We start from the raw sequence: 81,987 nt of genomic DNA on the forward strand, positions 1-81,987 counted from the left end.
GTGCCGGCGCCGGCGACGACGATCTCGACCGGCCCCAGGGGGGCGCCCGCGGCATCGTAGAGCGCGCTGGTGTCGACCACCACCAGGGTCGGGCGGGCGTCGCTGCCACTGTCGTCGCCGAGGTCGATGGTCAGGCGCAGCGGGGCATCCCCCGCACCCCCCTCGCTCGGCCACACCGGGGTGACCTGCACCACCTCGACGCCGCCGCCCGCGGCGCGGGACTCCAGCGAATCGATCAGCGCCGCGCGTCCGGCCGCCTCCTCGGGGTCGGCTGCGGCGTCGTCGCCGCCGGTGAGGGTCTCGAGCGCGCTGCGCTCGGTGCTCACCCGGCTGGTGGCGATCAGCCCGAGCGACTCGGGCTTGCTCACCACCAGCCCGCCGATCGGGATGTCGACCTCGGGGGTGGTCGGATCGACGTCGGTGCGCTCGCCGGGGGCGCTCGGGTCGCTGACCACCACCGCGACGTCCTCGCCGGTGCGACTGTCGGTGGTGGTGCCGGTGGTCACCGGGGCGCCGTCGAGGGTGGTGTCGGTGAAGCTCTCGGTGGGGTTGAGCCCGGTGTCGATGCGACCGTTGTCGAGGATGGCGCCGTCCTCGCCGACGAAGAGATCGCCATCACCCTCATCGTCGCGGTCCGGGGTCGATCCACTGCCGCCCCCTCCGCTCGTCTCCCCATTGAGAAGCAGCAGCAGGTCGCCGTCGGAGTTGCCGACCAGGGCGTCGAGATCGCCGTCGGCGTCGAGATCGGCGAGGGCGGGCGAGATCTGTAAGCCCATATCGCTCAGCCCATATGGATTCATAACGGTAAAGTCGAAACTCGGGGCAGTCACACTGCCGATGTTCTCGAATAAGAAGATATCACCGTCAGAATTGCCGACGAGCAGTTCGAATAGATCATCGCCGTCGATGTCGGCCAGTGCTGGGTAGACCCACAGATCCATGAAAGGCAATGAAGGTGAATCAAAGGTGACGAAGTCCGGCTGGGTAGGGCTGCCCGTGTTCTGGAAGTACATGAATTTGCCATTGTAATAACTGACAAAGGCGTCGATGCGTCCATCGTCGTTGAGGTCAGTAAGGACTGGCGTGGCGAGGAGCATCCCAGTGGACGGTAAGTTGAATGGATTGGTGGTGGGTGGGGCGAAGGCGGCCTCGGATGCCGTGCCGGTGTTCTCGAAGAACAGGAGGTCGCCTCTCCAGTTCCCGACGACGAGATCGAGATCACCATCGCCGTCGAGGTCGGCCAGGCTCGGGGCAGTATAATTGTCGACATTACTCAGGCCGAAGGGATTGGTGCTCGCTGAGCTGAAGTCCGGGTTGCTGGCGCCGCCGGTGTTCTCGAAGAACAGGAGGTCGCCGGAGTCATTGCCGACGAAGACGTCAAGGTCGCCGTCGGCATCGATGTCGGCGAAGGTCGGGGAGGCAGAGGCGCCGACGTCGTCCAGTCCCAGTGGGTTGACCTGTGGGGGCTGGAAGGTCGGCTCCTCGGTCGGCAGGTCGTCGTCGGTGACGGCGATCTGGACGTTGTCGATCGCCGCCCCGTCGTAGCCGGAGTCGGTGCTGGTGACGGTGTGGCTGATGACGCCCCGGTGCGGACCCTCGCCGACGCTGTCGTCGACGGCGGTGACGGTGACCTGTTGCGGGGTGTCCCAGTCCTCCGGGGTGAAGGTGAGTGTCGTCTGATCGACCCCCACCTGATCGTTGGTGGTGTCGAGGGTGACGGTGACGTCGGCGCTGGGCTGGGTGTCGAGGACCAGGGTATAGGTGGCGGTGGCGCCGCCCTCGGTGACCTCGACCGAGGATTGGCTCAGTGTCACCCCGGGCGGGGTGCCGTTGCGGAACAGCAGCAGGTCACCGTCGGAGTTGCCGACCAGGGCGTCGAGATCGCCGTCGGCGTCGAGGTCTGCGAGGGCAGGTGAGCTATAGACGCCGACGTTGGTTAACCCGTATGGGTTGCTGACTGCGCTGGCGAATGCCGGTTCGCTCGTGCTGCCGGTGTTCTCGAACAGCCAGATGTCGCCGCTGTAGCCGCCGACGAGCAGGTCGAGCCGGCCATCACCGTCGATGTCGGCCAGGGTTGGCGTGGTGCTTCTGTCGACCGGGCTCAGGCCGAACGGTGAAGCAGAGGGGGCGGCGAAGTCCGGCTGTGTGGCGCTGCCCGTATTGTGGAAATAAAAGAGTTCACCAGAGTCGTTGCCGACGAAGGCATCGACGAGACCGTCGCCATCGAGATCGGCAAAGGCGAAATCATACGCTTGGCTGTTTTGTTCGAGTCCGAAGGCGGTCGTTTGCGCGTTGCCGAAGGCGGCGCTGGATGCCGTGCCGGTATTCTCGAAGAACAGGAGATCGCCGCCCAAGTTCCCGACGACGAGATCGAGATCACCATCGCCGTCGAGGTCGACCAGGCTCGGGCTTGCACCGTTGCCGACATCACTCAGACCGAAGGGATTGGTGATCGCTGAACTGAAGGCCGGATTGCTGGCGTCGCCGGTGTTCTCGAAGAACAGGATGCCGTTAACACCATTGCCATCACCACCGCCGTTGTTGACTGTCATGGTGGTGGTGGTGCCGACGAAGACGTCAAGGTCGCCGTCGGCATCGATGTCGGCGAAGGTCGGGGAGGCAAAGGCGCCGACGTCGTCCAGTCCCAGTGGGTTGACCTGTGGGGGCTGGAAGGTCGGCTCCTCGGTCGGCAGGTCGTCGTCGGTGACGGCGACCTGGACGTTGTCGATCGCCGCCCCGTCGTAGCCGGCGTCGGTGCTGGTGACGGTGTGGCTGATGACGCCCCGGTGCGGACCCTCGCCGACGCTGTCGTCGACGGCGGTGACGGTGACCTGTTGCGGGGTGTCCCAGTCCTCCGGGGTGAAGGTGAGCGTCGTCTGATCGACCCCCACCTGATCGTTGGTGGTGTCGAGGGTGACGGTGACGTCGGCGCTGGGCTGGGTGTCGAGGACCAGGGTATAGGTGGCGGTGGCACCGCCCTCGGTGACCTCGACCGAGGATTGGCTCAGGGTGACGCCGGGCAGGGGCTCGTTGCGGAACAGCAGCAGGTCACCGTCGGAGTTGCCGACCAGGGCGTCGAGATCGCCGTCGGCGTCGAGGTCGGCGAAGGCAGGTGAGCTATAGAGGCCGACGTCGGTCAACCCGTATGGGTTGCTGGCTGCGCTGGCGAATGCCGGTTCGCTCGTGCTGCCGGTGTTCTCGAACAGCCAGATGTCGCCGCTGTAGCCGCCGACGAGCAGGTCGAGCCGACCATCACCGTCAATGTCGGCCAAGGTTGGCTTGATGTAGCGGTCGACCGGGCTCAGGTCGAACGGTGAAGCAGAGGGGGCGGCGAAGTCCGGCTGGGTGGCGCTGCCCGTGTTGTGGAAATAGAAGAGTCCACCAGTGTGGTTGCCGACGAAGGCGTCGAGGCGCCCGTCGCCGTCGATGTCGGCGAAGGTGGGCGCCGCAGTATTCCCGATGTTCGTCAACTCGAATGGGTTGGTGGAGGGTGAGGCGAAGGCGGCATCGGATGCCGTGCCGGTGTTCTCGAAGAACACGAGGTCGCCTGCGTCGTTCCCGACGACAAGATCGAGATCACCATCGCCGTCGAGGTCGACCAGGCTCGGGGTTGCTTGGTCGCCGACATCACTCAGACCGAAGGGATTGGTGATCGCTGAACTGAAGGCTGGATTGCTGGCGTCGCCGGTGTTCTTGAAGAGCAGTAGATCGCCGTTGACATTGCCGACGAAGACGTCGAGGTCGCCGTCGGCATCGATGTCGGCGAAGATCGGGGAGGCAGAGGAGCCGACGTGGCCCAGTCCCAGTGGGAAGGTCTGTGGCGCGAGGAAGGTCGGCTCCTCGGTCGGCAGGTCGTCGTCGGTGACGGCGACCTGGACGTTGTCGATCGCCGCCCCGTCGTAGCCGGTGACGGTGTGGCTGATGACGCCCCGGTGCGGACCCTCGCCGACGCTGTCGTCGACGGCGGTGATGGTGACCTGTTGCGGGGTGTCCCAGTTCTCCGGGGTGAAGGTGAGCGTCGTTTGATCGACGCTCACCTGATCGTTGGTGGTGTCGAGGGCGACGGTGACGCCGGCGCTGGGCTGGGTGTCGAGGACCAGGGTATAGGTGGCGGTGGCACCGCCCTCGGTGACCTCGACCGAGGATTGGCTCAGTGTCACCCCGTGCGGGGTGCCGTTGCGGAACAGCAGCAGGTCACCATCGGAGTTACCGACCAGGGCGTCGAGATCGCCGTCGGCGTCGAGATCGGCGAGGGCGGGTGAGCTCAAGTCGCCGACGCTGGTTAACCCGTATGGGTTGCTGACTGCGCTGGCGAATGCCGGTTCGCTCGTGCTGCCGGTGTTCTCGAACAGCCAGATGTCGCCGCTGTAGCCGCCGACGAGCAGGTCGAGCCGACCATCACCGTCAATGTCGGCCAAGGTTGGCTTGATGTAGCGGTCGACCGGGCTCAGGTCGAACGGTGAAGCAGAGGGGGCGGCGAAGTCCGGCTGGGTGGCGCTGCCCGTGTTGTGGAAATACAAGAGTTCACCAATGTCGATGCCGACGAAGGCGTCGAGGCGCCCGTCGCTGTCGATGTCGGCGAAGGTGGGCGCGGCACCATACCCGGTTTTCGTCAACTTGAATGGGCCGGTGTTCGTCAACTTGAATTGGCCGGTGTTCGTCAACTTGAATGGGTTGGTGGTGGGTGAGGCGAAGGCGGCCTCGGATGCCGTGCCGGTGTTCTCGAAGAACACGAAATCGCCGTCCCAGTTCCCGACGACGAGATCGAGGTCACCATCGCCGTCGAGGTCGACCAGGCTCGGGGTTGCTTTGTCGCCGACATCACTCAGACCGAAGGGATTGGTGATCGCTGAACTGAAGGCTGGATTGCTGGCGTCGCCGGTGTTCGTGAAGAGCAGGAGTTCGCCGGAGTTGTTGCCGACAAAGACGTCGAGGTCGCCGTCGGCATCGATGTCGGCGAAGGTCGGGGAGGCATAGGTGCCGACGTTGTCCAGTCCCAACGGGTTGGTCTGTGGGGCGAGGAAGGTCGGCTCCTCGGTCGGCAGGTCGTCGTCGGTGACAGCGACCTGGACGTTGTCGATCGCCGCCCCGTCGTAGCCGGTGACGGTGTGGCTGATGACGCCCCGGTGCGGACCCTCGCCGACGCTGTCGTCGACGGCGGTGACGGTGACCTGTTGCGGGGTGTCCCAGTCCTCCGGGGTGAAGGTGAGCGTCGTCTGATCGACGCTCACCTGATCGTTGGTGGTGTCGAGGGTGACGGTGACGTCGGCGCTGGGCTGGGTGTCGAGGACCAGGGTATAGGTGGCGGTGGCACCGCCCTCGGTGACCTCGACCGAGGATTGGCTCAGGGTGACGCCGGGCAGGGGCTCGTTGCGGAACAGCAGCAGGTCACCGTCGGAGTTGCCGACCAGGGCGTCGAGATCGCCGTCGGCGTCGAGGTCGGCGAAGGCAGGTGAGCTATAGAGGCCGACGTCGGTCAACCCGTATGGGTTGCTGGCTGCGCTGGCGAATGCCGGTTCGCTCGTGCTGCCGGTGTTCTCGAACAGCCAGATGTCGCCGCTGTAGCCGCCGACGAGCAGGTCGAGCCGGCCATCACCGTCGATGTCGGCCAGGGTTGGCTTGGTGCTTCTGTCGACCGGGCTCAGGCCGAACGGTGAAGCAGAGGGGGCGGCGAAGTCCGGCTGGGTGGCGCTGCCCGTGTTGTGAAAATACAAGAGTTCACCATGCTCGTTGCCGACGAAGGCGTCGAGGTGTCCGTCGTCGTCGATGTCGGCTAAGGCAGGGGTGGCATTGCTCCCAGCAATCGTGAGGTTATATGGATTGGTGGCGGGGGAGGCGAAGGCGGCCTCGGATGCCGTGCCGGTGTTCTCGAAGAACAGGAGGTCGCCGCTCCAGTTCCCGACGACGAGATCGAGGTCACCATCGCCGTCGAGGTCGACCAGGCTCGGGGTTGCACCGTTGCCGACATTGCTCAGGCTGAAGGGGTTGGTGATCGCTGAGCTGAAGGCCGGGTTGCTGGCGTCGCCGGTGTTCGTGAAGAGCAGGAGTTCGCCCAAGTTATTGCCGACGAAGACGTCAAGGTCGCCGTCGGCATCGATGTCGGCGAAGGTCGGGGTGGCATAGCCACCGACGTTACTCAGTCCCAGTGGGTTGGTCTGCGAGGATGGGAAGTTGGGGGTCGACATCTCAGCTCCTTGTGAAAGCAGTGGCGATTGATACGCGCGTAATCAGGAATCGGTCGGTCGTCCGGTCGCGTGGCGTCGCGCGCTGGTTGGTCGCTTGACGGCCCGTCTCGGGACGTCGGGTCGGGGCATTGCCGTGCCGGTGACCTCGGTGCTCATGCCATGACAGCCCCATGACGTGATGACCGCGTGGTCCGGTGTCTCGATCGCCCGGGGGCGCTGGTCGGGTCATCCGTTCATCCCGGGTTCGCGCAGCGCTACCCCGAGCGTCCGGCGCAGATGGGCGAGCATTCGGGTGGCGACGCCGCGTCCGCGGTACTCGGGCAGCACGAACAGCGAGATCAGCTCGGCGTGATCGGACGGTGCTCGGCACTCGGCAACGGCCAGCCCGATCAGGGCGTCGCCGATCACCGCCGAGACCCCGACGATCTCGCCGTCCGGTGGCTGGGTGTGCCAGCGCTGATCGAGCCGCGGCCAGGTCAGCGCGGCATAGGGCGCGAGGTTGTCCGGGCTGAGGTGGTGGACCTGCTGGAAGCGGATCGCCGGGTCGTGCGCCGGTGCGCGCGGCAGGCCGGCGGTCGGTGGCGGGGCACCCTGTCCCGGCCGCTTGAGCGTCGGCTTGGTGACGACCAGCCCGGCGCTCCCGGGGAAGCTGACCAGGCGTTCGATGGTGTCGTCCTGCAGTCCGAGCGCCCGTGGTTGACGCGCCTCGGGGATGACCACCAGGTCGAAGAGTTCCTCGATCACGCTGTCGAAGCGCAACCACTCGAGCACCTGTCCGTGGACCAGGTCGATGACGGCCAGCCCGCACTGGGCGCGTCGACCGTCGGCGGCGAGCCGCTGCTCGAGTGCCAGCCCGCCGAAGCTGCGCTCGCGTAGTCGCGAGAGCCCGACCAGGGCGAAGTCGCCGTGGAAGGCGAGCCCGCGCGCGAAGCCGGGGCAGTCGGCCACCGGCTCGAAGCGCCCCTCGTCGAGGTATCCCAGCGCACCGTTGCCGGAGTCGAGCAGCCACAGCCGGTCGCGATACCAGCGCGGCGAGTGCGGCATCGACAGCCCGGTGGCCGCGACCGTGTTGCTCGGCAGGTGCAGCACGCAGCCGCCGTCGTGGCGGTGATGGCGCCAGCCGGCGGCAGTGTCGGTGCGGCTGCAGGCGGTCATCCAGGTCGGTGCGCCGTCCTGCAGGGCCAGGCCGTTGAGGTGGCAGCGGTCCTCGGCGGCCAGCCGGGTGATGAACGGCGGTTGCCACAGTGGGACGAAGCTGTGGTCCGGGTCGAGGGTGGCCAGACAGCTGAAGTCGGTGTTGACGAACAGCACCCGTCCCTCGCCGTCGATGACGAGGTCGTGGGCGTTGACGTCCCCGGTGATCCAGCACTGACGGGGGACGTAGAGCCGGTCGCCGCCCTCGTGACTCGCCCCCGGGGCGAGTCGGTTGTCGAGCTGCCAGATCTGGTAGCGACAGCCCATGGTCAGGGTGTCGTGCTGCCAGAACAGCCCCATCGGCTTGTCGAACAAGCGCTCGTGCAGCGCCAACCGCCCGGGCTCCGGTGTCCGCCCGACGAGGAACAGACGGTTGGTCTGATAGGTGGTGAAGGCGAGACTGACGCGCTGGCGCGCGAGCCAGTGCCAGAACCCGGGAGAGGCCTGGAGCCTGGGGCGTGGGTCGGTCATGGGGACGTCCGGGGGGCGGTGGCTGTGAGGCGGTAGTCGTGCCAGAGGGTGCGGTAGGTCTCTTCGAGCGCGGTGACGAACTCGGCCGGTCGGAACAGTGGCGCGGCGTCGCGGCCAGCGCTCAGGCGTCGTCCGAGCGCGGCGAGTCGCGCCGGATCGCGCCCGAGCGCGACGGCGCGCTCGACATAGTCAGCGGGCGTGTCGCAGACCAGCTCCGGCAGTCCCACGGCATGACACAGGCTCGCGCCCATGCGCGCGGCATAGTGCGTCCCCGGACAGGTGAGCACCGGCAGCCCGGCGGACAGTGCGCCGACGGCGGTGGCCCCGGCGTTGTAGGCCGGGGTGTCGAGGAAGAGATCGGCCAGGCGGTAGCGGGCGAGGTACTCGGCGTGTGGCCGCTTGGGGGCGAAGACCAGCCGTCGTGGATCGATGCCGGCGGCCGCGGCGGTGGCGCGCAAGCGCGCGTTGCTGCCGGTGCGCTCGCCGTCGAGCAGCCACAGCACACTGTCGGGCACCTGCGCGAGGATACGCATCCACAGCGTGAAGGTCTCGGGGGCGATCTTGTGGATGGCGTTGTGGCAGCAATAGACGACGCCGGACTGCGGCAGCCCGCACTCGGCCCGTCCCTCACCCGGCTCCCCGACCTCCAGCGGCGCACAGGCCCAGGCGTTGGGCAGGCGGATCACCTGCTCGCTGTAGTGTGCGCTGTGTGCTGGCGGGATCAGGTGGCGGTCGGCGATGAGATAGGGGACGAAGTCCGCCCCGAGGGTGCCGGGGTAGCCGAGGTACTGGATCTGGATCGGGGCGGGACGCAGGGCCAGGACCAGGGGGCGTGCATGGGTGGTGTAGCCGGCCAGGTCGATCAGCAGATGGATGCCGTCGGCGTGGATGCGTTGCGCGATGGCGAGCGAGGAGGCGCGTGAGAGATCGGTGTAGTGGTCACAGCCGGCGCGGATGCGCTCGGTCCAGACGTCTCGTCCGGGGACCAGGGCATAGGCGTGGATCTCGAACTCGGGACGGTGATGGTGCTCGAACAGCCCCGCCACCAGGGTGCCGACGGCATGACAGCGGAAATCCGGCGAGAGATAACCGATGCGCAGTCGCGCCGGATGCGGGTCGCTCGGAGGGGCGAAGGTGGTGCCCAGCGCTCTGGCCTGCCGTGCCAACCGGCGCGCGGCGCGCTCGGCGAGCGCCCGATACCAGTCGGGCGGCAGGTCGAGGGCGAGCGCGCTCAACAGCGGGGGTTCGTCGCCCGGCGTCTCGCCCGTCAGATAGCGCTCGGTGACCGCGCGCAGCCGTTCTCGGCGTGCCGCGCCGTCCTCCCAGTCGGCCTGACGACGCCGGATGGTCTCGAGCTGGTAGTGCAGCCGGACGTTGTCCGGCGCGGCCTCCAGGGCGCGCTCGTAGTCGGTGCGGGCGGCTTGCAGGTCACCGAGGGCCTCGTGCAGTTGGGCCAGGTTGTGTCGAGGCTGCTCGAAGTTCGGGTCGAGGCGCAGGGCGCGCCGGTAGCTCGCGCGGGCGAGGCGCAGATTGCCCCACTCCTGCAGCGCTGCCCCGAGGGCGTTGTAGCCCTGTGCCGAGGGCTTCAGTCGCAGTGACGTTCGATAGTGGTGCAGCGCGCGGGGCATGAACCCGTACCCGTGGTAGAGCTGACCGAGTTCGAGATGGGCCTCGGCGTGCTCGGGCGCGTGCCGCAATGTCTCGCGATAGGCCGCCTCGGCCGCCACGAACTCGCCCTGTGCGGCCAGGATCTTGGCCAGGTTGTAGTGGCCGAGATGAAGCGCTGGCTGCAGTTCGATGGCGTGTCGGTAGGCGGTGATGGCGCGTTCGGGGTCGCCCTGGAGCTGCCACAGTCCACCGAGGTTGCAGTGCAGGATCGCCTGCTCTGGGGCCTGCTCGATGGCCTGGGTGTAGCACGCCAGGGCCGCCTCGAGGTCTCCCGTGGACTGCAGGGTGTTGCCGAGATTGTTCAGTGCCGAGACATGACCGGGCTGCAGCTCGAGCACGGCGCGCAAGTGTGCGACGGCGGTGGTGGGGTCGCCGTGTCGACGGGCCCGGCGGGCTGCGTCGAGATGGGCCGATATCCGTTGGCGGTGTGTTGTCGACTGGGGGGGCGGTACGGGGGAGAGAACTGGGTTCTGACGGTCCATCTCAGCGCTTCAATCCTTAAATCCGAAGATGCCGGATGATTATAAAATATTTTTTGTTATAGATAATTTTTGTCGATTATCTGGCGCAGCCGTGGCTGCTTCTCTTGACGATCCTTAATCCAGGCTGGCTCCAGCGGCCGGGCACCCAGGTGGGGCGGTGTTCGGAAGGGGGGAGTGGTCGTCGGGGTGGCCGACACAGGGTCCGGGCTGGCTCCCGGTGCAGGAGGTGGTGTCGGCGATCACGTGCGCCGGGGGCTGGGGTGATCGCCGGGGCCTGTGTGGGGGCGGGGGTGTCAGCCGATCGGCTGACCGGCCTGGATCAGCTCGATCGGGTAGCCGTCGGGGTCCTCGACGAAGGCGATGATGGTGGTGCCGGCGTTCATCGGGCCGGCCTCGCGGAGGATCTTGCCGCCCTGCGCGCGGATGCGGGCGGTGGCGGCCTGGGCGTCCTCGACCTCGATGGCGATGTGGCCGTAGCCGTTGCCGAGGTCGTAGTGCTCGACGCCCCAGTTGTAGGTGAGTTCGAGCACGGTGTGGTCGGACTCGTCGCCGTAGCCGAGGAAGGCGAGGGTGAACTCGCCCTCGGGATAGTCCTTCTGGCGCAGCAGCCGCATGCCGAGGACCTGGGTGTAGAAGTCGATGGCGCGTTGCAGGTTGCCGGTGCGCAGCATGGTGTGCAGCAGTCGCATGGGGGTCTCCTCGGGGCCGCCCGGTGGCGGCCCGTCGATCGTTGGTGGTGGAAAGGGTCCCTGTCAGTGCTCGTCGATGCGCCCGAGGTCGAGCCCGTCGAGCTGTTCGAGCTCGGCGGCGCGGCGCTCGCCGTAGCCGAGCGCGCGGAAGTCCATGATCCCGTCCGGGGCGTGACAGTCGGCGCAGCCGTGGGCCTCGCGCTGGATGCCGTGGTTGACCATCAGGGTACCCATCTGGCGCATCCAGTGCGGTTCGACCTGGGGGCCGAGCCGGCCGGTCTCGTCGAGCGGGTAGTTCGCCGTCCAGCCATCGAGCACGCCGAAGTAGGCCATGAACTCGTCCATCATGTAGACCTTGAACGGGGTCTGGTACATGCGCTGGACGATGGGGTCGCGCAGCGCCTGCACAACCGCCGCGCGACTGTCGCCGGTGGCGTAGTAGGTGGCGTAGTCGAAGGGCAGGATCATGGCGCCGAAGGGACCCTGGTTGGCGGTGTCCTCGTACATCATCGCGTTGAACAGCTTGAACGGATAGATGCGGCTCTTGCCGCCTTCCATCACCGGGCGCAGGTTGCGCTCGATCATCGCGCGACGCTGCGCGAGCAGCTCGGGGGTGAGCTGGGAGAGCGGATCGGTGGCGGCGCGGACATAGGCCTCGACGTCGATCTCGGGATAGTCGGCCTTGAGCGCCTCGGCCCTGGCGCGCACCGCGGCGATGACCTCGGGGTCGTCGATGCGGGTGATCTGCGCCATCAGCGGGTCGTAGCTGCCGTCGCCATCGGGGTTGCTGCCGAGGGCGTTGGCGAGGAAGGTGCCGTTGCCGTTGAACCACAGATAGGTAAAGCCCTTGCCGGGCGCGCCAGAGCGGTAGATGTCGGTCGGCTCGTAGATGCCTTCCTCGGCGTTCCAGGTCGGGTGGACCCAATCGCGCAGCACCACGTTGTTGTCCTCGAGCGCGGTGATGTGACAGGTCTCGCAGGCGAGGCGGTCGATATGGCCGTTGAGCAGCGCCTTGTGCTCGGAGGCGTTGTGCGGCGCGCGGCTGTGACAGCCCTCGCAGGCGACCTCCTTGTCGGGCAGGTCGTTGGCGACCAGGTCGACGCCGAAGCGCCCGCGCGGGATCTTGTGGCCCTCGGGGACGTGGCAGTCGGTGCACTGGATGTCGGCGGCGGCGTGGACGTCGGCCTCGGGGCTGAACGGGTTGCCGCGCTTGGCGCCCTGGTGGAGCAGGCGCTGGTGACGCTCGCCGAGTGCCTGGGCGGCCTGGTTGGCGTGATAGGCGTCGCCGCCCATGTTGTGCTGGTGACAGCGCAGACAGTTGTCGCTGGTGACCGGGCCGACGGTGAGCGCGGCGCGCATGCTGCGGTCCTGGTTCCAGCGCAGGCCGTGCGCGTCCTCGATGACATAGCGCTGGTTCATGTCGTAGTCGGTGGCGTGACAGATCAGGCAGTCGATCCCGGCCTTGGCCTCGGTCGGGACGTCGCCGATCGGCATCATCTTCTCGGTGGCCGGCTGGTAGTTGCCGCCGATGTGACACTGGCCGCAGCCCTCGCTGCGCAGCACCACCTCGCCCTCGGCGTGCTCCGGGCGGCTCTCGATCAACGCCGCCCAGCCGGTCCAGGAGAAGCTGCCGGGGATGCCGCAGGCGCGGTTGATCTTGCCCACCGGGATCGGTCGTTCGCCGGGGGCGTTGACCTCGCGCCCGTCGTAGCCGTAGGTCGAGAAGCCGGGCGAGTCGCTCTGGAACTTGAAGTGCACCGAGTTGACCAGGTCGTCGAGGGTGTCGACCACCGAGGTGGTGCCGTCGCCGTGGGTGACCTCGATGGTGGCGTGACACTGCAGACAGGTCTTGGGACCCTCGTAGCGACGGATGCCGGCCTCGCGGAAGTACTTGATATGGCTCGGCTCGGTGGCGCGGACCACCGAGGGGGTGTTCATCAATATCTCGATGCGCACCTCGCGGGCGAACGCCGACTCGGCCTCGGCCTCGACCCGCTCGGCGGCGCGCGCGCGTCGCGCCTCCTCGGTCAGGTCGCGTGCCATGCGCTCGAACGCCTGGTCGGTGAGCGCACGCGAGCTGGCGTAGTCCAGCGGCGCGTTGATCTTGCCGACGTAGGCGTCGAACAGCACCGGATAGAGCAGCCGGTAGACGAGATAGAGCGCGAGCAGCGCCAGCGCCCCGGCGAGCAGGAGGCGCCTGCGTCTGGTCTGGAGTAGGGGTGCGAGTACGTGCTTCATGACGCGTGCCGATCGGTCTCTTGGGTGTCGTCGGAGGTGCCGTGCTCACCGGTGAGCATGGCGCGCAGATTGGCGGTGAGGCTGTCGCCGATGGTGATGATGTAGACGTGCACGAGCAGGAAGAGCACCAGCAGATAGCTGGTGAGCACATGGGTCATCGCCACCAGCCACAGGGTGCTGATGCCCAGCAGGGTCTCGGGCAGCAGCGGCGAGAGCAGGAAGCCCAGACCGCTGAGGATCAAGAGCGGCATCAGCAGGTACATGGCACCGAGATAGCTCAGTTGCTGGAGCACGTTGAACTTGGCCGCCGGCCCGGCGTGGAAGGGATGGGGCTCGTCGCGGAAGATGCCGTAGGCGTAGTAGCGCGCCTGCACCCAGAGATCCCGCACCAGTCCGCGCGGCCGGGGCAGATAGTGACGGCCGTTGTCGCTCTTGAGGTTGGCGAGGACGAAGGCGATCCAGCCGAGCGCGAGCAATGTCCCGGAGACGTTGTGGATCGCCACCGCCTGGTTGAAGCCGAGCAGCCAGTCGGTGCCGGCGTAGTGCATGCTCACGCCGCTGACCATCAGCGCCAGGAACAGCGCCGCGTTGTACCAGTGCCAGGCCCTCAGCCACAGTGGATAGAGTGGGGATGTGCTCATCGGTCGTTCTCCTTGCGGCGGCGGGCGAGGCGATAGCGGCCATAGCCGTGCAGCGCGATGACCAGCGCCACCAGCGCGAGGATGGCGAGGCTCAGGGCGTCGAGCAGCGGGCTGCGGCTCATGCCGACGATATAGGCGTCGTTACGCACCAGGCTCGTCAGCCAGCCGTGCTCGGCCCGGTCCTGGGCGAGGCGGTAGCGATAGAGCCCCTCGCGCAGTCGCGAGTCGCGGCTGTGACAGGCCACGCAGCGCTTGCTGCTGTCGGCGGCGGCGAGGATCTGGTGACTGGCCTGGGGGGTGGTCGGGGTGTGGCAGTCGATACAGCGCACCGCCGCCCAGTGGGCGTCGCGCTGCGGCAGCCAGGCGTGCGAGCCGCGTAGCGGGTCGGTCACCCGGTGGTGGCAGTCGAGACAGGTCTGGTTGTCGCGCCGCACGATGGCGCCGAGGTCGTCGCCGACCTGGGAGGCGCGGAAGGCGTGCGGATCGTGACAGCTGTGACAGTCGAACTGGCGCAGCTTGTGGTGATCGGAGCTGGCGTGGACGCTGGCGGCGAACTCCTCGGCGATGCGATCGAGCCGGTAGGTGGCGTCGGCCGGGTCGTCGGCGTGACACTCGACGCAGCCGAGCTGCTCGTCGGCGAGCTTGGCGCGGTGCGGATAGCGGCCATAGCCACGGGCGTGACAGTCGCTGCAGGCGAGTTCGGCGTGTACCGAGTGATCGAGCCGCTGTGGGTCGAGCGCGAGGCTGCGGATCTCGCCGCTGTCGGGCTCGCGATAGGCGAGGGTCGACATGGCGTGACAGCGCAGGCATTCATGATCGCGCGCGGTCTCGACGGCGCTCGCCACGGGGGCGAGCAGGCTCGTCACGAGCGCGAGCAGGGCGCCCGCCAGCCAGCGGGTTGGACGGGGACGTGAGCAATGATGGGTCATGATCTCTGTGTCGGTGGCGGACGGTGCGGGCGTCGGTCCGACGCCCCGTCGTTGCTGCCGCGATCGCGACGAGGTCGCGCCCGCGTTACCCGGGCGACGTGTCGGCGGTCCCGGTGACGAGGGATCGGGATGCGCCGCCGAGACTCAGCATGCCCAAACCCTCGCCCCCTTAGAAGGCGGATTCGTCGATTGGTTGCGACAGATCATCGTCGCTCGGTGGACGCGTGTGACGTCTCCTCGATGCGAAAGCGCGAGACCGTGTCGGCCAGACCCTCGGCCAGGCGCGCGAGATCGCCGCTGATCTGGGCCGCGTCGTGGGCACCGCTGCGCATCTGCGAGGCGCTGTCGGTGATGTTGCGCGCCTGGCCGTCGAGCTGGTTGGTCGCCGCCGATTGCTGGGTGACCGCGGTGGCGATCTCGCCGCTCTGGGCGCGGATGGTGTCGATCAGGTCGGCGATCTCGGCGAAGCGGGTGCTGGCGGCGAGGGTGCGCTCGACGGCCTGTTCGGCGCGCGCCTCGCTGGTGCTGACGCCCTGCGCCAGCTGCTGGGCGTCGGCGCGGACGCGCTCGAGGATGGTGCCGACCTCGGTGGTCGAGCGCTGGGTGCGGGTGGCCAGGGTGCGGACCTCGTTGGCGACGACGGCGAAGCCGCGCCCGGCCTCGCCGGCGCGCGCCGCCTCGATCGCGGCGTTGAGCGCAAGCAGGTTGGTCTGCTCGGCGATGGCGTGGATCACCGTCAACACCTGGTCGACGTCGCGGGTATCGGCGTCGAGCTGGCGCAACTGCTCGGCCATGCCCGCAACCTCGGTGGCAAGGTGCTCGACCGCCTGACGCGAGTCGGCGGAGATCTCGCGGCCATCGTTCGCTCGTTGCTGGGCGCGATCGGCAGCCTCGGTGGCGCGCTCGCTGCTTTCGGCGACCTGGGCGGTGCTGCTCGAGAGCTGACTGAGCGCTGCGGCGACCTGATCGGCCTCGCCGTGATGGGCGTCGGCGCGTTCGCTGATGCGCTGGGCGATCTCGGCGGTCTGGCGGGTGTGGTCGAGGGTGGTGGCGCTGGCCGTGGCGACCTCGCCGACCAGGGCGCGCATCTTCTCGGCAAAGCGGTTGAAGGCGTCGGCGAGCTGGTCGATCTCGCGCACCGGCGAGTGGGCGAGACGGCGGGTGAGGTCGCCCTCGCCCTCGCCGATGTCGCGCATCGCCGCGATCGCGCCGCGTAGCGGGTGCAGCACCGAGCGCAGGATGGCCACGCCGATGGCGAGCACCAGCAATACGGCCAGGAGGTTGATCGTCAGGGTGGTGCGGGCGATGTGCTGCATCTCCTGATCGCTGTCGGCGAACACCGCCTGCTGAGCCGCGGTGGTGCTCTGCTCCAGCGCCGCGAGGCTGTCGTGCATGGTCGCGGTGGCGGTGCGCTGCTCGGCAAGCGCCGCGCCCTGGGCCTGACGGGCCTGCAGCAGCGCCGCGCGCAGCGACAACAAGGAGTCCTGCTCGGCGCTGATGCGTCGGGCGAGGGCGTCGAGATCCTGCGCCAGCTCGGCGCCGAGCGAGGCGGTGTCGGCATCATCGAGCAGTGTGCGCAACTCATCGAGAGTGACCCGGAGACGCTCGAGTGCCGGGGCGAGGCGATTGTCATGCAGGCTCATCAGCGCCTGATGGCGCTCGGCGCTGCCGAGCAGGCCGGCAAGGGTGGCGAGCTGGGCGGTCTGGATCTGTAGCTCGCCGCCGAGTCGGGCGGCGCGCCGCACCCGGTCGTCGAGCAGCCGCTTGGCCGCCTCCCTGAGCGCCGCGTCATCGGCCGTCGGCGCGCGCAGCGCGCGGGTGAGCATGATCTGCGCGCTGGCGTTGCGGAAGGCCAGCTCCTCGACCAGCTCGGCGATGTGTGACTGCAATGCGGTAAAGGCCTGGTCGAGGTCGTTGCCGACGCCGGCGAGCTGTGCGCGCAGCCGGTGGATGCGCAGCATCTCGCCGGCGACCCGCTCATCGGCGTCGAGCAGGGTGGTCAGTGCCGTCTCGAGTGATTGCAGTGGCGCGTCCGCGTCGGTGGTGGCACGGCGCAGTGCCGAGATCCCGCGATCGAGCCGTTGCGCGATCGGGGCGCGTGGCGTGAGGGCCTCGAGTTGCTCGGCATCGCTGCTGGCGAGCACCTCGGTCTGGCGGGTGAGCAGCGCCTGCAGGGCGCCGAGGATGTTGCCCTGGTGGGTCTGGGCGCGCGAGAGCTCGACGAGCTGGGCACGACTGTCGCGCATTCCGGTATTGGCGAACAGGATGGCCCCACCCAGGATGGCCAGGGCCCCGACGCTGACGGCGAGCAATACGATCAGCAGGGTTCGGATCGAGGTGCGGGGTGGGCGCTGGTCGGTCATTCTTGCTCCTTGTGTCGACGAGCCGGCTAACTGGCTAACCGGCTAACTCTAGAGGATCGTCCAGATTCTCTCTGTGAACCATTGGATGTCTACGCCATCCGGTCCGCGATCAGGGGCAGGACCGGGGCGCATCGCACCCGCCCCGGTCGGGGCGGGCATCGCTCAACGACGGCGTTGCGTGCGTGAACCGCGCAGCGAGGTCACCCCGGCGATGATCACCGCCAGGGTGACGACGGCCACGATCAGGGTGGCGAGGGCGTTGATCTGCGGCGAGACGCCCATGCGCACGCTCGAGTAGACCACCATCGGCAGGGTGGTCGAGCCGGGGCCGGAGACGAAGCTGGCGATCACCAGATCATCGAGCGAGAGGGTGAAGGCGAGCAGCCAACCCGAGAGCAGCGCCGGGGCGATCAGCGGCAGGGTGATGCGCAGATAGACGGTGAGCGGACGCGCGCCGAGGTCCATCGCCGCCTCCTCCAGCGAGGCGTCCATCTGCGCCAGACGGGTGCGCACCACCACCGCGACATAGGCGGTGGAGAAGGTGATGTGGGCGATGGCGATGGTGGTGAAACCGCGCCCGTCGGGCCAGCCGAGGCCGTGCTGCATGGCCACGAACAGCAGCAGCATCGACAGACCGATGATGACATCGGGCATCACCAGCGGCGCGGTGAGCAGCAGCTCGAAGGCGTTGCGGCCGCGGAAGCGGCCGTGGCGCACCAGGGCGTTGGCCGCGAGGGTGCCGAGCACCACCGCCAGGGTGGCGTTGACCGCGGCGATGCGCACGCTCAGCCAGGCCGCCTCGAGCAGCTGCTGGTTGTGCAGCAGCTCGCGATACCACTTGATCGAGAAACCCGACCACACCGTCACCAGTCGCGACTCGTTGAAGGAGTAGACGATCAGCAACAGGATCGGCACGTAGAGGAAGGCGTAGCCGAAGGCGAGCAGGCTGAGCAGGGGCCAGCGACGGCGTCTCATGCGCTGTCCTCCATGCGCCGCTCGAGACGCTGCATCAGCACGAAGGGCACCACCAGCAGCCCCAGCAGCACGATCGCCAGGGCGGCGGCGAGCGGCCAGTCCTTATTACCGAAGAACTCGGTCCACAGCAGCTTGCCGACCATCAGCGTCTCCGGGCCGCCGAGCAGGTCGGGGATGACGAACTCGCCGACCACCGGGATGAACACCAGCATGCTGCCGGCGACGATGCCGGCGAGCGACAGCGGCAGGGTGACGCGCACGAAGGCGCGCAGCGGCCGGCAGCCGAGATCGGCGGCGGCCTCGAGCAGGGTCGGGTCGAGGCGCGAGAGATTGGCGTAGAGCGGCAGGATCATGAACGGCAGATAGGAGTAGACCACCCCGATATAGACCGCGGTCTGGGTGTGGAGGATGTTGAGCGGGGTGTCGATCACCCCGAGCGCGAGCAGCAGGTGGTTGAGCAGACCGTTGGTCTTGAGGATGCCGATCCAGGCATAGACCCGGATCAGAAACGAGGTCCAGAACGGCAGGATCACCAGCATCAGCAGCGGGATGCGCCAGCGCGGCGGCGCGGTGGCGATGGCATAGGCCATCGGATAGCCGATCAGCAGACAGAGCAGGGTGCAGACCAGCGCCACCCACAGCGAGTTGAGGAAGGCGGTCAGATAGATGCTGTCTTCCCACACCAGCATGAAGTTCTGCAGGTTGACCTGGATCTGCAGCACGCCCGATTCGAGCCACTCCCACAGCGGGGTGTAGGGCGGCTGGCCGAGCCGTGGCTCGGCGACGCTGATCTGCAGCACGATCAGCAGCGGCAGCAGGAAGAACACGCCGAGCCACAGATAGGGCAGGCCGATGTTGACGACGCGGCTGAGGCGCTGGCGGCGTGCGGGTGGGTTGTCTTGAGGTGCGGGCATCGCGGTGTGTCGGGGTGGTTCCTGAGCGGGTTGGGCCAGAGGCGCTGGCGTTGCTGGGGCCTCGGGGCGGTTTGGCGCAACGCCTGCACCCGCCCGGGCCGGTGCGGCGCGGGCGGGTGTGGTGCATGGCGCGGCGCGCGCTTCGGGCTATTCGGTCAGCACCACCGCGCTGGTCGGCGACCACTCGATGGCGACCTCCTGGTCCCAGGTCAGCACCTGCTCGGTGCGCGGCTGGGTGTTGGTCAGGGTCATCTCGACGCGTTGGCCCTCGACGCGCAGCCGATAGATGGAGACGTCGCCGAGATAGGCGATGTCCTCGACCACGCCGCGGAGCTGGTTGACGCCGTCCTCGCGATAGTCGAGACACAGTCGCATCTTCTCCGGTCGCACCGCCAGCGTCACCGGGGTACCGAGGGCGAGCGGGTGGAAGTTGCGCACCCGCATCGGTCGGCCCAGCCGGGTCTCGATCAGCAGCTGGTCGCCGTCGCTCTCGACCACCTTGCCCTCGAACTGGTTGATCGAGCCGATGAACTCGGCGACGAAGCGGCACGAGGGGTACTCGTAGATCGCCGTCGGGGTGTCGACCTGCATGATCTGACCCGCGTCCATCACCGCGATCCGGGTCGACATGGTCATCGCCTCTTCCTGATCGTGGGTGACGGTGATGAAGGTGATGCCGAGTCGCTCCTGGAGGTTGACCAGCTCGAACTGGGTGTTCTCGCGCAGGCGCTTGTCGAGCGCCCCGAGCGGTTCGTCGAGCAGCAGCAGCTTGGGGTGCTTGGCGAGGCTGCGCGCCAGCGCCACGCGCTGGCGCTGGCCGCCGGAGAGCTGCTCGGGCTTGCGCCGGCGCAGCTCGGCGATGCGCAGCAGTTCGAGCATCTCGTCGACCCGCTCGGCGCGCTCGCCGCGCCCGAGCCGCTCCTGCTTGAGCCCGAACTCGATGTTCTGCGCCACCGTCATGTGCGGAAACAGCGCGTAGGACTGGAACATCATGTTGACCGGGCGCGAGTAGGGCGGCACGTCGGTGACGTCAACCCCGTCGATATAGATCCGCCCCGCCGTCGGGTACTCGAGCCCGGCGAGCATCCGCAGCAGGGTCGACTTGCCGCACCCCGAGCTGCCGAGCAGCGAGAAGAACTCGCCCTTGAAGATGTCGAGGCTCAGGTCCTCGACGGCATGGTGCTCGCCGAAGCGCTTGCTGACCCGCTCGATGCGCACATAGGGCGTGGCCTTGGGGTCCTGCCAGGTGTCGAGGTTGCGGCGGTCGAGGGCGATGGGCATGGACGAGTTGCGCTCCGCCACGTCAGCGGTTGGCCTTGAGCCGGGTCCAGCGGCGGTTGAGGTCGCGGATCTCGCGATCGCTGCGCTGGTTGGGCACGAACAGCCGCGCCTTGACCTCGGCCGGCGGATAGATGCCCGGATCCTCGCGCAGCGCGGTCTCGACCAGCGGCGTGGCCGCGAGGTTGGGGTTGGCGTAGTAGACGTAGTCGGAGACGGCGGCGATCACCTCGGGCTGGAGCAGGTGGGCGATGAAGGCGTGCGCGGCCTCGGGGTTGGGCGCATCGCTCGGGATCGCCATCACGTCGGTCCACATCGCCGCGCCCTCGCGCGGGATGCGATAGATCACCTCGACCCCCTTGCCGGCCTCGTCGGCGCGTTCCTGGGCCTGCAGCACATCGCCCGAGTAGCCGTGGGCGATGCACAGGTCACCGTTGGCCAGGTCGCTGATGTACTGCGAGGAGTGGAAATAGCGGATATGGGGATAGACGCCCTTGATCAGCTCGGCGGCGGCGTCGAGATCGGCGCGTTCGAGACTGTTGGGGTCCTTGCCGAGATAGGCCAGCGCGGCGGAGAAGACCTCGGTCGGGTCGTCGAGCAGGGCGATGCCGCAACCGGCGAGCCTGGCGGCGATCTGCGGGTCGAAGACCAGCGCCCAGGTGTCGAGCGGGACCTGGTCGCCGAGGATCTCGCGGACCTTGGCACGATTGATCCCGAGCCCCGAGGTCCCCCACATGTAGGGGACGAGGTGGGCGTTGTCGGGATCGATCTCGGCGAGGCTGGCCATGATCTCGGGATCGAGTCGATCCAGTCCCGGCAGCTGCGACTTGTCGAGCGGCAGATAGAGCCCGGCGCGGATGTGGCGCGCGGCGAAGGGGCGCGCGGTGGGGAAGATCAGGTCGTAGCCGCTGCTGCCGGCGAGCAGCTTGGCCTCGAGGATCTCGTTGGCGTCGTAGAGATCGAGCACCGGGCGGATGCCGGTGCCGGCCTCGAAGGTCTCGAGGGTGTCCTCGGCGAAGTAGTCGTTCCAGTTGTAGAGATGGACCTGCTCCTCGGCGAGAGCGAGGGGCGCCACGGCCCAGAGCGACAGCGACAGGAGGAGGTTGGCGAGCTTACGCACGTGCGCGATCCCCATGGAAGAAGTGGTAGTGGTGGTGGAGGTTCGTTCGAGCGCGCAATCGTACTGCATTCGTGGGTCCGCTCGCATTACCCGAGTGGCGAATGGCGACGGGGTGGAGGCGCGCGCGCGAGGCCTCATAATGGTTGTCGGTTGATGAGATCAGTGGAGGGGCGGTTGACAGCGCACGACAGACAGCTCGATGAGCAGCGGTTTCGCATCGGTTCGGTCTCCCAGCTGACCGGGGTGCCGGCCGAGACCCTGCGGGTCTGGGAGCGACGTTACGCGGTGGCCAGCCCGGCGCGCACGCCCTCCGGGGTCCGTCTCTACAGCGCCGAGGACGTCGCACGCCTGACCCTGATCAAGCGTCTGGTCGATCGCGGCGATGCCATCGGCAGCGTGGCGCGGCTCGATCTCGGCCAGTTGCGCGGACGCCTGCAGGGGCCGGACCTGCTCGACCCGATGGCGAGCGTCCGCCCGCCGTGCCGGGTGATGGTGGTCGGCGCGGCGCTGGGCGAGCGGCTGCGCCTCGAGGGCGGGCTGCCCGAGGAGGTGGTGCTCGAGCGCGCCTTCGACACCGCCACGAGCTTCCTCGCCGACCCGCTGACGCTGTGTCCCGATGTCCTGGTGGTCGAGCAGCCGACGCTGCATCTCGATCAGCTCGACGACCTCCGGCGATTGCAGATGCATGCCGGGGCGGCGCGTACCGTGGTGGTCTATGTGTTCTCCAGCAGCACCACGCTGAGCCGGCTCGAGGCGCTGGGGATGAGCGCGCGCCGCGCGCCGCTGACCACCGCCGAGCTGGCCCGTTGCTGTCTGTCGCTGCAGCCCGGGGTCGCGGCGGCCGGTCTCGATCCCGAACTGGGCTACGGACCGCCGCCGCGGCGCTATTCCGACTCGGAACTCATCGAGATCGCCGCCGCCTCGCATACCCGTTGCGAGTGTCCGCGTCATCTCGTCGACCTGATCCAGGCGCTGGCCGCCTTCGAGCGCTACGGCGCCGAGTGTGAGAGCCGCAGCAGCGATAACGCACTGCTCCACGCCGCCCTCTATCGCTCCACCGCGCATGCGCGCGCAATCCTCGAGAACACCCTGGCGCGCACGCTCTCGTTGCTCGCCGGCGGCGCCTGTGGTCAAGATAAGGACTGATCTGCGCCGCGGTTGCGGTTAAACTGACCGGCTTCCGTGCCACGCGGCCCGTCGCGTCCTCACGGGGGATTGCCGCGCGGGGCTTGCCGCCGCGCCGTGGGACGAGGCCTCGCTCCCGCCTGCGCCCGGGTCCGCCGGGCGCCCGCTGTCAACACCACTGGACCGTCTCGGACTCTAGCTATGATTTCGCTCCTGGACTATGGCGCCGGCAATGTCCGTAGCCTGCGCAACGCCATTCACGCACTCGGCTTCTCGCTCACCGAGATCGAACGCCCCGAGGACATCCTCAAGGCCGAACGCCTCATCTTTCCCGGCGTCGGCGCCTTCGGCGCGGCCATGGAGCGCCTGCACCGACTCGGCTATGTCGAGCCGCTGCGCGAATATCTCGCCGCCGGACGCCCCTATCTGGGGATCTGCATCGGTCTGCAGACCTTGTTCGAGGGCAGCGAGGAGTGTCCCGGGGTCGCCGGCCTGGGGCTGATCCCGGGGCAGGTGCGCCGCTTCGACGACAGCGAGCTGGCGGTACCGCACATGGGCTGGAACGATGTGCGCGTCGAGCGCGACTCGCCGCTGTTCGCCGACTATGCCGGCGAGAAGTTCTACTTCGTCCACTCCTTCCGCGCCGAGCAGAGCGCCGAGAACGCCGACTGGGTGCTGGCGAGCAGCGACTACGGCAGCCCCTTCGTCAGCGCCGTGCAGCGCGGTCAGGTCGGCGCGGTGCAGTTCCACCCGGAGAAGAGCGGGGCGGCGGGGTTGCGGTTGCTGCGCCGCTTCCTTGCCGGTGATGCGGTGCCCGAGACCCCGGCGGTGCGCGAGGCCGCGGCGGCGCCGACCAAGCTGGCGCGGCGCGTGATCGCCTGTCTCGACGTGCGTGCCAACGACGCCGGCGATCTGGTGGTGACCAAGGGCGATCAGTACGACGTGCGCGAGTCCGGCGCGGTGCGCAACCTCGGCAAGCCGGTGGAGCTGGCCGCGCGCTACTACGAGGAGGGCGCCGACGAGGTGACCTTCCTCAACATCACCGGTTTTCGCGACTTCCCGCTCGCCGACCAGCCGATGCTCGAGGTGCTCGAGCGCGCCTCGGAGCGGGTGTTCGTGCCGCTGACCATCGGCGGGGGCATCCGCGCCTTCTCCGACGCCGAGGGCACCCACTACTCGGCGCTCGACGTCGCCGACCGTTATTTCCGTGCCGGCGCCGACAAGGTCTCGATCGGCTCCGAGGCGGTGCACATCGTCGAGCAGGCGCTCGCGCGCGGCGGCGAGGGCGACGGCACCAGCGCCATCGAGCAGATCGCCGAGGTCTACGGCAATCAGGCGGTGGTGGTCTCGATCGATCCGCGCCGGGTCTATGTCGAGCGCCCCGAGGAGACCCGTCACCACACCGTCGAGACCGCCGAGCCCGGCCCCAACGGCGAGCGCTATTGCTGGTTCCAGTGCACCGTCAAGGGCGGGCGCGAGGGACGCGATATCGACGCCGTGGAGCTGGCGCGGGTGTGTGAGCGTCTCGGTGCCGGTGAGATCCTGCTCAACTCGATCGATCGCGACGGCACCGGCGCCGGATTCGACCTCGAGCTGGTCGGTGCGGTACGCTCGGCTGTTCGCATCCCCGTCATCGCCTCCAGCGGCGCCGGCTGTGTCGAGCACTTCGCCGAGGTGTTCGAGCGAACCGGGGCCGAGGCCGCGCTCGCGGCCGGCATCTTCCATCGTCGCGAGGTCCCGATCGAAGCGGTGAAGAGCTATCTGCGCGAGCGCGGGATCGAGACCCGGCTGCGTTGATCGGCAGGGTGCGCGCGTGGGCGTCGTCGCCAATGCGTGCACCCTGATGCGTGGCAGTTTGCGAATTGTCGTGGAGTGAGAATCGATTGCTGCAAGAATCTTTTCTTGCTTTACCTAATACTTACGATTTATATAATTACGAAAGTCAATAGATCATAATTTCGTAAACTCCCACAGGTTTTTCTGGCCGTGGCAACGCTCCGCTCTCTGGCACGGCCCCTGGTCTGTCGGCCAGGCAGCGTGATTGTCGCGCACCTCGGCGCATCCCGGGCGCCGAATTGTCCAGACCGCCTTTCGCCGGAATCTCAAGTAGTAATATGGCAACCATCCTGACCGCAGTAGGATTCATGGCCGCGCTCGGCCTCATGCTCGCCCTGATGTTGGTGGTGGCGAACAGACGCTTCTATGTCTACGAAGACCCTCGTATCGATCAAGTCGAGGATCTGCTCCCCAAGGCCAATTGCGGCGCCTGTGGTGAAGCGGGTTGTCGCACCTTCGCCGAGTTGCTCGTCAAGGGCGAGGTCGAACCCGGTAAGTGCACGGTCAACGCCAAGGACACCAACCAGATCATCGCCGACTTCCTCGGCGTCTCCCTGGGTAATACCGAGAAGCGTGTGGCAAGGCTCGCCTGCGCCGGCGGTGACCATGTCGCCTATATCCGTGCCTCCTACGGCGGCATCTCCTCGTGTCGCGCCGCGGCCCTGGTCGGCGGTGGCGGCAAGGGTTGCTCCTGGGGCTGTCTGGGGATGGGCGACTGTGTCGAGGTGTGCCAGTTCGGCGCGCTCTCGCTCGACGCCCATGGCCTGCCGGTGGTCGACGAGGACAAGTGCACCGCCTGCGGCGACTGCGTGAGCGTCTGCCCCAAGGACCTGTTCAGCATCCACCCGGTCAGCCACCGGCTGTGGGTCGCCTGCAAGAGCCTGGACGCCGGTGACGAGGTCGAGCACCAGTGCGAGGTCGCCTGTACCGCCTGTGGCCGCTGTGTCCAGGACTCTCCCGAAGGACTGATCGAGATCCGCGACAACCTCGCCGTGCTCGATTACGACAAGAACGCGCTCGCTTCCAAGGTGGCGATCGAGCGCTGTCCGACCGGGGCCATCGTCTGGCTCGAGCCGGGCGGCGCCGTCACCAAGGGGCGCGATGCCCGCAAGGTCGTACGCAAGGCAGCACTACCCATGGCTTGACGCGCGTACGGCCCGCGTCGCGCCGCATCGAGCTGCGGCCGACGCCCCGCCTCCAATAAAAAGATCCAGGCCGCTCGATTCGGAGCGCAAGAATTCTGATCCAAACCCGCTTTGCGCACAGGCGTCCCGACGCCGGCGTCTCGGTGGTTCAACAATAGAGAAGGCCCATGTTCGGAAAGAAAGACGATAAGCAGTACAAGTATCCTGGCACCCGTATGGCGATGGACGGCAATACTGCCGTAATCATGTGCGAGCGCGAGGCATCCGATGCCGCTGGTGCCTATCCGATCACCCCCTCGACCCAGATGGGCGAATTCTGGGCCGAAGAGGTCGCCAAGGGACACGTCAATGTCTCCGGGCAGCCGCTGATCTTCGTCGAGCCCGAGTCCGAGCACGCCGCCGCCGCGGTCACCGCCGGCATGTCGATGAGCGGCCTGCGCGCGGTCAACTTCTCCTCCGCTCAGGGTGTGGCCTTCATGCACGAGTCGCTGTATGCGGCCGTCGGCAAGCGTCTGCCCTATGTGCTCAACATCGGTGCGCGTGCCATCACCAAGGCCAGTCTCAACGTGCACTGTGCGCACGATGACTACCACTGCATCGACGACACCGGCTTCTTCCAGGTCTTTGCCAAGAACGCCCAGGAGGCCGCCGACCTCAACCTGATCGCGCGCAAGGTCGCCGAGCTCAGCCTGACCCCGGCCGCCGTCGGCCAGGACGGCTTCCTCACCACCCACCTGATCGAGCCGCTGCAGGTCCCCGAGCGCGCCCTGGTCGAGGAGTTCTGCGGTCGTCCCGACGACATCATCGAGTCGCCGACCCCGGCCCAGCGCCTCGCCTACGGCCCCACTCGCCGGCGCGTGCCGCTGGTGTGGGACGTCGACAACCCGGTCGCCTCGGGTACGGTGCAGAACCAGGACGCCTACATGCAGGCGGTCGCGGCGCAGCGCCCCTATTTCTTCGATCACATCGCCGAGATCACCGACCAGTGCATGGATGAGTTCTTCGAGCTCACCGGCCGGCGCTATCACCGCGCCATGGGCTACCGTCTCGAGGACGCCGACTACGTGCTGCTCGGTCAGGGCAGCATGGTCACCCAGGCCGAGGCGGTCGCCGACTATCTGCGCGAGACCCGCGATATCAAGGTCGGCGTGATCAACCTCACCATGTTCCGGCCCTTCCCGGGCGAGCTGATCGCCGCCCTGATCCAGGGCAAGAAGGGCGTTGCGGTGCTCGAGCGCACCGACCAGCCGCTCGCCGAGGACCTGCCGATCATGCGCGAGGTGCGCGCGGCGCTGGCCAAGTGTGTCGAGAACGGCATGGCCGAGAAGGGCGAGGCGCCGGCCTATGCCGACTACCCGAGCTATGGCCGCGGCGAGATGCCGCGTCTCTACTCCGCCAGCTACGGTCTCGGCTCGCGCGACCTGCAGCCCGAGGGGCTGATCGCCGCGGTCGAGAACATGGTGCCGGGCGGCGCCCAGCGCAAGTTCTTCTATCTCTCGGTCGACTTCGTGCGCGACCCGATCGATCCCAAGGACGAGATCCGCATCCAGAGCCTCAAGGACGCCTACCCGAACGTCGGCGATCTGGCGCTGCGCGGCAGCGAGAACCCCAACCTGCTGCCCAAGGGCGCGGTGACGGTGCGCATGCATTCGGTCGGTGGCTGGGGTGCCGTGACCACCGGCAAGAACCTCGCCATGACGCTCTACGAGCTGCTCGGCTACGACATCCGCGCCAACCCCAAGTACGGCTCGGAGAAGAAGGGTCAGCCGACCACCTACTTCCTCTCGGCCGCGCCCGAGCCGATCCGGCTCAACTGTGAGTACACCTACGTCGACGTGGTGCTCAGCCCCGACCCGAACGTGTTCACCCACTCCAACCCGCTCGCCGGTCTCGACCGCAAGGGCAGCTTCGTCATCCAGTCGAGCATGGAGGATCCGGAGCAGGTGTGGGCGAGCTTCCCGGCGTCGGCGCGCAAGTTCATCGTCGACAACGAGATCCGCGTCTTCTACATCGACGGCTTCAAGATCGCCCGCGAGGAGGCCTCCAACCCCGAGCTGCAGTTCCGCATGCAGGGTAATGCCTTCCAGGGTGCCTTCTTCGCCGCCTCGCCGCTGATGGAGCGCTCCGGGCTCGACGAGGCCGGGCTGTTTGCGGCCATCGAGGAGCAGCTGCGCGCCAAGTTCGGCGCCAAGGGCGAGCGCGTGGTGCAGGACAACCTGCGCATCGTGCGGCGCGGCTTCGACGAGATCGTCGAGATCGTCGACAAGCCGCTGGTCGCCGGCCAGCTGATGCCGCGCAAGGAGCCGGCGCTGCCGGTGATGCTCAAGGCCATGCCCGAGGGCGATGGCGGCATCAGCGACGTGCACCGCTTCTGGGAGCAGACCGGCTCCTTCTACGCCAGCGGTCAGGGCAACGACAACCTCGCCGACCCGCAGATGGCGCTGTCGCTGATGCCCGCGGCCAGCGGCGTCTATCGCGACATGACCCAGATCCGCTTCGAATACCCGAAGTTCATCCCCGAGAACTGCACCGCCTGCGGCAACTGCTTCACCGTGTGTCCCGACAGCGCGCTGCCGGGTCTGGTCAACAGCGTCTCCGACATCTTCTCGGCGGCGATCCTGCGCGTCGAGCGCAGCATGCCCACCCAGCACCTGCGTCGCGAGAGCCGCAACGTCGAGAAGCGTCTGCGTGCGCTGATCAACATCAACGGCGAGTCGGCCGATCTGCGTCAGCTGATGGATCAGGCGATCCTCGAGGTGCTCGCCGAGTTCTCCGGCGAGGAGAGCCAGAAGGCCGCGCTGGAGCAGGAGTTCGGGCTGCTGATGCAGGCGCTCGGCGACTACCAGTTCGCCGTCACCAAGCCCTACTGGAGCAACCGCGAGAAGCAGCAGAAGGGCAGCGGCGGGCTGTTCAGCATCACCGTCAACCCCTACACCTGTAAGGGCTGCATGGAGTGTATCGACGTCTGTAACGACGGCGCCCTGGTCGCCGAGCCGCAGACCGACGAGAGCATCCGGCAGATGCAGGCGCGCTGGGACATGTGGCTCGATCTGCCGACCACCGACCCGGACTTCATCCGCATCGATGACCTCGACGACAAGGTCGGCGCGCTCGAGACCCTGCTGCTCGACAAGACCAACTATCTGTCGATGGTCTCGGGCGACGGTTCGTGCATGGGCTGCGGCGAGAAGACCGCGCTGCACCTGTTCACCTCGACCGTCACCGCGCTGATGCAGCCGCGCGTCAAGCGTCACCTCGCCGAGCTCGACGACCTCATCAACCGTCTCGAGACCCATGTCCGGCTCAAGCTCGCCGAGAGCATGGACCTCAGCAACACCGCCGCCATCACCAAGGCGCTCGACGAGCACAAGGACAGCGACCTGACCCTCGGCGGCCTGACCTCCGAGCTCGATCAGAGCAGCGGCGCGCGTCCGGTCGACCCGGAGTGGCTGAAGTGGGTCACCGGCCTGCTCGACACCCTGCGTCAGCTCAAGGCGCAGTACACCGGCAACCAGCCGCGCGCCAACATGGGTATCGTCAACGCCACCGGCTGTAGTTCGGTGTGGGGCGCGACCTTCCCCTACAGCCCCTATCCCTTCCCCTGGGCCAACCACCTGTTCCAGGACTCGCCGTCGATGGCGCTGGGTCTGTTCGAGGGCCACATGCGCAAGATGGGCGAGGGCTTCAAGGCCATCCGCCAGGCGCGCATGGAGCTCGAGGGGCGCTACAACGCCGCCGATCCGGCCTGCGACCTGACCTACTTCGGCTGGAAGGACTTCAGCGACGAGGAGTGGCTGCTGTGCCCGCCGGTGGTCGCCGTCGGCGGTGACGGGGCGATGTACGACATCGGCTTCCAGAACCTCTCGCGCGCGCTGATGTCCGGCCACCCGGTCAAGATCATGGTGCTCGACACCCAGGTCTACTCCAACACCGGTGGTCAGGCCTGTACCTCGGGCTTCATCGGCCAGGTCGCGGACATGAGCCCCTACGGCAAGGCGTGGAAGGGCAAGACCGAGATCCGCAAGGAGATGGGTCTGATCGGCATGGCGCATCGCACCAGCTTCGTGCTCAACAGCTCGGCCTCGCACCTCACCCACCTGCTCGAGGGCTATATCGACGGTCTGAACTCGCGCCACCCGGCCCTGTTCAACGTCTACACCAGCTGTCAGCCCGAGCACGGCATCGGCGACGACATGTCCAACCGTCAGGGTCGCATGGCCGTCGAGTCGCGCGCCTACCCGCTGTTCCGCTACGACCCGGATGCCGGCTCGACCTTCGAGGAGTGCTGCTCGATCGAGGGCAACCCGCAGATCGAGCGCGACTGGATCAGCTGGAGCATCGACTACACCAACGAGGACGGCGAGCCGGCCAGCCTCGAGGTGCCGCTGACCTTCGCCGACTTCGCGCTCACCGAGGGCCGCTTCCGCAAGCACTTCCGCAAGGCGCCGCCGGAGACCTGGAACGACTCCATGGTGCCGCTGGCCGAGTTCCTCGAACTCGACGAGGACGATCGCGAGGGCCGCTTCCCCTACATCTGGGGCGTCGACGGCAAGAACCGCCTGATGCGCGTGCTGGTCTCGCAGGAGCTGGTGCTCAGCTGTGAGGAGCGCCAGCAGTTCTGGGCGCAGCTGCGCGGACTCTGCGGCGAGCTCAACCGTATCGACCTCGATCGGGTGCGCAACGAGGCCAAGGCCGACATGGCGCAGAAGCTCACCGCCAACCTGCTGGCCATGGCCGGCGGCGAGGCCGGTGGTATCAATGCGCTGATCGGCAACGGCAATGGCAACGGCGCCAATGGCCACGGCGCCAATGGTGCCAACGGTCATGGTCTCAACGGTGCCAATGGCGCCAACGGCAGCGCCGACTGGGAGCCGGTGTGGGTGGAGACGCCCGAGTGCACCGCCTGTGACGAGTGCATCAACATCAACCCGTCGATCTTCCGCTACAACGCCGAGCGCAAGGCCGAGATCGTCGATCCCAAGGCCGGTCCGTTCAAGGACATCGTCAAGGCCGCCGAGAAGTGCAGCGCCGCCTGCATCCACCCCGGCACCCCGTGGAACCCGTCCGAGCCCGGCGTCGACAAGCTGGTCAAGCGTGCGGAGAAGTTCCAGTAAGTCGGCCGCCCCTGGCTGCCCGGCGTCCTGACGCCGGGCCACGCTAGAGGAATGCGCACGCGGCGCCGCGTCAGGCGTCGCGTGCCCCCGTTCGCCAGACACCCCTCGGGTGTCGACCACACAGCAGTACTGACGCATGGCTCTATTCAGCATCTTTCCGCGCCGCAAGACCTTCGATCACGGGATCTATCCCGTCGAGCACAAGGAACTGACGGCGGACAAGCCGATTCGACGCATGCCGTTTGCCCCGGAGCTGGTGATCCCGCTGGAGCAGCACAAAGGCAAGCCGGCCATCCCGACCGTGCGAGTTGGTCAGGAGGTGGTGCGTGGCGAGCCGATCGCCGAGGCCGATGGTCATGTCTCGGTGCCGATGCATGCCCCGGCCACCGGGGTGATCCGTGACATCGCGCTGGCCCCCACCGCCGCCGGCCCCAAGGCCCCGGCGATCTATCTCAAGGTCTATCAGGCCGCCAGCCAGCGGGTGCTGTTCGACAGTGCCCCCGATCTGGCGGCGATGTCGCGCGCCGAGCTCGTCGCCGCCGTGCAGCAGGCCGGTCTGGTCGGGCTCGGTGGCGCCGCCTTCCCCAGTCACGTCAAGCTCGTGCCCCCCGAGGGGCGCACCATCGAGACGGTGCTGGTCAACGGTTGCGAGTGCGAGCCCTATCTCACCTGCGACCATCGCATCATGCTCGAGCAGACCGCGGCGCTGGTGCGCGGCATCCAGCTGGTGCTGCGCGCCACCGGCGCCGAGCGTGCCGTCATCGGCGTCGAGGACAACAAGCTCGATGCCGTCGAGCACCTGCGCCGCGAGATCCCCGCGGACCTGCCGATCACCGCCGAGGCGGTGCAGAGCAAGTACCCGCAGGGCGCCGAGCGCATGCTCATCAAGAGCCTGACCGGGCGCGAGGTGCCGGTCGGCGGGCTGCCGGCCGATGTCGGCGTGGCCGTCTACAACGTCGGCACCCTGGCGCAGATGGGCGACCTGCTGCCCAAGGGGCAGGGGTTGATCGAGCGCGTGGTCACGGTCAGTGGCCCCGGCGTCGAGCGCCCCGGCAACTTCATGGTGCCGGTCGGCACCCCGCTGCGCTTCCTGCTCGAGCAGGTCGGGCTCAAGGAGAGCTTCGGCGAGGTGATCCTCGGCGGGCCGATGATGGGCATGGCGGTGGCCTCGCTCGATGTACCGGTGACCAAGGCCGTCTCCGGGGTGGTGGTGCTCGAACGCGAGGACCTCGACCTGGCCGAGCGCAAGGTCTACCCCTGCATCAAGTGCGGTGCCTGTGTCGAGGCCTGCCCGATCTCGCTCAACCCCTCGGTACTGGGTGAGCTGGCGCAGGTGCGCGACTATGCGACGATGGCCGAGCACTATCATCTCGACCAGTGCTTCGAGTGTGGCTGTTGCGCCTATGTGTGTCCGTCGAACATCCCGCTGACCCAGTATTTCCGCATCGCCAAGGCGATCAACCGAGAGGATGAGCAGTAAGCCCGCCGGTCGCCTCGGCGCCGCGCACGCGGCGCGGCGCCGAGGCGTCGATCGGGCGATCCTCGCGCCCCAGGACCTCCGTTGCCCCGACCCCGGTCGGCGGCGTGCGGACCTCAGGATATTCCGGCGCCCCGGCGCCGTTGCGGTTTCGAAAATCTATGGCTAAAGGCATCGAAATAAGAACATCGCCGCACCTCAAGAAGGTGTTGACGGTTGATCAGATCATGCGCTCGGTGGTGCTCGCGCTGCTGCCGGTGAGCGCCTTCGCCGTTTATCAGTTCGGCCTCAGCGTGCTGCTGCTGCTGATCACCACCACGGTGGTCGCGGTGGCCACCGAGTGGCTGTTTGCGCGTCTCTCGGGGCAGGGCAACACCGTCTCCGACTGGTCGGCGGTGATCACCGGGCTGCTGCTCGGTCTCACCCTGCCGCCGGGCTTCCCGTTGTGGATGGCCGCGGTTGCCGCCTTCGTCGGCATCGCCCTCGGCAAGGCGCTGTTCGGCGGACTCGGCTACAACGTGATGAATCCGGCGCTGGTCGGGCGTGCCTTCGTGCAGGCCGCCTTTCCGGTGGCGATCACCACCTGGACCCCGGCCTTCGCCCCGGAGCGTTTCGCCGAGCTGATCCCCTCGACCCTGACCCTGCCGTTCATGCAGCCGGTGCCGATCGACGACTGGGTCGCCGGGCTCGGGCTCGACGCCTGGAGCGGGGCGACGCCGCTGGCGTTGCAGAAGTTCCAGCAGATCGAGCTGCCGCTCAGCGACGTGTTCTCCGGCACCATCGCCGGTTCCGCGGGCGAGACCTCGGCGATCCTGATCCTGGTCTGCGGGCTGTGGCTGGCGTGGCGGCGGATGCTCGACTGGCGCATCCCGGCCTCGGTGATGGCCGGCGCCGTGCTCACCGCGCTGCCCTTCTGGCTGCTCGATCCCACGCTCTATCCCTCGCCCTGGTTCGTGCTCTGCTCGGGCGGGTTGATGCTCGGCGCCTGGTTCATGGCCAGCGACATGGTCGCCTCGCCGGTGACCGCGCGCGGGGCCATCATCTACGGCCTGTTCATCGGCGTGCTGACGGTGATCATCCGGCTCTTTGGCGGCCTCGTCGAAGGGGTGATGTACGCCATCCTGCTCGCCAATGCCCTCGGTCCGCTGATCTCGGGCTGGACCCAGCCGCGCGTCTACGGCGCCGGCTCGCGGCCCAAGGCATGAATCGCCGGCTCCAACCTCTATCGGGCATTGACTCATGACGATCGAACAACAGATCCAAACCCCGGCGCCGAGCACCCCGGCCTGGGCGATGCTGCGCACCCTCGGCGGCATCGCCATGCTTTCCGGGTTGCTGGTGGTGCTGGTCTATCAGTTCACCCTGCCGATCATCGCCGAGAACCAGCGGCGGATGACCGAGAAGGCGGTGTTCCACGTCCTCGACGGTGCGGTGGCCAAGCGCGACTTCGTGCTCACCGCCGAGGATGCGCTGGTGCCGGCGGGCGAGGGCGCCGAGGGCGTCCATCTCTATGCCGGCTACGATGATGACGGCGCGCTGGTGGGCGTGGCCTTCCCGGGCGCCGCGCGCGGCTACCAGGACGTCATCCAGTTCCTCTTCGGCTACGACCCCGCCTGCCAGTGCGTGATCGGCAGCAAGGTGCTGAAGTCGACCGAGACCCCGGGGCTCGGCGACAAGATCTCCACCGACGCCGAGTATCTGAAGAACTTCGAGGCGCTCGATGCGCGGCTCGACGCCACCGGGACGGCGCTCGCCAACCCCATCGTCCCGGTCAAGCACGGCACCAAGACCCAACCCTGGCAGGTCGATGCCATCTCCGGCGCGACCATCACCTCCAACGCCATGGCGCGCGCGGTCAACGACGCCGCCCAGCGGGTGGTGCCGGTGCTGCAGCGCGAGCTGGCGCTCCTCTCCGAACCGAACCGTAGCGAGGGCCGATGAATGGCTGAACTGCCCAACCAACAAGAGAGCCTGTCGCTCGACACCTTCGTGCGCGGGCTGTGGGAAGAGAACCCGGTGTTCGTGATGCTGCTGGGCATGTGCCCGGTGCTGGCGGTGACCAACACCACGGTCAACGCCATCGCCATGGGCCTGGCCACCACCTTCGTGCTGGTGTGCTCGAGCCTGCTGGTGTCGCTGCTGCGCAACTGGATCCCCAAGCAGGTGCGCATCGCCAGCTACATCGTCATCATCGCCACCTTCGTCACCATCGTCGACTACGCCATCCAGGCCATCAGCCTCGAGCTCTATGCCGCGCTCGGCGCCTTCATCCAGCTGATCGTGGCCAACTGCGTGATCCTCGGTCGCGCCGAGGCCTACGCCTCCAAGCAACGCCTGCACACCACCCTGATCAACAGTCTCGGCATGGGCGCGGGCTTCACCCTGGCGCTGCTCAGCCTTGGCACGGTGCGCGAGGTCCTCGGCAGCGGCACCATCCTCGGCATCCCGCTGTTCGGTGCCGACTTCCAGCCCTGGGTGGTGATGATCCTGCCCCCGGGTGGCTTCTTCGTCCTCGGTGCCTGGCTGTTGTTGTTCAACTGGCTGCGGTTGCGCAAGGAGCGCAGACTGCAGGCCGCCGCCGCGGAGAGCGCATATGCACGCTGAACCCCTGTCGCTGATCTTCCTCAACGCCGCGGTCGTCAACAACTTCGTACTGGCGCTGTTTCTCGGCATCTGTCCCTTCCTCGGCGTCTCGGCGAAGAAGGAGACGGCCTGGAACATGGGCCTGGCGACCATGTTCGTGATGCTGGTGAGCTCGGCCGCGGCCTATGGCATCAACTGGGTGCTCGGCGAGCTGCAGCTCGAGTTCCTGCGCCTGATCTGCTACATCGCGGTGATCGCCTCGGCGGTGCAGCTGGTGGAGATGTTCGTCAAGCGTTTCAGCCCGGCGCTGTTCCGCTCGCTCGGCATCTTCCTGCCGCTGATCACCACCAACTGTGCGATCCTCGGTCTGGCGCTGTTCCAGACCGCCAAGGAGTACGACTTCGTGCAGAGCCTGGTCTATGCCGTCGGCGCCGGCACCGGCTTCACCCTGGCGCTGATGCTGATGGCCGGGCTGCGCGAGAAGCTCGCCCTGGCGCGGGTGCCCCGGGTCAGCGAGGGCGCGGCGATGAGCCTGATGCTCGCCGGGCTGCTCTCGCTCGCCTTCATGGGTTTCGCCGGGTTGGGTGGCAGCCATGGCTAGGCTGTTGCTGGTCCCGGTGATCATCTTCGTCGTGCTCGCCGGCTGGGTCGGGGTCCAGCAGCTGTACGCACGCTTCGCGCGGCGTCATCCGCAGCTCGGCCCCTACCGCCCCGAGGGCGGTGGCTGCTCCTGTGGTAGCGGTCACTGCGAGGTCGAGGTGGCCGTGCCCGGTCCCGTGCACGGCGAGTGCAACGCCGATCGCCACTGATCGGCGTCCCTCTCGCGGCCCCCAGGGGCCGCAGGACAGCGTTTAAGGAGCTGACATGAGTGAATCACAGGCCGCTGGCGGCCCGCAGACCGAGGCCCTGATCAAGGCCTCGCGGCGCATCACCCCGGAGGACACCGAGGAGGTCCGCCACCTCACCCTCGAGGTGCTCGATCCGGCCTTCCAGTTCGTCGAGGGCCAGAGCATCGGGGTGCTGGTGCCGGGTCCGCATCCCTTCGGCAACGCCGTGCACCTGCGTCGCTACTCGATCGCCAACGCCCGCCCCATGCCGCTCGACGAGGGGGTGGTGATCGAGCTGCTGGTGCGTCGTTGCTTCTATCTCGACGAGGTCAGCGGCGAGCGTTATCCGGGCATCGCCTCGAACTATCTGTGCGATGCCCAGCCCGGCGACAAGATCACCATCACCGGCCCCTATGCGAGCGCCTTCCGCATGCCGCTCGACAACCGGGCCAACCTGTTGATGATCGGTACCGGCACCGGGATCGCGCCCTTCCGCGCCTTCGCCCAGCACATCTACGAGCGTCGCGGCGACTGGAACGGTCAGGTGCGCCTGTTCTACGGCGGTCGCACCGGTCTCGACCTGATGTATGCCAACGACGAGACCTCGGATCTCGCCAACTACTACGACGAGAAGACCTTCAAGGCCTTCCGCGCGCTCGGCACCCGGCCGCTGATGCGCTCCTCCGAGGCGCTGGCGCAGGGGCTCGAGGCCCATGCCGAGGAGACCCTGCGGCTGATGCGTGAGCCCAACACCCAGGTGTTCATCTCCGGTCTGCGCAAGACCGCCGAGGCGTTCAACCGGGTGATGGCCGAGCAGGCCGGCGGCGAGGAGGCGTGGGAGACGCTCAAGCAGTCGCTGATCGACGATCAGCGCTGGTCCGAGCTCTTCTACGACTGAGGCCTGTCGTGGTCGGGGCGGGAGGCCCCGATCGACGACAGGCTTGAACCCGACCGCCGCGCTTGTCAGGCTGGCGGTCGGATCCAGCCCCATGTCGTCACCCGGCCAGGAGGCCGACGCCATGTCCGTCGTACCCCCCGTTCCGTCCACGCCTCATCATCTGTGGTCAGTGACGCGCCGTCTCTCGGCGTTGCTGTTGCTGGCGGCGCTGATCCCCTTCCTGCTGCGCTTCCCCGCCATCGCCCCCTGGTTGGCGCTGGGGCTGGCGCTCTACCTGCTGGTGCTGTTGCGCGACCCCGATGCCTGGCTGGTGGTGGTGCCGGTGGCGCTGCCGCTGCTCCAGCTCGCGCCCTGGAGCGGCTGGCTGTTCGTCGACGCCTTCGATGCGCTGCTGCTCTGCACCCTCGCCGCCGGACTGTGGCACGGTGGTGGCGGGGGCAGGGTGCGCCCGAGCGCCGGCGCCCGGTTGCTCCTGCTGCTGCTGATGGTGCTCGCCGCGATCGGCTGCTGGCGCGGGCTCGGTGGCGCCTGGCCGCAGCTCGATGCCAACGCGCTGGTCTCCTACTACAGCCCGCTCAACGCCCTGCGTCTGACCAAGGGGCTGGTCTGGGCGCTGCTGCTCTATCCGCTGTGGCTGGCCGCGCGCGGTCGCGATCCGGTACGCGCCGAGCGGCGCTTCATCGCCGGGGTGCTGATCGGGCTGCTCGGGGTCGCGCTGGTGGTGGTGTGGGAGCGCGGGGTGCTGCACCAGCTGATCTTCTTCGAGGGTCCCTATGCGCTGCTCGGCACCCTGCTCGACTTCTCCACCGCCTATCGCGTCACCGCGCTCTTCGCCGACATGCACGTCGGTGGCGGCGCGATCGACGGCTATCTCAGCCTCGCCTGGCCGTTCGCGGTGCTCGCCCTGCTGATGGCACGTTCGCGCTGGTGGGAGGGGCTGGCCGCCATCGTCCTGCTCGGCGCCTGTTATGCGATGGTGGTGACCTTCTCGCGTGGGGTCTATCTCGGGTTCCTGGCGGTGGTGGCGGCGGCCTTGCTGCTCGGCTACTGGCGCCAGCGTCGGGTGTTGTCGCGCGGGGCGGCGCTGCTCACCCTGGCGGCGCTGGCGGGCTCGGCGGCGATGGCGCTGTGGTCGTTCCGCTCCGGCGGCATGCTGGCGATGAGCTGCGCGCTGCTCGCCCTGGTGGTCGCGGCGCTGCCGGGCTGGCTCGCCGGTCTCGGGGTGTCCGTGCGCCGTCTCGACTGGCTGAGTGGTGCGGTGGTGCTGGCGCTGGCCGGGCTGGCCGCTCACGGCGCGGCGACCAGCAAGTGGACCAGCCTGCCGCTGCCGCTGGCAATGGCGATCGTCGTCGCCGGCGTGGCGCTGCTGGCGGTGATCGGCTGGCGGCTCGAACGCGACTGGGGCGCGCGGCTGGCGCCGCGCCATCGCATCCTCGCGATGATGCTCTGGTGCGTGGTCCTCGGGGCCTTCATCCCGAGTCTCTTCGGCAGTCGCATGGAGGCGCGCTTCGCCGAGGCCGGGAGCGATCTGCAGGCGCGGCTGACGCACTGGCAGGAGGCGCTCGCGGTCGTGCCGGCGGACTGGCCGGACCGGTTGCTCGGGATCGGCGCCGGGCGTTTCCCCGAGCGCTATCTGTGGACGCGGCGCGATCCCCAGGCGTTCGGTACCCTGGGGATCGGCAGCGAGGCGGGCAATCGTTATCTGCGTCTCTCCGGGGCGCGCGGCATGCGGCTCGGACAACGGGTGCGGCTGCGGCCGAATACCGCCTATCGGCTGCGCCTGACGGTGCGTACCGAGGCCCCCGAACTCAAGCTGCAGCTGCGTCTGTGTCACCGTCAGATGATCGCGCCGAGCGAGTGGAACCCACGCTGTGTCACCTTCTCCCCGATGGTGACCGACACCGAGGGCGCCTGGCGAGCGCTGGAGTTCGTCTTCGACAGCGCCAACCTCGGCTCCTTCGAGCAGGCACTGCGCGCACCGCTGCTGCTGACCCTCGCCAATCGCCGCGAGTACCGCCTGCTCGAGCAGCCGCAGACCCTGGTCGACATCGACGACGTCTCGTTGCAACGGCTCGAAGGCGGACGCGAACTGGTGCGCAACGGCGACTTCGGTGCGGGGATCGACCATTGGCTGAGCTATTCCGACTTCGACCACCAGCGTTGGCACACCGATAACCTCTGGGTCCATCTGCTGGTCGAGCGCGGCCTGCTCGGTCTCGCCGTGCTGCTGCTGTTGTTGCTCGTCGCCAGCCGAGGTCTGCTCGCCGGGCGGGTCGTCTCGCCGGCCTTCGGGATCACGGTCTGGCTGGCCCTGCTCGGCTTCCTTGCGGTGGGGACCTTCGGCACCCTGCTCGATGCCCCGAGGGTGGCGCTGCTGTTCTATCTGCTGGCCTTGATGGGACTGCCGCTGCAGGTCGAGACGCCGCCGTCACGTCGACGCAGCGTGGCTGTCGAGGGTTGATTCCGCTTGCCTCGGCGGGAGTCGAGCCTCTACCCTAGTTGGCCGAGTCCCACCGACTTGAGGAGTCGTGTTCGCTATGTCGATCGCCACGGAATATTTCGCCTTCCATCGGCAGTTGCAGGAACGCGGGGTGGTGTTCTCCTTCGCCGGTTATCTCTCCGAGGGGATCCTGTTCTCGCTGGGCGAGGCGCTCAAGCAGAAGATGAGTCTGGAGGATGCCGACTCGCGGGTGATCAAGCGGGTGTTCTCGATCTTCGTCGAGCAGGTGCAGAACATCATCCGCTACTCGGCCGAACGGGTCGAGGGCAACCTCGGCAAGCCGGTCGAACTCAGCTCGGGGATGGTCGTGGTCGGTCGCGAGCGCGACCGCTTCTTCGTCGTCTGCGGCAACATGGTGTGTCGTGACGAGGCCGCCGAGCTGCAACGCCGGCTCGAGCAACTCGCGTCGATGGACAAGGACTCGCTCAAGTCCTATTACCGCGAGCGGTTGCGCGCCCCGGTGGAGGACGATAGTCGGGGGGGCAACATCGGTCTGATCGAGATCGCGCGTCGTTCGACCGATCCGATCGAGTTCGGCTTCGTGGAAGTCACCGAGGATCGCTCCTTCTTCTGTCTTAAGGCCTATATCTGAGTGAAGGATGGAGACGTTGGAGACGCTGTATCGCGCACCGACCGAACGCTCGCCGCTGCTTGAGTTCGATTTCGCCAATCGCCGTCTGCGCATCGAGGGTGAGTCCTACCCCGAGGATGCTGCTGCTTTCTTCGGTCCGGTGATCCAGGCGCTCGACGCCTTTCTCGCCACCGACTCGACTCAGCCCCCCGCGCTGCTGGTCGAGCTGCGCATGTCCTACTTCAACAGCAGCAGCGCCAAGGCATTGATGAACATCTTCCAGCGCCTGGAGCGGGCCGCCGGCGCCGGGCGCGGGGTGCGCATCCGCTGGCACTACCATGTCGAGGACGACACCATGCAGGAATTCGGCGAGGACTTCAGCGAGGACTTCGAGCACGCCGTGTTCGAGCTCTGCGAATTCGATGATGACTGACCGGCACCGATCATGAGCGCCGATGAGCCCGAGGAAGAGTTCTCGCTCTATGCCCACGAGCAGGCGGTGATCCGTCAGGCCGAGGCGATGCTCGAGCGTCTCGACGAGGTCGCCGACGGGGTGCGCCAGCTCGCCCGCGCCTATCAGGACGGCTATCACGAGTCGCGTCGGCTGGTGCGCATCAGCGATCGCATGCAGCTCGACCTGCACGACGCCAACCGCACCCTGTCGCTGCAGGCGCGCGAGCTCAACACCCTCAACGCCACCCTGGTCAAGGAGATCGAGCGGCGCGAGCAGCTCGAGCAGGAGCTGCGCCGGATCGCCTCGGTCGACGAGCTGACCGGGCTGCACACCCGTCGTCACCTGCTCGAACTCGGCGAGCACGAGCTCAAGCGCATGGCCCGTCATCGGCGCGGTCTGTCGGTGCTGTTGCTCGACCTCGATCACTTCAAGCGGGTCAACGACGCCCACGGTCATGTCGCCGGCGACCGGGTGCTCGAGCACTTCGGCACCCTGTTTCGCAGCGCGCTGCGCGAGGATGACGTCCCCGGGCGTTTCGGCGGCGAGGAGTTCATGGCGGTGCTCCCGGAGATCCGCCTGGAGGCCGCCGCCGAGGTCGCCGAGCGGCTGCGCGTGCGGGTGGCCGAGGCCGAGACCCAGTGGAAAGGCGCGCGGCTGCGCGTGACCGTCAGTATCGGCGTCGCCGAGGTCGCCATCGACGAGTCGCTGGAACGGGCGATCGCGCGTGCCGACCGGGCGCTCTACGCGGCCAAGCGCAACGGTCGCAACCGCGTCGAGTTGGCCGAGGCCGAGTTGCCCGGTGCGACCGAGCAGGGCGTTCCAGACGCATGATCGCGCGGCTGGTCGCACTGCTGCTGATCCTGCTCCCGGGGGGCGCGCAGGCCGCCGGGGAGCGTTATGTGATCGGGGTCGAGAACATCGACTATCTGCCCTATCACGCCGCGCATACCGGACGCTTCGAGGGGTTCGCCCGCGAGCTGTTCGACGCCTTCGCCGCCGCCGCCGGGATCGAGTTCGACTACAAGCCGCTGCCGGTGCCACGGATGGTCGTCAGCCTGCTGCGCGACGAGGTCGATTTCATCTATCCCGACGACCCCGACTGGCGCAGTGCGGCGCGCAACGGTGAGCGTTTCCACTTCAGCACTCCGGTGGTCTCCTACACCGACGGCACCCTGGTACGCCCGGACCAGTTGGGTGCGGGCCCCGAACGGGTGCAGCGCCTCGGGATCGTCGTCGGTTTCACCCCCTGTGCCTGGCAGTCGCGCCTGGAGACCGGCGCGCCGGTGCTGCGCGAGAACGCCGGCTTTGCCGCGCTGCTCAATCAGCTGCACAGCGGCCGGATCGATGCCGCCTATGCCAATGTCGCGGTCGCCGCCGAGCAGTCGCGCCGGCTGTTCGGTCGCGCCGATGCCCTGGCCTTCGATCCCGGGCTGCCGCTGGCACAGGGTGAGTACCGTCTCTCCACCCGGGCGCACACCGGGTTGCTGGCGCGCTTCGACCGCTGGTTGGCGACCGAGTCGGCGCGGGTCGAGGCGATCAGACGCGCCCATGGTGTCGGCACCGTCGCCCTGGAGGCCCATTGAACACGTCCCTGCAACAGGGCGCAGCCCCGCCCGAAATCCCGTTCTGGCGCGGGCTGACCTTCCGCCAGGCGGCCGTCACCCTGGCGGTGGTGTTGCTGCTGGGGATGCTGGTGGGGCTGCTCGAGCTCTTCCTCGACTGGCGCGGGATGCGTGCCGATGTCGAGCGCGACCTGCGCGAGACCCTGACCCTGGTCGAGGGCTCGGCCTCCGAGGCGCTCTATCAGCTCCATCCCGAACTCGGTCGCCAGCTCGTCGACGGACTCTTCGCCCGCGCCTCGATGCGTCGCGCCGAGCTGCGCGACGACTTCGGTCGGGTGCTCGCAGAGCGGGTGCGCGAACCGACGGCAAGCGCGCTGGCCGAGGACTGGTCGTGGCTGTTCGCCGATGTCACCCGGATGCGTCTGACGCTCGACTACGGCTTTGCCGGGGCCGATGCGGAGCCGGTCGGGGTCCTCGAGGTCGAACTCTCGGCGGCGGTGTTGACCCAGCGCTTCCTCGCCCAGGCCGGTCGCGATGCGCTGCTCGGGCTGGCGCGCGCGCTGGTGATCTCGGCGCTGGTCGCGCTGCTCTTCTATCTGATGATCACCCGCCCGCTGGTGCGCCTGGCCGGGGCCATCGCGGCGGTCGACCCGACGCGTCCGGGGGCGTGGACGCCGCCGCACCTGCCCCATCATCGCGGCGACGAGCTCGGGTTGCTGCGCGCGCGTCTCGGTGAGCTGTTCGCCGCCTCGCAGCGGGGGCTCGATCAGCGCGATCGGGCACAGGCCGAGCTGACCGCGCTCACCCAAGAGCTCGAGGCGCGGGTGCGGTTGCGTACCCGGGAGCTCGAGCAGCAGCGCGATGCCCTCGAGCAGGCCTTCGCCGAGCTCGACGCCGCCCACCAGGAGCTGGGCAAGGCCAATCGCATGGTGCTCGAGAGCATCCAGTACGCGCGGCGCATCCAGACGGCGATGTTGCCCGACAAGGGCGCGCTGGGCGACGGGGTGCGCGAGATCCAGGTGTGCTGGGAGCCGCTGCACCTGGTCGGCGGCGACTGGTTCTGGCTCGAGCGGCTCGACGACGAGCGTTATCTGATCCTGATCGCCGACTGTACCGGGCATGGTGTGCCGGGGGCCTTCATCACCCTGGTGCTGGCCTCGGCGATGGCCGATATCCTGCGCGATCATGCCAGCGCCGACCCGGCGACCATCCTGTGCGCGATCGACGCCGTGGTGCGTACGCGACTGCGTCAGGATCATCCAGAGGCCGAGTCGGACGACGGTCTGGAGGCGGCGGTGGCGATCTGGGAGCCGGCGCGCGCCGAGCTGAGCTTCGCCGGCGCGGGTATCCCGCTGCTGTGCATGGATCCTGCCGGACGGGTGGAGACGATCCGCGGCGCGCGCGCGCACCTCGGCTATCGCAGTCTGCCAAGCCCAGGCGAGATCCCGGTGCACCGCATCGCGGTGGCGCCGGGGGCGCGCTTCTATCTGCTCACCGACGGCATCTCCGATCACATGGGCGGGCAGCCGCGGCGGCTGCTCGGTCGCCGCCGTCTGGCGGGTTGGCTGGAGCGCCACGCCGAACTCGGTCTGGCCGAGCAGCTCGCCGCCGTCGAGCAGCTGCTTGAGGACTATCGGGGCGACGAGCCGCGGCGCGATGACATGACCTTGATCGGCTTCCAGCCGCGCTGAGTCGGACGACCCGGTTCAGCGATCCGGTTCAGCGGATGATGTCGGTGATCCGCCACTCGCGCCCCTCGAGTTCGAGACGCACATGGGTCGGCGCCTTGCCGAGTTGGCCGATACGCACCAGGAAGCGGTCGTAGGACTCGAAGAAGGCGTAGTCGATGCCGGCGAGCAGATAGGGCGGGGTCTGCGAGGTGGCACGCCCGACCGCCTCGCGCAGCGTCTGCCGCGCCCAGGGCAGGGTGATGGCCTGTTCGAGCGCGGCGTCGCCGAGTTCGCCGACGTTCTGGCGCAGCCAGTGCATCACCCCGCCGGCCTCGCCCGCCGGCAGCATGCCTTCGACGCCCGCGGCGATCCGCGCCTTGTAGTTGGCGCGGATCGCCGGCAGGTCGACCAGGGCCGCCAGCTCGGTGGTGTCCTCCTGGTTGATGGCGTCGTCGAGCTGGTAGACGGCATAGTAGGGCCACAGCCCGTAGCCGAGCAGGGCGAGCAGGATCAGATAGCCGAGAAAACGCATCGTCGCTCCTTCATCAGGTCAGGGCGGGGAATCGATGGGGCATTCTAACCGCAAGCATCGTCCCGATATAATCACCCATCCGAGACCAGCCCGAGGTGACCGTGGACGACCCGACCCCCAATCCGAGCCTGCAACCCGACCCCGCGACCGCCGGGCTCCGTGTCTATCTGGTCGGTGGCGCGGTGCGCGACCGGCTGCTCGGGCGGGTGGTGCGCGAGCGCGACTACGTGGTGGTGGGCGCGCGCGCCGAGACCCTGCGCGCGCGCGGCTTCCAGCAGGTCGGCAAGGACTTCCCGGTGTTCCTGCATCCGCTCACCAAGGACGAGTACGCGCTCGCCCGCACCGAGCGCAAGACCGCCCCCGGCTATCACGGCTTCACCGTGCACGCCGATCCCGAGGTCACCCTCGAGCAGGACCTGTTGCGGCGTGATCTCACCGTCAACGCCCTGGCCGAGGACGCCGAGGGCGGCATCGTCGATCCCTATGGCGGGCTCGCCGATCTCGAGGCGCGGGTGCTGCGTCACGTCTCCCCGGCCTTCGCCGAGGACCCGGTGCGCATCCTCCGCCTGGCGCGCTTCGCCGCGCGCTTCGCCGACCTCGGCTTCACCGTCGCCGCCGAGACCCAGACGCTGATGCGCGAGATGGTCGCCGCCGGCGAGGTCGACGCCCTGGTCCCCGAGCGGGTGTGGCAGGAGCTCTCGCGCGCGCTCTGCGAGCCCCGGCCCTCGCGCTTCTTCGAGGTGTTGCGCGAGTGCGGCGCGCTGGCGCGGCTGCTGCCCGAGCTCGATCGGCTGTGGGGGGTGGCGCAGCCGCTCAAGTGGCACCCCGAGGTCGATACCGGGGTGCACGCGATGCTGGTGCTCGACATGGCCGCGCGGCTCTCGCCGCTGCTCGAGGTGCGCTTCGCCGCGCTCTGTCACGACCTCGGCAAGGGCACCACGCCGGCGGAGATCCTGCCCAGCCACCACGGTCACGAGGCGCGCAGCGTCGAGCTGCTCGAGGCGGTCTGCGACCGCTTCCGGGTGCCCAACCGCTGTCGCGAGCTGGCGCGCATCACCGCCGGGCAGCACGGGCTGGTGCACAAGGTCGAGGAGCTGCGCGACACCACGGTGCTCGATCTGCTCGAGCGCACCGATGCGCTGCGCCGGCCCGAGCGTTTCGAGCAGATGCTGATCGCCTGCGAGGCCGACTTCCGCGGTCGCACCGGCTATGCCGAGCGCGACTACCCGCAGGCGGCGTTGCTGCGCCGATTGCAGGCGGCGGTCGCCGCGCTCGACGTCGGTGCCATCGCCCGCGCCGCCCCCGAACCGCGGTTGATCGCCGGGCGCATCCGCGAGGCGCGACTGGCGGCGATCAGGACGGCGCGACAGGGGTGAGTCCCCTGGTTTGTCCTCGGCGCCGCCTTGGCGCATCATGATGGGTTTCCTTGCGTGTCGACCCCTGACGTATCGAGAATCATGAGCGAGACCATCAGCTATTCCGCCGAGGGCCTGGAGCAGCGCCCACTCAAGGCCTTCACCGAGAAGGCGTATCTGGACTATTCCATGTACGTCATCCTCGATCGCGCCTTGCCCCATGTCGGCGACGGTCTCAAGCCGGTACAGCGGCGCATCCTCTATGCGATGTCCGAGCTGGGGCTGTCGGCGACGGCCAAGTTCAAGAAGTCGGCGCGCACCGTCGGCGACGTGCTCGGCAAGTTCCACCCCCATGGCGACTCGGCCTGCTACGAGGCGATGGTGCTGATGGCGCAGTCCTTCACCTATCGCTATCCGCTGGTCGACGGCCAGGGCAACTGGGGCTCGCCCGACGATCCCAAGTCGTTCGCGGCGATGCGTTATACCGAGTCGCGTCTTGCGCCCTATGCCGAGGTGCTGCTCGACGAGGTGGGGCAGGGCACGGTCGACTGGCAGCCGAACTTCGACGGCACCCTGGAGGAGCCGCGTCTGCTGCCGGCGCGTCTGCCCAACCTGCTGCTCAACGGCGCCACCGGCATCGCCGTCGGCATGGCCACCGACATCCCGCCGCACAACCTCTGTGAGCTGGCGCGCGCCTGCACCCATCTGCTCGAGCACCCCGAGGCCGATGTCGACGCGCTGATGCGTTTCGTCCCCGCGCCCGACTATCCCACCGAGGCCGAGATCGTCACCCCCGCCGCCGACCTGCGCAAGCTCTACCACAGCGGTGGCGGCAGCGTGCGGCTGCGCGCCCGTTACGAGGTCGAGCGCGGCGACATCGTCATCACCGCGCTGCCGCACCTGGTCTCGGGCAGTCGCGTGCTCGAGCAGATCGCCCAGCAGTTCAATGCCAAGAAGCTGCCGATGATCGAGGACTTCCGCGACGAGTCCGATCACGAGTTCCCGACCCGGCTGGTGATCGTGCCGCGCTCCAACCGGGTCGATATCGCGCGGCTGATGTCGCACCTGTTCGCCACCACCGATCTCGAGCGCAGCTATCGCGTCAACATGAACATGATCGCGCTCGACGGTCGCCCGCGGGTGATGAACCTGCGCGAGATCCTCGTCGAGTGGCTCGCCTACCGCACCGAGACGGTCCGCCGCCGCCTCAACCACCGGCTCGACAAGGTGCTCGAGCGCCTGCATCTGCTCGACGGGCTGCTGATCGCCTTCCTCAACCTCGACGAGGTGATCGCCATCATCCGCACCGAGGACGAGCCCAAGGCGGTGCTGATGGCGCGCTTCGCGCTCACCGAGACCCAGGCCGACTACATCCTCAACACCCGACTGCGCCAGCTCGCGCGGCTCGAGGAGATGAAGATCCGCGCCGATCAGGAGACGCTGAGTGCCGAGCGCGATGAGTTGCGCGCCATCCTCGACGACCCCGCGGCGCTGCGCCGGCTGCTCGCCGCGGAGTTCGCCGCCGACGCCGAGCGCTACGGCGACGCGCGGCGCTCGCCGCTGGTCGAGCGCGCCGCGGCGCACGCCATCGACGAGACCGAGCTGGCGCCGAGCGAGCCGGTGACCGTGGTGCTCTCGGAGAAGGGCTGGGCGCGCGCGGCCAAGGGGCACGACGTCGATCCGGCCGGGTTCAACTATCGCTCGGGGGATCGCTTTCTCGCCGCGGCGCGCGCGCGCAGCAATCAGGCGGTGGCCTTCCTCGACTCGCGTGGGCGCAGCTACAGCCTGCAGGCCCACACCCTGCCTTCGGCACGCGGCCAGGGCGAGCCGCTCACCGGGCGTTTCGACCCGCCCTCGGGGGCGCGTTTCGTGGCGGTGCTGGCCGCCGTCGAGGGGCGCTATCTGCTCGCCTCGGATGCCGGTTACGGCTTCCTCGCCCGCGCCGCCGACCTGGTGGCCAAGCCCAAGGGCGGCAAGGCGGTGCTGACCTTGCCCAAGGGTGCCGAGGTGCTCGACCCGGTGGCGGTCCCGGCGGTCGAGGGCGCGCTGGTGGCGGTGGCCAGCAGCAGCGGTCATCTGCTGCTCTTCCCCCTCGAGGAGCTGCCGGAGATGAGCCGGGGCAAGGGCAACAAGCTGATCGCCATCCCCACTGCCCGCGCCGCCGCGCGCGAGGAGCTGATGGTGGCGATGGCGGTGGTCGCGCCCGATGGCGTGCTGCGGGTGCGCGCCGGCAAGCGCGAGCTGACGCTCAAGGCGCGTGATCTGGAGGCCTATCGCGGTGATCGCGGTCGTCGCGGTCGGTTGTTGCCGCGCGGCTTCCAGCGGGTCGAGGCGCTGAGCGCCGAGCGCTGATCGCACACGGGGTGCGGCGCACTCGCCGAGTGCGCCGGGGGCAGGGTGAGGCCCTGCCGGTGATGCGTCGCGTCGAGGCCGGTGGCAGGCAAAAGGAGGTGACGATGCTCGATGGAAACCGCTCGACGATCCTGCTCGTCGATGACTCGCCCGAGAACCTGGTGGTGCTCAGCGAGCTGCTGCAGCCGGAGTTCAGGGTGCGCGTGGCCATCTCCGGCGAGAAGGCGTTGCGCGTGGTCAGTCGCGCGCCGCTCCCCGATCTGGTGCTGCTCGATGTGATGATGCCGGACATGGACGGCTATGCGGTGTTCGAGCGGCTGCGCGCCGATCCGCTGACCGCCGACACCCCGGTGATCTTCGTCACCGCGATGGACAGCGACGAGGCCGAGACCCGCGGACTCGACGTCGGTGCGGTCGACTATATCGCCAAGCCGGTCAATCCGCGCATCCTGCTCGCCCGTGTCCGTACCCAGCTCGAACTCAAGCGCGCGCGTGATCTGTTGCGTGACCACAACGCCCAGCTCGAGCTGGAGATCAGGCGGCGGATGCGCGACAACGTGCTGACCGAGCAGGTCAGCATCCTCGCCCTGGCGCACCTGGCCGAGATCCGCGATCCCGAGACCGGTAACCATCTGCGCCGCACCCAGCGCTATGTCCACGCCCTGGCCAGGCAGCTACGCGAACACCCGCGTTTCGAGACCTTCCTCGCCGGGCGTACCATCGAGGAGCTGGCGCGCTCGGCACCGCTGCACGATATCGGCAAGGTCGGTATCCCCGATCACATCCTGCGCAAACCCGGTCGTCTGTCGGCCGATGAGTGGGAGGTGATGAAGACCCATGCCAAACTCGGCAGCCTCGCCATCGAGCAGGCCGAGCGCGATGCCGAGCGTCCGGTCGAGTTTCTCGCACTCGCCAAGGACATCGCCCACTATCATCATGAGAAGTGGGACGGCAGCGGTTATCCCGAGGGGCTCGCCGGGGATGCCATCCCGATCGCCGCGCGACTGATGGCGCTCGCCGATGTCTTCGACGCCTTGATCTCGCGCCGGGTCTACAAGGCGCCGATGGGATTTGCGGAGGCGCGCGACATCATCCTCGCCGGTCGGGGCACGCACTTCGACCCGGATGTCACCGATGCCTTCATGGCGCGCTTCGATGAGTTCTGCGAGATCGCCACGCGATTCGGCGAGATCGAGGCATGAGTCCGCGACAGTCGTGACGGCGGGTCAGTGATTCGCGGCGCCCGCTCCAGTGCAGCCCAATCAAGCATTCAGATGGAGGTGAAGGCGATGGCGCGATCATGGGATAGCGGCTCCGCAGCGGGTCATCACGCCAGGGCTTTCCGGGTGAACGCCCGTCGATGAAGACCGATCAGGGGCGCGCCACCGCCGGGGGGCAGGGACATGCCGGGCGCCGGTGGCCGATCGGATATGTCATCGTCGCCGGGTTGTGGGTGCTGTTCTCCGACCTGTTGCTGGTTGCGCTGGGTGGTGGGCCGCCCTGGCTGGTGATGGCGAGCGTGCTCTCCGGCGCCCTGCTGGTCGCCGCCAGCGCGCTGCTGTTGCTCGTCGCCGCGGACCGGGCGCTGGAACCGGCTCCACCGTCCAGGTTGCCGCGTGCGCAATGGCCGCCGGTGCTGTTGATGCTCACGGCGATCGTGTCGCTGGCGATCACCGGGGGCTGGTTCTCCTACGAGCACCAGCGCACGACACTCGCCGAGACCCTGCAGACCATCGCCGAGCTCAAGGTGCGCCAGGTCGAGCACTGGCTCGACGAGCGCCTCGGTGACGCGCGGATGATCCAGACCAGCCGGCTGTATGCCGGGCTCTATCGCGACTGGCGGGCCGGTGACGCCGCCGTGGGCGAGGTGTTGTGCGCACGGATCCTCGAGTATGCCCGTTTCAACAATTTCGGCGAGGCGCGCTTGGTCGGCCCCGAGGGTGATCAACTCTGTGGTGCCGGTGGTCCCGGGGCACCGCTGCCAGGGTTGCTCAGCGAGGCGGTGGCTCAGGCCGTCGCCGTGCGGCAGGTCGTGGTGCAGGGGCCCTATCGCGATGCCGGCGACCGTCTTCATGTCGACTTCCTGGTGCCGCTGCCGCTCGATCAGCAGGAGTCGCCGCCGGTGGCGGTGCTGCACAACGATCCCACCGAGAACCTCTATCCGCTGCTCTCCTTCTGGCCGCTGCCGAACTCCTCGGGCGAATCGCTGCTGTTTCGGCGCGAGGGCGATGCCGTGGTGTCGCTCAACGCCTTTCGCTATCGCCCGGACAGTGCCGCGCGGTCGCGGACCCCGCTGACTGCCGAGCGGGTGATCGCAGTGCAGGCGATGCTCGCCCCGGAATTGCTCGGCACCCTGGTCGAGGGGGTGGATTATCGCGGGGTGCCCTCGCTCGGCGTGGTGCTGTCGGTTCCCGGGGTGGACTGGTTCCTGGTCGCCAAGGTCGATCGTCGCGAGCTGTGGGCCGGGGTGGTGCGCGATGTGCGCTGGATCGTGCTGGCGGCGCTGCTGGCGGCGCTGATGGTCCTGGCCGGCGCGGCGCTGTTGCGCCAGCGTCAGCGCCTGCTCTATGCCGAGCGGCTGCGTCATTCGCACGACGAGCGGTTGCGCGCGCTGAACCTGCTCGGGGCGATCGCCGAGGCCTCGCCCGATGCCATCTTCGCCAAGGATCTCGAAGGGCGTTATCTGCTCTTCAATCGCGCCGCCACCACCCTGGTGGGATATCGCGCCGAAGAGGTGCTGGGTCAGGACGACCGGCTGCTGTTCCCGCCCGATCAGGCCGCTCAGGTCATGGCCAGGGACCATGACACCGTCGCCCGCGGGGTCAACACGACCTTTCTCGAACACCTGAGCTGCGCCGCCGGCGAGCGCATCATGCAGACCACCAAGGGGCCGCTGCGCAACGGGGATGGCGAGGTCATCGGGGTGTTCGGGATCGCGCGCGACATCACCGAGATCCACCGTGCCGAGCAGGCCCAGGCCGACGAGGCGCTGATGCGCAAGATCCTGATCGAGCAGTCGCGCGATGCGATCGTGATACTCGACCAGGACGGCGGTGTGCTCGAGGCCAACGAGAGCTTTGCCGGGATGCTCGGCTGTTCGCTCGAGGCGGCGCTGCAGCTGCGGCTCTGGGAGTGGGATCCGGACTGGTCGCGTGAGCGGACGCTGGAGGTGCTGCAGCGCTTCGAACTCGGCTCGGGCATCCTCGAGACCAAGTGGCGCCGCAGCGATGGCCAATGCATCGATGTCGAGGTCGCCTTCAATCAGATCGAGCATCGCGAGGTCCGGCTGGTGTTCTGTGTCTGTCGCGACATCACCGTACGCAAGCGTGCCCAGGAGGAGGTGACACGGCTCTCGCGGGTGATCGAGCAGACCCAGGAGAGCATCGTCATCACCGACCTCGAGGGTCGTATCGAGTTCGTCAACGACTCCTTCCTGCGGACCTCGGGCTACACCGAGGCGGAGGTGCTCGGCAAGAACCCGCGGCTGCTGCGCTCGGGCAAGACCTCGCACGAGACCTATGTCGAGCTGTGGCGGACGATCACCGGCGGGCGTTCGTGGAGCGGTGAGTTCGTCAATCGACGCAAGGACGGCGAGGAGTTCATCGAGTTCGCCATCATCAGCCCGATCCGCCAGCCCGACGGCCGCATCAGCCATTACGCGGCGATCAAGACCGATGTCACCGAGCGGCGCCATATCGAGCGCGAGCTCGCCGAGCACCGCGATCATCTCGAGGAGCTGGTGGCCGACCGGACGGTGGAACTCGAACGCGCGCGCGAGAGCGCCGAGGCGGCCACCCGTGCCAAGAGTGCCTTCCTCGCCAACATGAGCCACGAGATCCGCACCCCGATGAACGCCATCCTCGGGCTCACCTATCTGCTCCAGCGCGACGAGCTGGCTCCCTCGCAGAGCGAACGGCTCGACAAGATCAGCGGCGCGGCACGTCACCTGCTGTCGATCATCGACGACATCCTCGATCTCTCCAAGATCGAGGCCGGACGGATGGAGCTGCACCAGCTCGACTTCCCGCTGCTCGCGATCCTCGATCACGTACGCTCGCTGATCGCCGATCAGGCGCGGGTCAAGGGGCTGGCCGTGGAGATCGATTGCGACGATGTGCCGCACTGGCTGTACGGCGATCCGACGCGGCTGCGCCAGGCGCTGCTCAACTATGCCGCCAATGCCGTCAAGTTCACCGAGCACGGTCGCATCGCGCTGCGTGCGCGGCTGCTCGAGCAGCATGCCGATGAGGTACTGGTGCGTTTCGAGGTCAGTGATACCGGTATCGGCATTACGCCGGAGCAGCGCGTGCGCCTGTTCACCGCCTTCGAGCAGGCCGACGCCTCCACGACCCGTCGTCACGGTGGGACCGGGTTGGGGCTGGCGATCACCCGACGTCTGGCCGAGCTGATGGGCGGCGCGGTCGGGGTCGATAGTCAGCCCGGTCACGGTAGCACCTTCTGGTTCACCGCCCGGTTGCAGCGCGGGCGTGGCAAGGTGCCGCCGCAGCTCGATGTCGTCGCGCCGTCCCAGGAGGCGGAGCTGCGCGAGCGCTTCTCCGGGACCCGCTTGCTGCTGGTCGAGGACAATGTGGTCAATCGCGAGGTGGCGCTCGACCTGCTGCAGTCGGTCGGGCTCCGGGTCGATATCGCAAACAATGGCGCCGAGGCGGTGGCCAAGGTCGGGGTGGAACGTTATGCGCTGGTGTTGATGGATGTGCAGATGCCGGAGATGGACGGTCTGGAGGCGACCCGCCGGATCCGCGCCCTGGAGCTGGAGCAGCAGCCGGCGATCCTGGCGATGAGCGCCAATGTCTTCGACGAGGACCGGCAGCAGTGTCTGCGGGCCGGCATGAACGACTTCGTCGCCAAGCCGGTCGATCCCGACACCCTCTACGGCATCCTGCTCAAGTGGCTCTCGAATGGTGCGCCGTCCATCGAGTCGGCCCGCCCCCCGCTGCCCGAGATCGTGCCCGACGATACCGCGTTGGCCGCACGGCTGGCGGCGCTTCCGGGCATCGACGGGCTGCGCGGGTTGAGCGCGGTGCGCGGCCGCACCCAGTCCTACCTGCGGCTGTTGCGGCTCTTCCTGCGTGATCATGGCCGGGAGCCGGAGCGCATCGCCGAGGCCTTGGCCCGTGATCAGCTGGCTCACGCCCGTCAATTGGTGCATGCCTGCAAGGGTGCCGCCGCGACGGTGGCCGTCGATGCCGTGACCGAACCGCTGATCCGGCTGCTCCCGCTGATCGAGCGCGACAGCGAAAAGACGCGCCAGCGGCGTGCCGAGCTGCTGGTCGAACTCGAACGGGGGCTGCGCCTGGTCGAGCGTGGGCTGGATGAACTGGCGGCCGAAGGGCAGGATGAGCGCGTTGCGATCGATGATGCGGTTGACCCCGGTCACTTCACCTCGACCCTCGACGAACTCGAACGCCTGCTGCGTGAGGATGACGCCGCCGCGTTGCACTTGCTCGAGGAGGCCGAACCCTTGTTGCGTGCGGCGTTGGGGGATCGATTGCGCGCGCTCGCCCACGAGATCGAGCGCTTCGACTTCGATGCGGCCCTGGTGACGCTGGGTGCGGCGCGCGCTCGGATGACCCCGGGGGAGCGCTGAGTCTCGGGATGCGCCGGCGCCGGGCGGGGAGGGGGCTCGATGGAGGCTGACTCCAAGGGGGCAATGGGGCGGATGATTCAAATGGGCTTGACACGATCGGACTGAAGCCTTAAAGTTCCAGTCCTCGCCAGGGAGCGAAGGGCCAGGTCCCATCATCCCGACCCTCATGCCGAGGTGGCGGAATTGGTAGACGCGCATGGTTCAGGTCCATGTGGGCGAAAGCTCGTGGAGGTTCAAGTCCTCTCCTCGGCACCATATTCCAAGCTCATGTCCCAGTGACGTGACTGAAGCGAAAGAAGCAAACCGACCCAATGGTCGGTTTTTTCGTTTCTGCGTCCCGGCAAGGCGCTCCAGCGATCGCATTCATCGTCTCGGTGAGGCATGGTCGACGCGCGATCGGTATGATGGGCGCACCGTTGCGCCGCCGTCGGCGCGCATGTCCGATCATCCCGCCGTCACGGCCTCAGCGCTCTGGACCCATGACCCGTATCGACTTCTACACCCTTGCCGCGGACAGCAGCGGCGACCGCTTCATCTTCACCTGTCGCCTGCTCGAGCGCATCCGTGCCGAAGGGTTGCGCGTGCTGGTGTATTGTCCGGAGAGCGAGTGGGCGCGCCATCTCGACCGGCTGCTGTGGACCTTCCGCGAGGACGGTTTTCTGCCTCATGGGCTGGTCGGGCAGGTCGATGCCGAGTTCACCCCGGTGCTGATCGGCGCCGATCCGCGCCCGCCGGTGCCGACCGAGGTGCTGGTCAATCTTGCGCTGACGCCGCCGGACGACCTCTCGCCCTTCGCGCGGGTCTGCGAGCCGCTCGACCAGACGCCGAGCGTGCTCGAGGCGGGGCGGGCGCGCTATCGTCACTACCGCCAGCTCGGTCATCCGCTGGAGCATCATCAGGTGCGGCTCTGACGGGTTGCGGCGCGGCGCGACCCTGTGGTGGCGCGCGCAAAACCGTCGTCTCGATCGATCCTGGCGATGAGGCTCGGACAGCTCGCAAGCGAAGCGGCGACTTTTCGGCTAACATAGGGGTGCGACTCGATCGCTGCAGCGTCATTGGAATGACCCTGTGGTCGAGCGACTCGACGGATGCGATCGGGGAAGGGGGATCTCGGAGAGGAGATGGTGCCGAGGAGAGGACTTGAACCTCCACGAGCTTTCGCCCACATGGACCTGAACCATGCGCGTCTACCAATTCCGCCACCTCGGCATGAGGGTCGGGATGATGGGCCTTGGCCCGTCGCTCCCTGGCGAGGCGGCAAATAATAGTGAGACAAGCCGACCCTGTCAACGCTAAACTGGATTTTTTTCCGACAGACTGGATTCACGTGCCAAAAAGAAGACCCTCATCGACCGCGCGACACGCGGACCCGCATCGCCAGCGCGAGGCGAAGAAGTACGCAAACCCCATCCCCAGCCGCGAGTTCATCCTCAAACGCATGGAGGAAGCGGGCGCGCCGCAGTCCTTCGAGGAGCTTACCGGCGTGCTCGGGCTCGACGACGAGCAGGACCTGATCGCGCTCGAGCGCCGTCTCGGCGCCATGGTGCGCGACGGCCAGCTGGTGCGTAACCGCAACGACGCCTTCTGTCTGGTCAACAAGCGTGACCTGATCGCCGGACGGGTGATCGGCCATCCCGACGGGTTCGGCTTCCTGCGTCCCGACGCCGGTGGCGACGACCTCTATCTCTACAACAAGGAGATGCGCACGCTGTTCCACGGCGACCGCGCGGTGGTCCGGGTCAGCGGCCGGGATCGTCGCGGGCGGCTCGAGGGCGCGGTGGTCGAGATCCTCGAGCGCAACACCCGCTCGGTGGTGGGGCGGCTCTACAAGGAGAGCGGTGTCGGTTTCGTGATGCCCGACAACAAGCGTCTGGCCCACGACGTCATCATCCCCAGCGACCGCTATGCCGGCGCCGACCAGGGGCAGATCGTGGTCGCCGAGATCACCGACCAGCCGACCCGTCGCACTCAGCCGATCGGTCGTGTCGTCGAGGTGCTCGGCGACAACATGGCCGCCGGGATGGAGACCGACATCGCCATCCGTACCCACGACCTGCCGGTGGAGTGGCCGGTCGAGGTCGAGGCCGAGATCGCCGGGCTCTCCGCGGAGGTGCCGCAAGAGGCGAAGGCGGGGCGTGTCGACCTGCGCAAGCTGCCGCTGGTGACCATCGACGGGGCCGACGCGCGCGACTTCGACGACGCCGTCTACTGCCAGCGCACCCCCAAGGGCTGGAAGCTGCTGGTCTGTATCGCCGACGTCTCGAGCTATGTCCGCCCCGGCACCGCGCTCGACAAGGAGGCCTATGCCCGCGGCAACTCGGTCTATTTCCCCGACCGGGTGATCCCGATGCTCCCGGAGGTGCTCTCCAACGGGCTGTGCTCGCTCAACCCCCACGTCGATCGGCTGTGCATGACCGCCGAGCTCTATCTCAACGACGAGGGCAAGATGATCCGCAGCCGCTTCTACGAGGCGGTGATGCGCTCGCACGCGCGTCTGACCTACGACGAGGTCTGGGCGATGCTCGACGCCGGCGATGCCGAGCTCTGTGAGCAGCATGCCGAGGTGCTGCCCCATCTCCACGAGCTCTACCAGCTCTTCCTGGTGCTGCAGCGCTCGCGCGCCGAGCGCGGTGCGATCGACTTCGACACCACCGAGAGCAAGTTCGAGTTCAACGACCAGGGCCGCATCTCCGGCGTGGTCCCGGTGATCCGCAACGATGCCCATCGCATCATCGAGGAGTGCATGCTCGCGGCCAACGTCGCCGCCGCACGCTTCTTCGAGCGTCGCCGCATCCCGGCGATCTTCCGTATCCACGACACCCCCAGCGAGGAGAAGCTCAGCGACCTGCGCGAGTTCCTCGGTCAGCTCGGGCTGCGTCTGCCCGGCGGCGCCAAGCCGACTGCGGCCGACTACGCCGAGCTGCTCGACTACGTCAAGGATCGCCCCGATCGCCACCTGATCCAGACCGTGCTGCTGCGCTCGATGCAGCAGGCGATGTACAGCTCCGACAACGCCGGGCACTTCGGCCTCGCCTTCGACGCCTATACCCACTTCACCTCGCCGATCCGCCGTTACCCCGACCTCATCGTCCATCGCATCATCAAGCAGGTGCTGGCAGGCGCCACCGCGGCCGATCTCGACTACTCCAAGACCGAGCTGCAGCAGGCCGGCGAGCACTGCTCGGGCACCGAGCGGCGCGCCGACGAGGCCACCCGCGACGCCTCCGACTGGCTCAAGTGCGAGTTCATGCGCGACAAGCTCGGTCAGGAGTTCGACGGCACCATCACCAGCGTCAACTCCTTCGGCCTGTTCGTCGAGCTCGACGAGGTCCATATCGACGGTCTGGTGCACATCACCGCGCTCGACAACGACTTCTACCACTTCGATCCCATCGGGCACCGGCTCGACGGCGAGCGCACCGGCACCGTCTACCGGCTCGGCGATCGGCTGCGGGTGCAGCTCGCGGCGGTCAACCTCGACGATCGCAAGATCGACTTCGTGCTCGCCGAGTCGACGCGTCCCAAGCGCGCGCCCAAGCCCGGTGCCTCGCGCAACAGCCGCAAGCGCAACGGTCGCAGCCGCAAGCAGCGCGCCGAGGGTCAACCGCAGCAGCCGGTCGAGTCGGTCGAGCAGCCGGTCGTCGAACACTCGCCCGCGCCCGAGCTCGCCGCCGAGGAGACGCCGAAGCCGCGCAAGTCGCGCCGCAAGCCCAAGGGTGCGCGCCAACCCGCCGCGTCCGAGCAGACGCAGCAGGTGCAGCCGGAGCCCGCGGCCGAGCCCGCTCCCCAGGGTGAGCAGGGCGGGGATGCCCCCACGCCGGCGAAGAAGCGTCCGCGCAAGCGCAAGCCGAAGAAGACGACGCCCGAGTCCGTCGCCGCACCCGCGCAGCAGCCGGTGGCGCCGTCGGGTGATGAGGCCCCGAAGGCTGAGACCAAGGCGCGCAAGCCGCGCTCGCGCAACCGGCGCAAGCGCAACAAGAGCGGCAACGGTAACGGCAATGGCAACGGGGCCCCGCAGGCATGAAGGACTGTGCCGCAGTCGCCGGGATCCACAGCGCCCGCGCGGCGCTGAAGTTCGGCGCCGAGGGGGTCGGCGCGCTCTGGCTCGAACGCAGCCGGCGCGACCGTCGTCTCGGTGAGCTCGCCGAGCTGGCGCGCGCCGCCGGCGTCGAGGTCCGTCAGGTCGACCGCGACACCCTGGAGCGCGCCGCCGAGGGCGCCAACCACCAGGGCGCGGTGGCCTGGGTGCGGGTGCCCGCGGCGCGCGCCGAGGCCGACCTCGATCGTCTGCTCGATGCCCTCGAGGTGCCGCCGCTGCTGTTGTTGCTCGACGGCGTGCAGGACCCGCACAACCTCGGCGCCTGTCTGCGCAGCGCCGACGCCGTCGGCGTGCATGCGGTGGTCGCGCCCAAGGACAACGCCGTCGGGCTGACCCCGGTGGCGTGCAAGGTCGCCAGCGGTGCTGCCGAGACCGTGCCCTATGTCCAGGTCACCAACCTCGCACGCACCATGGACCGGCTCAAGGATCGCGGCATCTGGCTGATCGGCACCGCCGGCGAGACCGATGCCGAGCTCTATGGCGCCGATCTGCGCGGCCCGCTGGGGCTGGTGATGGGCCGCGAGGGCAGCGGGCTGCGCCGCCTCACCCGGGAGCGCTGCGACGCCCTGGTGCGGCTGCCGATGCTCGGTCAGGTCGAGAGCCTCAACGTCTCGGTCGCTGCCGGGGTCTGTCTTTACGAAGCGCTGCGCCAACGGCGCGGCTGAACCCATCGACGCGCCGCTCCGCCCCGTCACCCGTCCTCAGTCGGCGGGCTCCGGGGCGTAGGCGCGCAACAACACCTCCACCCCCTGCTCGATCCGGCGCGCCAGCGTCGCCGCGTCCGCGCGCGGACAGCCGCCGCTGAACAGCCCGGTGGTCTGCAACCCCTGCCACATCCCCAACAGCTGCTCGGCGGCCAGGGTGCAGTCGTGTGCCCGCAGATCGCCGCGGCGCACCGCCTCGGCGAGGATATCGGCGAGCTTGTCGCGGGTTGCCGTCGGACCCTCGCGATAGATCAGCGGTCCCAGCCAGGGCTGCTGGCTCGCCTGGCTCGCCACCATCCGGTGCATGGTGACGAAGTCCTCGCTGGAGAGGAACTCCATCAACACCCCGCCGAACTCGATCAGGGTGCGGCGCAGCCCCGGCGCGTCGGTCGGCAGCTGGTCGAGGATCGCGGTCATCTCCGCGCGCTGGGCGAGCACGGTGGCGCGGACCAGGCCCTGCAGGTCGCCGAAGTGGGCATAGACGGTGACCTTGGACACCCCGGCGGCGCGGGCGATGCCCTCGATGCTCAAGGCCTTGGTCGAGCCGGCGAAGAACAGCGCGCGGGTGGCGTCGATGATCGCCTGGTGCTTGGCGGGATCGGGTGGCCGACCGCGGCGTGGCGTGGTGGCGGCCTCTGGCTTGGTCGTGGTCTTTTGCATTTACTAAACGCTTTCGTACATTAATAATGGATAGGTCCCGTCACGGGGGCCGTCCAGACCATAACCGAATCCCGTTCAGCGACGAACGGGTGGAGTCCCGCGAGTGCGTTACCTGATCCTTCCGCTGGCGCTGCTGCTCGGCGCCTGTCAGCCCGAATCCTCCGGGAGCGAAGCCGTCGCCGAGGCCCCGCCCTGGGTGCTGGCGACCACCCTCGAACCCGCCGCGGGCACCGTCTGGCGACTCACCGGAAGCGTCCATGCCCGTCACGAGATCCCGTTGGCCTTTCGCATCGGCGGGGCGATCGTCGGCCGTGCGGTCGATGCCGGCGAGCGGGTCGAGGCCGGTGCTGCGCTCTTCACCCTCGATCCGGCCGATGTCGAACAGCAGCGGGTGGCGGCCGAGGCCACGGTGGCCAGCGCCCGCGCCGAGACCGAGAACGCCGAGCGCGAGCGTGAGCGTCTCGCCGACATGCTCGAGCGTCGCCTGGCCAGCCAGCAGGAGTACGATCGCGCCGAGACCGCTGCGCGTGCCGCGCGCGAGCGACTGGTGGCCGCCGAGGCGAGCCTCGAGCAGGCGCGCAACGCGGTCGGCTATGCCACCCTGCGCGCGCCCACCAGCGGCGTGCTGATCGCCGTCTCCGGTCAGCCGGGACAGGTGGTGGCCGCCGGCGAACAGATCGCGGTGCTCGCCGAGGACGGCGCGCGCGAGGCCGAGGTCGAGGTCCCCGAGGACCGGCTCGAGGCGCTGCCCGAGCACGCCGCAGCGCGACTGCTCGGCGTGAGCGCGGGCTTCGATGCCGAGTTGCGCGAACTGGCCGGGGCGGCCGACGCCGCCACCCGGACCTGGCGCGCCCGCTATCGGCTGATCGAGGGCGCCCCGGCGCCGCTCGGCGCTACCGTCACCCTGCGCTTCACCAGTCCGCTCGACGCTGCCGCGGGCCTGGTGGCGCGGGTGCCCCTGGGCGCCGTGCTCGAACGCGGTCGCGGCGCCCAGGTGTTCCGGATCGACGGCGAGCAGGTAGTGGCCGAGCCGGTGCGGGTGCTGGGGCTGTTCGACAGCGGGGTGGAGATCCACACCCGGCTCGCCCCCGGGACCCCGATCGTCGCACTCGGGGTCGATCGGCTCGAACCCGGTCAGCGGGTGCGGGTGCGGCCATGAGCGAGGGACGTTTCAACCTCTCCGCGCTCGCGGTGCGCGAGCGCTCCGTCACCCTGTTCTTCATCCTGCTCACCGCGCTGGTCGGGCTGATGGCCTTCCTCCAGCTCGGTCGCGCCGAGGACCCCGCCTTCACCGTGCGGGTGATGGTGGTCTCGGCGCAGTGGCCGGGGGCGAGTGCGCGACAGATGCAGGACCTGGTCGCCGAGCCGCTGGAGAAGCGCATCCAGGAGGTCGCCTACTTCTACAAGGTCGAGACCACCGCGCGCCCCGGGCGCGTCGACCTGCTCGTCGAGTTCCAGGACTACACCCCCTCGGAGGAAATCCCGGAGCTCTACTACCAGGTACGCAAGCGGATGCAGGACGCCGCCCCGAGCCTGCCCGCCGGGGTGCGCGGCCCCTTCGTCAACGACGAGTTCTCCGACGTCTACTTCGCCCTCTATGCGCTCGCGGCGCCGGGGCTCGAGCCGCGCCTGCTGGTGCGCGAGGCCGAGCGCGTGCGCGACCGTCTGGCGCGGGTCGAGGGGGTGCAGAAGGCGCGGCTGCTCGGCGAGCGTCCGCAGCGCTTCTTCGTCGAGTTCGATCACGCCCGGCTGGCCAACCTGCAGCTCACCCCGCAGGCGGTGATGGACGCGCTGCAGGCACAGAACCAGCTGCTGCCGGCCGGTTTCGTCGAGACCGAGGGGCCGCGTCTGGCGCTGCGCCTGGATGTCGGGCTGCGCGACCCGGAGGAGATCCGTCGCGTGCCGCTGCGCGTCGGTGGCCAGCTGGTCAGTCTCGGCGAGGTCGCCGAGGTGCGCCGCGGCTACGAGGACCCGCCCGAGTACCTGGTCCGCGCCGGTGGCGAGGACGCGGTGCTGCTCGGGGTGGTGATGCGGCGCGGCGAGAACGGGCTGGAGCTGGGCGCGCGGCTCGATGACTTCGTCGCGCGTCTGGAGGCGGAGCTGCCGCTCGGCATCACCCTGACCCGGCTGACCGACCAGGCCGACGCCATCGCCCACGCCGTCGACCTGTTCCAGATCAAGTTCCTGGTCGCCGTCGGGGTGGTGATGCTGGTGAGCTTCGTCGCCCTCGGCTGGCGCGCCGGACTGGTGGTCGGCATCGCCATCCCGCTGACCCTGGGGCTGACCTTCCTGCTGATGCTGATCCGCGGCATCGATCTCGACCGGGTCTCGCTCGGCGCGCTGATCATCGCCCTCGGGCTGCTGGTCGATGACGCCATCATCGCCATCGAGATGATGCTGGTGAAGATGGAGGCCGGCTGGGACCGATTGCGCGCCGCCGCCCACGCCTGGACGGTGACCGCCGCGCCGATGCTCAGCGGCACCCTGGTGACGGCGATCGGCTTCGTGCCGATCGGCTTCGCCCGCTCCGGGGTGGGGGAGTACGCCGGCAACATCTTCTGGGTGCTGGCCTTCGCGCTGCTCGTCTCCTGGCTGGTGGCGGTGACCTTCACCCCCTATCTGGGCTCGCTGCTGCTCGCCGACCCCAGGCCCGGCAAGGATCACGGCGAGGGCTACGACGGCCCGCTCTACCAGCGGCTACGCGCGCTGATCCGCCGCTGCGTGGGCCACAAGCGGCTGGTGGTCGGCTTCACCTTCGCGCTGCTGGCGCTGGCCGTCGCCGGGCTCGCCGGTCCGGTGCAGAAGCAGTTCTTCCCCAGCTCGGACCGCCCCGAGGTGCTGGTCGACATCTATCTCCCCGAGGGCAGCAGCATCGGCGCGACCGACGCGGTGACCCGTCGTGTCGAGTCGGTCCTGGCCGAGGCCCCGGGGATCGCCTCGGTGTCGAGCTATGTCGGCGCCGGCGCGCCGCGCTTCTTCCTCGCGCTCAACCCCGAGCTGCCCAACCCGGCCTTCGCCAAGCTGATCGTGGTGGCCGAGGACGTCGCCGCGCGCGATGCGCTGATCGCGCGGCTGGAGTCGCACATCGCCGCCGGCGACTTCCCCGAGGCGCGGGTGCGGGTGCACCGGCTGCTCTACGGCCCGCCGGTGATCTGGCCGGTGACCTTCCGCGTCGTCGGTCCCGACCCGTTGCAGCTGCGCGCCTTGGCCGACCGGGTGCGCGCCCTGGTCGCGTCCGATCCGCACACCCGCGGCGCCCATCTCGACTGGGACGAGCGGGTGCCGGTGGTGCGTCTCGCGCTCGACCCCGACCGGCTGCGACTGATCGGGCTGACCCCGCGCGAGATCGCCCAGCAGATGCAGTACGCGCTCACCGGCATCGTCGCCACCGAGATCCGCGAGGACATCCGCAACGTCTCGCTGGTGCTGCGCGGCAGCCAGGACCAGGCGGTGCGGGCCGAGGCGCTCGCCGACCTCACCCTGAAGACGCTCGACGGGCGCACCGTGCCGCTGGCCCAGGCCGGCAGCCTCAGCATCGGCTTCGAGGATCCGGTGCTCAAACGCTATAACCGCGAGCCCTTCATCGCGGTGCAGGCCGAGGTGAGCGGTGCCCAGCCGCCGGACGTCACCATGGCGATCTGGTCGCGACTGGCCGAGCTGCGCGCGACCCTGCCGCCGGGCTATCGCATCGACATCGGCGGCGCGGTCGAGCAGTCGGCCAAGGCCGACGCCTCGATCCAGCGGGTACAGCCGATCATGCTGGCGTTGCTGTTGATCGTGGTGATGCTGCAGATGCGCAGCTTCTCCGGCACCCTGATGGTGGTGGCGACCGCGCCGCTGGGGGTGATCGGCGCGACCCTGGCGCTGCTGGTCGGCGATCGTCCGTTCGGTTTCGTCGCCCTGCTGGGGATGCTCGGGCTGGCCGGTATCCTGATGCGCAACACCCTGATCCTCGCCCAGCAGATCGAGGTCAACCTCGCCGCGGGCATGGCCCGCGCCGACGCGCTGATCGAGGCCACGGTGCGCCGCACCCGACCGGTGGTGCTCACCGCCGTCGCCGCCATCCTCGCCTTCCTGCCGCTGGCCACCGACACCTTCTGGGGACCGCTGGCCTATGTGCTGATCGGCGGCATCCTGGTCGGCACCGCCATCACCCTGCTGTTCCTGCCGGCGCTCTACGCCCTCTGGTTCCGCGTGCGGCTGGAGGGGTGAGGGAGGTCGCCAGCGACCAGCCGTCAGTGGGTGCGGATCCGCGCCGCCTGTGGCCGCACGCCGACATCACACATCATTCACTTTGCGCGCTTCGCGGCTTTGCGGTTCAATCCTGGCCGCTGGCCGCTGGCCGCTGGCCGCTGGCCGCTGGCCGCTGGCCGCTGGCCGCTGGCCGCATTGCGTCCGTCCCGCGAGGGCGTAGAATCCCTCATCGATCCCAGTGATTTTCCCGCGCCGGCGTCCGCGTGACGCCGCCACCTCCCTGCCACCCCGACGTCTACGGCGTCGGGGTGGTGTTGTTGAAGCCTGACGGATACCGATCGCTATGACTGCACTGGAATGGTTGCTCATTCCGCTCCTCGCGCTCACCCTGGTGGTGTTGACGCTGTTCTCCGCCAATCTGGCGACCCTGAGTCTGGCGCGCCTGCTCGCGCCCCGGCGAGCGCTCGCCAGCGCCGCACTCGATCCCGAGCGACTGCCCGAGGTGCTGGTGCAGCTGCCGCTCTACAACGAGGGCGAACTGATCGGCCCGTTGCTCGAACACATGGCCGCGCTCGACTGGCCGCGCGAGCGGCTGCACGTACAGGTGCTCGATGACAGCACCGACGACTCGCTGGCGCTCAGCGAGCAGGCGGTGGCCCGCGCCCGTGCCGCCGGGCTGCGCGTCGAGCTGATCCACCGGCGCGAGCGCACCGCCTTCAAGGCCGGCGCCCTGGCCGCCGGACTGGAGTGCTCGGAGGCGCCGCTGGTGGCAATCTTCGACGCCGACTTCGCACCGCCGCCGGACTTCCTGCGTCGCACCGTGGCGGTGCTCGAGGCCGATCCGGGGCTGGCCTATGTGCAGACCCGCTGGGCGCACCGCAACCGTGACCACAGCCTGCTCACCCGGGTGCAGGCGCGGTTGCTCGATGCCCATTTCCGCGTCGAGCAGGAGGCGCGCTGGCGGCTCGGCCTGCCGGTGCCCTTCAACGGCACCGGCGGGGTGTGGCGTCGCGCGGCGATCGAGTCCGCCGGCGGTTGGCACGGCGACACCCTCACCGAGGACCTGGACCTGAGTCTGCGCGCGCACCTGCGCGGCTGGCGCTCGGCCTTCCTCGGCGCGCTGGAGGTGCCGGCGGTGCTGCCGACCTCGACGCGCGCCTGGCGCGCCCAGCAGTTTCGCTGGAGCAAGGGCTTCGCCCAGTGCTTCCTCAAGCTCGCCCCGATGGTCTGGTCGAGCCCGCGCCTGGCGCCGTGGCAGAAGCTGCTGATCGGTCTCGAGCTGGCCCAGCCGCTGGCCTTCCTGCTCGGCTCGCTGTGTCTGCTGATGGGGCTGCCGTTCATCGCCGGGGCGGCGGTCGGCGGAGCGCTGCTGGGCACGGTGGCGATCACCGCCTCGGTGCTCGGGCTGGTCGCGCCGGTCGGCTTCCTGCTGCTCGCCGGTCACGGGGGCGGGGTGCGGGAGACCGCGCGCGAGGTCGCCGGTGCCTTGGTGCTCACCAGCGGCTTGCTGCTCTCCAATGCCCGCGCCGGGGCCGAGGCGCTGCTCGGTCATCGCAGCGAGTTTGTCCGTACCCCAAAGCGTCGGGGTGGTCCCGGTGCGCGCCGCCGCCAGTGGCGCGGCGGTCTGCCGGAACTCGCCGCGGGGCTCGCGTTGCTCGGCTTCGTGCTGTTGCAGCAGCCCGTCGCGGTGATCTATCTGCTGGTGGTGATCGGGGGGCTGCTCGGGGTCGGCGCGCTGCAGCTGCGCGATGCGCTGCTGCTCGACCGACCCGGCGAGCCCGGCGCCTGAGTCGCGCCCCGGGCAACCGACGGTTGGGGCGCCACCCGGGGCGAAAATCGCGTCCCGGGTGGCGATTTTTGGGGCCTTGGTCAAGTATCATGTTCGGTCTTCGCTTGAAACCCGAACCATGAGCACATTGCCAATGCTGGTCCTCCGTGGCGCGCCCGCCCTTTCCGATCTCCGTCTACGCAAGCTCGCCGAGCGGCTGAGCGCGCATACCGCCCGTCCGCTGCGGGTCTATGCCGAATACGTTCATTTCGCCCAGCTCTCGCGCCCGCTGGACTGGTCCGAGCAGCAGGTGCTCGAACGCCTGCTGAGCTATGGCCCGAGCCTGCCCCAGCACGACCCCGAGGGCGGACTGGCGCTGGCGGTGCCGCGCCCCGGCACCATCTCGCCGTGGTCGACCAAGGCCACCGACATCGCCCACAACAGCGGGCTGGCGGCGGTCGAGCGCATCGAGCGCGGCATCGCCTACTACGTCACCCTGGAGGACGGCACGGTGCCCGAGGCGGCGCTGCTGGCGCGCGCCGCCGAGCTGCTCCACGACCGCATGACCCAGGTGGTGCTGGGCGCGCTGGAGGAGGCCGAGCAGCTGTTCGTGCGCGCCGAGGCGCGCGCACTGCGTCGCGTCGATCTGCTCGGCGGCGGGCGCGCGGCGCTGGTCGCGGCCAACACTGAGTTGGGGCTCGCGCTCTCCGAGGACGAGATCGACTATCTCGCCGAGAGCTTCGGCGCGCTCGGGCGCAACCCCAGCGACGTCGAGCTGATGATGTTCGCCCAGGCCAACTCCGAGCACTGTCGTCACAAGATCTTCAACGCCGACTGGACCATCGACGGCGAGGCGCAGCAGCGCTCGCTGTTTGCGATGATCCGCAACACCACCCAGTGCGCGCCCGAGGGCGTGCTCTCGGCCTACAGCGACAACGCGGCGGTGATCGAGGGCAGCATGGGGCAGCGCTTCCTCGCCGACCCCGACAGCGGCGTCTACGGCGCGCACGCCGAGCCGATCCACGTGCTGATGAAGGTCGAGACCCACAACCACCCGACCGCCATCGCCCCCGATCCCGGCGCGGCCACCGGCTCCGGCGGCGAGATCCGCGACGAGGGCGCCACCGGCCAGGGCTCCAAGCCCAAGGCCGGGCTGTGCGGCTTCTCGGTCTCCAACCTGCGCATCCCCGGCTTCGAGCAGCCCTGGGAGGTCGACCACGGCAAGCCCGGGCGCATCGTCTCGGCGCTCGACATCATGCTCGAGGGGCCGATCGGCGCGGCGGCCTTCAACAACGAGTTCGGCCGGCCCAATCTCGCCGGCTACTTCCGCACCTACGAGCAGACCGTCCCCGGTCTCGCCGAGGGCGAGGACGAGCTGCGCGGCTATCACAAGCCGATCATGATCGCCGGCGGGCTCGGCAACATCCGCGCCGAGCACGTCAACAAGCAGTCCTTCCCCGCCGGCACCCCGCTGATCGTGCTCGGCGGTCCGGCGATGCTGATCGGGCTCGGCGGCGGCGCGGCCTCGAGCATGGCCACCGGCGCCTCGGCCGAGGACCTGGACTTCGCCTCGGTGCAGCGCGCCAACCCCGAGATGCAACGCCGCTGTCAGGAGGTCATCGACCGCTGCTGGGCGCTCGGCGAGGACAACCCGATCCTCTTCATCCACGACGTCGGCGCCGGCGGGCTGTCCAACGCGCTGCCCGAGCTGGTGCACGACGGCGAGCGCGGCGGGCGCTTCGAGCTGCGCGAGGTGCCCAACGCCGATCCCGGCATGTCGCCGATGGAGATCTGGTGCAACGAGGCCCAGGAGCGCTACGTGCTGGCGGTCGACGCCGCGCGGCTCGAGCGCTTCCGCGCCATCTGCGAGCGTGAGCGCTGCCCCTACGCGGTGGTCGGCGAGGCGACCGCGTCCGAGGAACTCAAGCTCGGCGATCGTCAGCTCGACGACACCCCGATCGACATGCCGATGTCGCTGCTCTTCGGCAAGCCGCCGAAGATGCACCGCGAGGTCAGTCACGTCAGCCCGCGCCGCGCGCCGCTCGACACCGCCGCGATCACCCTCGACGAGGCCGTCGAGCGGGTGCTCGGTCTGCCCACGGTGGCCGACAAGAGCTTCCTCATCACCATCGGGGACCGCAGCATCACCGGTCAGGTGGCGCGCGATCAGATGGTCGGTCCCTGGCAGGTGCCGGTGGCCGACTGCGCGGTGACCCTGAGCGACTACCAGGGCTACACCGGTGAGGCGATGGCGATGGGCGAGCGCACCCCGCTGGCGCTGCTCGACGCCCCGGCCTCGGGGCGGATGGCCGTCGGCGAGGCGCTGACCAACATCGCCGCGGCCGACATCGCCCGTATCGGCGACATCAAGCTCTCGGCCAACTGGATGGCCGCGGCCGGTCATCCCGGCGAGGACGCGCGGCTCTACGACACGGTGCGCGCCGTGGGCCTGGAGCTGTGTCCGGCGCTCGGCATCGCCATCCCGGTCGGCAAGGACTCGATGAGCATGAAGACGGTGTGGCAGGGGCCCGAGGGCGAGCGGCGCGAGATGACCGCGCCGCTGTCGCTGATCGTCTCGGCCTTCGCCCCGGTGCGTGACGCGCGCACCACCCTGACCCCGCAGCTGCGCACCGACCTCGGCGACACCGAGCTGCTGCTCGTCGATCTCGGGCGGGGCGCCAACCGGCTCGGCGGCTCCTGTCTGGCGCAGGTCTACGGCCAGCTCGGCGAGGTCGCGCCCGATCTCGACGACCCGGCGCTGCTCAGCGGCTTCTTCGCCGCGATCCAGACGCTGCGCGCCCAGGGCCACCTGATCGCCTATCACGACCGCTCCGACGGCGGTCTGCTCGCCACCCTCGCCGAGATGGCCTTCGCCGGTCGTTGCGGGCTCGACATCGATCTCGCGCCGCTCGCCGTCGACGACCTGGCGGTGCTGTTCAACGAGGAGCTGGGCGCGGTGGTGCAGGTGCCGAGCGCGGCGCGCGCTGCGGTGCTGGCCGAGTTCGAGTCGGTTGGTCTGGGCGATTGCGTGACCCGTCTCGGCGCGCCCTCGGTCGATGGTCGGGTGCGCATCCGGCGCGGTGAGCAGACCCTGTTCGCTGCCACCCGTGCCGAGCTGCAGCGCACCTGGTCGGCGACCAGCCATCGCATGCAGACGCTGCGCGACGACCCGGAGTGCGCCGACGAGGCCTATGCGCGCATCGCCGATGCCGCCGATCCCGGGCTCAACGCCAGCCTCGGCTTCGACCCGGCCGAGGACCTCAGCGCGCCTTATATCGCCCGTGGCGCGCGCCCGCCGATGGCGATCCTGCGCGAGCAGGGCGTCAACGGTCAGGTGGAGATGGCCGCGGCCTTCCACGCCGCCGGGTTCGAGTGCGTCGACGTGCATCTCTCCGACGTCGTTGCCGGTCGCGCCGAGCTGAGCCGCTTCCGCGGTCTGGTCGCCTGCGGCGGCTTCTCCTACGGCGACGTGCTCGGCGCCGGCGAGGGCTGGGCCAAGACCATCCTCTTCAACGCCCGCGCCCGCGATCAGTTCCAGGCCTTCTTCGAGCGCACCGACACCTTCGCCCTGGGCGTGTGCAACGGCTGTCAGATGCTCTCCAACCTGCACGAGCTGATCCCCGGCGCCGGTCACTGGCCGCGCTTCGTGCGCAACCGCTCCGAGCAGTTCGAGGCGCGCACGCTGATGCTCGAGGTGGCCGACACCCGCTCGCTGCTGCTCGCCGGTATGGCCGGCTCGCGGATGCCGGTGGCGGTGGCCCACGGCGAGGGACGCGCCGAGTTCCGCGACGAGGCCCATCTCGCCGCGGCGCGCGCGGCGGTGGCGGTGCGCTATGTCGAGAACGACGGTCATGTCGCCGAGCAGTATCCGGCCAACCCCAACGGCTCGCCCGAGGGCATCGCCGGTCTGACCACCGACGACGGTCGGGTGACCATCATGATGCCGCACCCCGAGCGGGTCTTCCGCACCGTGCAGCACAGCTGGCACCCGGATGGCTGGGGCGCGGATGCGCCCTGGATGCGGCTGTTCCGCAACGCCCGGGTCTGGGTCGACTGATCCCCGCGATCGCGCCCGCGCCCGCCGCCGGCGGGCGCGGCGTATCATGGCGTCTGGATGACGCGGCGCGTCGGCGCGCCCGTCCATGTCTTCGCCCCTGTTCGATGGATCGGGGGGAGGGAAGCGGGAGACACGCCCCGGCCAATCGTCGGGCGCGTCTCCCTGGATCGTGATCACATTGAGGTGATGCCCCATGGAAGTCTCCAGACTGACCCTGTGCGCCCTGCTCGTCGCCACCGCGCTCGCGCCCCATGTTGCCAGCGCCGAAGACTGGCAGCGGATCGATGCCGCCGCGTCCTTCGTCGACACCGACGGGGTGTTTCGCACCCCCGCCTGCTCCGGCTCGCCGCGGCTGGAGGAGGGTGAGGTGGTGGCCACCGACACCGACTACGCCTTCTTCGTCCGCGACGGTGATCCCGCACGACTGCTGCTGTTCTTCGACGGCGGTGGCGCCTGCTGGGACGCCGGCACCTGTATCGACGCCGCGCTCGACGGCGACGTGCTCTATTACCCCGAGGTCGACGAGACCCCCGCGGAGCTGGCAGGCTTCGGCGGGGTGTTCGACATCGATCGCGACGACAACCCGTTGCGCGACCATCTCCAGGTCTATCTGCCGTACTGCACCGGCGACCTGCACCTGGGCGCGCGCGACACCAGCTATCCGCTGCCCGACGGCGGCGACTGGACCATCTATCATCGCGGGCACGACAACGTCATCGCGGTGCTCGAGTACCTCGCCGACTATTACGCCAACGAGGTCGGTGAGCCGCCCGAGGAGATCGTCCTGGTCGGCGCCAGCGCCGGCGGTTACGGCGTGCTCTACAACTATCCCGCGCTCGCCCGGCGCTTCCCCGGGGTCGAGCGGGTGCGAGTCCTGGTCGACTCCTCCAACGGGGTGATCTCCGAGGACCTGTTCGAGCGCGCGCTCGAGGCCGACGGGGTGTGGGGCGCGCAGGAGAACCTCGACCCCGAGATCGCCTCGGCCTTCGACGACGGCGCCGGCCAGCTGGTGCCGGGGCTGCTCAACACCCTCGGCTGGCAGTACCCGGACGCCCGTTTCGGTCAGTACACCCGCGCCTATGACGCCGTGCAGGTGCTCTTCTTCAACGTCTCCTCCAACCTCGGCAATCCCGAGCGCTGGTTCGATCCGGTCTATCTGCTGCTCTCCGGGCTGGAGTGGACCACCCGCGCGCGCGCCTCGATGTGGGGCACCGCCTTCACCACCTGGAACTATCGCTTCTACCTCGCCCAGGGGCAGACCCACATGGTCTCCTTCTACGACGACTTCTTCAGCGAGGACAGCGCCGGCGGTATCGAACTGGTCGACTGGTTCAGCGACATGATCGAACGCCGCTGGACCTTCGGCAGCGACTGGCGCAACGCCAGCTGCGTCCCCGCCTGTCTGCCGCCCGAGGGGCTGGATCTCTCCACGCTCTAGCCTGATTGTCCCCGGCGCCGCGAGGCGTCGGGGACGATCGGGTACATCTCTTGCCGTTCAGGGCGTTGCCGTCGTCTTGTCACAGGCCGCCGCGCGCTGGCGGCGCGTCTCCGCCGTGTCCTCGATCAGCACCGAGATGATCGCCAGCTTGCACGCCTCGGTCTCGACGGACTCGGGGTGGCTCCAGTCGATGCTGCTCCGGGTACTGGGCTGGTCGACAGTGGCTCGGACGTGCTGGGAGCGCGGTGTGGGTGTCGGGGCAGGCGCGGGCGCGACGAGCCGCTCCGGGGCGGTAACCGGCATGCGCCAGGGCTGGGTGAGCGACTGCCAGCCGAGTATCGTCAGCGCGAGGCCGATGAGTCCGAGCAGGGAGATGACGCGACGGCGCAGGCGTCCGGTCGTGCAGCCATGACGGGCGGTGAGCTGGTCGAGGTGCGCGCGACGGGTGCTTTTGTCGTCACGGGTGGCATCGAGCAGATCCTCCCAGGCGAGCTGTAGCGCGATGGGGGCACTCTGGCCGGCTGATGCGCCCAGGACCTCGGGCAGCTCGGCCAGCGTGGTCACGCCCGCCGGTCTCCCGCGGGCAAAGCTGGCGCGTCCACTGAACACCACCAGTCCGCGTGGTTGGTGTGCGTCACCGAGTCGTGCCCGGACCGCCTGCAGGTGGGCGTGGTTCTGGCGCAACGGATTTTGGAAATCATGCTGGTTGCGTCCGCAGCGCTGGGTCCAGCGCGCCTCGTGCGCGCGCCCGAGGATGTGGCAGCCGAAGTGCTTGGTCTCGATCACCCAGATCGTCTCGGCGGTGAGGGCGAGATGGTCGATCTGTGTCCAGCCGCCGCGCCCGTCCGCCAGCAGCCGGTCGTGACAGGTCGCCAGGCAGTGACGATCGAGCACGCGCGCCACCCGGCGCTCGCCGCTCCAGCCGCGCAGGCGGGGCCGAAGCGCGGCGAGCAGGCGGGGGAGCACGGTGGCGAGCAGTAACAGCCCCAGGAGCGTCGGGCCGACCTGGATGACCAGGGGCCGGAGCTGGGTGAAGAGCTGGTTGGCGATCTCCCCGATCAGGGGGCGGAGTCCGTCCATGGGTGCGGCCCTGTCCGTGTCGGTGAGGGCTGAGTCTACCCCGCCGCCGCTCCCTCAGGGCGTGACTGGGTGCGACATCCTGCAACGCCGCTCCAGCCGTCGGTCCTGGTGGTAGTCGAGCCCGAGGCGCAGCGCGATCTCGGCTGCTCGATGTCCAGGTTCACCGTGACCAGCCGTCCCGCGATCGCCACCCTAGGTAGCGCCGTGAGCGGTTCGAGTGGCGGCCGGTCGGAGAGCGTGCACAGGGCCACCGGCGCCGTGGCATCGCCGACCAGGTAGTCGCCCGGTAGCGGCGGCCAGCCGGGCAGCCTCGATACCGATTGCCGCCGACGTGCTCCCGCGCTGAATCGGTCACGCCCTCACTGGGGTGATGGCGGGCGGTGACGGCCAGGCGGTTGTCGCCATCGGTGCCTCGGGTCATCAGTTGCGCCAGCGCGTGCATGACACTGGATCGGTGGGCAGCCAAACTACGATGCCCAGCCCCCAGCCCCCAGCCCCCAGCCCCCAGCCCCCAGCCCCCAGCCCCCAGCCCCCAGTGGGGAGGATTGGCGCCCATAATGGCGCTAGAGGCTGATGTCTTGCGTCAACGGCGGGAGGAAGCGCGCCCAGTGGCGGCTGATAGCTTTTCCTTCGCGGTTCAATCTCCCCGGCCGGGCGCGTTCAGCCGGTATTGGAGACGGCTCGGAGGCTTGCCGGCAGGTGTTCGATCAAGTAGTCGATCAGGCTGCGCACCGAGGGCAGCATGCCGCGTGGGCTGTGATAGAGCAGATAGATGTGGTGCGTGGTGCCGGTCCACTGTGGCAGGATCTGCATCAGCGTGCCGGCTCGGATCGCCGTGGCGACGACGGGCTCGGGCAACAGCCCGATCCCGAGCCCGCGGCAGACGACCTCTTGCAGCAACCGCATGTCGTTGGTCTCGACGCGCGGGGAGAGTTGGAGCGTCATGCGCTGCCCCTTCGGTCCGGTGAGTCGCCAGCGTGTCTGGCCGTCGGTCGATTCCTCGGAGCGACAGATGACGTCGTGGGCCGATAGTTTCTCTGGTCCCGTGGGTTGTCCTCGCCGTTTGAGATAGACGGGACTGGCGACCAGGATACGGTGCGCGTCGGCCAGCGGCCGGGCCACCAGATCGAGCGCCTCGTCGATGCGGGCGCTTGGGCGCAGCGCCAGGTCGAAGCGTCCGTCGAACAGGTCGACCACGCGATCGGTGGCCTCCACCATCAGGTCAACCTTGGGGTACTCGGTCAGATAGTTCGCGAGGATAGGGGCCAGATAGCTCTCCGCCATCACCTGGGGACAGGTCAAGCGCACGGTGCCGGCGGGCTCGCGGCGCAGGTCGGCGACGCTCTCGTAGGCGCTCCGCGCGCCTTCCACCGCCGCCCGGCAGTGGGCGTAGAACCGTTCTCCGGCCTCGGTCAGCGCGATGCGCCGCGTCGAGCGGTGCAGCAGCCTCACCCCGAGGCGCGATTCCAGCGCCGCGATCCGTCGGCTCAGTCGGGTCTTCTCGACCCCGGTGGCGCGGGCGGCGGCGGAGAAGCCATGGTGCTCGACCACGGAGGTGAAATAGACCAGGTCGTTGAAGTCGTCCACGGCTGATTGGTGCTCTGGCGCAACAGTCTTTGGCGATCCCGCATCTTATCACCGGCCCGGCACGACAGTACCCTGGCTCCAGCGTCACCCGGCCCCAGGCCGCCCATCCGATGAGGTCCCCCCGATGACAGATCAGCCGCCCCTCGAACTCCTCGCCTTCACCGACCCGGTCTGTACCTGGTGCTGGGGGAGCGAGCCGGTGCTGCGTGCGCTGCGGATCGGTTATGGCGATCAGTTGCGTATCCGCCCGGTGATGGGCGGGCTGGTCGAGGACATCCGTACCTTTTACGACCGCGCCAACGCCATCGGCGGCGACCCCGAACAGGCCAACGCGGCGATCGCCGCGCACTGGCTGGAGGCCTCGGCGCGTCACGGCATGCCGGTACGGAGCGAGGGCTTCCGGCTGTTCGGCGCCGAGACGGTCTCGACCCATCCGCAGAACATCGCCTGCAAGGCCGCCGAGCTGACCGATCCGCGGCTGGCGCCGCGCTATCTGCGTCGTCTCCGCGAGGCATCGGCCGCCGAGGCGCGCGAGACCGGACGGCGTGAGGTGCTGATCGAGCTGGCCGACGAGGTCGGGCTCGATCTCGCGACCTTCATCGGGCGTCTGGAGGACGGCTCCGCCGAGCACGCCTTCCGCGCCGATCTGGCGCTGACCCGTCGAGCCGGGGTGCGCGGCTTCCCGAGCTTCCGGCTCGTCTTCGGCGAGCGCGCGCTGGCGCTGCACGGCTATCAGGGCTTGGCGAACATGCGCGCGGTGATCGAGAGCCTGAGCGAGGGCGCGCTGTGCTGGCGCGCGCCGCGCGGTGGCGCCGAGGGGCTGCTTGAACTCATCCACACCCTTGGGCGGATGGCCCCGGTCGAGTTGGCCACCATCCTCGAGCTGTCCGTACCGGAGCTGGAGCGCCATCTCGCCGTGCTGGAGGGTGCCGGATCGGTCCGGCGCGTGGTTGCGGGCAACGGCTGCTTCTGGGAGGCGGTCGGCGGCGCGGCCGGCTGTGATCCGGCCGCCGGACTCTGCGTCGCCTGACAGGGGGATCCTCACCGGTGGGGGGAGGTGGGGGCGGGGTGCGGACTGGCCCTGATGCTCGCTGCTGTCTCGACCGGGCCGGTTCGGCTCGCACGGGGTGGTGGTCTGCGCCGGTCAGGCCGTCGGTGTCTGCCGCGCCTCTCTGAACGAGGCCATGGCATCGAGCCGCGCGGCCATGTCCGCCTTGCGCGCGATCAGCTTGTCGGCGAGTTTCTGACTGCCGCCGCCCTCGTCGATGACCGCGCGGATGCGCGCGTCCGGGAGCCGTGTCACCACCGCGATGGCCGCCGCGATGGCCTCGGCCCGCATATCGCCGAAGAGCCTGACGGCGTGCGGGTTGCCGGCGTCATCGCGCAGCACGTCGAGCTCATCCACCCGGGTGCCGAAGGCCTTGCCCTTGGGGTCGCCGTGGGCGCGGAACGACAGCGCGCCGCCGAGGTCGAGCGTCAGCACCCGGTCGTCGACCACGCCCTGGTTGTCGCCGTCGAAGCCGGCGGCGTCCCAGTTGGCCGTCCAGGCGTGCACGCCGAACCAGCGTTGGGCCTGTCTGCGCTCGCGCTCGCTGAGGTGGGCCACGCAGCGCTTGTCGAGCTCGACCCATTCGGTTGCGACCTGATCGGTCCGCGTGGTGCGCACATAGGTCAGGGTCGGCGCCCCGGTCAGCGCGTAGAGGCGGGCTGCGAGCATCTCGTTGCGCGCGTGCATCGGCGACTCCAGCGTCTTGACGTAGTAACGCCGTCCGTCCGCGTCCTGGAAGAGACCCGCGGGGTTGGTGCCCAACTGGCCGCCGATGCGCTGCATGGCGTCGGTGTCCACGGGTGCTCTGGCGGAGATCATCGTGGCTCCTGGCTCAGTCGATGGGTCGGGTGCGGCGCACCAGGGCGAGTTGCGAGGAGGTTTCGATGGCGCCCTTGCGCGCGCCACGAACCTCGCGGATCGCCGTCTCGGGGTCCATGCCCAGCTCGACGAGCAGACGGGCGGCGATCATGCCCGCGCGGCCCAGCCCTCCCCGGCAGTGCACCAGCACGGCCTTGCCATCGCGGAGCCGCTGGCGGATCTCGGGGCCGTGGGTGAGCCACTGGGTCTCGAAGGCCGGGCTCGGCACCGAGTAGTCGGCAATCGGCAGGTGACGCCAGTCGATGCCCCGGCGCCGCACCGCCTCGCCCAGCTCGGGCACCTTGAGCGTCACCAGCTCGGCGGGCTCGACCAGCGTCAGCACCAGGGCCGCGCCCCAGGCGACGATGACGTCGAGATCGGCGGCGAGGTCGCGTCGCCAGGCGCCGGTGTGGGCGAAGGGGTCCTGCTTGCCCGGGCAGAAGGTGATCCCGATCCGGCCGTGCGACGGGCTCGCTCGGACCTCGGCGATCTGCAAGGGATGCGTCTGGCTGGTCCGGGCCGCTGACATAACACCACTCGATGTGGGGTGAAGGACATGGGCATGGGAGTTTAGCAAAGCGTCGGGGCGGACTCCTCCCGCGGTCGCGTGCCGCGATGGCGGCGCTCCCGCTGGGGCGGCGGGCGGCGCGTCCGCTCCTGGTGGAGCGAGCGCACCAGTCATGGGTTGATTGGTGCATCAGTGCAACAGTCCTTGGCGATTCTGCCGTCTTATCAGAGCAGGGGAGTCGGGATAGGCTGATCCCAGGTTCGAGGTCCCCTGGCCGGTCCCTGGCGTGCGGTCGTTGCCGGGGGAGGGCAGGGTCTCCATCCTCGCCATAGGTCCCGGAGATCGGCGCGGGCAACCGGCCGATCCCGTGACAGCGACGAAACGTTTAGAGAGTGTTCCTGATGACCGTTTCCACCCAGCAGAGGCTCGAGATGCTGCGCACCATGCTCCTGGCGCGGCGTTTCGAGGAAACCCTGACCGAGCTGTGCCAGCAGCCCGACAAGATCCACGGCATGATGATCCTGGCGACGGGGCAGGAGGCGGTCGGCTCGGGGGCCTGCGCCGCGCTGTCGCCGGCGGATGTCATCGTCACCAATCATCGCAGTCATCACCACCTGCTCGCTCGCGGCGCCGACCCGAAGGCGCTGATGGCCGAGATCTTCGGTCGGCGCACCGGTTGCAACAAGGGCAAGAGCGGCACGCTGCATCTGGCGGTGCCCGAGGTCAACGCGCTCTGCACCACCACGGTGGTTGGCGGCGGCTTCCCCATCGCCACCGGGCTGGGCTTTGCCCAGCAGTATCGTGGTGACGAGGCGGTGACGCTGTGCTTCTTCGGCGATGGGGCGACCAGCGAGGGCTCCTTCCACGAGGCGCTCAACCTCGCCGGGCTCTGGCGCCTGCCGGTGGTCTTCGTGTGCGAGAACAACCGCTATGCCGCCGCGCAGGGCTATGACGAGCACACCCCGATCGAGTCGCTGGCGACCCGCGCCGATGCCTACGGCATGCCGGGCGAGCAGGTCGACGGCAACGATGCGCCGGCGGTGTTCGAGGCCACCCGGCGCGCCCGCGAGCGCGCTCTGGCCGGCGCGGGACCGACGCTGATCGAGTGCATGACCTACCGCTGGCGCGGTCACGGCGAGGGTGACCCACAGCGCTACCAGCCCGCCGAGGAGATCGCCGCCTGGAAGGCGCGCTGTCCCATCGAGCGGTTGAGCGAGACGCTGCGCGCACACGGCGAGCTGTCCGATGCCGAGCTCGATGACCTGCGCGCGAGCACCGCCGCCGCCGTCGCCGAGGCGGTGCGCTTTGCCGAGGAGAGCCCGTGGCCCGAGCCGCACGAGGCGCTCGACGATGTCTGGGTCGCGTGAGGGGGAGATGACGATGCAAACACTCGGAATGGGCCAGGCGGTCAATCAGGCGCTGCGCGAGGAGATGGCGCGCGATTCACGGATCTTCCTCGCCGGCGAGGGCATCGGGGTCGGCATCCACGACAGCCCGATGATGCCGACCGCGGGGCTGCTCGAGGCCTTCGGTCCCGGGCGGGTGAAGGACACCCCGGTCTCGGAGGCGGCGATCGCCGGGCTCGCGGTCGGTGCCGCCGCCGGTGGGCTGCGCCCGGTGGTGGAGGTGATGTTCAACCCCTTCTTCACCCTGGCCTCGGACATGATCATCAACCACGCCGCCAAGCTGCGCTATCTCTCCGGCGGCAAGACCCGCTTCCCGCTGGTGGTGCGGATCAAGAGCGGGGCCGGTTTCGGCGCCGGTTGCCAGCACTCGCATAACCTCGAGGCCTGGGTCGCACACTGTCCGGGGCTGAAGGTGGTGATGCCCGCCACCCCGGCCGACGCCAAGGGGCTGTTGAAGTCCGCCATCCGCGACGACAACCCGGTCATCTTCATTGAGGACATGGGGCTCTACTTCGCCCCGGACGCGGTGCCGGAGGACGATTACACCATCCCCATCGGCAAGGCCGACATCAAGCGCGCCGGCACCGATGTCACCGTCGTCACCTGGTCGAAGATGCTCGGTGTCGCCATGCAGGCGGCCGAACGGCTGGCCGGCGAGGGCGTCGATGTCGAGGTCGTCGACCTGCGAACCCTGACCCCATTGGACAGCGAGACCATCCTCGCCTCGGTACGCAAGACCGGACGTCTGGTGGTGCTGCACGAAGCGACCCGCACCGGCGGTTTCGCCGGCGAGATCGCCGCCGTGGTCATGGAGCAGGCCTTCGCCGACCTCAAGGCCCCGCTGCGCCGGGTCACCGGCCCGGACATCCCGGTCCCGGCCAGCCCGCCGCTGGAGCAGTTCTACATCCCCGACGCGGGGCAGGTGGTCGCGGCGATCCGCGAGATCGTCTGACCCCGACCCCGGAGGCGCTCCGTCGTCTCCGGGTGTCGTTCGCTCCCGAGCATGGGTGCCCGTATACGCATGCGCCGCGCCGTCGACGACCGAGATCGTCGACGGCGCGGCGCTTCGTCCTGCTGCCTCAGTCCTGCCACTTCTGGATCTCGATGATGTTGCCTTCGGGGTCCTTGGCGTAGACCAGATGGATGGCGCCGAGGCCACCGACATCGCCATGGACGGTCTCGCCGACGGTTGATCCGCCGTGATCGAGCACCTTCTGCAGACAGGCGTCGACATCGTCGACGGCGAAGGCGATGTGGCCGAAGCCGAAGGTGTTGATGGCCTTCCTCGCCTGCGTGTCCTGTTGATCGTATTGGAAGATCTCCAGTGTCGGACCGGTGTCGTCGAAGCCCGGCAGCAGGAGGTGGATCCCCCGTATGTGAACGGAGTCAATGGCCGTCAGGCGGTCGAGCCAGTCGCCCGCCAGATCGCGTTCGGGTGGTTTTGGCGTGCAGCCGAAGACGTTGGTGTAGAAGGTCGCGAGCCGCTTCCAGTCCTGGGCGACGATGTTGGTGTGGCTGAAGGAGATACGCATGTCTCGTCGGCGGCTCCGGTGAGGAATGGCTGGGTTCGTGGGCGGGCGCGTCCATGACGGCCCAAGCCCTGAGCTTTCTTGCCCGGGGCGTCGCTGTCAACAGACGAGAGCGCGATGACGCGCCCTGCGCCGTTCAGGTCCACGGCTCCAGCCGCCAGCCCTCGGCGCCGCCGACCAGGCGTCCAGCGCGTCCAGAAAGGCGTCGTCGTGGGAGACCACCTCCAGCGCTCCCTGGTCGTCGCGCAACAGCTGCTCCAGCGCGAGCAGCGAGGGCCGGTCGAGATGGTTGCTCGGCTCGTCGAGGGTCGGCAAGTCCGCCGCCGAGAGCATGGCGCCGATCAGCGCGATGCGTATCGACCCGCCGTCGCCGCTGAGGGGCGCCGGCGTGGGTTCAGCGTGTCCGAACCTTGAAGGTCGCGATCAGCTGCTCGAGTTGGGCGGCTTGCTCGGTGAGGGTGTGCGCGGCCATCGAGGACTGTTCTGCGCTGTTGCTGTTGTGATTGATGACCTCGTCGATCTGCGAGATGGCATCGCTCAACTGCTCGACTCCGCTGGCCTGTTCGTTGGCCGCGAGTGCGATATCCCCCACCAGAGAGGATGTCTCGGAGGAGCCGGAGACGATCGTCTGCAGGGCGCTGGCGGTCTCATCGGTGAGCTCCAGACCCTTGGTGGTGCGAGTCGCCGTGCTTTGGATCAGTTGGGCGGTCTGCTGGGCGGCCTCGGCGCTGCGCGCCGCCAGCTGACGCACCTCGTCGGCGACCACCGCGAAGCCGCGACCGTGCTCACCGGCGCGTGCCGCCTCGATGGCCGCGTTCAGGGCGAGCAGGTTGGTTTGGGCTGCGATCTCTTCGATCACCTGGGTAATCTTGGTGATGTCCTGACCCGATTGCTCGATTTGCTGCATCGCAGTGCGCAGCTCTTCCATCAGCCGGTCTCCGTCGCGCGCCGACGCTTCGGCATTCTTCGAGAGGGCGTTTGCGCGCTCCGCCTTGTCGGCGCTTTGACGAATCTGGTCTGCCATCTGGCCGATGGTGGCGCTGATCTGGGTGACAGAGGCGGCCGATTGAGTGGCGCCGCTGGCGAAATCCTGGCTCAGGCCCGATACCGTCTGTGCCTTTTCGGTGATCAGTGAAGCGCCGGATTGTACTTGGGACACCAGGTTGTTGAGGTTATCGACCATACGCTTGAGGGCGATGCCGAGCTGATCCTGCTCGGATGCCAGTGCGACATCCAGGTCAAGGTTGCCGCGCGAGATCTGCTCGGCGAGTTCGGCACGGTCCTGCAGGCTATCGGCCATGGTGTCGAGGCTGCGGGCAAGCTGCCCGATCTCGTCCTGTGAGGTATGGGTAAGACGTTGCGAGAGGTCCCCGGTCTGGATGGCATGGGCGAGCCCCGCTGCGCGGCGGATCGGCCCGGCGATCGAGCGCGCAGCGAACCAAAGCACGGCCATCGCCAGCAGTGCGACCAGGACGCTGACGAGGACCTGCATCAGGGTGCCGCGCTGTCCCTGGGTGGCCATGTCGTCTCGCAGGGCATAGGCCTTGGCAAGGACCAGGCGGGCGTCGACGCTGAGCATGACCGACCAGGTGGTCCCGGTGCGGCCGAGCTTGATCGGGAAGAAGACCTCGATCATCCCGCTCTCATCGTCGACGCGTGCGAGCGCCTTCTCCTGCTTGATGATCTCGAGGCTTTGCTGCCAGCCCTGGGGATCGATCGCCTTGAGGGGCTGTCCGATGTGCTCGGGATGCGCGCTGGCGGCGATCACCAGCCCTTGCTCGCTGACGATGGCGACGTCACCTTCGCCATCGTAGATGTTCTGGGAGATCTGCCGGCTGATGCGCTGGACGAAATCGAGGTCATAGTCGGTGCCGGCCACGCCCTGAAATCGGCCATTGACCATGATCGGTACCGAGAGCGTCGCCAGCCAGACCTGCTTGCCCTGCACGACATAGGGCAGGGGAGCGAGGATGCTTTCCCGCCCCGTCCGCTTCGGGTTGATGTACCAGCCGCCCTTCATCACGCCGTTTGGGTGGCGTTCCTCGGAGTCGTACTCGACCAGCGCCTGGACGTCGATCTTGCCGCTGGGGTCGCGTGTCCAGTAGGGGGTGAAGCGGCCGGTCTGATCGTTGTTGCCATCGCCTGTGCCACGGAATGCGGCATCACGACCGTCGATGGTGTTGGGCTCCCAGCAGGAGTAGGTGCCGTTGAATTCGGGGTTTTCCTCCAGAACCTTCAAAAGGATGGCGTTGACGTGACTGCGTTCGAGGTCGAGGTCGGCGCCGGACTGGGCTACGGCGAAGACGTTGGCCATGGTCCTGGCGGTGTCGAGGGCGGTGTCGAACTTGGCCCGAATGTCGCCTGCGTATTTTCCGGCGAGGATTTCGAGTTCTTCGAGTGCCGCTGCCTCGGCCTGGGATTCGACGCGTTCGGAGACGAGGCTCTGGGTGGAGTGGGAAGAGTAGACCCCGTAGCCGACGAGGATACCGGCGGTGGCAAGCAAGCAGAGTCCACCGATGAGTGCGATCTTCTGCTGAATCGATTTGACGACCATCTTCCCTCCATATGCATGGATATATCGGGGGTATCCTGCGTCGACTACCAAGATCTGTGCATGGGTCGGGCGGCGGCGGTTTTCAACGCTTTGTGTTGTTGCTCGCTCCTTGTCGCGCCGACTCGCGGAGGGGCGTATCGGTTGGCAGGGCTGCATGCCTTCCGTGAGCGTCGGGCGCGGTCGAGTCGCTCCAACCAGGGGGGGGTCGTGATCGAAGGCGAGGGCCCGGGATGGCTGAATCGGCGAAGAGTTCTCTGGACAAGGGGGCGGCCCTCGCCAGCACGGAACCCCCTCGCTATGCGCTCAGCGCTCACGCTGAGTGATTGGCTCAACGCGCTGGCGGTCCGCTGAAACGAGGAAGCTCGTCCAGGTTCTGACGGGTCCAAGCCGCCTGGTTCTCCACATAAATCTTCGCGTCCGGGCGTCTGCCGACGACTGAGTCCAGACAGCCTGCTGGTACGACAAGCGGGGCGTCAGGTGTCGATCGTGTCGGCAGTGCCGATCCGCAGTGTATGCAGAAGCTCTTTTCGTGCAGGGTGTTGGGCAACTGGAAGGTCTTGACGTGCGCCTTGCCTTCGATCCAATGAAGCCGCGCGGATTGTGAGAACAGATTGGCGGCGTGAGCCGACCCCGTGTCCTTTTGGCAATACGTGCAATAGCACAGATAGAAGCTGTCGAAATCACCCTCGATCTCGAAGCGGACTCGACCACACAGACATGATCCGTGGTGTCTTCCTTTCATTGAATGCTGCATGCGTGTTGCTCCTGTCGTGGCGGAGAGAAGAGCAACCGGGCTCTTCTCTGACCTCGAAGATAGCGACACTCCCGCCGCGCGGCGAGCGCCGTCAGCCGCTCTGGCGCGCCGATCGCGGCGCCAAACCCCTTGAGCAGGAAACCGGCGTGCTCGACGAAACGCTCCGGCGCGATACCGAGTCGGGAGAGGATGTCGGGCAGATCCGCCGGGATCGCCCCGCGCTTGCGTGGATGCAGGGCACGGCCGAGCGAGTCGACCAGGGTCAGGTAGCCGTCGAAGGTAAAGGGGATCGTTGCGGGGACCTCGGCGGGGTTACCGAAGGGCAGTAGTGGGGCAGCGGGCAGGCGATCGAGGACGGTCTCCCAGAGGTGGGTGCTGCGGGCCTCTGGCGAGCTGTCGGCGTGATCGGTCACGGCTGGTGAGGGCGGGTGCGTGGCTGGCGGGGTGTCATCCGTCTCGGACGTCGCGGTCTCCTGGGCAGCACGCGCGCGTTGCGAGCCGGGATGGACGTCTGGCGGTGCTCGTCTTGCCGTATCGGGTGACAGCGCCACGACGAGATGCCGCCCGTTCGCCGCGCCATCATCGCCCGCCCGCAAGGCCGCAATCCGTGCCGCAATCCCGGTATGCGCACTCTCCTCCGGTGTCTCCGCGATCCCCGCCCGAATCGGGTTGAGATCGACATAGGCCATCACCGCCAACAGCGCCGTCTCATCGAGGATCGCCTGCGAGCGAAAGCGCCCCTCCCAGAACCGCCCGCGCACCCCGTCCTCCCGATTCGCCGCCCGCGCGATCGACTCGTTGAGCACCCGCATGAACCAGGAGAGATCCGCCAGCCGCGCCCGATAGGTCGCGACCAACCCCGCGACCACCTCCAGCTCCGCCTCGGTCATCCCCGCCCGCGTCGCAGGCGACAGAAACCGCTCCACCACCACTGGCCCCCGGAACAGACACCGCCAGCGTCGCAACACCTCGGTATCCGACCACCCC

Annotated in this window: 56 protein-coding genes and 2 tRNA genes; 33 read left to right on the top strand and 25 right to left on the bottom strand. The window is 68.6% G+C overall.

The genetic code is table 11. The features are described 5' to 3' along the window. The 12 genes from EDC29_RS16045 to EDC29_RS16100 all read right to left on the bottom strand — a co-directional run. Positions 1-6,185, bottom strand: a 6,185-nt coding sequence (locus EDC29_RS16045) for an FG-GAP-like repeat-containing protein (protein ID WP_132230599.1), incomplete at its 3' end; no start/stop codon positions are given. 225 nt (positions 6,186-6,410) lie between these two features. Next, complete coding sequence (locus tag EDC29_RS16050) at positions 6,411-7,850, bottom strand: TIGR03032 family protein (protein ID WP_123143461.1); 1,440 nt, start codon at positions 7,848-7,850, stop codon at positions 6,411-6,413. After that, positions 7,847-9,934 (bottom strand): tetratricopeptide repeat protein, encoded by a 2,088-nt coding sequence (locus tag EDC29_RS16055; RefSeq protein WP_279432467.1) that lies wholly within the window; start codon positions 9,932-9,934, stop codon positions 7,847-7,849. Before EDC29_RS16055 ends, EDC29_RS16050 begins: the two co-directional genes overlap by 4 nt. A gap of 359 nt (positions 9,935-10,293) precedes the next feature. Next, positions 10,294-10,689, bottom strand: coding sequence for a lactoylglutathione lyase (gloA, locus tag EDC29_RS16060; protein ID WP_123143361.1), 396 nt, complete (start codon positions 10,687-10,689; stop codon positions 10,294-10,296). A 63-nt stretch (positions 10,690-10,752) separates the two neighbouring features. Continuing rightward, a complete protein-coding gene (locus tag EDC29_RS16065; RefSeq protein ID WP_132230601.1) occupies positions 10,753-12,927 on the bottom strand; it encodes a multiheme c-type cytochrome in 2,175 nt (724 codons plus the stop codon). Continuing rightward, positions 12,924-13,568, bottom strand: coding sequence for a cytochrome b/b6 domain-containing protein (locus EDC29_RS16070; RefSeq protein WP_123141696.1), 645 nt, complete (start codon positions 13,566-13,568; stop codon positions 12,924-12,926). Before EDC29_RS16070 ends, EDC29_RS16065 begins: the two co-directional genes overlap by 4 nt. Then, entirely contained in the window at positions 13,565-14,497 is a 933-nt protein-coding gene (locus EDC29_RS16075) for a nitrate reductase (RefSeq protein WP_132230602.1), read from the bottom strand. Before EDC29_RS16075 ends, EDC29_RS16070 begins: the two co-directional genes overlap by 4 nt. 203 nt (positions 14,498-14,700) lie before the next feature. Further along, positions 14,701-16,860: a methyl-accepting chemotaxis protein gene (locus tag EDC29_RS16080; protein WP_123143358.1), complete on the bottom strand. Its 2,160-nt coding sequence runs from the start codon at positions 16,858-16,860 to the stop codon at positions 14,701-14,703. 162 nt (positions 16,861-17,022) lie between these two features. After that, positions 17,023-17,835 carry an ABC transporter permease subunit gene (locus tag EDC29_RS16085; RefSeq protein WP_123141693.1) on the bottom strand — a complete coding sequence of 271 codons (813 nt, stop codon included), beginning with the start codon at positions 17,833-17,835 and terminating at the stop codon, positions 17,023-17,025. Then, positions 17,832-18,749 carry an ABC transporter permease subunit gene (locus tag EDC29_RS16090; RefSeq protein WP_062272803.1) on the bottom strand — a complete coding sequence of 306 codons (918 nt, stop codon included), beginning with the start codon at positions 18,747-18,749 and terminating at the stop codon, positions 17,832-17,834. Before EDC29_RS16090 ends, EDC29_RS16085 begins: the two co-directional genes overlap by 4 nt. A 147-nt stretch (positions 18,750-18,896) precedes the next feature. After that, positions 18,897-20,030 (bottom strand): ABC transporter ATP-binding protein, encoded by a 1,134-nt coding sequence (locus EDC29_RS16095; protein ID WP_062272805.1) that lies wholly within the window; start codon positions 20,028-20,030, stop codon positions 18,897-18,899. A 22-nt stretch (positions 20,031-20,052) separates the two neighbouring features. Continuing rightward, complete coding sequence (locus EDC29_RS16100) at positions 20,053-21,162, bottom strand: polyamine ABC transporter substrate-binding protein (RefSeq protein WP_132230615.1); 1,110 nt, start codon at positions 21,160-21,162, stop codon at positions 20,053-20,055. A 159-nt stretch (positions 21,163-21,321) separates the two neighbouring features. Between EDC29_RS16100 and EDC29_RS16105 the strand changes: the two genes are divergently transcribed. From EDC29_RS16105 to EDC29_RS16185, 17 genes are all read left to right on the top strand, one after another. Then, positions 21,322-22,293 (top strand): MerR family transcriptional regulator, encoded by a 972-nt coding sequence (locus EDC29_RS16105; protein ID WP_223806170.1) that lies wholly within the window; start codon positions 21,322-21,324, stop codon positions 22,291-22,293. A gap of 180 nt (positions 22,294-22,473) precedes the next feature. Next, entirely contained in the window at positions 22,474-24,069 is a 1,596-nt protein-coding gene (gene hisF / locus EDC29_RS16110; RefSeq protein ID WP_123141690.1) for an imidazole glycerol phosphate synthase subunit HisF, read from the top strand. Positions 24,070-24,386: 317 nt separating this feature from the next. Continuing rightward, positions 24,387-25,253 (top strand): RnfABCDGE type electron transport complex subunit B, encoded by an 867-nt coding sequence (locus tag EDC29_RS16115; protein WP_062272812.1) that lies wholly within the window; start codon positions 24,387-24,389, stop codon positions 25,251-25,253. 167 nt (positions 25,254-25,420) lie between these two features. After that, a complete protein-coding gene (locus tag EDC29_RS16120) occupies positions 25,421-30,367 on the top strand; it encodes a 2-oxoacid:acceptor oxidoreductase family protein (RefSeq protein WP_123142665.1) in 4,947 nt (1,648 codons plus the stop codon). A 136-nt stretch (positions 30,368-30,503) separates the two neighbouring features. Next, on the top strand, positions 30,504-31,847 hold the full coding sequence (rsxC, locus tag EDC29_RS16125) for an electron transport complex subunit RsxC (RefSeq protein ID WP_123141688.1): 1,344 nt from the start codon (positions 30,504-30,506) through the stop codon (positions 31,845-31,847). 158 nt (positions 31,848-32,005) lie between these two features. Beyond that, positions 32,006-33,049 (top strand): RnfABCDGE type electron transport complex subunit D, encoded by a 1,044-nt coding sequence (locus EDC29_RS16130; RefSeq protein ID WP_123141409.1) that lies wholly within the window; start codon positions 32,006-32,008, stop codon positions 33,047-33,049. A gap of 34 nt (positions 33,050-33,083) precedes the next feature. Then, positions 33,084-33,785, top strand: a complete 702-nt coding sequence (locus EDC29_RS16135) for an RnfABCDGE type electron transport complex subunit G (protein ID WP_123141408.1) — start codon at positions 33,084-33,086, stop codon at positions 33,783-33,785. Continuing rightward, on the top strand, positions 33,786-34,448 hold the full coding sequence (gene rsxE, locus EDC29_RS16140; protein ID WP_062272823.1) for an electron transport complex subunit RsxE: 663 nt from the start codon (positions 33,786-33,788) through the stop codon (positions 34,446-34,448). Then, the gene (locus tag EDC29_RS16145; RefSeq protein ID WP_062272825.1) at positions 34,438-35,028 is read left to right on the top strand and encodes an electron transport complex protein RnfA; all 591 of its coding nucleotides are present in this window, start codon (positions 34,438-34,440) and stop codon (positions 35,026-35,028) included. The genes rsxE and EDC29_RS16145 overlap by 11 nt, the downstream gene beginning before the upstream one ends. Then, positions 35,021-35,236, top strand: coding sequence for a hypothetical protein (locus EDC29_RS16150; protein ID WP_123141407.1), 216 nt, complete (start codon positions 35,021-35,023; stop codon positions 35,234-35,236). Before EDC29_RS16145 ends, EDC29_RS16150 begins: the two co-directional genes overlap by 8 nt. Before the next feature lie 55 nt (positions 35,237-35,291). Then, positions 35,292-36,152 carry a ferredoxin reductase domain-containing protein gene (locus tag EDC29_RS16155; RefSeq protein ID WP_062272829.1) on the top strand — a complete coding sequence of 287 codons (861 nt, stop codon included), beginning with the start codon at positions 35,292-35,294 and terminating at the stop codon, positions 36,150-36,152. A 121-nt stretch (positions 36,153-36,273) separates the two neighbouring features. Continuing rightward, positions 36,274-38,613, top strand: a complete 2,340-nt coding sequence (locus tag EDC29_RS16160; protein WP_132230603.1) for a hypothetical protein — start codon at positions 36,274-36,276, stop codon at positions 38,611-38,613. A gap of 76 nt (positions 38,614-38,689) precedes the next feature. Then, the gene (locus EDC29_RS16165) at positions 38,690-39,244 is read left to right on the top strand and encodes a SiaB family protein kinase (RefSeq protein WP_123141405.1); all 555 of its coding nucleotides are present in this window, start codon (positions 38,690-38,692) and stop codon (positions 39,242-39,244) included. A 7-nt stretch (positions 39,245-39,251) separates the two neighbouring features. Then, the gene (locus EDC29_RS16170) at positions 39,252-39,656 is read left to right on the top strand and encodes a DUF1987 domain-containing protein (protein ID WP_123141404.1); all 405 of its coding nucleotides are present in this window, start codon (positions 39,252-39,254) and stop codon (positions 39,654-39,656) included. Between the two features lie 12 nt (positions 39,657-39,668). Next, complete coding sequence (locus tag EDC29_RS16175) at positions 39,669-40,508, top strand: GGDEF domain-containing protein (RefSeq protein WP_123141403.1); 840 nt, start codon at positions 39,669-39,671, stop codon at positions 40,506-40,508. Then, complete coding sequence (locus tag EDC29_RS16180; RefSeq protein ID WP_132230604.1) at positions 40,505-41,260, top strand: transporter substrate-binding domain-containing protein; 756 nt, start codon at positions 40,505-40,507, stop codon at positions 41,258-41,260. Before EDC29_RS16175 ends, EDC29_RS16180 begins: the two co-directional genes overlap by 4 nt. Further along, positions 41,257-42,930, top strand: coding sequence for a PP2C family protein-serine/threonine phosphatase (locus tag EDC29_RS16185; protein ID WP_242466006.1), 1,674 nt, complete (start codon positions 41,257-41,259; stop codon positions 42,928-42,930). The genes EDC29_RS16180 and EDC29_RS16185 overlap by 4 nt, the downstream gene beginning before the upstream one ends. A 28-nt stretch (positions 42,931-42,958) precedes the next feature. Here EDC29_RS16185 and EDC29_RS16190 read toward each other — a convergent pair whose 3' ends face one another. Further along, complete coding sequence (locus EDC29_RS16190) at positions 42,959-43,441, bottom strand: DUF2939 domain-containing protein (protein ID WP_123142668.1); 483 nt, start codon at positions 43,439-43,441, stop codon at positions 42,959-42,961. 101 nt (positions 43,442-43,542) lie between these two features. Here EDC29_RS16190 and EDC29_RS16195 point away from each other — a divergent pair, with 101 nt between their 5' ends. The 6 genes from EDC29_RS16195 (at position 43,543) to EDC29_RS16220 (ending at position 53,667) form a co-directional block, all read left to right on the top strand. Further along, positions 43,543-44,817: a multifunctional CCA addition/repair protein gene (locus tag EDC29_RS16195; protein WP_223807025.1), complete on the top strand. Its 1,275-nt coding sequence runs from the start codon at positions 43,543-43,545 to the stop codon at positions 44,815-44,817. A gap of 81 nt (positions 44,818-44,898) precedes the next feature. Further along, the gene (gene parC / locus EDC29_RS16200) at positions 44,899-47,148 is read left to right on the top strand and encodes a DNA topoisomerase IV subunit A (protein WP_132230605.1); all 2,250 of its coding nucleotides are present in this window, start codon (positions 44,899-44,901) and stop codon (positions 47,146-47,148) included. Positions 47,149-47,252: 104 nt separating this feature from the next. Continuing rightward, the gene (locus EDC29_RS16205; RefSeq protein WP_123141399.1) at positions 47,253-48,350 is read left to right on the top strand and encodes a response regulator; all 1,098 of its coding nucleotides are present in this window, start codon (positions 47,253-47,255) and stop codon (positions 48,348-48,350) included. 158 nt (positions 48,351-48,508) lie between these two features. Beyond that, positions 48,509-52,756: a PAS domain-containing hybrid sensor histidine kinase/response regulator gene (locus EDC29_RS16210; protein ID WP_132230606.1), complete on the top strand. Its 4,248-nt coding sequence runs from the start codon at positions 48,509-48,511 to the stop codon at positions 52,754-52,756. Between the two features lie 168 nt (positions 52,757-52,924). Next, a tRNA-Leu gene (locus EDC29_RS16215) sits at positions 52,925-53,011 on the top strand. A gap of 224 nt (positions 53,012-53,235) precedes the next feature. Then, complete coding sequence (locus EDC29_RS16220) at positions 53,236-53,667, top strand: DNA polymerase III subunit chi (protein WP_123142672.1); 432 nt, start codon at positions 53,236-53,238, stop codon at positions 53,665-53,667. A 211-nt stretch (positions 53,668-53,878) separates the two neighbouring features. On the opposite strand, the gene EDC29_RS16225 is transcribed toward EDC29_RS16220, so the two are convergent. Further along, a tRNA-Leu gene (locus EDC29_RS16225) sits at positions 53,879-53,965 on the bottom strand. A gap of 118 nt (positions 53,966-54,083) precedes the next feature. On the opposite strand from EDC29_RS16225, the gene rnr reads away from it, so the two are divergent. Both rnr and rlmB read left to right on the top strand, forming a co-directional pair. Beyond that, positions 54,084-56,780 carry a ribonuclease R gene (gene rnr, locus EDC29_RS16230; protein ID WP_132230607.1) on the top strand — a complete coding sequence of 899 codons (2,697 nt, stop codon included), beginning with the start codon at positions 54,084-54,086 and terminating at the stop codon, positions 56,778-56,780. Continuing rightward, complete coding sequence (gene rlmB, locus EDC29_RS16235; protein WP_123141395.1) at positions 56,777-57,520, top strand: 23S rRNA (guanosine(2251)-2'-O)-methyltransferase RlmB; 744 nt, start codon at positions 56,777-56,779, stop codon at positions 57,518-57,520. The genes rnr and rlmB overlap by 4 nt, the downstream gene beginning before the upstream one ends. Before the next feature lie 36 nt (positions 57,521-57,556). Here the strand turns inward: rlmB and EDC29_RS16240 are convergent, their stop codons facing one another. Then, a complete protein-coding gene (locus tag EDC29_RS16240) occupies positions 57,557-58,219 on the bottom strand; it encodes a TetR/AcrR family transcriptional regulator (RefSeq protein WP_123142675.1) in 663 nt (220 codons plus the stop codon). Positions 58,220-58,322: 103 nt separating this feature from the next. Here EDC29_RS16240 and EDC29_RS16245 point away from each other — a divergent pair, with 103 nt between their 5' ends. The 5 genes from EDC29_RS16245 to EDC29_RS16265 all read left to right on the top strand — a co-directional run bounded on the left by EDC29_RS16245 (position 58,323) and on the right by EDC29_RS16265 (position 69,676). After that, positions 58,323-59,378 (top strand): efflux RND transporter periplasmic adaptor subunit, encoded by a 1,056-nt coding sequence (locus tag EDC29_RS16245; RefSeq protein ID WP_132230608.1) that lies wholly within the window; start codon positions 58,323-58,325, stop codon positions 59,376-59,378. Then, entirely contained in the window at positions 59,375-62,431 is a 3,057-nt protein-coding gene (locus EDC29_RS16250) for an efflux RND transporter permease subunit (protein ID WP_132230609.1), read from the top strand. The genes EDC29_RS16245 and EDC29_RS16250 overlap by 4 nt, the downstream gene beginning before the upstream one ends. Positions 62,432-62,756: 325 nt before the next feature. Then, the gene (locus tag EDC29_RS16255) at positions 62,757-64,202 is read left to right on the top strand and encodes a glycosyltransferase (RefSeq protein WP_123141391.1); all 1,446 of its coding nucleotides are present in this window, start codon (positions 62,757-62,759) and stop codon (positions 64,200-64,202) included. A gap of 133 nt (positions 64,203-64,335) precedes the next feature. Beyond that, complete coding sequence (purL, locus tag EDC29_RS16260) at positions 64,336-68,238, top strand: phosphoribosylformylglycinamidine synthase (RefSeq protein ID WP_132230617.1); 3,903 nt, start codon at positions 64,336-64,338, stop codon at positions 68,236-68,238. Between the two features lie 193 nt (positions 68,239-68,431). Then, complete coding sequence (locus EDC29_RS16265) at positions 68,432-69,676, top strand: pectin acetylesterase-family hydrolase (protein WP_132230610.1); 1,245 nt, start codon at positions 68,432-68,434, stop codon at positions 69,674-69,676. 57 nt (positions 69,677-69,733) lie between these two features. On the opposite strand, the gene EDC29_RS16270 is transcribed toward EDC29_RS16265, so the two are convergent. From EDC29_RS16270 to EDC29_RS16280, 3 genes are all read right to left on the bottom strand, one after another. Beyond that, entirely contained in the window at positions 69,734-70,756 is a 1,023-nt protein-coding gene (locus EDC29_RS16270) for a nuclease-related domain-containing protein (protein WP_132230611.1), read from the bottom strand. A gap of 35 nt (positions 70,757-70,791) precedes the next feature. Then, positions 70,792-71,064, bottom strand: coding sequence for a hypothetical protein (locus tag EDC29_RS17710; protein ID WP_132230618.1), 273 nt, complete (start codon positions 71,062-71,064; stop codon positions 70,792-70,794). 352 nt (positions 71,065-71,416) lie between these two features. Next, on the bottom strand, positions 71,417-72,343 hold the full coding sequence (locus EDC29_RS16280) for a LysR substrate-binding domain-containing protein (protein WP_123141386.1): 927 nt from the start codon (positions 72,341-72,343) through the stop codon (positions 71,417-71,419). 124 nt (positions 72,344-72,467) lie between these two features. Between EDC29_RS16280 and EDC29_RS16285 the strand changes: the two genes are divergently transcribed. Continuing rightward, positions 72,468-73,373 (top strand): DsbA family protein, encoded by a 906-nt coding sequence (locus tag EDC29_RS16285; protein WP_123142682.1) that lies wholly within the window; start codon positions 72,468-72,470, stop codon positions 73,371-73,373. A 114-nt stretch (positions 73,374-73,487) separates the two neighbouring features. Here the strand turns inward: EDC29_RS16285 and EDC29_RS16290 are convergent, their stop codons facing one another. Further along, positions 73,488-74,210, bottom strand: coding sequence for a hypothetical protein (locus EDC29_RS16290; RefSeq protein WP_123142683.1), 723 nt, complete (start codon positions 74,208-74,210; stop codon positions 73,488-73,490). Between the two features lie 13 nt (positions 74,211-74,223). Beyond that, positions 74,224-74,778 carry a cyclin-dependent kinase inhibitor 3 family protein gene (locus EDC29_RS16295; RefSeq protein WP_123142684.1) on the bottom strand — a complete coding sequence of 185 codons (555 nt, stop codon included), beginning with the start codon at positions 74,776-74,778 and terminating at the stop codon, positions 74,224-74,226. A gap of 380 nt (positions 74,779-75,158) precedes the next feature. On the opposite strand from EDC29_RS16295, the gene EDC29_RS16300 reads away from it, so the two are divergent. Further along, positions 75,159-76,124 carry a thiamine pyrophosphate-dependent dehydrogenase E1 component subunit alpha gene (locus EDC29_RS16300; RefSeq protein WP_123142689.1) on the top strand — a complete coding sequence of 322 codons (966 nt, stop codon included), beginning with the start codon at positions 75,159-75,161 and terminating at the stop codon, positions 76,122-76,124. Between the two features lie 13 nt (positions 76,125-76,137). Then, positions 76,138-77,115: an alpha-ketoacid dehydrogenase subunit beta gene (locus tag EDC29_RS16305; RefSeq protein ID WP_132230612.1), complete on the top strand. Its 978-nt coding sequence runs from the start codon at positions 76,138-76,140 to the stop codon at positions 77,113-77,115. A 127-nt stretch (positions 77,116-77,242) separates the two neighbouring features. On the opposite strand, the gene EDC29_RS16310 is transcribed toward EDC29_RS16305, so the two are convergent. The 5 genes from EDC29_RS16310 to EDC29_RS16330 form a co-directional block, all read right to left on the bottom strand. Then, entirely contained in the window at positions 77,243-77,695 is a 453-nt protein-coding gene (locus EDC29_RS16310; protein WP_123142685.1) for a VOC family protein, read from the bottom strand. Between the two features lie 96 nt (positions 77,696-77,791). After that, positions 77,792-78,025, bottom strand: coding sequence for a P-loop NTPase family protein (locus tag EDC29_RS16315; RefSeq protein WP_132230613.1), 234 nt, complete (start codon positions 78,023-78,025; stop codon positions 77,792-77,794). A gap of 61 nt (positions 78,026-78,086) precedes the next feature. Further along, positions 78,087-80,246 (bottom strand): methyl-accepting chemotaxis protein, encoded by a 2,160-nt coding sequence (locus EDC29_RS16320; RefSeq protein ID WP_123142686.1) that lies wholly within the window; start codon positions 80,244-80,246, stop codon positions 78,087-78,089. 328 nt (positions 80,247-80,574) lie between these two features. Then, positions 80,575-81,000: a GFA family protein gene (locus EDC29_RS16325; RefSeq protein WP_123141380.1), complete on the bottom strand. Its 426-nt coding sequence runs from the start codon at positions 80,998-81,000 to the stop codon at positions 80,575-80,577. Beyond that, positions 80,985-81,987: transposase (locus tag EDC29_RS16330; RefSeq protein ID WP_132230614.1), on the bottom strand; the 1,003-nt coding region annotated here is incomplete at its 5' end. The genes EDC29_RS16330 and EDC29_RS16325, both read right to left, overlap by 16 nt.

It is taken from the genome of Marichromatium gracile (assembly GCF_004343155.1).
Taxonomy (GTDB): Bacteria; Pseudomonadota; Gammaproteobacteria; order Chromatiales; family Chromatiaceae; genus Marichromatium; species Marichromatium gracile.

What these genes read in the sequence shown, in the direction of transcription:
- EDC29_RS16295 (WP_123142684.1), bottom strand. Translation starts at nt 74,778, where the DNA reads ATGTCAGCGGCCCGGACCAGCCAGACGCATCCCTTGCAGATCGCCGAG.
- EDC29_RS16240 (WP_123142675.1), bottom strand. Translation starts at nt 58,219, where the DNA reads ATGCAAAAGACCACGACCAAGCCAGAGGCCGCCACCACGCCACGCCGC.
- EDC29_RS16310 (WP_123142685.1), bottom strand. Translation starts at nt 77,695, where the DNA reads ATGCGTATCTCCTTCAGCCACACCAACATCGTCGCCCAGGACTGGAAG.
- EDC29_RS16250 (WP_132230609.1), top strand. Translation starts at nt 59,375, where the DNA reads ATGAGCGAGGGACGTTTCAACCTCTCCGCGCTCGCGGTGCGCGAGCGC.
- EDC29_RS16050 (WP_123143461.1), bottom strand. Translation starts at nt 7,850, where the DNA reads ATGACCGACCCACGCCCCAGGCTCCAGGCCTCTCCCGGGTTCTGGCAC.
- EDC29_RS16080 (WP_123143358.1), bottom strand. Translation starts at nt 16,860, where the DNA reads ATGACCGACCAGCGCCCACCCCGCACCTCGATCCGAACCCTGCTGATC.
- EDC29_RS16285 (WP_123142682.1), top strand. Translation starts at nt 72,468, where the DNA reads ATGACAGATCAGCCGCCCCTCGAACTCCTCGCCTTCACCGACCCGGTC.
- EDC29_RS16190 (WP_123142668.1), bottom strand. Translation starts at nt 43,441, where the DNA reads ATGCGTTTTCTCGGCTATCTGATCCTGCTCGCCCTGCTCGGCTACGGG.
- EDC29_RS16220 (WP_123142672.1), top strand. Translation starts at nt 53,236, where the DNA reads ATGACCCGTATCGACTTCTACACCCTTGCCGCGGACAGCAGCGGCGAC.
- EDC29_RS16150 (WP_123141407.1), top strand. Translation starts at nt 35,021, where the DNA reads ATGGCTAGGCTGTTGCTGGTCCCGGTGATCATCTTCGTCGTGCTCGCC.
- EDC29_RS16205 (WP_123141399.1), top strand. Translation starts at nt 47,253, where the DNA reads ATGCTCGATGGAAACCGCTCGACGATCCTGCTCGTCGATGACTCGCCC.
- EDC29_RS16255 (WP_123141391.1), top strand. Translation starts at nt 62,757, where the DNA reads ATGACTGCACTGGAATGGTTGCTCATTCCGCTCCTCGCGCTCACCCTG.
- EDC29_RS16115 (WP_062272812.1), top strand. Translation starts at nt 24,387, where the DNA reads ATGGCAACCATCCTGACCGCAGTAGGATTCATGGCCGCGCTCGGCCTC.
- EDC29_RS16180 (WP_132230604.1), top strand. Translation starts at nt 40,505, where the DNA reads ATGATCGCGCGGCTGGTCGCACTGCTGCTGATCCTGCTCCCGGGGGGC.
- EDC29_RS16300 (WP_123142689.1), top strand. Translation starts at nt 75,159, where the DNA reads ATGACCGTTTCCACCCAGCAGAGGCTCGAGATGCTGCGCACCATGCTC.
- EDC29_RS16315 (WP_132230613.1), bottom strand. Translation starts at nt 78,025, where the DNA reads ATGCTCTCGGCGGCGGACTTGCCGACCCTCGACGAGCCGAGCAACCAT.
- EDC29_RS16075 (WP_132230602.1), bottom strand. Translation starts at nt 14,497, where the DNA reads ATGACCCATCATTGCTCACGTCCCCGTCCAACCCGCTGGCTGGCGGGC.
- EDC29_RS16290 (WP_123142683.1), bottom strand. Translation starts at nt 74,210, where the DNA reads ATGATCTCCGCCAGAGCACCCGTGGACACCGACGCCATGCAGCGCATC.
- parC (WP_132230605.1), top strand. Translation starts at nt 44,899, where the DNA reads ATGAGCGAGACCATCAGCTATTCCGCCGAGGGCCTGGAGCAGCGCCCA.
- EDC29_RS16130 (WP_123141409.1), top strand. Translation starts at nt 32,006, where the DNA reads ATGGCTAAAGGCATCGAAATAAGAACATCGCCGCACCTCAAGAAGGTG.
- EDC29_RS16095 (WP_062272805.1), bottom strand. Translation starts at nt 20,030, where the DNA reads ATGCCCATCGCCCTCGACCGCCGCAACCTCGACACCTGGCAGGACCCC.
- EDC29_RS16170 (WP_123141404.1), top strand. Translation starts at nt 39,252, where the DNA reads ATGGAGACGTTGGAGACGCTGTATCGCGCACCGACCGAACGCTCGCCG.
- EDC29_RS16305 (WP_132230612.1), top strand. Translation starts at nt 76,138, where the DNA reads ATGCAAACACTCGGAATGGGCCAGGCGGTCAATCAGGCGCTGCGCGAG.
- EDC29_RS16090 (WP_062272803.1), bottom strand. Translation starts at nt 18,749, where the DNA reads ATGCCCGCACCTCAAGACAACCCACCCGCACGCCGCCAGCGCCTCAGC.
- hisF (WP_123141690.1), top strand. Translation starts at nt 22,474, where the DNA reads ATGATTTCGCTCCTGGACTATGGCGCCGGCAATGTCCGTAGCCTGCGC.
- EDC29_RS16145 (WP_062272825.1), top strand. Translation starts at nt 34,438, where the DNA reads ATGCACGCTGAACCCCTGTCGCTGATCTTCCTCAACGCCGCGGTCGTC.
- EDC29_RS16325 (WP_123141380.1), bottom strand. Translation starts at nt 81,000, where the DNA reads ATGCAGCATTCAATGAAAGGAAGACACCACGGATCATGTCTGTGTGGT.
- rsxE (WP_062272823.1), top strand. Translation starts at nt 33,786, where the DNA reads ATGGCTGAACTGCCCAACCAACAAGAGAGCCTGTCGCTCGACACCTTC.
- rlmB (WP_123141395.1), top strand. Translation starts at nt 56,777, where the DNA reads ATGAAGGACTGTGCCGCAGTCGCCGGGATCCACAGCGCCCGCGCGGCG.
- EDC29_RS16070 (WP_123141696.1), bottom strand. Translation starts at nt 13,568, where the DNA reads ATGAGCACATCCCCACTCTATCCACTGTGGCTGAGGGCCTGGCACTGG.
- gloA (WP_123143361.1), bottom strand. Translation starts at nt 10,689, where the DNA reads ATGCGACTGCTGCACACCATGCTGCGCACCGGCAACCTGCAACGCGCC.
- EDC29_RS16270 (WP_132230611.1), bottom strand. Translation starts at nt 70,756, where the DNA reads ATGGACGGACTCCGCCCCCTGATCGGGGAGATCGCCAACCAGCTCTTC.
- EDC29_RS16100 (WP_132230615.1), bottom strand. Translation starts at nt 21,162, where the DNA reads ATGGGGATCGCGCACGTGCGTAAGCTCGCCAACCTCCTCCTGTCGCTG.
- EDC29_RS16320 (WP_123142686.1), bottom strand. Translation starts at nt 80,246, where the DNA reads ATGGTCGTCAAATCGATTCAGCAGAAGATCGCACTCATCGGTGGACTC.
- EDC29_RS16155 (WP_062272829.1), top strand. Translation starts at nt 35,292, where the DNA reads ATGAGTGAATCACAGGCCGCTGGCGGCCCGCAGACCGAGGCCCTGATC.
- EDC29_RS16085 (WP_123141693.1), bottom strand. Translation starts at nt 17,835, where the DNA reads ATGAGACGCCGTCGCTGGCCCCTGCTCAGCCTGCTCGCCTTCGGCTAC.
- EDC29_RS16160 (WP_132230603.1), top strand. Translation starts at nt 36,274, where the DNA reads ATGTCCGTCGTACCCCCCGTTCCGTCCACGCCTCATCATCTGTGGTCA.
- EDC29_RS16265 (WP_132230610.1), top strand. Translation starts at nt 68,432, where the DNA reads ATGGAAGTCTCCAGACTGACCCTGTGCGCCCTGCTCGTCGCCACCGCG.
- EDC29_RS16065 (WP_132230601.1), bottom strand. Translation starts at nt 12,927, where the DNA reads ATGAAGCACGTACTCGCACCCCTACTCCAGACCAGACGCAGGCGCCTC.
- EDC29_RS16175 (WP_123141403.1), top strand. Translation starts at nt 39,669, where the DNA reads ATGAGCGCCGATGAGCCCGAGGAAGAGTTCTCGCTCTATGCCCACGAG.
- EDC29_RS16210 (WP_132230606.1), top strand. Translation starts at nt 48,509, where the DNA reads ATGAAGACCGATCAGGGGCGCGCCACCGCCGGGGGGCAGGGACATGCC.
- rsxC (WP_123141688.1), top strand. Translation starts at nt 30,504, where the DNA reads ATGGCTCTATTCAGCATCTTTCCGCGCCGCAAGACCTTCGATCACGGG.
- EDC29_RS16135 (WP_123141408.1), top strand. Translation starts at nt 33,084, where the DNA reads ATGACGATCGAACAACAGATCCAAACCCCGGCGCCGAGCACCCCGGCC.
- purL (WP_132230617.1), top strand. Translation starts at nt 64,336, where the DNA reads ATGCTGGTCCTCCGTGGCGCGCCCGCCCTTTCCGATCTCCGTCTACGC.
- EDC29_RS16120 (WP_123142665.1), top strand. Translation starts at nt 25,421, where the DNA reads ATGTTCGGAAAGAAAGACGATAAGCAGTACAAGTATCCTGGCACCCGT.
- EDC29_RS16165 (WP_123141405.1), top strand. Translation starts at nt 38,690, where the DNA reads ATGTCGATCGCCACGGAATATTTCGCCTTCCATCGGCAGTTGCAGGAA.